Raw genomic sequence first — 110,568 nt, forward strand, 5'->3', positions numbered from 1 at the left:
GCCACTGGTTCTGCCGCTCTCGCCGCGTGGCTTCAGCGCGGCTGCTGCTGCGCCACCAGACCTCCTACGAGCAGGTGGTCAACGCCGTATCCCCCGACACGCGAAGGGCGTACATGGAGTTGCTCGGCGCAGCGCGCGGTGGCTCCCTATAATCGTCGCGTGACCTCTTTCGCCTCCACCCTCCGCGTGCCAACCGCGCCCAGCCTGTTCCAGGCGGGCATGGTGCTGCGTGCGCGCATGGCCATGGGATCGGCGGGCCTGCGTCAGCCGGCCGCACATTCCTGAGCCCGGCGATACCTCCCCACTTCCTCTTTCTGCGCCAACCTTCCATCGCCGGGCCCACAAGCCGGCGCGAACGTGGCCGCCCTCCAGGCTCTCTGGGTGGCCGCACAGGTTGGAGAATTCCATGCAGACGGCAGACAACGCGGTCGAGAGACTGCTCACCGAACTCGACTTTTCACGACTGGCCCATCTGGGCGGCGGCCAGCTCGCACCCGCACTGGCCGAGGCGCTCGGCCCGGTGGACCTGGTGCCTGCGCGCGAGGTGCCTGCGGATGTGCTCACCATGTACTCGCAGGTCATCATCGAAGACCTGGGCACCGGGCAGCGGCGCAAACTCACGCTGTGCTACCCCGCCGACGCGGAACCCCATCAGGGTTTCATCTCCGTGCTGTCGCCGGTAGGCGCGAGCCTGCTGGGATTGCGTGTGGGACAGGTCGCGCGCTGGCGCACGCCCCATGGCGATGAATGCGAGGCGCGGATCGTGGACCTGCTGTTCCAGCCCGAAGCCAGCGGCGACTACGCCCTTTGAGCTACCGGCCGTTGAAGACCGGTTGGCCTCGCGCAGCCACTGCACAGATGCCGTGCCAAGCGTCATCGGTGCGGGTGACGCGGGCCATGGCGCGCGCCTCCTGCTCCAACTGGGCCTCGATGGGTTGCAGTCCCGACGACAGCAGCAGATTGCGGATCTCGCCGAAGGCACGCGTCGGGCCGGCGGCGAGCTCCCGCGCCAGGGCCCAGGCTTCATCTCGCAGGGTCGCATCGGGCAACACCTCGCTCACCAAGCCGTGGGCATGCGCCGTGCGCGCGTCCCAGGTCTGGTTGCGCAGCAGGAACTCGGCCGCCCGGCGGCTGCCGACACGGCGCGGTAGAAAGGTGGAGCCGCCCGCATCGCAAACCAGGCCAATGCCGGTGTAGCCAGCATAGAAAGACGCCGACTCGGCGGCCAGGCAGAAGTCGGCCATGGCGCTGAGCGAAACAAAGCCGCCCACGGCCAGCGCATGCACCGCCACCACCACTGGCGCGTCCATCCGGGCAAAGCGCGACAGCCCGCTGTGCAGCGCGGCGGTCGCGTTCTTGACGAATACCTGCAGGGCCTGCCGGTCCTGGTTCATGGTCTTGAGGTCGGCGCCCACGCCAAAGAAGCGGCCTTCCGCATCCATGAGCACACAGCGCACACCGGGTGTTTCATCGCATGCCGCCGCGACCCGGCTGAAGGCCTCGCAGAAACGCAGGTCCATGGGATTGCCGCGTGCGGATGCGTTCAGGCGTACGTGGGCCACGCCGCCTTCGATGGAGAGGGTGATGGGTTCGTCGGACATCAGAACAGCAGATTGGGGAGCCAGAGCACCACGGCGGGAAAGGCGGCCAGCAGCGCGATGCGCATCAGGTCCACGGTGATGAAGGGCACGATGCCCGATAGGATGGTTCGCATGGAGACATCGGGAGCGATGGAACGCACCACGAACAGATTCATGCCGATGGGCGGCGCAATCAGCCCGATCTCGCACGCCACCGTGACAATGATGCCGAACCACACCGGGTCATAGCCCAGCTTGATCACGATGGGAAAGAAGATGGGCACCAGGATCAGGATCATGGAGACCTCCTCCATGAGCGCACCCGCAACGAAGAAGATGCCGATCATGGCCAGGATCACCCAGAACGGGCTCCAGCCATTGCCGAGGACGAGCTGCTCCAGCACCTTGTGAATGCCGGTGAGGTTGATGAACTCGACGAAGACCGCTGCGCCGAACACGATGCCGATCATCATGCCGGTGACGAGCGCGCTGTCGGCCACGATGTCGACGATCTGGCGCATGCTCAAACCCTTGCAGGTGAGCGCAAACAGAAAGGCCCCCGCGGCGCCGATGCCGGCGGCTTCGGTCACCGTGAACAGCCCCCCATAGATGCCCCCCATGACCAGGCCGAACAGGCCCAGCACGGGCCACAGGCCTTGGAGCGAGGCCAGCTTCTCCGACCAGGTGGACGCCGGCGCCACGGGCGCCGCGTCCGGGTCGCGCCACATCATCCACTTGATGGCGGCCATGTAGAACAGGACGGCCATGACACCCGGTATCAACCCCGCGGCAAACAGCTTGCCGATGTGTGTCTGGGTGTTGATGCCATAGATCACCATGATGATGCTGGGCGGGATCAGTATGCCCAGCGTCGCTCCGGAAGCCAGTGTGGCGGTCGTCAGCCGGTCCTTGTAACCCAGGCTGCGCATGGCCGGAATGGCCACGCGCGACATGGTGGCGCAGGTGGCCACGCTGGATCCGCAGATGGCACCGAAACCACCGCACGCCAGGACAGTGCCCATGGCCACGCCGCCGCGCCGCCGGCCAATGAACATCTGCGCCGCCTTGAACAGGTTGCCCGATATGCCCGCGCCCGCCACCAGATTGCCCATGAGAATGAACAGTGGCAGAACCGACAGCGTGTACGCCATGGTGGAGCTCTGCGCCGAGAAGGCCATGGTGGCCAGCGCGGGTGTCCAGCCGCTGATGATGACCAGTCCCGCGAAGCCAGTGACGGCTAGGCCGACGTAGATCGGTACGCCGACAAACAGCAGCACATAGGAGGCCAGGAAGCCGTAGAGTGCCGCAGCCATCAGAACACCTCTTCAGGCTTGCCGGACGCGATGGGCCGCCCGATGAGCAGGGCCACCACAATCGCCAGAAAGGCCAGCGCGGTAACCACGCCCATGACGGCCATGAAATACCAGACGTAAGCCAGTGGCAGCCCCATCTGCGCGAGCACCTCGCCGCTTTCGCGGGCGCGGTCGCCGAAGATCTTGAACTGCCAGACGGTCGCCGCGAACACCAGTGCCCCGCAGAGGCCAGACAGCAGCACCTGCAGTTTCCGCAACCAGGGCCGTGAGACCACGTTGACGATGTCCACCGTGATGTCGCGCTGCCGGTAGGCCAGCAGCGGCAGCACCATGAACACCATGGCCATCATCACCAGCTCGGTCAGTTCGGTGCCTATGGACAGCGGTGCGTTGAACAGACCGCGGCCGACCACATCGATCACCACGATCAGCATCATCAGGAACAGCAGCAAGGCCGCCATCCTGGCCAGGAAGGTCTCCAGATATCGCATGAATGCGCCTTCGGAGGTTCAGGCCACGGCGCGGTCCAGGCCGGACCAGTAGGTCTCACGCAGCACGCGCTTGAGCACCTTGCCCGCCGGACTCACCGGCAGGCTCTCGGCAAACACCACCTGCTTGGGCACCTTGTACCCCGCCAGCTGCGTGCGGCAGTGCGCGATCAGTTCGGCTTCCTCCAGCGCAGCGCCCGCCTTGCGCACCACCACCGCCGTCACCCGCTCTCCCCACTTCGGGTCGGGCACCGCGATCACCGCCGCCATCGACACCCCGGGGTGACGCTGCACCGCCTGCTCCACCTCCGCCGAGTACACGTTCTCCCCACCCGTGACGATCATGTCCTTGATCCGGTCCACGATGTACATCAGCCCGTCCTTCGGGTCCCGGTAGCCCGCGTCCCCGGTGCGGTACCACCCCCGCTCCAGCACCTGCGCCGTGAGCTCGGGCTGGTTGCGGTAGCGCGTGAACATCGCCGGCGTGCGGATCACGAGTTCGCCCTTCTCCCCGTCGGGAACCTCCCGGCCCTGCTCGTCCAGCACCTTGAAGTCCACCAGCGGCATGGGTGTGCCGCAGGACTTCAGCCTCGCCTCGTTGACCAGGTCGTGCTGCTCGGGCCGCAGGATGCACATCGGCCCCACGCATTCGGTGGTGCCGTAGAACTGCATGAAGCGGCAGCCGCTGATCTCGGTGAGCGCGCGCTTGAGCAACTGGGCGTTGATGGCCGAGCCGGCGTACATGATCAGGCGCAGCGAGCTCAGGTCCGCCTCCCCGGCCTTGGGGTGGTCCAGCATCATCTGGATCACCGTGGGCGCGAGCACCAGGATGGTGGGCCGCGTGCTGCCCAGCAGTTCGAGCAGGCGCCCGGGCTCGAGCATGGGCATCATGGAGACGGTGCAGCCGTTGTACAGCGCCTGGATGGGCAGGGCCGTGCCCAGCAGGTGGAAGTTGGGCATGACCATCATCAGGCTGTCGTCCGCCCTCCACTGCAGGGCCGGCTCCAGGTGTTCGCTCAGGCGCATGAGGTTGAGCGCCTGGTGCGAGATCTCCACGCCTTTGCCCAGTCCGGTGGTGCCGGAGGTGTACATCAGCCAGGCGGTGTGGCGCGGGTCGCTGGGCAGGCCGGGGTCGGCCGCGGGGGCGTCGCCGAAGTAGCGCTCCAGGGCGCCGCTGGCACCGGCCTCGGGCTGCACCACCTGGTGGGGCATGCGGTGCTGACAGCGCTCCAGCGTGGCCTGCAGGGTGGGCACGAAAGCTTCGTCCACGAAGACGATGGCCGGGCGTGCGTCGTCGATGATGGCCGAGAGTTCCACCGGGGTGAGGCGCCAGTTCAGGGGCAGCAGCGTGGCGCCGGCCTTGCTGGCGGCGAACAGCGTGAGGAAGTAGGGGATGGAGTTCTTGCCGAAGAACGCCACCACGTCGCCTTCGCGCACGCCGTCCTGCACCAGGCGGTGCGCCATCTGGGAGGTCAGGCGGTCGAGTTCGCCAAAGCTCAGGCTGCGCTGGTCATCGACCAGGGCCACCTTCTCCGGTGTCGTGCGGCCGTAGTGGCGGGGGATGTCGGAAACGGTGGAGATATCGGCGTACAGCCACATGGTGGGCATCCTTGGACAAAGAGAGGTCGGACCGTTCTGACGGCGGATGCCGTCAGAACACACCATCAGCGCCCGGCGGGGCCGGCGCCGTCGGTGCGCAAGGTCTTGAGCGCGCCAGCCGGATCGCTCATGCCTTTCTGCTTCGCGCGCTCCACCCAGTCGGTCTCGATTGGCAGCACACGCTCCCGGATCGCGGCCACGGCAGCCGCCGGCATGGTGTCCACCACACCCCCACCCGCACGGAATTCATTGATCGCTTCCTGAGCGCCTTCGTCGTAGGCCTTGCCTGCGACTTTGGCCAGGTGCGCACCCGAGACCGCCATGATCAGGTCCCGGTCGCTCGCCGATATGGCGTTCCACTTGGCCTCGTTGATCACGAGCGCGACCGCACTGGCCGAGACGCCACCCGGAATCAGCGTGGCCACCGGCAGCAACTTGGTGAGGTTGAAGCTCTTGTGGTCGGAGGGATTGAACAGGGCGCCATCGACCAGGCCGCCAGAGACCAGTTCGTACATCTCGGTCACCGGCTTGATGACCGCGACACCACCCAGGTTGCCCACGGCGCGCGAGGTAGACGTGGAGTTGGTCCGAAGCTTCAGGCCCTTGAAGTCGTCCACGCTTTGCACGCGCTTCTTGGCGGTGAACAGGTGCTGGGGCGAGGTGTTGAAGATGCTCAGCAGGTGCGTGCCACGGAACTCGCCAAAACTGAGGAAATTTTTCGCGTAGACGTTGTAGAACGCCGGGCTCACGAACTCGGCCCGGTCACCGATGAAGGGCACTTCAATGATCTCGGTGAACACGAACTTGCCCGGCGAATAGCCGGGTACCACGACCGCCACGTCGGCGAGGCCATCGCGCACCACGTCGTACTGGCCGGCCACTGTGCCCACCACCTTGGGCAGCATGTCGAACTTCACGCGGCCCGCCGTCGCTTTCTCGACCTCGACCACCCAGGGATCGAGGATCTTGGTTCGCACCGGATGTCCCGGCGGAACAAAATTGGAATACCGCAACACGGTCTGCGCCTGTGCCGTTGCCGCGATCGCCATGGTCATGACGGCCGAGGCGGCCAGCTTGCCCAACAGATGTTTCATGGTTGTCTCCTGTGTCGTTGATGTTCAAAACCCACTCACACCGCGAATGCCTGTCTCTCTATCCGTTCCAAGGACCGCTGCTCACCCGTCCCTTCTCGCACGTTCGGCGAAACAGCCTTCCAGCGTAGGGATCGCAGCCGGATCCGGCTCCCAACCCTGCGGAAGGAACCACGCACGTTGCATGCGCAGCAGTTCGGCGGATGCTTCCAGCACAGCACGTTCGATACGGTCCCGCGCGGGGTGTGCCACACGTTGCGCGGTGCGCACCAGGGCAGTGACCACCCCCGCGAGCGCCTGGGCACGGGCCTGGAGCTCGCTGGTTGCGGCGTCCGCGCTGTCCAGGCTGCGCCTGGCGGCCAGCTGCGCCTCGGCCATCGCCTGCGCTACCGCCGGCGACACCTGCTGCGCATCGGCTTGCAGAGCTTCGGCCAGATCGGCGTAATGCCCCAACTCGAAACGGTTGCGCTCATGGCCGTGCAGCCAGCGTTGTCCGAACAGCTTCAGGAACCGGGTCACCAGCGTGGCCTGCTCCATGGCCAGCGGATGTCCCTTGTCGACCGCGGGCAGAACGACCTGCTCCATCGCGCGCGCTGCCGCCATCAGGGCGTTGATGCTGTGGTCCGCCATCAGGAACTCCCGAGAAGCTGGCCGCGCATTTCCTCGGCCAGTTGGTAGACGATGCCTTCGATCCAGGTCAGCAGCACGTCCTGGTGCGAGCGCCCGAGCCGCGCAACGCGGTAGGCCGTGCCCAGCGACGACGCCACCAATTGGTAGCTGTTGAGAATGCGGTAGTAACGCAGGCGCTGTGGGTCGATGGACAGCCCTGAAAGGCGTTCGTACTCGGTGTAGAACGTCTCCAGCGGAACCAGGCCAGACACCAGGAAGGTCTTGCCGTCCTCTGCGTAGTTGCCGAATAGCGGCAGCGTGATCCAGGCCAGGTCCCGGTGGCGATCACCGATGTAGCCGCGCTCCCAGTCCAGCCAGGCGGTGATGCGCGAACTGGCTTCGTCGAACAGGAAGTTGCCCGAACGGTAGTCCCCATGCAGCACGCTCACGCGGTCCAGCTCGGGCATGTGCCGCTCCAGCCAGTTGGCGGCCACGTCCATCAACGGCAGTTCCTCTCCCCGGTCTTCCTCCCAGATGCGCCGCGCCCGGTTGAGCTGCCACAGCGCCGTCTGAGTGGTACCGACAGCGGGTACATCAAAGGCACTGAAGTCGCGCCCCTGAACATCCAGTGTGTGGATGCGTGCGAGATGCTCGACGAACTGCGAGCCCAGTTGGGCGCGGAGCATGGGTCCGAAGCTCGCGCCCACGCCACCCACACGGCCTTCCACCTGCGTCGGTTTGGTCACGCCGCTGGCAAAGGCATAGATCAACGCGGGCTCCGGAAACCACGCACCCTCCGCATCCACCCAGTACACACGGGGTACCGGCAGGGTGTCCGCGAAGGCCTGGATGAGCTGCGACTCGCGCAACCGGCTGGTGGCGCTCAGCGACTCCTGCGGCTCCATGCGCACCACCAGTCGGGTCCGCGTGCGCTGGCCCTGTTGTTGCGGATCCTCCCAATCCAACAGGAAGGTGAGCTGTATCTTGGAGCCGCCGCCGGTCATCCAGCGCAGTTCGCTGACCTCGAAGTCACCTTGCACATGCGCTCGCAGGAAGCGGTCCAGGAAGCCGCCGAACTCGGCCAGTTCCACCGGGCTTCGCCTCGGCAGCAGCCGCCTGCGCATCTTGCGCGTGAGCATGGCGTCCATCTCGCGCTCGGTTGGGAACCTCTCACGCATGCGCGCGATGAAGGCTTCATCAGGTGCATCACGCAGCGCATGGTCCATGCCCCGCATGTCTTCGAGGACGTCGCGCCCCGGATCGTGGCTCATGCCGGCCCCCATGGCGATGATCTCAGCCGGTGGTGATGGCCGCGGGCCAGGCCTGCGCACGTCGGCCACGCAGCTTGGTCAGCGTCTTGATGGGCAGAACCTCCATCACCACGCCGTAGCCCACGCGATCCCCCAGCGTCCAGCGCATCAGCGCTGTGTAGCAGGTGGTGGCGTAGATGTTCCAGGGGGCACCCACATCGGCCATTGCATGCAGTTGGTAGACCTTGCCGCGCACGTCGGTGACCGTCATGGACATGGAGCTCACCGTCACGCCCAGGCGGACGCTGGAAATCTCCAGAGTGACCACGCCATACTGCTTGCCGTTCTCCAGCACGTAGCCATGCGCGAGCTTCTGATCGCGTCCGCTCGGAGCCTCCATGTCCACATGGGTGATGAGGTGGAACGCGAGGTTCTCGTCGAACTGGGCGGAGATCGAATCCATGGCCGGCAGGTCGTTCTCGCCACGCTCTCCCCAGCTGTGGTCCATGCGCTCCAGCGAGTCGACCTTGAACTCCTTGCCACGCACCTTCACCGTGCCGCGCACACGACCGGTCATGTCGAAATGGCCGTTCCAGGCACGCGCCAGGCCGGACTTGGCCATCTTCTCTTCGTGCGTGCCCACCGCGTGTGGCGTGTGCTTGATGTCGTGCACGTCGAACGGGTCCATGATGCCGTTCCAGTCGACATGGATCTCGGTGTCGTCGAAGCCGACATAGTCGATGCGGAACTCGCGCGGCGGCACGACGGCGCGGATGCGCAGGCCCGAAGGCGAGTCGATCTCGGACAGCTTCGTCGGCGCGGGCAGGTGCACCTGGCTGTCCACATACAGCAGTTCGGCCCGGTTGTCGGTCAGCGTGCCGTAGATGTAGATGTCGTTGAGCATCACCCCCAGCTTGGGCCGTGCTGCCACGTACACCATCACCAGGATATGTTCCTCAGGTATGGCAATCGGGAATATGTAGGTCTCGGCCCAGCGGTGGTCGGCGCCAGGCGGCGTGTGGTATTCCACATCACGCGCAGTGATCATCTTGTCTCCTGGTTGGTTGTCCGTTGTCCGCGATCGCATCGCGTCTGCCACGCAATGTAGCCACGGCACCAGAAACGGGAAATTGAAATCTTCGGGGCTTTGTATTCCTACAATGCATACCTAACTCGGAGATGCAACGATGAACCATCCCGCTCCCCGGCTCGTCCCGGGTCATGTCAAGACGCGCCACATGCAACTGCTGGCGGCACTGTCCGAGGATGGATCCATCCTGCACGCTGCCGAACGCCTGGGCATGACGCAGTCGGCGGCATCGCGCCTGCTCAGCAGTCTGGAGAGCGACGTTGGCGTCGCCCTTTTCGAGCGGCACGCACGCGGCGTGACCCCCACGCCGTACGGAGACATCCTCATCCGGCGCGCGCTCTCCGCACTGGCCGAAATTCAGCGCGCGACCCAGGAGATGGACGATTTCGCGCGCGGCGACCGCGTCCCCGTCTCGGTGGGCTGCCTGCTCAGCCAGAGCGCCACCTATCTGCCCAAGTGCCTGCTGCAGTTGGCGCAGACAGCGCCCGACCTGCTGCTGAGCGTGGAGACCGACACCAGCCGCGCACTGATCGAAGGCTTGATGAGCGCGCAGTACGATTTCGTGATCGCCCGCGTGCGCGATGCCACCCTTCAACCTGAACTGTTGTTCGAACCCTTGATTGCCGAGCCGATCTGCGTGGTCGTGCGCAAGGGACATCCCTACACCCGCAGGCGCAAGCTGGTGATGGCGGACATCGTGACCTTGCCGTGGATATTGCCGCCACCCAAAAGCGATCTGCGCATCCGTTTCGATGCGGTGTGTGTGCAGCAGGGCCTGCCACTGCCTCCCAGCCTGATCGAGACGCTGTCCGTTCCCGTCATGATGGGCATGCTGCAGATGAGCGATGCGCTGGTGCTGCTGCCCGACGAGTTCGCGCGTCCGTACTGCAAGACAGGGCTTTTTTCGATCTTGTCCATCGACTTGGGTGTCCGTTCGGACAACGTGGGCATTCTCACCAGAAGACACCGCCCGCGCTCGCCGCAGGCCGAACGGGCCCTGGCGGTGTTTCGCCGGACCGCCACGCGGCTGTATGGGATGAAGTTCACCGAATCCGCACGCGATCGCTGAGCCCGGCTCAGCGGGCCTCACGACGACCCGGCCTTCAGCTCACCCGCGGAGGAGCCGTACATGGCGGCAGACACCTCGCGGAACACCCTCAGAGCCTGGCGCAACGGTGGGCTGGCGTCGTGATGGCGGCGCGTGATGATGCCCACGTTCTCGGTGCGGTCGCCCAGATCCACGGCCAGCATGGACAACAGACCGCTGTCGCAGAATGGCCGCGCGAACTCACGCGGCAGGGCCACCAGCGCATCGCTCATGCGCACCACGCTCAGGATCACCGGCACGGACAGCGTCTCGATCAGACCCGCGATACGGGGCAGTCCGCTCTGCACGCAAAGCGCATCCAGTCGCACGCGCATGTCGGTCTCGGGTGGTGGCAGCACCCATTTTTCGCTGGTGACGTCCGCCAGGCCCAGGCGCCGGCGTCGGCTCAGGGCGTGTCCGGGCCGCACATAGACCTTGATGGGTTCGGTCGACAGCGGCTCGAACACCAGGTCGGGCTCCAGCGATGCGTCACGCACGCGCGCAATCACCACGTCAAAACGAGCGGCCAGCAAGCCGTCGATCAAGGTCCGGCTGCGGTCGGTATCTACCTTGATCAGCAGATCGGGCGCCTGCCGCGCGAGCTCCAGCACCGCGCGGGGCAGGAACGTGGAACTCAGGCTGAGCAGGCCGCCGATGGACAGCGGCAGGCGGTTGCCGCGCACGAAGTCCTGGACTTCATGGCCCGCGCGCGCCATTTCCGCCAGTGCGGAGACCGCCCGGCGGGTAACGATCTCGCCCACCGGGGTGGGTGACACGCCGCGCGCGTGCCGCTCGAAAAGGGCGACGCCGACGTCGCTCTCCAGGCTGCTGAGCAGGCGCGAGGCCGCCGACTGGCTCATGTTCAGCGCCTCGGCGGCATGGATCACAGAGCCCGTCTCCCGCAGTTGGGCCAGCAATTGCAACTGTCGCATCTTGAGATGCGAGGAAACGAGACGGGGTGCGCGGGTCGCCATGGCGTGTCTCCTGTCGATTTCGATGTATGTCATTGCAGCATAGCTCGCGTGCAAGAACGCAATTTATCGGCAAGGACAAACAACCTACATTGGAAGGGCCAAAGCCGCTGGACGGCACACCAAGAACACGGAGACAACATGAACCTTCTGCATCGCCCGGCTGCCGCCGCTGCGCGCTAGCGCCAAGTCGGCGCGCCCAGAGTCCCGCTTCCCCACCACCGCCCGCGCCAGCCGGCCCTGCCACCACACCGGTGGTATTGCCCGCCTGTGCGAGCTTGTGCCTCCCACATCCCAAGAGCCTATCGACACATGCATCCGAAGCTCCACCCCTGGCAGGTCTCCGACGAGAATCGCGACCACCCCGACCCCGCTTTCATCGAGCGCATGCGGCAGCAGTTCCCCACTGAACGGGAGGTGGATCTGATGCTGACGCGCAAGATGCAGCGGCGAGCCAGCCCGCCCTTCGACGGTGTCAGCTTCGAAGCCATGAGCGGCTACATCGCCGCTCTGCTGAAGGACCGCGTGGAAGGTCCCTTCTCCATCATGGACCAGCGTTGGTTTTCCGGCGGAGCCTCCAAGATCCAGATGGGCTTCACCCTGCATTGGGACGAGCCGGGTGTCGGCCCCACGCAAACGAAGCTGGTGGCGCGCATGGAGCCGGCCGAATCGCTGAATGCCACCAGCCGCGCGCGCGAGTTCGAGCTGCTCGAAGCATTTCAGGGTGTTCTCCCGGTGCCCAAGGTGTACTGGGTGGACCCGGATGGCACCTGGTTTCCAGAGCCCGCATTGATCTACGCATTTGCCGAGGGCGTCACCAAGCCGCGCTCACTGCAGGGCAAGGTGGCCGGCATAGGGACCAACTTCGGACCCGAGCTGCGCCGCCGCCTGCTGCCTGATTTCGTGGCGCATCTTGCCCGCATCCACACCTTCGACCCACAGAGCCGGCCCTTCGTGGCCTTTGACCGGCCGAGCGTGGGAACCACGCAAAGCGCGCTGTGGCAGCTCAACCGGGCGCGGCGCATCTGGGAGGAAGACCGGGGCGAGGAACTGCCGTTGATGGAGGTGGCCGCCAACTGGCTGGAGCGCCGCATGCCGAAGCTGGATCGCCTGAGCGTGGTTCATGGCGACTACCGGTCGGGCAATTTCCTCTTCGACGAAGACAGCGCGCGCATCACCGCGGTTCTGGACTGGGAGCGAGGCTACCTCGGCGATCGCCACCGCGATCTGGCCTGGACCACGGCGGAGCAGTATGGCCACTGGAGCGAGGATGGCAAAACGTTCCTCGCTTCGGGCATCGCCCCGGTCAACGAACTGCTGGAGCGCTACGAAGCGGCCAGCGGACTGCGGGTGGACCCCGCCACGCTGGACTACTACCGGGTCTTCAACTGCTACCAGATCGTGGTGACCGCGCTGGCATCGTCGTACCGCGTGGTTCATCTGGGCAAGACGCACCAGGACGTACTGATCGCCTGGATCGAGGGCGCGGCCTATGGCTCCATGGAGGAGCTGCGCCAGGCAATGGAAAGGAGCCTCTGATGGCCGACAACACCCAGAACATCCTCAAATCCGCCATCAAGTCCCTGGAGCAGGTGGTGGCGCCCGCAGTGAATCCCGAAGACCCGCTGGCCAGCGAACAGCTTCGCCTGGTGATCGGTACGCTCAAGGTTCTGCGCACCCGCCTCGACCATCTGGCAGGCCGCCAGCTCTACGAACTGGACCACTATCTGGCTCTGGCGCGCAGCCTGCGTGACGAGGCCGACGAGGTATCCCCGGAGATTGCCGAGCGCCTGTGCGCCGCCATCGAGGCCGCCGAACAGCTGCGCGCCAACCCCGACCATTCGCCCGCAGACCGCCGCCGGGTCACGCGTGCATTGGCTTCGCCCATCAGTGCCCTGGCGCGCGAAGCTTCGTCCACCCATGAGGCCTTGCGCTCGCGCATCGAGCGCAAGGTCGTGACCGATTCGCGCCGCTGGGTCGATATGCAGCGGGCCTGGTTCCTCACGCACGGCTTCGAGTTGCGCCCCTCCGAGTTGCCGGCGCTGGACACCCTCTTTCACCAGCCACCTGGCCGCGCCTGAAAGTCCCCCCACCGTTCACCGACTGGCCCTTTCCGTACCGCCCCGGAACGTCAACGCGCCGCTGCCAGTCGCGGTGCCGAAGACACCCACACAAGGAGACAAGCATGAGCATCCAACGCCGGACCCTTCTGGCCGCCTCCGCAGGCGCCCCTTTCGTCCTCACCGTGCCGCGCCATGCGCGCGCGGCCGAGTTCAACATGAAGTGGGGTTGCTTTGCCCCGCCTGACCACCCCTTGAGCACCAATGCGGTGGAGGCGGCCCGAAAAATCAATGCCGAGACCAAGGGCCGCGTGGAGATCAACTACTTCCCATCGAGCCAGCTCGGCGGCGACACCGACATGCTGGCCCAGGTGCGCGCGGGTGCGCTGGACTTCTACACCACCTCCGCCTCGTTCATGACGACACTGAATCCTTCGGTAGGCCCGAGCGCGTTGGGATTCGCCTTCAAGGACTACGCGACGATCTGGAAGGCCGTGGATGGCGACGTCGGCCAGGTGGCTCGCCGCGCCGCTGCCGCCGCCAACATCCACATCTTCGAGAAGTTCTGGGACCTGGGTTTTCGCACTGTCTCGCACGGCAGCAAGCCGGTGAGCACCCTGGCCGACATGCAGGGCATGAAGATCCGCGTGCCGGTGCTGCCCATGTTCTTCAACATGTTCAAGGCCCTGGGCGCGGCTCCGGTCAGCATGAATTTCTCGGAGCTCTACACCTCGCTGCAGACCAAGCTGGTGGACGGCCAGGAGAACCCGCTGGTCAACGTCTTCACGGCCAAGTTCTACGAGGTGCAGAAGTTCATCTCGCTCACCAACCATTGCTGGGAAGGCATGCTCATCGCCTCCAACCGCAACCGCTTCAACAGCCTGCCGGCGGACATCCAGGAGGTGATCACGCGCAACATCAACGCCGCGGCCCTGAAAGAGCGCGAGGACATGAGCAAGCTCACCGCCGACGTGCGCACCAAGCTGGAAGCCCAGGGCGTGAAGTTCAACGAGATCGATATCGCTCCGTTCCGCGAGCGGCTCAAGCAGGCCGGCTACTACAAGGAGTGGAGAGGAAAGATGGGGGATGAAACCTGGGCCGCCATCGAGAAGTACGCAGGCTCCCTGTCCTGAGCATCGGAGAGAGACGACAACATGATCACCGCCAAGGATTCCGAGTTCCACCCTGTTCCCAAAAGCAACTGGCGCTGGGCAGAGACCACGCCGCTGTCCTTCTCGGTACCCCAAGCCGGCATATTGGGCAACCTGTACATCGCGGCCCGCCCCAACCTGGGCGTGGCATTGTCGTCGGTGGGCATCGTCAAGGGCTTTCGCTTCCAGCCGCACGAGGTGGATTTCAGTGACGCTCAGATGCACCTGCCGTGCCCGGACAACTACACCCGGTACACACTGGAAAGCGGCTTGAGCGTGCATGTGCAGGAACCGCCGCGCGTGATGCGTTTCCAGTACGAGTACAAGCTCGGGGGGTGCTCCTTCGATCTGACGTTCCGCGGCCTGCACGAACCTTTCGACGCCGCCGACCCGACCCAGAACCCTCTTCTGGCGACGGCCGAAGGCCAACGCTTCGATGAGCGGCTGGGTACGCAATGGGGCAACCCCACGTCGGACCCCGACAACCCCAGCGGCCACTTCGAGCTGCTGGGCCACATCACCGGACACCTCGAACTGCGCGGCCAACGCTACGAGGTGGACTGCTACGACTGCGTGGACCACAGCTGGAGCCGGCGCACCGAGACCAGCAAGCGCGCCGTGAGCTGGATTTCCGCGGCCTTTGGCGAGGACTATGGTCTGCACATGGCCATGCTGCTGGACGTGCGCAACGGAAAGACCGTGTACGAAAGCCTGCGCAATGGCTACGCCATGGAAAACGGCGAGGTGTTTGGCTTGGTCTCCGCTACCGTGGAAGGTTATGGCAGCCACTTCTGCCCGATGAACGTGCGCATCGTGGCCACCGACGTGCGTGGCAAGCGCCACGAGGTCAGCGGCAATGCCATCGCGGTCCACCCCTGGTACAACTACAACCCCTCGCACGTGGCGTTCCAGTCGCTCATGCAATGGCGGTGCGGCAACAGGGTGGGCTACAGCGAGATGGCCGACATCTTCGGCCTGGAGTACCTGGCCGAACGCCAGGCCCTTTGAACGGAGGCCGGACCGTGAACGCCCCAGCTCCCGCAACACCCTCGCCCAAGGGTCTGGCCGCCTGGCTGCTGGGCACGCTGGAGGCCCTTGCTGCCCTGCTGATGGTGGCCATCGTGCTGCTGCTGTTCGGCGGAGTGGTCTCTCGCTATGTGTTCGCCATGCCGGTGGTCTGGATCGATGAGGTCGCGTCGGTGGCGTTCATCTGGGTCGGCATGTTGGGTGCGACCATTGCGATGGCCCGCAACGAGCACCTGCGGCTCAACCTGATGGTGGACCTGCTGCCTGCACGCGCGCGTGAGTACGTGCATGGATTTTCTCTGGCTGCCATGGCGGCGCTGTTGCTGGCGCTGATCTGGCCGGCGTATCTCTACACGCGGGAGGAATGGATCATCCAGACCCCCGCGCTGTCGATCCCCAACTCTTTCAAGGTGGGGGCCATTGCGTTCGGTTTCGCCGCCATGCTGCTGCTGATCGTGGTTTACGCCGGCCGCACTGTGCGCAGGCCGGCGCTGGCCGCAGGCGCCCTGGTGGTGGCCGCCGTGGTGAGCATCTGCTGGCTGCTGGCGCCACAGCTTGCACAGATCGGTACGGCCAGCATTCCGCTGTTCCTCGGCGGCTTCACCGTCCTCTGTCTGCTGGCCGGTGTACCCATTGCCTTCTGCTTCGGCATCGGCGCGGTCAGCCTGCTGGCCTTCACGACATCCATGCCACTGATGGTGGTGATCGGACGCATGGACGAAGGCATGTCCAGCCTGGTGCTGATTTCTGTGCCGATTTTCGTGCTGCTGGGTTGCGTGCTCGATGCCACCGGCATGGGCAAGGCCATCGTGGATTTTCTGGCCAGCCTCCTGGGGCATGTCAAAGCCGGCATGTCCTACGTGCTGCTGGGTTCGCTGTTCATTGTCTCCGGCATCTCCGGCTCCAAGGTGTCCGACATGGCCACCGTCGCTCCGGCCCTGTTCCCGGAGATGAAGCGGCGCGGCCACCAGCCACGCGAGATGGTGGCCTTGCTGGCCACGGGGGCGGCCATGGCCGATACCGTCCCGCCCAGCATCGTGCTGATCGTCCTCGGTGCCGCGGTGGGCGTGTCCATCGCAGGTCTGTTCCAGGCCGGCTTCGTGGTCGCCATGGTGCTGCTGGCCACGCTGCTGCTGCTGGCGCGCTGGAAGGCACGCCACGAAGACATGGCGGGCATACGGCGCACCCCACGCGAACGCGTGGTCCGCTTCGCACTGGTTGCCACGCCTGCGCTGATCCTGCCATTCCTGATCCGCGCACTCGTCGGTGAAGGCATCGCCACAGCCACCGAAGTCTCCACGGTCGCTGTGCTGTACGCCCTGTTGATCGGCCAATGGCTCTACGGCGGCATCTCGCCGCGCACCTTCTACCGGATGCTGGTAGACAGCGCATCCCTGACCGGTGCGGTGCTGCTGATTCTGGGTGCCGCGTCGGCCATGGCATGGACCATCACGCAGAGCGGCGTCGTGCAGCAGCTCTCCGGCTTTCTGACGACCCTGCCCGGTGGCGCCTTCACCTTCATGCTGGTCACCATAGCGGCCTTCCTGATTCTGGGTTGCCTGCTGGAAGGTCTGCCTGCGGTGCTGCTGCTTGCCCCCATCATGTACCCCATCGCGCGCAAGCTGGGCATCAACGACATCCACTACTCCATGGTGGTTGTCTGTGCGATGAACGTGGGCCTGATGATGCCCCCCATTGGTGTCGGCTTCTACATCGCCTGCCGCATCGGAGACGTCAAACCCGACGAGGTGATACGCCCCATCTGGTCCTATCTGGCCGCCCTGCTGATCGGCGTCCTGATCATCGCGGCGGTGCCGGCGATATCGCTGGTCTAGGACAACTTCAAAGCGCAGAACGCAAAGGTTCGGTACGGCACCGGGACGACATCCCGTCCCCGCAGGGCCGGCTCGTCCGCGATCAGGTCCAGCAGATCCTGCCGGACCTGATCCCGTTGCGCCTGCGGCAAGGCGCTGATGAAGCTCGTCGACAGCACACGCTTGAGAATGACATCCTCCGGTGCACCGACGTGTGCGTTGGCAAACTCCCAGCCTTGTAGTACCCCCAGACCTGCATGCGGAAAGGCGTGGCGCCAGGAGCCCTTGTAGAAGCGAGGCACATCGCCTTCATAGGCATTGACCAGGCGGTCCATGCGCTGCACCCAGGGCACCTGAGCGTCCCGCAGATTCCACACCAGCACCAGGCGACCACCGGGTCGAAGCACACGCACGATCTCGTCCAGTGCAGCCGTGTTCGCAAACCAGTGAAATGCCTGGGCACACACCACAACGTCGGCAGAAGCGGCAGGCAGCGGGATCGAGGACGCCGATCCTTGCAGGCCAACGGCACCCGGCACATCGCGGACCAGTCGCGACAACATGTCCGCCACCGGTTCAACGGCGATGGTCTCTGCCTGCAACGCCAGCAGAAGCCGAGTGAATTTGCCCGTCCCCGCCCCCAGATCGACCACGATACTGCCTGCCCGGATGCCCGCCACCTCGCCCAACCATGTGCTCAGTTCAGCTGGGTATTCGGGACGGCCTTGGATGTAGGTATCGACTGCACCACCCACGTATCCCGCCGCCGCAGCGGGGTGCACCGGTGAAGTGGCTGCTTGCCCGGAAAACAGCGAGGCCATGAAGGGCGGTAAGGTCTAAAAGAAAAGGGATGAATCTTTCGATTCATCCCTTCAGGTTTGGTTGCGCGGGCAAGATTTGAACTTGCGACCTTTGGGTTATGAGCCCAACGAGCTACCAGGCTGCTCCACCGCGCGACAAGCCTTATATTCTATCACGCTTTGTCGGCATCAGCAGCCGGGGCCGCCTCTTCCGCACGGTCCACCAGCTCAACCAGGGCCATGGGAGCGTTGTCACCCACGCGGAAACCCATCTTCAGGATGCGGGTGTAGCCACCGGGACGTGCCTTGAAACGCGGGCCCAGCTCATCGAACAGCTTGACCACGACATCACGGTCGCGCAGGCGGTTGAATGCCAGGCGACGGTTGGCCACGGTCGGCTCCTTGGCCAGGGTGATCAGGGGTTCCACCACACGGCGCAGTTCCTTGGCCTTGGGAACGGTGGTCTTGATGGCCTCGTGCGTGAGCAGCGAGTTGGTCATGTTGCGCAGCATGGCGAGGCGGTGCTCGCTGGTGCGGTTGAGTTTGCGAAGTCCGTGTCCGTGACGCATTTGAGATGTCCTTTCAGTGTTTTGCCACCAGCCGTATCAGGTACTGGTGGTTCGTCAGACAGTTTCGTGTCTTCAGTGCTTGTCAAGGCCGGCGGGCGGCCAGTTTTCCAGCTTCATGCCCAAGGTCAGGCCGCGCGAGGCAAGCACTTCCTTGATTTCATTGAGCGACTTGCGACCCAGGTTGGGGGTCTTGAGCAACTCATTCTCGGTGCGCTGGATGAGGTCACCGATGTAGTAAATATTCTCCGCCTTGAGGCAGTTGGCCGAGCGCACCGTGAGTTCGAGCTCGTCCACAGGACGCAGCAGGATGGGGTCGAACTGTTGCGAGCTGCGCTGGGCAGGCGCGTCGAAGGCGGAGAGCTCCACACCTTCGAGTTGGGCGAACACCGCGAGCTGTTCCACCAGGATCTTGGCCGAGGCACGCACCGCCTCTTCCGGTCCGATCGAACCGTTCGTCTCGATCTCCAGCACGAGCTTGTCCAGGTCGGTGCGCTGTTCGACACGGGCGCTCTCGACCGTGTAGCTCACGCGCTTGACGGGTGAAAAGGAGGCATCGAGAACGATGCGCCCGATGGAGCGGGCCTGGTCGTCGTTGCGGCGCACGCTGCCAGGCACGTAGCCACGGCCCTTTTCGACCTTGATCTGCATGTCCAGCTTGGCGCCGGCGGACAAGGTGGCAATCACATGGCCCGGGTTGACGATTTCGACATCGTGCGGAGTCTGGATATCTGCGGCGGTGACCTGGCCTTCGCCGTCCTTGCGCAGGCTCAGCGTGACTTCGTCGCGGTTGTGCAGCTTGAAGACCACGCCCTTGAGGTTCAGGAGCATGTTGACCACATCTTCCTGCACGCCATCGATGGACGAATACTCGTGCACCACACCGGCGATGGTGACTTCGGTCGGCGCGTGGCCCGTCATGGAAGACAGCAGAACCCGGCGCAGGGCATTGCCCAGCGTGTGGCCATAACCGCGCTCGAAGGGCTCGAGCGTGACTTTGGCGCGGTTGGTCGACACTTGTTCGACGTTGATGGTCTTGGGCTTGAGCAGATTGTTCAGCATTCAACTTCCTTCAGGACCCTCGGCTCGTTACACCGATAAGGCAGACGGAGCATGGCCCGGTACGCACCCATGGCGCGAACCGGGAACGGAATTAACGGGAATACAGTTCGACGATCAGCGATTCGTTGATGTCGGAGGCGAACTCGTCACGGTCCGGCGACTTCTTGAACACACCTTCGACCTTGTCGACCGACACATCCACCCAGCCGGGGAAGCCGATCTGCTTGGCCAGTTCCAGCGCTTCCACCACGCGGGCCTGCTTCTTGGACTTCTCGCGCACAGCCACCACGTCACCGGCCTTGACCGAGTAGGACGGGATGTTCACGGCCTTGCCGTTCACCGTGATCGCCTTGTGCGACACGATCTGGCGGGCTTCGGCACGGGTCGAGGCAAAGCCCATGCGGAACACGACGTTGTCCAGACGGGACTCGAGCAGGAACAGCAGGTTGGCACCGGTATTGCCACGGCGGCGATCTGCCTCTGCGAAGTAGCGGCGGAACTGGCGCTCAAGCACGCCGTAGGTGCGCTTGACCTTCTGCTTCTCGCGCAACTGCACGCCGAAGTCGGAGGTGCGCTGACCGGAGGTGCGGCCATGCTGGCCAGGCTTGGAGTCGAACTTGGCCTTGTCGCTGATGGAGCGGCGGGCGCTCTTGAGCAACAGGTCTGCGCCTTCACGGCGGGAAAGTTTGGCCTTGGGGCCGAGGTAACGTGCCACGTTGGTTTCCTTGTTTGTCTGCCGCAGCCTGTTGCTGCGGGAGCCATTCCTCGGAAGAGGACGGCAGTGGGCTTAGCAAAAACGCCACCGCAGGTTACTGCGGTGGCTCACGAAAAAAGCTTTTGATTCTACCGCGAGTGCCGCGGTACCGCATCAGATGCGGCGGCGCTTCTGAGGACGGCAGCCGTTGTGCGGCACCGGGGTCACGTCGGAGATCGAGTTGATGCGGATACCCAGGGCGCCGAGGGCGCGCACCGAGGATTCGCGACCGGGACCAGGGCCCTTGATCTCGACGTCGAGGTTCTTGATGCCTTGCTCAATGGCCGCGCGGCCGGCCACTTCGGACGCCACCTGGGCGGCGAACGGGGTGGACTTGCGCGAACCCTTGAAGCCTTGGCCACCCGACGAGGCCCAGGACAATGCATTGCCCTGACGGTCGGTGATGGTGATGATGGTGTTGTTGAACGACGCGTGCACGTGCGCAATGCCGTCGGCAATGTTCTTGCGGACTTTCTTGCGAACGCGGGCGGACGCGGCGGTGGAGGGAGACTTGGCCATGAGGGTCCTTCTTACCGATTACTTCTTCAGCGACTGGGCAGCCTTGCGGGGACCCTTGCGCGTACGGGCGTTGGTCTTGGTGCGCTGACCACGCAGCGGCAGACCACGGCGATGACGGAAACCACGGTAGCACCCGATGTCCATCAGGCGCTTGATGTTCATGGTGGTTTCGCGGCGCAGGTCACCTTCGATCGTGAACGCGCCGACCTGATCGCGAACTTTTTCCAGTTCCGCGTCGGTCAGGTCCTTGATCTTCTTGGAATAGGCGATGCCGCAGGCTTCGCAGATCTTGCGAGCGCGCGTGCGACCAATGCCAAAGATTGCCGTCAAGCCGATTTCAGCGTGCTTGTGCGGCGGAATGTTGATGCCTGCAATACGAGCCATGTTGGGTCCTCTGAACTAACCAATCAGCCTTGACGCTGCTTGTGACGCGGGTCGGTGCAGATGACGCGCACGACACCATGCCGCTTGATGATCTTACAGTTGCGGCACATTTTCTTGACGGAAGCCGAAACTCTCATTTTCTTCTCCTAGATATTCCTGAAACATTCAACAGCTGACCACTCACTTCGAGCGGAACACGATTCGCGCCCGCGTGAGGTCGTAGGGCGTGAGCTCCACCTTGACCTTGTCCCCCGGCAGGATGCGGATGTAATGCATCCGCATCTTTCCGGAGATATGACCCAGAACCACATGACCGTTTTCGAGTTTGACCCTGAAGGTTGCATTGGGGAGGTTTTCGATCACCTCACCTTGCATCTCGATCACATCGTCCTTGGCCATAAAACAACTCAGTTGCCGAGGGAGGTTTTGAAATTAGCCTTCTTCAGCAGCGATTCGTATTGCTGCGACATCATGTAATTCTGAACCTGTGCCATGAAGTCCATGGTGACCACCACGATGATCAACAGGGAGGTGCCGCCAAAATAGAACGGCACGTTGTACTCCAGGATCAGGAACTCGGGCAGCAGACAGACTGCGGTGATATAGATCGCACCGGCCAACGTCAGCCGAAGCAGGATCCTGTCGATGTAGCGCGCAGTCTGGTCACCAGGACGAATGCCCGGGATGAACGCACCACTCTTCTTCAGGTTGTCCGCGGTTTCACGGCTGTTGAAAACCAGCGCGGTATAGAAGAAGCAGAAGAACACAATGGCAGCCGCGTACAGCGCCACGTAGATCGGTTGGCCAGGAGACAGCGCTGCCGCGATGTCACGCAGCCAACGCGTGGAATCCCCGGTGCTCACCCAACTCACCACGGTGGTGGGCAGCAGGATGATGCTGGACGCGAAGATCGGCGGAATCACACCAGCCATGTTCAGCTTCAGCGGCAGGTGGGAGGATTGCCCACCATAAACCTTGTTGCCTACCTGACGCCGCGCATAGTTCACCAGGATCTTGCGCTGCCCACGCTCGACGAACACCACGAAGTAGGTCACCAGAATCACCAGGACGATGATGAAGATGGCCACCAGGATGTTCATGGCGCCCGTGCGGACCAGTTCCAGCAGGCCGCCCACGGCGCTCGGCAACCCCGCAGCAATGCCCGCGAAGATCAGGATCGAGATGCCGTTGCCCAGTCCGCGCTCGGTGATCTGCTCGCCCAGCCACATCAGGAACATGGTGCCGGCCACCAGGCTCACCACCGCAGTCAGCCGGAAGCCCATGCCCGGCGCAATCACCAGACCAGCCTGGCCTTCCAGCGCCAGGGCAATGCCCATCGCCTGGAAAATGGCAAGCCCCAGCGTGCCATAGCGCGTGTATTGGGTGATCTTGCGACGCCCCGCTTCGCCTTCCTTCTTCAGCTGCTCGAACGCGGGGATCACGTAGGTCATGAGCTGCATGATGATGGAGGCCGAGATGTACGGCATGATCCCCAGCGCGAACACGGTGAACCGCGAGAGCGCGCCGCCGGAGAACATGTTGAACAGGCTCAGGATGCCACCCTGCTGCCCCTGGAACAGCCGTTCCAGTTGCGCGGGGTCGATGCCAGGCACAGGGATGTGAGCCCCGATGCGGTAGACCACCAGCGCGAGCAGCAGAAAGACAAGACGGCGACGCAGGTCGCCGTACTTTCCGGTCTTGGCCAGGGACGTAGTTGCCACAGATCGCTTCCGTTCGCTACCGATCAGGCTGCGACCACCAGGGAACCGCCTGCAGCTTCGATCGCCTGCTTGGCGCCCGCCGTGGCGGCAATATCCTTGAGAGTCACCGCACGGGTGATCTCACCGGTCTTGATGACCTTCACGCGCTTGGCCAGGTGCGGCACCAGGCCAGCCTGCTTGAGCACGAGAACGTCCACCTCGGCGACGTCGAGCTGGTTGAGGTCAGCCAGGGTCACTTCGGCGTTGAACTGCAGTTGCGCGGACTTGAAGCCGCGCTTGGGCAGCCGGCGTTGCAGGGGCATCTGACCACCTTCAAAGCCAACCTTGTGGTAGCCGCCCGAACGGGACTTCTGGCCCTTGTGGCCGCGGCCTGCGGTCTTGCCCAGGCCGGAGCCGATGCCGCGACCGACGCGGCGCTTGGCATGCTTGGCGCCCGAGGCGGGCTTGATGGTATTGAGTTCCATGTCAGTGACTCCGATCAGACGATTTTGACCAGGTAGCTGATCTTGTTGATCATGCCGCGCACGGCGGGCGTGTCCTGCAGCTCGCTCACGCTGTTGAGCTTGCGCAGGCCCAGGCCACGGACGGTGTCACGGTGCGACTGCTTGGTCCCGATGGGGCTGCGCACCAACTGGACCTTGACGGTGTTCTGAGTGGTCATGATCGTTCCAATCAACCCAGGATTTCTTCAACCGACTTGCCACGCTTGGCAGCCACTTCGGCCGGGGTCGTCGAGTTCTTCAGCGCGTCCAGGGTGGCGCGCACGAGGTTGTAGGGGTTGCTCGAGCCGTGGCTCTTGGCCACCACGTCGGTCACGCCGAGCACTTCGAAGACAGCACGCATCGGGCCGCCGGCGATGATGCCGGTACCCTTCACGGCGGGCAGCATCATGACGTTGGAGGCACCGTGCTCACCATGCACGCTGTGGTGCAGGGAACCGTTCTTGAGCGACACCTTGATCATGTTGCGGCGGGCTTGCTCCATGGCCTTTTGAACAGCCACCGGCACTTCGCGCGCCTTGCCTTTGCCCATGCCCACGCGGCCATCGCCATCACCGACCACGGTAAGGGCAGCGAAACCCAGGATACGGCCGCCCTTGACCACCTTGGTCACGCGGTTGATCGCGATCATCTTCTCGCGCAGGCCGTCCTCGTTTGCTTCGTTCTTGATGTTTGCCGTAAATTTAGCCATTTTTGATTCCCGTTGGATCAGAACTGCAGACCGGCTTCACGGGCCGCATCTGCCAGGGCTTTCACCCGGCCGTGGTAGGCAAAACCGGAGCGATCGAAGGCCACCTTCTCAATGCCGACGGCCTTCGCCTTTTCCGCAATGCGCTTGCCGATGATGGCTGCAGCAGCGGCGTTGCCGCCCTTGCCAGCGCCACCGATCTGGGCGCGCACTTCGGCTTCTGCCGTGGAAGCGGAAGCCAGCACGCGCGAGCCGTCGTCGGAGATGACACTGGCGTAGATGTGCAGGTTGGTGCGGTTCACCGTCAGGCGCACGGCGCCTTGCTGGGCGATGCGAATGCGCGTTTGACGGGCGCGGCGCAGACGTTGCTCTTTTTTGGTCAACATGATCCTGGTCCTTATTTCTTCTTGGTTTCCTTGATCACGACCTTCTCATCCGCGTAGCGGATGCCCTTGCCCTTGTAGGGCTCGGGAGGGCGAACGGCTCGCACTTCGGACGCGATCTGGCCCACACGTTGGCGGTCCGAGCCCTTGATCACGATCTCGGTCGGCGTCGGAGTTTCCACCTTGATGCCGGCGGGCATGTCCATCACCACGGGATGGGAGAAACCCACCGTGAGGTTCAGCTTGGCGCCCTGCGCCTGGGCCTTGTAACCCACGCCGAGCAGCGTCAGCTTCTTTTCAAAGCCCTTGCTCACACCTTGAACCATGTTGTTCACCAGCTGACGCATGGTGCCCGACATGGCATTGGCTTCGCGCGACTCGTCCACGGGGACAAAGCTCAGCACGCCGCTCTTGTTTTCCACCTTGACCAGCGCGTTTTGCGCCAGGGCCAGGGCGCCCAGCGTGCCCTTGACACTGATCTGGTCGTCTTTGACGGCGACTTCCACCCCAGCAGGGACGGCAACCGGCAGTTTTCCAATACGTGACATTAATTTCTCCTCAATGCCCGCATCAGGCGACGTAACACAGGACTTCGCCACCGACACCGGTAGCGCGCGCCTTGCGGTCGGTCATCACACCCTGGGGCGTCGTGACGATGGCCACGCCCAGGCCGTTCTGGACCTGGGGAATGGCGTTGCGGCCACGGTAGACACGCAGGCCAGGGCGGCTCACGCGCTCGATGCGTTCGATCACGGGACGGCCGGCGTAGTACTTGAGGGCAATCTCGAGTTCGCTCTTGCCGTCGGCGTTCTTGACCTGGAAACCGTCGATGTAACCCTCGTCCTTCAGGACCTGGGCGATCGCGGCCTTGACCTTGGAAGCCGGCATCGACACGCTGGCCTTTTCGACCATCTGCGCGTTGCGGATGCGGGTCAACATGTCAGCGATAGGATCACTCATGCTCATTTGTGGTTCTCCTAGGGCTTACCAGCTGGCTTTGGTGATGCCGGGGATCTCGCCGGCGAACGCCATCTCGCGCACCTTGGCACGGGCCAGGCCGAAGTGGTTGAAAGTGCCGCGCGGACGGCCCGTGATCTCGCAGCGGTTGCGCTGGCGGGTCGGGTTCGAGTTGCGGGGCAGTTTCTGCAGTGCCAGACGGGCAGCATCGCGCTCTTCTTCCGAGCGCTTGGCGTCCTTGGCGGTGGACTTCAGTTCGTTGTATTTCTTGGCGAACTTGGCGGCGAGCTTCTCGCGCTTGAGTTCACGTTGGAGTAGTGCTTGTTTAGCCACGCGCCACCTCAGTTCTTGAACGGGAAACGGAAACCAGCCAGAAGAGCCTTGCACTCTTCATCGCTCTTGGCGGTCGTCGTGATGCTGATGTTGAGGCCGCGCAGTGCATCGACCTTGTCGTACTCGATCTCGGGGAAGATGATCTGTTCCTTGACGCCAACGTTGTAGTTGCCGCGGCCGTCGAATGAGCGGCCCGAGATACCACGGAAGTCGCGCACGCGGGGCAGCGCCACGGTGACGAAGCGATCCAGGAATTCGTACATGCGGGCGCCGCGCAGGGTCACCATGCAGCCGATGGCCTGCTGCTCGCGGATCTTGAAGCCCGCGATGGCCTTGCGGGCCTTGGTCACCACCGGCTTCTGGCCAGCGATCTTGGTCAGGTCACCCACGGCGTTGTCCATGACCTTCTTGTCGGCCACGGCTTCGCTCACGCCCATGTTGAGCGTGATCTTGGTGATGCGCGGCACCTGCATGGTCGACTTGTAGCCGAACTTCTTCACGAGGTCGGGCGCGATGGTGTCCCGGTAAACATCTTGCAAACGTGCCATGGTCATGCCACCTTGATTTCTTCGCCGCTGGACTTGTAGACGCGCACTTTCTTGCCGTCTGCCAGAAGCTTGATGCCCACGCGATCCGCCTTGCCCGTGGCACCATTGAAAATGGCCACATTGGACTGGTGGATGGGCATGCTTTTTTCGATGATGCCGCCGGTTTCGCCCTTGGCGGGGTTCGGCTTGGCGTGCTTCTTGACGATGTTCACGCCTTCGACAACCACGCGGTCTTCGCTGCTGCGAAGCACAACCTTGCCGCGCTTGCCCTTGTCGCGCCCGGCAATCACGATGACTTCATCGCCACTACGAATCTTGTTCATGATGATTCCTCAGAGAACCTCGGGGGCCAGCGACACGATCTTCATGAACTTCTCGGTGCGCAGCTCGCGCGTCACCGGGCCGAAGATGCGGGTGCCGATGGGCTCCAGCTTGGCGTTGAGCAACACAGCCGCGTTGCCATCGAATTTGATGAGGGCGCCGTCCTGGCGGCGAATGCCCTTGGCGGTGCGCACGACCACGGCGTTGTAGACCTCGCCCTTCTTGACGCGGCCACGGGGAGCGGCTTCCTTGATGGAAACCTTGATGACGTCGCCCACACTGGCGTAACGACGCTTGGAGCCGCCGAGCACCTTGATGCACATCACGGACTTGGCACCCGTGTTGTCGGCAACATCGAGTCGAGATTGCGTTTGAATCATTTGATTTAAGTCCCAACTTGAATCCTTCCGGCCACCACGGCTGGAAGCGATCAGTCTTGGGCCCGTCGTCGAAGGCGGACCCGGCTTGGTGCCAGCTCCAGCCCCTCTTCGGTGGGCAGATAGCTTTCCACAGTCTTCGCCTTTTCAAGCGAAGCCGCATAGTATGGCACGGCTTTCGCCCGCTGTCAATGGCTCGGCAAGTAGTGCTGACAAAGCGCCAGGAAAGCGGGCAGTTCGGGGTCTTGGCCGAGTTCGTCCTGCAGGATGGCGGCCACCGCCGGCGCCATGCGCGCCGCCTCGCGCGCATCCAGGAACAGCGCTCGCCAGCGCCGGGCCAGGACGTCCTCGACTGTCTGGGCGAACTCCACACGGGCGGTATGGCGCACCATGGCCTCATTGAGACCCATGCCCAGTTCGTTGCCCAGGCCCTGGCATTGCTGCACCTCGGCCCACTCGGACCCGAAGAGATGCAGGCCAGGCGGCGCATGCAGCGGCATGGTGGGCAGGCCGGTCGGGCCGGCGCCCACCAGACGGTGCGCCTCGGTTCGCCCTCCGGGGCGGCGTGGCAGCAAACCGCCGACGAAACACCGCTCCAGGACGTCCTCGGCCATGGCACGGTAGGTGGTCCACTTGCCCCCCGTGACCGTGACCAGACCATTGGCATCGGTGACGATGGTGTGCTCCCGCGACAGGGCCTGGGTGCTGCCCTCCGCCGCTTCGGGCGGCGCCACCAGGGGCCGAAGCCCTACCCAGACACTGCGGATGTCGCTGCGTTGCACGGGCCGAGCCAGCACCCGGGCGGCTTCGTCCAGGATGAACGCCAGTTCCTCCTCAAAGGCATCGGGTTCGCGAGGCAGGTCCCGGCGTGGCGTATCGGTGGTCCCCAGCACCAGCTTGCCCAGCCAGGGCACGGCGAACAGCACGCGTCCATCGCGCGTACGGGGCACGAGCAGAGCGTGCCCCCCAGGCATGAAGTCGCGATCGACCACGATATGGACCCCTTGGCTGGGACTGACCATATGGGAAGGCGTTCCCTGCCGGGACGAAGGCCGCGTGCGGTCGCGCAGGCTGTCGACCCAGACCCCGGTGGCGTTGACCACGCAGCGCGCCCGCAAGGGAAATGTGGATCCAGTGCGGCGGTCCATCACCGTCAATGTGGAAACGGCGTCGTCTGTGCGCTCCACCGCCGTCACCTCGGCGTAGTTCAGCACGCGCGCGCCGGCCGCTTCGGCACTGCGCGCCAGCGCTAGCGCCAGACGGGCGTCGTCGAACTGGCCGTCCCAGTAGCGCACCCCGCCTCGCAGGCCCTCGGTCTGCACACCGGGCAAGGCCCGCACGGTCTGCGCGCGACCCAGGAGTTCGGTGCGCCCCAGGCCGGCATGGCCAGCCATGAGGTCATAGACCTTGAGCCCCAGGCCATAAAAAGGTGTCTGCCACCAGCGGTACGAGGGCATGACAAAGGGCAGCGGCTGTGCCAGGTGCGGGGCGATGCGCAGCACCGCGGCGCGCTCGGCCAGCGCCTCGCGCACCAGCGCGATATTGCCTTGCGCCAGGTAGCGCACGCCGCCGTGCAGGAGCTTGGTGGAGCGCGAGGAGGTGCCCCCCGCGAAGTCATGCGACTCCAGCAGCGCCACGGAGAACCCGCGCAGGGCCGCATCCAGTGCCACGCCCAGGCCGGTGGCGCCCCCCCCGACCACGGCCAGATCCACCACGTCCAGGCGGGAAAAGGCGTCCAGGAGGAAAGAGCGCTTCATGGCGAAATGAGAAAAAGACAAGCAGGATGGAACCGTTCGTTATGCTAACGCCGAAATGTTCGTTTATGTTCGTTTTCATTCGGTATTTACCCTAAAGCCAGGAAAAGGCACATCCGTTATGTTCGAGGGTCCTTCCTGCCAGCCGCTCCCATGAATCTCAATCCTCGCCATACCCAGTTGCTCGACGAAGTGCGCGCTCACGGTCCACAAAGCATCGAGGCATTGGCCGAGCGCTTTGGCGTCACGCTGCAGACCGTGCGGCGTGACGTGCAGCGCCTGGCGGAAGCCGGCCTGCTCTCCCGCTTCCACGGCGGCGTCCGCCTGCCGGGCTCCACCACGGAGAACATCGCCTACCGCCAACGCCAGGCCATGCAGGCCGAAGCCAAGTCGCGCATCGCGCGGGCGGTGGCGAGCCGGGTGCCCAACGGTTGCTCGCTGATCATGAACATCGGCACCACCATCGAGGCCGTGGCACGTGAATTGCAGCACCACCGCGGCCTGCGCGTGATCACGAACAATCTGCACATTGCTTCGCTCATGAGCACCTATCCCGAATGCGAAGTGATCGTTGCCGGCGGCCAGGTGCGCAGTGCCGACCAGGGCATCGTCGGCGAAGCCACGGTGGACTTCATGCGCCAGTTCAAGGTCGACATCGGTCTCATCGGCATCAGCGGCATCGAGGCCGACGGGACGCTGCGCGATTTCGACTACCGCGAGGTCAAGGTGGCCAGCACCATCGTCCAGCAGTCGCGCGAAGTCTGGCTGGCGGTCGACCACAGCAAGTTCAATCGGCCAGCGATGGTGGAACTGGCCCGGCTGGATGACCTGGACGTGCTGTTCACCGACCAGCCCCCTCCGGCCCCGTTCGGTGAACTGCTCGCCCAAGGCGACGTGGAATGCATGGTGGCCAGCGAGCCCTCAGGGCACGCCTGATCCGTTCAAACCGGAAAACCGAAAAATGACCTACTTGCTGGCCCTGGATCAGGGCACCTCCAGCTCACGCAGCATCGTCTTCGACCGCCAGGGCCGCGTGGTGGCCATGGCGCAACGTGAATTTCCGCAGATATACCCTCAGCCAGGCTGGGTCGAGCACGACCCGATGGCGCTGTGGCAGACGCAGCTGGAGACCGCCAGAGAGGTGCTGAAGAAGGCGGGACTGAGCGCGGACCGCATGGCCGGTGTGGGCATCACCAACCAGCGGGAGACCACCCTGCTGTGGAACCGGGCCACCGGCACGCCGGTGGGCAACGCCATCGTCTGGCAGGACCGTCGCACCGAGCCGTTGTGCGCGGAGCTGCGCGAGCGGGGCCATGAGGAGACCATCCGCAGCAAGACAGGTTTGCGCATCGACGCGTACTTCTCCGGCACCAAGCTGCGCTGGATGCTGGATCACATCCCGCAGGCGCGCGCGCAAGCCGAACGTGGGGAACTGGCTTTCGGAACGGTGGACACCTGGCTGATCTGGCGGCTCACGCAGGGACGGCGTCACGTCACGGATTTCAGCAATGCGTCGCGCACCCTGCTCTTCAATGTGCACGAGCGCCGTTGGGACGAGGAGCTGATGACCTTGCTCGACATTCCGCCCAGCCTGATGCCCGAAGTGCTGCCATCGAGCGCGGCCTTCGGTCGCATGGATGCCCAATGGCTGGGCGCCCCGCTGGACATCGGTGGCGTGGCCGGCGACCAGCAAAGTGCCCTGTTCGGCCAGGCCTGCTTCCAGGCCGGCATGGCCAAGAACACCTATGGCACCGGCTGCTTCATGCTGATGCACACCGGCGAGCGTTTCCAGACCAGCCAGAACGGCCTGGTCACGACCGCTGCCGCCCAGGTCGGCGGTGCGCCGCAGTATGCGCTGGAGGGGAGCGTGTTCATCGGTGGCGCGGTGGTGCAGTGGCTGCGCGACGGCCTGAGCGCCATCCGTTCCAGCAGCGAAGTGCAAGCCCTGGCCGAGAGCGTGCCAGACGCGGGCGGCGTGGTGCTGGTGCCAGCCTTCACCGGGCTGGGCGCGCCGTACTGGCAACCCGATGCGCGCGGCAGCATCACGGGCATCTCGCGTGGCACCACCATGGCCCACATCGCTCGCGCGGCACTGGAGAGCATCGCCTTCCAGAGCGCCGCCCTGCTGGGGGCCATGGGTCGGGATGCGGTGGCTACGGGCGGCGTGCCGGTGAGCGAGTTGCGGGTGGACGGCGGCGCCTGCGTGAACAACCTGCTGATGCAGTTCCAGGCCGACCTGCTGGGCATTCCCGTGGTGCGACCAGAGGTGATCGAGACCACCGCGCTGGGCGCGGCCTACCTGGCGGGCCTGCATGCGGGCGTGTACCGCGGCACCGAGGAACTGGAAGCGCAATGGCGCGCCGAGCGCCGCTTCGAGCCGGCCATGCCGCGCGATCAGGCGCTGGAGAAGATGGCGCTGTGGGAGCGCGCCGTGCGCCAGACCACCGCACCCTGAACACGCGGCGGCAAGGGCGACAATAGCCGCATGAACACGCCTTCCTCTTCCACCATCACTTTCATCGGCGGCGGCAACATGGCCAGCGCCATCCTTGGCGGCCTGCTGAACCAGGGTCAATCCGCCGGCTCGCTGCAAGTGATCGAACCCTGGGACGAGCAGCGCGCGCGGTTGCTGCAGCAGTTCCCTGGCATCCACGTGGTGCCGCAGGCTGGGCCTGGCCTGCGGCCCTCGGCCCTGGTGGTGTGGGCGGTCAAGCCCCAGACCTTCAAGGAAGCCGCACTGGCCAGCGCACCGCACCTCGGCACAGCCCTGCACCTGAGCGTGGCCGCCGGCATCACCAGCGAGAGCATCGCCACCTGGCTGGGGACGCAGCGCATCGTGCGCGCCATGCCCAATACGCCGGCACTGGTCGGGCTGGGCATGACCGGGTTGTTCGCGCGTACGGGCGCGACAGCGGACGATCGCGCGCAGGTGGAAACGGTGATCAAGACCACGGGCGACCTCGTCTGGGTTGATGCCGAGGCACAACTGGACGCAGTCACCGCCCTCTCCGGCTCAGGACCGGCCTACGTGTTCTACTTCCTGGAAGCCATGCGCGATGCTGGCGCGCGCATGGGCCTGACACCAGAAATCGCCTATCGGCTGGCGCTGGGCACCTTCGTCGGCGCCTCCACGCTGGCGCAGCGCTCGGACGACCCGCCGCAGGTGCTGCGCGAGCGCGTCACATCCAAGGGCGGCACGACCTATGCGGCGCTCACGTCCATGGAGTCGGCGGGCGTGAAGGCAAAGTTCGAGGAAGCGCTGTTCGCCGCGCAGAAGCGCGCCGAGGAACTCGGCCGCGAATTCGGCTAGGACAAGGGCAGGCCCAGCACCACGCCGGCGAACACGGTGAAGCCCAGCCAGTGGTTGAGCCGGAAGGCCTTGAAGCAGCCCTCGCGCGTGCGGCCCCGGATCATGGCGAAGTGCCAGACCACCTGGACCAGCGCGGCCACCAAAGCCGCCCCCCAGACCCAGGGATTCAGGCGCGCCCACAGCGCGAGCGTCCAGACCCCGAGAAACACCAGGTAGAACGCCGTGACGGCGGCGACATCGGCGCGCCCCAGCGTGATAGCCGAGGTCTTCATGCCGATGCGCAGATCGTCGTCGCGGTCCACCATGGCGTACTCGGTGTCGTAGGCCAGCACCCAGAACAGATTGCCCAGCAGCAGCAGCCACGCCAGGACCGGGACTTCGCCCCGCACGGCGGCAAAGGCCATGGGAATGCCGAAGCTGAAGGCCACACCCAACACCGCCTGCGGCATGGACACGATCCGCTTGGCAAAGGGGTAGGCCAGGGTTATGGCCAGGGCCGCGAAGGACATGGCCACGGTGAGCAGGTTGGTGGTGAGTACCAGCGCGAAGGCCGCCAGTGCCAGCACCGCGCCCACAGCGAGCGCTTCGCGCGTGGACACCCTGCCCGAGGTGACGGGCCGCTGCGCGGTGCGCTTGACATGGCGGTCGAAATCGCGATCGGCCACATCGTTGACGCAGCAGCCCGCGCTGCGCATGAGAATGGTGCCCAGCACGAACACCACCAGCAGATGCCAGCCGGGGAATCCACCGGCCGCCACCCACAATGCGGCCAGCGTCGGCCACAGCAGCAGCAGCCAGCCGGCCGGCCGGTTCCAGCGGATCAGGTCGAGGTACAGCGCCAGTCGCGACGGCGCGGGGGACGCGGCGACAGCCATCTCGCGCGGCTCAGTCCTCAAGCAGGGAACGCAGCATCCAGGCAGTCTGCTCATGCACCGTCAGGCGCTGCGTCAGCAAGTCGGCGGTGGGCTCATCGCCAGCCTTGTCGGCCAGGGGAAACAGGCCGCGCGCGGTGCGTGCCACGGCCTCATGGCCGGTGACCAGGATGCGCACCATCTCCAATGCCTTGGGCGGTACGCCTGGCGCGTCGGGCACCGAGGCGAGCTTGCCGAACTGGGCATAGGAGCCCGGCGCGGCATGCCCGAGGGAGCGGATGCGTTCGGCGATCGGGTCGACCGCATTCCAGAGTTCGGTGTACTGGGTCATGAACATCGCGTGCAGCGTGTTGAACATGGGGCCGGTCACATTCCAGTGGAAGTTGTGCGTGGTCAGGTACAGCGTGTAGGTATCGGCCAGCAGGTGCGACAGCCCCTTGGCGATGGCGGCGCGGTCTTTCTCGCTGATGCCGATGTTGATGGCAGGGGCGGCGGATGCCTTGGCAGGGGACTTGGCCATGGTGTTCTCCAGAAAAAAGGTCAATGAAGGCGGAAAAAGTCTACCCAGAACGTCACGACAGACGTTTGACGCCGGGCAACTCGCAGGCATAAATGGCATTGCGCAGTTCGGCGATGGCCTCGTAGCGCGTGAAGCTGCGGCGCCAGGCCAGCACCACGCGGCGCGTGGGCGCATCGCCTTCGAAGGGCAGGTAACGCACGTACGACGAATCGCCGAAGTCCTGCCCGGGCGAGGTGGCGCCATCGATCGCCGAGGGCGGGACCGACAGGCGCGGCACCAGCGTCACGCCCATGCCGGCGGCCACCATGTGCTTGATGGTTTCCAGCGACGAGCCTTCGAAACTCTTGCGTATGCCTTCGGTGTCGTTCGAAAAGCGCGCGAACTCAGGACAGACCTCCAGCACATGGTCGCGGAAGCAGTGCCCTGTGCCCAGCAGCAGCATGGTCTCCCGCTTGAGCTCTTCCGCCGTGATGTGGCTCTTGCTCGCCAGCGGATGGGTGTGCGGCACCGCGGCCATGAAGGGCTCATCGTAGAGCGGCGCGATGGCCAGGTTGGTGTCCGGGAAAGGCTCAGCCAGCACGGCGCAGTCGATCTCGCCCAGGCGCAACTGCTCCAGCAGCTTGACGGTGAAGTTTTCCTGCAGCATCAGCGGCATCTGCGGGGTGCGGTCGATCACATGGCGCACCAGGTCGGGCAGCAAGTAGGGGCCGATGGTGTAGATCACACCCAGCCGCAGCGGACCGGCCAGCGGGTCCTTGCCGCGCTTGGCGATTTCCTTGATGGCCGCGGCCTGCTCCAGCACGGTCTGGGCCTGGCGCACGATCTCTTCACCCAGCGGCGTGACGCTGATCTCGGCCGCGTTGCGCTCGAAGATCTTGAGTTCGAGCTCCTCTTCCAGCTTCTTGATCGCCACCGACAGCGTCGGCTGCGAGACGAAGCAGGCCTCGGCCGCCTTGCCAAAGTGCTTCTCGCGTGCGACGGCGACGATGTACTTGAGTTCGGTGAGCGTCATGGGGATATTGTGCGCCCGGAGCGGGAACACCCAAAGAGCAGCGTCTTGCACCGCCTGGAGCTTGAACCCGCGCGACCACCGGCGCAGCGGTCACAACGTGGCGCCTCCCGATGGCGAGGGCGTGCGCGCTGGCGCGGCGCTCGGAGCGGCATCGGACCAATGCACCGTCTTCCTGGGCTTCGCGTTCTGCATGGCCCGCACAACCGGCTCGGGCGCCACCATGCTCCTCGCCAAGGCGTGCTCGCCACCCAGGTAGCGGCTTGCCTGGTCCGGGGACCAGCCAACAGCCGCCGGCGGCACCGCCAGCTCCGTCAACAGCAGGCGCGCCGAACCGTGCAGGCCGTCGCGGACACTGGTGTACAGCAGACTGGCCGCGGTCTCCGCGTCCAGCCTGTGCCGCTGGCTTCGTATCTGCGCCATGCGCTGCTGGTCCGGTGTCTGGCCCTGCATGGTGGCCAGGTGCTGGCGCCATTCGGCCACCACCCCGGGACCGGCGTGTTGCGGGGAAGACGGAGAAGGGTTGGACGGATTCGGCATGGGATCTCCTGGGAACCGAGGTCAAGGTGGAAACCGTGGTGCCCAATATGCCCGCGATCGGAGCGGATGATGCACGCATGCACAGGCCTCGGAAATGGCCGCATGAGCCAACACCGTGCGCGCACCAGCAGTGGGTGCACGCGGCCGCTCAGGCCTTCAGAAACTCCGAGCGAGCTCCCAGCCAGCGCGAGATGTGCTTCTCGGCCAGCCCTCGGTGGCGCGCCAGCATCAGCGGCGCGGCGCGGCGGGCCCAGTCCAGCAGGTGCGTGTCTGTCGCCAGGTCGGCAAACCGCAGCAGGGGCGCACCCGACTGCCGTGCGCCCAGGAACTCCCCCGGCCCACGGATCTCCAGATCGCGGCGGGCGATCTCGAAACCATCGCTGGTTTCAACCATGGCGCGCAGGCGTTCGCGCGCCGTCTCGCCCAGGCGCCCGCCATCGGGCGGCGAGTACATGAGCACGCAGGCCGAGGCCGCCGCGCCGCGCCCCACCCGTCCACGCAACTGGTGCAACTGCGACAGACCGAAGCGTTCGGCGTGCTCGATCACCATCAACGAGGCATTGGGCACATCCACGCCGACCTCGATCACCGTGGTGGACACAAGGACGCCCATCTGCCCATCGGTAAACAGCGACATCACCGCCTTCTTTTCAGCCACCGGCATGCGCGAGTGCAGCAGTCCCACCAGCACGCCGGGCAGGGCCTCGGTCAGTTCGGCGTGTGTGGCCGTGGCATTGGACAGGTCCAGCGCCTCGCTCTCCTCGATCAAGGGGCAGACCCAGTAGACCTGCCGGCCCTGCGCCAACTGGCCGCGGATGCGCTCGACCACCTCGGCGCGCCGGCTGTCGGCCACCACCTTGGTGACGATGGGCGTTCGCCCCGGCGGCAGTTCGTCGATGGTGGAGACGTCCAGGTCGGCGTAGTAGCTCATCGCCAGCGTCCTGGGGATGGGTGTCGCGGTCATCATGAGCATGTGGGGCTCCTGCGTGGGGGCTTCGGCAGGCTCGGCCCGGACGAAGCCGCCATCCGCTCGGGCGTGGCCTGGCAAAGCCGCTGCCGTGCCCTGCATCTTCTCTCGCAGCGCCAGCCGCTGCGCCACGCCGAAACGGTGCTGTTCGTCGATGACGGCCAGCGCCAGGCGCTGGAACTGCACCTGTTCCTGGATGACGGCGTGCGTGCCCACCACCAGCGCAGCCTCGCCGCTGGCGATCAGGTCCAGCATCTCGCGGCGCTGCTTCTTTTTCTGGCTGCCGGTGAGCCAGGCCACGCGTTTGCCCAATGGAGCGAGCAGGGGTTCGAGCCAGCCGATGAGCTTGGTGAAGTGCTGCTGGGCCAGGATTTCGGTGGGGGCCATCAGGGCGCACTGCCAACCGGCATCGATGGCGATGGCGGCCGAAAGTGCCGCCACCACGGTCTTGCCCGAACCCACGTCACCCTGCAGCAGGCGGTGCATGGGCACTTGCCGCTGGAGGTCGCGCGCGATGTCTTCGACCACCCGGCGCTGTGCGCCGGTCAGGGAGAACGGCAGCACAGCCAGAAGCTGTTCGTGCAGACCGCCGGGGCGGGCTTGCAGGGCGGGCGCGTGCAGGGCATCGCGTTCCTGCTTGGCGGTGAGCTGAGAGAGTTGCTGGGCCAGCAGTTCCTCCGCCTTGAGGCGCTGCCAGGCCGGGTGGGTGCGGTCTTCCAGCGCCGCCAGCGACACCTCGGGGCCGGGATGGTGCAGGTAGCGCAAGGCTTCGCGCAGGCTCCAGGGCGTGCGCACCACCGCGTGCAGTTCCTGCAGCAGTTCGGGCGGGAGCGTCTCGCTGAGATCGGCGCGGTGGAGCCCGCTGGCGACCGCCTTGCGCAGGTAGGCCTGTGGCAAGGTGGCGCTGGTGGGGTAGACGGGCGTGAGCGCATCCGGCAGTTCGCCACCGGCGGCATGGAAGGCCGGGTGCACCATGGTCCAGCCCATGAAGCCGCCGCGCAACTCGCCGTGCACCCGCACCCGCGCGCCGACGGCCAGCGCCTTCTGGTGTGAGGGGTAGAAGGTGAAGAAGCGCAGGGTGCAGGTGTCGCTGCCGTCGTCCAGCGTCACCAGCAACTGGCGGCGCGGGCGGTGGCCGATCTGGCTGGCGGTCACCGTGCCCTCGATCTGGGCCATCTGGCCTTCGCGTGCATCGCGCAGTTTCACGATGCGGGTCTCGTCTTCGTAGCGCAGCGGCAGGTGCAGCGCCAGGTCGATGTCGCGCACCAGGCCAAGCTTGTGCAGGGCCTTTTGCGGGGCTGACAGGGATCTGGACTGAGCGGGCGCCGTTTCCGACATGGCCGGATTGTGAACGAAGCCGCGCGCGGCAAGGTCCGATGGCACATGGCTTGCTTGATGAAGGCACATGTCTGAACAGGTGCACGCCGATACGTTCCTTCCCTACATGCGTGACGTGGCGCGTTGCGAGCAGTCCCTGCGGGAGCTGGGGCTCATGTGGCGGCTCGTCGAATCCTCTGCCCGGCTCAACTGCCCGCAGGACGCGCGCAGCATCCTGCCGATACTGAGCGCGACACAGGCCGGTTTTCGCCGGCTGGAGCACGACCTGGTGAAGAACCTGACCGACGAGAAGGTCGGCCATGTGCTGGGCGCCATCGGCACCCAGGCGCGGTTCGTCATCGACATCGTGGTGCGCAACCTGTACGAGCGCACGGCCGACGTGGGTTTCCTGGCCACGGACCGCGAACTGTGCGGCTTCGTGGCGGGCCTGCACACCGACGCGCAAGGGGTACGGCGGCGGTTGCAGGAGTACCGCAACAAGTACACGGTGTACGACGAGATCCTGCTGCTGGACACCGAGGGCCGGGTGCTGGTGCAGCTCGACGCCGATGCCCCGGTGGCGCGCAGCAGCGACCCGCTGGTGAGCGCCACGCTGGCCACCGGCCAGTACGTCGAAACCTTCAGGGCCACCGACCTGCGTCCCGGCCGGGGGCAGGCGCTCATGTATTCGCGCCGCATGCACCATCCGGACAGCGGCGCGGTGGTCGGGCTGCTCTGCCTGAGCTTCGACTTCGCGCAGGAGATGGCCGGCATCTTCCGCTCCCACGGGGACGCGGAGGGCCGAGTCAACATGCTGCTGCTGGATGCGGGGTGCCGTGTGCTCGCCAGCGCCGACGAGCGCTGGATCGCGCCCGGCACCACGGTGCCGGTCAATCCGCAGGGAACTCCACAGGTGTTCATTCACGAAGGCCGCGAGTACCTGGTGCAGACCTGCCGGGCGGAAAACTACCAGGGCTATCCCGGGCCACCGGGCTGGCAGGGCCAGGCCATGGTGCCGCTGCAGATGGCTTTTCCGCCCAGCCGGCGTCAGACGCTGGCCTCGCTGGATGCAGCCACGGCAGCCGGGTTGCTGTCCCATGCGCACAGCTTCAGCCCACCGCTGCACGAGGTGATGAATGCCACGAAGACCATCCAGCGGGTGGTGTGGAACGGGCAGGTGATCACGTCTGAGCAGCGCGAGGACGGGGCGCAGCTCAAGGCCATTCTCGACCAGATCAGCGAGACCGGCACCCGCAGCAACGAGGTCTTCTCCCGTTCGATCAGCGAGCTCTACGAAACCGTGCTCCAGTCGCGGCAGGACGGCGCCGAGGCGGTGGCCCAGTTGCTGGTGGACCTGCTGGACCGCAACCTCTACGAGCGGGCCAACGACTGTCGCTGGTGGGCCCTGACCCCGGAGATCCGCTCGGCACTGGCGAGCCCGCTGCCCGATGTCGACGCCGTCACCCGCATCCTGGACTACATCAATGGGCTCTACACGGTGTACGGCACGCTCTGCGTCTATGACGTGGAAGGGCGGATCATCGCCGCTTCACGCGGCATGCTGCCGCACATACAGGCCACGGCACCCCGGGTAGATGGCGCCACGCTGCAGCGGGTGCTGGCGCTGCCGGACACGCAGGCCTACGCCGTCAGCCCGTTTGAAGCCAGCCCGCTGGCCCATGGCCAACCCACCTACGTGTACCACGCGGCAATCCGGCACCCCGACGACGACGCCCTCGTCGTGGGCGGCATCGGCATCGTGTTCGAGTCCGAGCGCGAACTGCTGGCCATGCTCCAGGGCTGCCTCGTGCCAGATGCCGGCGCCACGGCGAGCTTCGTCGACCGGCAAGGCAAGGTGTTGTCGTCGACGGATACCGCGCTGACCGTGGGCAGCGCCATGGCGCTGCCGGCACATGTCCACGCCCTTGAACGGGGCAAGAGCCATGCGGCCGTGCTGGAGCAAGGGAAGCAGTATGTGGTCATGGCCTGCGCGGTCACCCAGGGCTACCGCGAGTTCAAGAATGCGGATGGCTATGTGGATGACGTGCTGGCCATCGTCTGCCTTGCGCTGGGCGAGGTCCGACCGCAGGCCGCTGCCGCGCGCGGCGTCTATGAGCCTCGCCCAGCGCCGGACGAGCCCCTGAGCATGTACGCCACGGTCTGCTGTGGCGAGCACATCCTGGGCTTGCCCGCCGCGTACGTGGCGCAGGCCGTGCCTTCGCGGCACCTCTCGGGCCAGCGCGCCGGCGACAGCCACGCCCGGGTGGGCCTGCTGGTGCCCCAGCAAGGCATGTCCATCGAGCGCTCGGTGTGGGTGTACGACCTCGGCCACCTCGTCGGCAGCCAGCGCAGCTTGCGGCAGGACAGCGGCGAGATCGTTGTTCTGCGGCGCGGAGCGCGCCAGATCGGCCTGCTGGTGGACGCGCTTCACGCCGTACCGGAATTCGGCCGCCAGCAGATCGTGCCCTCACCCGTGCGCGCGCCCCACGGCCCGGCGCTGGTGACACACCTGGTCAGCCCCCAAGGGGAGCAGCCCCTGATACAGCTGATCGACGTCGATGGCCTGTTTGAGCAAGTGGAAAGCGCCGCTCTGCCAGAATAGCGGGCCGTGTTTTGGAACGGGCCCTGTCAGGCCCTCAAGCGCATGTCCCCCAACACCCCTTCCTCCGCGCACGACTGGCGTGCCGCCGATTTCGATTTCCACCTCCCCCCGGAGCTGATCGCCCAGCACCCTGCGCCCGAACGCAGCGCCTCGCGCCTGCTGGACGGCGCGGGCGATGCGCCGGTGGACCGTGTGTTCCGCGACCTGCCCGCGCTGCTGCGCGAAGGCGACCTGCTGGTGTTCAACGACACCCAGGTCGTCAAGGCGCGGTTGTTCGGCCGGAAGGCGTCTGGCGGACAACTGGAAATGCTGATCGAACGCGTGCTGCTGCCGCACGAAGCCAGCGACGGCACGGCGCACGAAGTCGTGGCCCACCTGCGCGTGAGCAAGAAGCCGCTGCCCGGCGGGCGCCTGCACATGGCTGGCGGCCTGCAGGCCGGCGGGTTCGATGCGGTCTATCTCGGACGCTGGCCCGACGAGCGGGGCCAGCTCTTCCGGCTGCGCCTGCTGGGTCCGGCCGGCGAGACACCGTATGAGCTGATGGCGCGCCACGGACATGTGCCGCTGCCCCCTTACATCGACCACGCCGACGACACGGACGACGAGCGCCGCTACCAGACCGTCTTTGCCCGCGTGCCGGGCGCGGTCGCGGCGCCCACGGCCGCGCTGCACTTCGACGAGGCCGTGCTGGCCGCACTGGACGCACGCGGCGTGCAGCGCGCCAACGTGACACTGCATGTGGGCGCGGGCACCTTCGCGCCCATGAAGGCCGACCGCATCGCCGACCACGTGATGCACCACGAACGCTACGCCATCCCGCCACAGACACTGAGTGCCCTCGCCGATTGCCGTGCGCGCGGCGGCCGCGTGGTGGCGGTGGGCACCACCACCGTGCGCACACTGGAGAGCTGGGCGCGGACCGGTCTGACGCAGGGCGACACCAACATCTTCATCACACCCGGGTTCGCGTTCCAGAAGGTCGACCTGATGGTGACCAACTTCCACCTACCGCAGTCCACGCTGATGATGCTGGTCAGTGCCTTCGCGGGCTACGGGCACATCCGCGCGCTGTACGCGCACGCCATCGCGCAGCGCTACCGGTTCTTCAGCTACGGCGATGCCATGCTGCTGCAGAGGGGAAACCGCCCGTGAAACCCTTGCGCATCCTGGTGCTGGGTGGCTATGGCAACTTCGGCGCGCGCATCGTGCGCTCGATGGCGCAGGACGCGGGGATCCAACTCGTGGTGGGCGGACGGGACGCGCAGCGGGCCACGGCGCTCGCACAGGCCACAGGACCGGCGATCGAGGCGCTGCGGGTCGACGCCGCCGACGCGGACCTGCCGTCCGTGCTGCGCAGGCACGGCATTGGCCTCGTCATCCACACCGCTGGCCCGTTCCAGGCCCAGGGCTATGGCGTGGCGCTGGCCTGCGCGCAAGCCGGCTGCCACTACACCGACCTTGCCGACGGGCGCCGCTTCGTGTGCGACTTCCCCGTGGCACTGCACGAACACTTCCTGCGCGCCGGCCGCACCGCCATCAGCGGCGCGAGCACGGTGCCGGCACTGTCCTCCGCCGTGGTCGACCACCTCACAAAAGGCTGGCAAGGCATCCACACGGTGGACATCTGCATCGCGCCGGCACAAACGGCTCCGCGCGGCGTCGCCACGCTGGAAGCGGTGCTCGGCTATTGCGGTGCCCCCATCCCGGTCTGGCGCGACGGGCAATGGGTGCAGGCCTACGGCTGGGAGACGCCCTGCCGCGAGACTTTCGCGCGCATGCCGCCCCGACTGGGCGCGCTGTGCGATGTGCCCGATCTGGAGATCTTCCCCTTGCACTACCGGGTGCGGAACCGGGTGATGTTCCATGCCGCGCTGGAGGTGCCACTGTCCCAGAAGGCATTTGCCTGGATCGCAAAGGTACGTCGATGGGGTTGGCTCAGGCAGCCGCAGCGGCTGGCACCCTGGCTGCACCGGTTCGCGCCGCTGTTCGACCGCTGGGGCAGCGCACTGGGCGGCATGGTGGTGCGCGTGGGTGGCCTGGACGCACAGGGCGTGGCCCGGACCGCAGCCTGGCACATCAGCGCCGACCACGACCATGGCCCGGAGATTCCCACCATGCCCGCCCTCCTGTTCGCCCGGCGGCTGGCGCGGGGAGCGGACCTGCCGCTCGGCGCGCACACCGCCACCGGGCTGCTGTCCCTCGGCGACTTCCAGGGTGAGTTCGCCCGCTGGGGCATGGTCACCGACGAAGAGGTGAACCATGCCGGGGCCTGATCTGCGTCTGCTGCGATGGAGTCTGGTGTGCGTGTGGTCCCTTACCGCCGTGGTCAGCGTCTGGGAGTGGAACGGGCAAAGCCAGGCCTTGCTGGCCCACCTGCGTCCGGACCTGGAGTGGGCCAAACCCTGGTTGATCGGCGCCGGAGCCGCGACCGACATGCTGCTGGCGCTGTGGATGGCGCTGCGACCCGGACGCCTGGTCTATGCGGTGGCCCTGATCGGCATGCTGCTCATGACGGCCCTGGCCACGGTCATCGTGCCCGACGCCTGGCTGCACCCCTTCGCCCCCCTGGTGAAGAATGTGCCTGTCGCCGCCATCCTGCTGGTCCTGCTGCGTCATCCGGAGGCTGACCGTTGAACACCTACCTGCTGCTCAAATGGGTCCACGTGGTCTCCAGCGTGGTGCTGGTCGGCACCGGGCTGGGCACCGCGTTCTTCATGTTCTTCACCAACCGCAGCGGCAGCCTGGCGGCGCAGGCCGTCGTGTCCCGGCTGGTGGTCCGGGCCGACGCCTGGTTCACGACCCCCGCCGTGCTGGTCCAGCCCGCCACGGGCCTGGCCCTGGCGCACATGGCCGGCTGGCCCTTGGGCACACCCTGGATCGCCTGGTCCATTGCGCTGTATGTGCTCACCGGCCTGCTGTGGCTGCCGGTGGTGTGGCTGCAATGGCGCATGGCCGCCATGGCCCGCCAGGCCCACCAGGCTGGCGCCGCCCTGCCTTCGGCCTACTGGCGGTTCGCGCGCTGGTGGGAACGCCTGGGCTATCCGGCGTTTGCCGCCATGCTGGTGGTGTTCGCTCTCATGGTGTTCAAACCCTCCTTCGCATGAAGACGGCACGCTTCCTCCTCCGCTGCCTGGGCCTGGCCGCGTGGCCACTCGCAGCCCTGCCCGCGCTCGGCACTCCGCTGTACGCCGAGCGTGCGGCCTGCGCCGGCCACCCGGGCATCGCGCTCCAGGTGCCACAGGGCTGGTGCGCCGGCCTGGTCGCGGACGCGCGCGACGGGCTGCGCATGCCGCGCCGCCTGCTGGAGATCGCGCCCGGGCGGTTCTGGATCATCGACATGGGCAACTGGGAGCCGCGCCGGGGCCGGCTGCTGGAACTGCGCACCGACCTCGCCCGGGGTGAACCCGGGCGCCTGCGCGTGCTCGCCAGCGGCCTGGATCGGCCGCACGGCCTGACGCGGGGACCCGATGGGCGCATCTACGTCGGCGAAGCCGGCACCGTGTGGCGCACACCGCCTGGCGACGTGGTGCAGCGCGAAGACGTGATCACCGGTCTGCCCAGTGGAGGCGCGCATCCGCTCAAGGAAATCGCCTTCACGCCCGATGGCCGCCTGCTGATCAACGCCGGCTCGCTCACCGACGCCTGCCGCGGCGATGACCAGAGCCAGCCCGTTCCCTGCCCGGAACTCACGGGCGCTCAGCCCCATGCCGCCGTCTACGTGGCCACCCTGGGGGGCGAACGCTTCACGCTGCAAGCCCTGCGACCGCTGGCCACCGGCCTGCGCAACTCGCTCGGCCTGGCCGCCACCACGGCACGCGACGGCCAGGTGCGCCTGTGGCAGGCCGAGAACTCGGTCGACTACCCCGATGCCGGCCTGCCGGCCGAGGAACTCAACGAACTGGTTGAAGGCGCATCCTACGGCTGGCCCTACTGCGTGAGCGACACCCGGGGCCGCTCGGTGGCCGCGCGCGGCTACGAGGGCCGGGCGCGCTGCGCCAGCCACCGGCGGGCCTTTGCCGCCTGGCCCGCCCACGTGGCGCCACTGCAGTTGCTGACCGCACCCGCCGGCCTGCCCGATGACAGCCCCTGGGCCGGACGCCTGCTCGCGGTCTGGCACGGCTACCGACCAGGCGGCCAGCGCGTGGTCGCCTGGCGGCTCGACGAACACGGCCGCCCCAGCGGCCCGCGCGAAGACCTGGTCAGCGGCTGGCAGGCGCGGGCCGGTGTGCGGCCCCTGGGTACGCCGGCGGGCCTCACACTGGACGCCGACGGCCGGCTGTGGATCGTGGAAGACCGCAACCGCAGCGTGATCGTGGTCGCGCGCCAGCCCTGACAACCCTTCTCTTCACCGGAAAGCACATGCTCCAGTTCGACGTTCTCAAGACCGAAGGCCACGCCCGGCGCGGCCGCCTCACCCTCAACCACGGCGTGGTGCAGACGCCCATCTTCATGCCGGTGGGCACCTACGGCACGGTCAAGGGCGTGATGCCGGCCAGCCTGGAAGACATGGGCGCGCAGATCATCCTGGGCAACACCTTCCATCTCTGGATGCGGCCGGGACAGGAGGTGATGAAGAGCTTCGGCGGCCTGCACGCCTTCGAGCAGTGGCACAAACCCATCCTCACCGACTCGGGCGGCTTTCAGGTCTGGAGCCTGGGCGCCATGCGCAAGATCACCGAAGAAGGCGTGCACTTCGCCTCGCCCGTCAACGGCGACCGGCTCTTCATGTCGCCCGAGGTCAGCATGCAGATACAGACCGGCCTCAACAGCGACATCGTCATGCAGCTCGACGAGTGCACACCCTATGAGACCAACGGCCACATCACCACCGACGCCGAAGCGCGCAAGAGCATGGAGATGAGCCTGCGCTGGGCGAAGCGCTCACAAGACGAGTTCGCGCGGCTCGGCAATCCGAACGCACTGTTCGGCATCGTGCAGGGCGGCATGTTCGAGCACCTGCGCCAGGAATCGCTGGAGGCCCTGGTCGCCATGGACTTCCCCGGCTACGCCATCGGCGGCGTGAGCGTGGGCGAGCCCAAGGACGAGATGCGGCGCATCATGGCGCACACACCGCACCGCCTGCCCGCGCACAAGCCGCGTTACCTCATGGGCGTGGGCACGCCTGAAGATCTGGTGCAGGGCGTGGCCGACGGCGTGGACATGTTCGACTGCGTCATGCCCACGCGCAATGCGCGCAACGGCACGCTGTTCACACGCTACGGCGACCTCAAGATCCGCAACGCGCGCCACAAGACCGACCACCAGCCCCTGGACCCGACCTGCACCTGCTACGCCTGCGCCGGCCGCAGCGGCGTGAGCTGGGCCGACGGCGGCCGCGAAGGCTTCAGCCGCGCCTACCTGCACCACCTGGACCGCTGCGGCGAAATGCTGGGCCCCATGCTGGCCACCATCCACAACCTGCACCACTACCTCAATCTCATGCGCGAGGTGCGCGAGGCGCTGGACGCTGGCCGCTTCGCGGCCTTCCAGGCGCGCTTCAAGGAAGACAGGGCGCGCGGCGTGTGACCGGGCGCACCACTTTGATGCCATGAGGCGGCCCGGTACCATCCGGGCCCATGCGCGAGGTTCCCCGCCACATCCTGCCCGTCCTGGTGATCGCCCAGTTCATGGGCACCTCACTCTGGTTTGCGGTGAACGCGGTCATGCCCGACCTGCAGCGAGAACTGGGCTGGCCGACCAGCACCGTGGGAGCCCTCACCTCGGCGCTGCAACTGGGGTTCATCGCCGGCACGCTGGTGTTTGCCCTGCTGGCCATTGCCGATCGTTTCCCCCCGCGCCGGGTCTTTCTGATCTGTGCCCTGGCCGGCGCCGCGTGCACCGTGGGCGCTTGGTGGACCGTGCGCGACCAGAACGCCCTCATGGCATGGCGCTTCACCACCGGTTTCTTCCTCGCCGGCATCTACCCGGTGGGCATGAAGATCGCCGCGCAGTGGTTCACGCGTGGCCTGGGCGCGGCGCTGGGCCTGCTGATTGGTGCGCTCATCCTGGGTTCGGCCAGTGCACACGCCCTGCGCGCACTCGGCGACACCCTGCCCTGGCCCACCCTCATGCTGGGCGTGGCCGCCATGGCCGCGGCCGGCGGCCTGCTGCTGTTTTTTGCCATGGGCGATCCTCCGCATGCCGTGGCCCGGCCTGTCGGCCTGCAGTGGCGCGCCCTGGCGGTGATGTGGACCGACGCGCGCGTGCGCAGCTCGGTGCTGGGTTACTTCGGCCACATGTGGGAGCTCTACACCATGTGGGTACTGGTCCCGCTGATCCTGGCCACCCGGCTGCAGGGTACGGCGCTGTCGTGGGCTGCCTTCGTGGTGCTGGGTGCCGGCGCGATCGGCTGCGCCGGCGGGGGCTGGATCGCGCAGCGCCGGGGCAGCGCGCGCGTGGCGGGGGTGCAGTTGGCGCTCAGCGGCCTGTGCTGCCTGGCCGGTCCCTGGCTGATGCACGCACCCGCGCCACTCTTCTGCGCTTGGCTGCTGCTGTGGGGCATCACGGTTTCCGGGGACTCGCCGCAGTTCTCGGCGCTCACCGCCCGCAACACACCGCCCCAGATCGTCGGCAGCGTGCTCACCCTGACCAACAGCATCGGCTTCGCCATCTCCATCGCCAGCATCCTCCTGTTCGTCTCGCTGGCCGACCGCTTCCCCCTGTCGGCCCTGCTGCCCTGGCTGGCGATCGGCCCGGCACTGGGATTGTGGGCGCTGCGTCCGCTGTGGCGCGAGGAGCGCCGCTAGGGTGACGACACCGTGCCGTCGGCATCGAGGAACACCTGCGGATCCGGCAACGCCTGTGGCGCGACACCCATCTCCTCGGGCTTGAGCTGCTCGGTGAACCCTTCGAGCGAGCCCATGGACTTGCGATCGCGCCGGGCCACCGGGTCGGACAGCAGGTAGGCCACGCTCAGGTCGGCCAGCGCCTGCAACGCATCGCGGTGCGTGCGCTCCTGGGCGTGCGAGGCGTCGGCACCGAAGCCGATGAGCGCGGTGCGGATGTCGTTGCCGGCCTCGACCGCCGCTGCGGAGTCCGAGCGGTAGAAGCGGAACACGTCGCGCCGGTGCGCGATGCCATGCGCCTGGGCCAGGTCGATGAGCTTGTGCGTGAGGTGGTAGTCGAACGGGCCGGCCATGTCCTGCACACAGATGGTGGCGGCGCGTTCGTCGGTGTTCTGGCCAGGCGCGGCGATCGCGATGTCCAGGCTCACCATCTCCGCAATGTCGCCATGCAGCGCGGCCGACGAGCCGGAGCCGACCTCCTCGGTGATGGTGAACAGCGGATGGGCATCCACCGGCAGCTTCGCGCCGCTGTCCACGATGGCCTTGCAGGCCGCGAGCAGCACGGCCACGGCGGCCTTGTCGTCCAGGTAGCGCGAGTTGATGTAGCCCCCCGGTTGCAGTTCGGTCTGCGGGTCGAAAGCGATCCAGTCACCCACGTGGATGCCGGCATCACGCAGGTCCTGCGCGCTGTGCGCGGGCAGGTCCACGCGCACCTCCACATGATCCCAGTCCGAGGGCTGGGTGTCGATCTCGCCGCCATACGCATGGCCCGAGGTCTTGAGCGGCAGGCAGGTGCCGCGCAGTTGCTGCGCGTCGGTGAACACGGTGAGGCGCCCGCCTTCTGCAAAGCGCGAGGACCAGCTGCCAATGGGCACGATGCCGAGGCGGCCATTGGGCTTGATCTCGCGCACCATGGCGCCCAGGGTGTCCAGGTGCGCGACGATGGCGCGCGCGGGCCGTTGCTCGCGGCCCTTGAGCGTGGCGCGGATGGCACCCCGGCGCGTGATTTCATAGGGGATGCCGATGGCGTCGAGCCGGCTGGCGGTGTAGCGCACCACCGCATCGGTCAGGCCCACAGGGCTGGGGATGGCCAGCAGGTGCAGCAGGGTTTCTTCGAGAAACGGGTAGTCGATCGCCGGCAGGTTCGGGGTCGTCATGCGTGCACCTCCTCGGTGGCAGAGCCCGGGAACAGCAGATCGACGAAGCGCTGCGCCGTGGGCTGGGGTTCGTGGTTGGCCAGGCCAGGACGCTCGTTGGCCTCGATGATCACGTGCTCGGGCTGGTCGATGGCGCGCACCAGGAAGTCCAGCCCGGTCACCGGGATGTCGAGCACGCGGCTGGCGTGCTCGGCGGCGCTCTTGAGCGCGGGATGCAGTTGCCCGGTCACGTCGTGGATGGTGCCGCCGGTGTGCAGGTTGGCGGTCTTGCGCACCGCCAGTGTTTCACCGAAGGGCAGCACGTCCTCCAGCGTGAAGCCTTGCAGACCGATGCAGCGGCGGGTCTCGCCGTCCACCGGGATGCGCGACTCGCCGCCGGTGGCAGCCGCCCGGCGGCGGCTCTGCTTGTCGATCAGCTGGGCGATCGTGGACTGGCCGTCGCCCACCACGCTGGCGGGTTTGCGCACGGCGGCGGCGACCACCTGGTGGTTGATGACCACGATGCGCAGGTCCTGCCCTTCGCAGTACTGCTCCAGCAGCACGCGCTCGCCGAAGTGGCTCGCGTTCTCGATCGCGGTCTCCATGTCCTCCGTGGCGCTGATGTTCACGCTGATGCCCTTGCCCTGTTCCCCGTCCACCGGCTTGACGACGATGGCGCCCTGTTCACGCAGAAAAGCCGCGTTGTGGGCCGCATCGGCCGCCAGCGTCTGGCACGGCACCGACAGGCCAGCCTGCGCGAGCAGGCGCACGGTGACGTGCTTGTCCGCGCAGCGGCTCATGGCCACCGCGCTGGTGAGCTCGGAAAGCGATTCGCGGCACACGACGCTGCGCCCGCCCAGGCTGAGCTTGAAGTAGCCGTTCTCGGCGTCGATCACCTCCACGCGGATGCCGCGCCGCTGCGCCTCGTCGACGATGATGCGGGCATAGGGATTGAGGCCGTCCGCCTGCGTGCTGCTGTCGGTGAACAGCGGCGCGTTGATGGCGTTGCGCCGCTTCACCGCGAACACCGGGATGTTCTGGAAGCCCAGCTTGCGGTAGAGCGCGATCGCCGAGGCGTTGTCGTGCAGCACCGAGAGGTCCATGAAGGCACGGCCGCGGGCCTGGAAGTGCTCGGCCAGGTAGCGTGCAAGCGCCTCACCGATGCCGGGATGGCTGGCCTGGGGCGACACCGCCAGCGCCCACAGGCTGGCGCCGGTCTCGGCTTCGCCAAACGCCTCCGCATGGTCCAGCCCCATGGCCACGCCAATCACCTCGCCGCTGTGGCGGTCTTCGGCCAGGGCGTAGACCACGCGGCGATCGGCGCGTTGTCCCCACACACGGGCCGGGTCCACCGGCACCATCCGCCGCGCGCGGTAGATCGCATTGATGGCGGCTACGTCGGCACGCGAGCGCAAACGCCGGATGGTGAAGCCCCGGCGCGCGGCGCGCGGTGGCGTGTACTGGTTGAGCCAGAGGCGGAAGGTTTCCGACGGGTCGACGAAGAGCTGAGCCGGGGCGTGCGACACCACCACGTGCGGCTTGTCCAGGTAGAAGGCAATGTCGCGCTGGCCCGGCTGCTCCTGCAGCAGAGCCGCCGCCACGTCGGCCGGGTCGGCGAAGGTGTGGCCGGCGATCAGCCGCCCCCAGCCGCAGTCGGTCACGGCGTTGCTGCGCGCGGGCGACTGGCCGCGCGCCTCGGCCTGCGGTGTGCTGGCGCGGCCGAGCCGCAGCGCGCGTTGGGCTTGTTTGCGCATCATGACGTGTGCTCCTGCATCCAGAGTTCGAGCAGGCCGAGCTGCCAGAGCTTGGAGCCCCGCAGTGGCGTGAGATGGGCGCTGGGGTCGTCCAGCAGACGCTGCACATAGGCAGGACGGAACAGGTCTCGCTCGCGCGCGGCGCGGCTGGCCAGGGCATCGCGCACGCTTTCCAGTACTCGGCCTCGCAAGTGCTTGAGCGCCGGCACCGGAAAGTAGCCTTTGGGCCGGTCGATCACCTCGGCGGGGATCACGCGCCGCGCCGCTTCCTTCAGGATGCCCTTGCCGCCGCCCGCCAGTTTGTGGCGCGCAGGTATGCGCGCCGCCAGCTCCACCAGTTCGTGGTCCAGGAAGGGCACGCGGGCCTCCAGGCCGAAGGCCATCGTCATGTTGTCCACGCGCTTGACCGGGTCGTCCACCAGCATCACGGTGGTGTCCAGGCGAAGGGCCTGGTCCACCGGATCGCTCGCGCCCGGCGCGGTGAGGCGTTCGGCCACGAACCGCGCGGTGTGGTCCTCGCCCAGCCATTGGGGCTGCAGCAGCTGCCCCATCTCGGCGTGGTCGCGGTCCCGGAAGGCAGCCATGTAGTCGGCCACCGGTTCCCGGCTGCCCTGCAGCTTCGGGTACCAGTGGTAGCCACCGAACACCTCGTCCGCGCCCTGGCCGCTCTGCACCACCTTGCTGTGGCGCGCGACCGCTTCCGACAGCAGGAAGAAGCCGATGCAGTCGTGGCTCACCATGGGCTCGCTCATGGCGGCAATGGCCTCTGGCAGGCGATCGAGCAGTTGCGCCTCCGGCACAAAGATGCGTTCGTGGGTGGTGCCAAAACGCCGTGCAACGATCTCCGCATAGGCGAACTCGTTGCCGGTCTCGCCGCCCACGTCCTCGAAACCCACGTTGTAGGTGCGCAGGTCGCGCACGCCGGCTTCGGCCATCAGGCCCACGATGAGGCTGGAGTCCACGCCGCCGGAGAGCAGGGCCCCAACCGGCACGTCCGACACCAGCCTGCGCGCCACCGCCGCCCGCAGGCCATCGAGCAGGATCTCGCGCCAGTCGTCGAACGAGCAGGCTTCATCGACAGCGTCGCGCCGGTAGTCCAGCGACCAGTAGCGGTGTTCACGGGCAGCGCCATCCGGCTCGATCTGCAGCACGGTCCCGGGGGCCAGCTTGCGCACGCCCCGCAGCAATGTGTGCGGCGGCGGCACGATGGCGTGCAGCGACAGGTAGTGGTGCAGGCCGACGGGATCTATCGAGGTGTCCACGCCGCCCGCGTCCAGCAGCGCCGGCAGGGTGGAGGCGAAACGCAGGCCGCCAGGCAGCGGCGCGAGGTACAGCGGCTTGATGCCCAGGCGATCACGACCGAGCAGCACACGGCCGCTGTCGCGCTCCCAGATGGCGAACGCGAACATGCCGTTGAGCCGCTGGACGAAATCGGGGCCCCAGGCATGGAACGCCTTGAGCAGCACCTCCGTATCGCCATGGGAAAAGAAGCGATACCCCTTGCCCTCCAGTTCGCGCCGCAGCGCCGCGTGGTTGTAGACCGCGCCGTTGAACACGATGCCCACGCCCAGCGCCGGATCGAACATGGGCTGTTGGGCGGCCTCCGATAGGTCCATGATCTTGAGCCGGCGATGGCCAAAACCAAAGCGGTCACTCACATGCATGCCCTGGCCGTCGGGGCCCCGGGCCCGCTGGCGGCCGTTCATGCGCGCCAGCGCGTCGGCATCGACAGCGCTGCCGTCGAAGCGTATTTCTCCTGCGATTCCACACATGGGTGTTCTGCCCTCCTGGCAAGGAAAGCCGACCGCCGGGTGTTGTGGGATGTTGAAAAAGGGTGGATGCCGGGCAATGCCAGCGGCCGGTTCAACAGGAAAAGGGGCGGATCGGCTGGCGCACCACCCACGGAAACGACGCCACAGGGCGTGGCGCCCATCGGAAACCTGTCCAGGGTCTCCCAGATTCCGCAGGCTCGGGGTGCACGCGGGTTGAAAGATGAAGCGAAGCGTTCATTATATCTATTTCAATATTGATTTCAAGACTTTATCTCATAAATTCATATAATGAAATGCTGGGCCGTGTTTCAAAAGCCGGCGCCCAAACGCCGTGCTACAACACCGGGCATGGTCGAGCCCCACCACCGTCCGCACCGCCTCGTACACCTGAATGCCTGGCAACGCCAGGGTATCGCCCTGGTACCAGCGGGCCTGGCCGGTGCCGGCGGCGCGGTCTGGGCACCCGGGATCGAGCCAGCGCCCTGGCTGATGGCCTGGATCGCCTACTGCCTGGTTTACGTCGGCCTGGTCTGGCGCCTGGCGGCGCGGCTGGGTGCCGAGGAAACCCGGCAGCGCGCGCAGCGCGAGGACCCGGGCGCGGCCATGCTGTTCGCGCTCGTGATCCTGGCCGCCTGCACCAGCCTGCTGGCGGTGGTGATGAACATCCAGGACACCCAGAGCCTGCAGGGCTGGCAGCGGCTGCTGCGCCTGGTCCTCATGGGCCTCTCTCTGGCGGGCGCCTGGCTGCTGATCCAGTGCGTGTTCACGCTGCACTACGCGCGGGTCTACTACCGCAGCAGCCTGCGCCAGGGTGAGCCGGACCGGGGCCTGGCCTTTCCCGATGGCCACGACCCCGACTACCTCGACCTGCTCTACCACAGTGCGGTGGTGGGCATGACCTCACAGGTCTCCGACGTCACGGTGCGCAGCCGTCCCATGCGCCACCTGGTGCTGATGCACGGGGTACTGGCCTTCGGTTTCAACCTGGTGGTGCTGGCTGCCGCGGTCAACGTGTTCGCCAGCGCGGGGGCGCACTGACCCCTCAGGGCAGCATGGAGGCAGCGGCCTTGGCCATGCCCACGACGGCTTTCACGAAATGCGCCTCGGTGTCGAACCAGGGGTGCGCCACCGCACCGGCCACCGCAATCATGAAGGTGGCCAGGTAGGCGAAGGCTGCGGCAAAGGGCAGGTGCATGAGGAACTCCTGCCGCGCGGCAAGCACGCTTCGTGCCCTTGCGCGGAGAGCTTCACTGTACGGCGCACACGGCGCGCTTCAAGCCAGACAAGGACGGCGCACCGCGTAGGAAGCGTCCTACATCGACGGCCCCAGTTCCAGCCGCTGCGGTGCCGATGCGAGCCCTGCACGCGGCAGCCAGTCGAACACCGAATCCACCGTCACCGTCTCGATGCGGTCGGCAAAGCGCTTCTCGTTGGGGTGGTCATCGAAAGCGATGTGGGCCGAACTCACGCGGGCACCCAGCCGGGTGAGCGCGCCCAGGCGCAGCGTGGTGGGCTGGTAGGCCTTGAAGCGCAGCCAGGCCTGCGCCTGCTCGCGCGAGGCGATGCCGGGTTCGGCCGCCAGGGACAGCGTCTCCAACGCCCACTGGTTGGACTGCTGGTAGCGCGTGCTCCAGGGGTAGCTGACCATGCTGTAGTCGCGCGTGTTCATCGCAATGCCGCGCACAGGATCGGTCAAGGCCGCATAGAGCGCTGCCTGCAGCGCCGGCACGGGAACCGCCCAGGCCGCTTCGTACCGCCAGAGATCGTCCAGGAAGAACTCGCCCAGGCCCTGCCGGTAGACCGAACCCACGGCCGAGCCACATTGGTTCAGCTTGTGCAGCACACGCCAGGGTCCTGCCGAGGTCTTGTAGGCCCAGCCCAGGTGCGAGTAGCGCAGGCCGTACTTGCCCAGGTCCTGGCCCGCACGCGCCAACACGACCACCCGCGCACCGCTGCGCGCATGTTCCGCATCCAGCGCCTCGGCCGTGCGTTGCGCCAGCGCCATGCCGCGTTCGATGCCTTGTGCGGTCAGCGGCCGGGCCTCGCAGGAGCGTCCGGCCTGGGCGAAGGGCGATGCCAGCAGGGTCAGGCAGGCCGCCAGAATGGTCAACCAGGATCTCATGCGGTGCTCCTTCAGTAGGTGATGCGCTCGTTGTGCAGCAGCGCACGGCCCAGTTCGTTCGGGATGAAGGCGATCACCTCACCCGCAGCCGAGAGCAGCACGCCCGTGCCGATCACGCTCACGGTGAGCGCGGTCCCCACGCCCACGGACACGGCCGCACCGGCGCGGCTGGCCACTTCCACGCTGGCGCGGGCCCCGTCGGAGGCACGCTCCAGCACATAGACCGTGCCGCGCGCGCTCACCTCGACCGTCTTGACCACCAGCACCGCGCCGGCGGTGGAAAACGCCACCGGCACCACGCTCACCGCAGCAGCGGCGGTCGACGCGGTGACCACCACCGAAGCCACCGGCAGCGCGGAGAGCGCCAGCGAAGCCTCGCTCTGCGCACGCACAGGTGCGCTCAGGGACACGGCCATGCACGCGGCCAGAGCCGTGGTGCGCCAAAAGCGGAAAGACAACAGGTTCATGACACAACTCCTTTGCATAGGGATGAAGATGACAGCGGGCCAGCCAGGACCTCACTCGGCCGCGGCACGCTCCTGCAGTCCCTGTTCGCGGCCAGCCAGGTGCGCCTCGGCCAGATCCGCCTCATGGCGATCGCGCAAAGTCTTTGCCAAAGTGAAGGCGCTGGTGACCAGGTAGAGCCAGCTCACGCCCAGGTAGGCCCGGTAGGTGTCGTTGATCTCCATGCGCAGCAGACCCCAGCCCGTCAGCCCCATGGCGACCGCGAAGCCGCCCCAGACCACCAGACCCCACATGGGCGTTTCGCGCTGGCCGGCCAGTCGGGTCTTCTGCTGGTCGCGCACCGATTTGGACAGCACGAACACCGTGGACAGACAGAACACATAGCCCATCACCATGAAGGCGCGGTCCAGCGCCTGTCCCGGCAGCCAGGCCAGGCCTGTGGCGCAAAGAAAGACCGCCAGGCCGAACGAGACCCAGACCTGCAACTGCCAGGCGCGGGTGTCGCGCATCACGATGAAAGAAGACCGGTTCGAAGCCATGAAACACCTTGGGTGGTTGTTGAACACGGCCGCGATGTTCCGTCCGGGCACGGCAATAGGCATCCATATTCGTCACCGGTTTACATCGGCACATTTAAAAGTATCTTTTTTCGATACTTTCCCAACACCGGAGACCCAGCGGATCGCTTGACGGCCGTCAAGTCCGCACGGCAACGACCGTGGTCGAATGCCACATGGCCGACCCGACGACCTCCGACACCGTCTTTCACGCCCAGGGCCTGACCAAGGTGTACGGCGAGGGGGCGACCGCGGTGCATGCCCTGCGCGGTGTGGACCTCGCCATCATGCGCGGCGAGTTCGTGGTGCTGCTGGGGGCTTCGGGCAGCGGGAAATCCACCCTGCTCAACATCCTGGGCGGGCTGGACAGTGCGAGCAGCGGCAGCGCGCGCTGGACGCACCACGGCCGGACCCACGAACTCACCGGCGCGAGCGACGCCGAGCTGACGCGGTACCGGCGCGAGCACGTGGGCTTCGTGTTCCAGTTCTACAACCTGATCCCCAGCCTGACCGCACGGGAGAACGTGGCGCTGGTGACCGACCTGGCCGACGACCCCATGGCGCCGGAAGACGCCCTGGCGCTGGTCGGCCTGGGTGGGCGGCTCGACCATTTTGTCTCGCAGCTATCGGGTGGCGAGCAGCAGCGGGTGGCGATCGCGCGGGCCATTGCCAAGCGGCCGGCCGTGCTGCTGTGCGACGAGCCCACCGGCGCGCTGGATTGCGCGACCGGCGTGATGGTGCTGGAGGCCATCGAACGCGTGAACCGGGAACTGGGCACGACCACCATCGTCATCACCCACAACGCGCCCATCGCCGCGATGGCGCACCGCGTACTGCGGCTGGCCGATGGCCGCATCGTCGACGAGCACGTCAACCCCGAACCCGTGGCGGCAGCCACACTGCGCTGGTAAGCACGCCATGAAGGCCTTGCACATCAAGCTCTGGCGCGACCTGCGCCGGCTGCGCGCGCAGGTGGCCACCATCGCGCTGGTGGTGGCGATTGGCGTGGCCGGCTTTGTGGGGATGTTCTCGGTGCATGCCTCGCTGGAGCGTTCACGCGATGCCTTCTACCGCGACAACCGCCTGGCAGACGTGTTCGCCAGCGTCAAGCGTGCGCCATTGCACCTGCGTGATCGGCTGGCCGCCATCGACGGCGTGGCCGATGTCCGGCTCGACGTGGTGTTCGACGCGCAGATCGCGCTGGCCGACGCGGACGCACCGGTCACCGGTCGCTTCATGGGCCTGGATCTGGCGCAGGTGCACGCGCGGCGCCAGGGCCTGAATGCGTTGACACTGCGCGCCGGCCGGTGGCCCGAACGGGGCCAGGCGCTCGAAGCGGTGGTGAACGACCGCTTCGCCACCGCCCGCGGCCTGCGGCCTGGCGATCGCGTGGATGCGGTCCTCAATGGCAAGCTGGAGCGCGTGCACGTGGTGGGCACCGCGATATCGCCCGAGTACGTGTTCGCCACGCGCGGTGGCGCGCCCGACGACAAGACCTTTGGCATCTGGTGGATCGACGCCGAGCGCATGCGCGATGCCTTCGACATGCAGGGTGCCTTCAACCAGGTCTCCATGCGGGTGGACACCGGCGCGTCCAGCGATGCGGTCATCGCGGCGGCCGACCGCCTGCTGGGCGCCTATGGCACGCTGGGCGCGGTGGGGCGCGAGCGGCAGCTTTCGGCCAAGATCGTCGCCGACGAGCTCGCACAGTTGCGGGTGATGGGCACGGTGCTGCCCGCCATCTTTCTGGCGGTGGCCATGTTCATTCTCAACGTGGTGATCAGCCGCCAGGTGGCCACTCAGCGCAGCCAGATCGCGGCCCTCAAGGCCCTGGGCTATGGGGACGGCGCCATCGCCTGGCACTACATCCAGCTGGCGCAGGTCATCGCCGGCTGCGGCGTGCTGGCCGGGCTGGGCCTGAGCGTGTGGATCGGCCAGCTCATGCTGGGTCTGTACGACGAGGTGTTCCGCTTCAACCGGTTGGCGTACTTCACCGCGCCCTGGCTGGTGGCGGCATCGGCCCTGATCGCGGGCAGCGCGGCCGCGCTCGGCACCTGGAACGCGATCCGCGCGGTGGTGCGGCTCAAGCCCGCGCAAGCCATGCAGCCACCGGCGCCACCGCGCTACCGCCGCACCCTCATCGAACGGCTGGCCGGGCATCGGCGTGTGCGCACCGGCGCGCTCATGGTCATTCGCAACGTCGAGCGCCGCCCGCTGCGCGCGGCTTTCACGGTGACGGGCATCGCCATGGCGGTGGCGCTGCAGATCTCGGGCGCGTTCTGGCTGGACGCCATCGCACACATCATGGATGTGCAGTTCCGGCAGGTACAGCAGGGCGACGTGCTGATCCACTTCCACCAGCCGGTGCCGCGCACGGTCACGCGCGAGCTGCGGCGGCTGCCTGGCGTGATCGACGCCGAGCCCTACCGCAGCGAACCGGTGCGCGTGCTGGCCCGTGGCCGGACCGAGGACGCGGTGCTATTGGGTCTGGAAGACAACGCCCGCCTGATGCGCGCGGTGGACGACTCGCGCGGCGCCGTGCCCATGCCGGCACACGGCCTGGTGCTCTCCTCGCTGCTGGCGCGTGCCATCGGCGCGCGCGTGGGCGACCGCGTCACGGTGGAGTTCCGCCTCTGGCACCAGACGCTTGCCGAGGTGGAGGTCGTCGACGTGGTGCACACGCTCATGGGCATGCAGGCCTTCATGCGCCTGGACGCCATGAACGTGCTGGCGCGCGACGGCGATGGCGTGGCCGAGGCCGCGCTGCAGGTGGACCCCGTGGCGCTGCCCGCCTTCTGGGAAGCGGTCAAGCGCGCACCGGCCATCAATTCGGTGTTTGACAAGGCGGGTGCCATGGCCAGCTTTCGGCAGACCACTTCCCGCAACATGGGCGTGTTCAGCGGCATCCTCACGCTGTTTGCCATCGCCATGGCCGTGGGCATCGTGTACAACGCCGCGCGCATCACGCTCTCCGAGCGCGCCTGGGAACTGGCCAGTTTGCGCGTGCTGGGCATGACGCGCGCGGAGGTCTCGGTGTTGCTGCTGGCCGAACTCGGCGCGGAGTTGCTGCTGGCGCTGCCCGCCGGTGCCGCCGTGGGCTGGGCGCTGGCCCATCTGCTGATGCGCCTGATGTCTTCGGACAGCATCGATTTTCCGGTGGTCATCGAACCATCCACCTATGCCACGGCCGCACTGACCGTGCTGGCCGCTGGCGCCGCGAGCGCACTGCTGGTGCGCCGCCAGATCGACCGGCTGGACCTGGTCGCCGTCCTCAAGGTACGCGAATGAGCAACGACACGCACATCTCCCTGGCCGCGCGCCTGCGCCGCGCACTCCCCTGGCTGCTGGCGGCTCTGGCGGTCATGGCGCTGGCCATCTGGGCCTGGCGGCCGCGGCCGATCGTGGTCGAGGTCGCCAGCGCCGTGACCGGCCGGTTTGAACAAACCATCGAAGAAGACGGTGTGCTGCGCCTGCGGCAACGCTACCTGATCGCGGCCCCCGTCACCGCCGCGCTCGCCCGGCCCGCGCTCAAGGTAGGTGACACGGTGCGCGCGGGAGAGGTGGTGGCCACGTTGTCACCGGTCGCCTCGCAGATGATCGACGCGCGCACGCGCGGCGTGCTGCAGCAGCGGGTAGGCAGCGCCGACGCGGCGCGCACGGCCAGCGCCGCGCAGGTGCAGCGGCTGGACACCGCACTCGCCCAGGCCACCCTGGAGGCCGAACGGGCCACGAAACTGGCGCGCGAACAGTTCGTCGCGCCCTCGGCTCTGGACCAGGCCACACTGGCGCAACGCTCGGCACGCCAGGCCCTGGAGGCAGGCCGCGCGGAACTGCGCGCGGCCGAATTCGCCCTGGCCGAAGCGCGCGCGGCGCTGGCCCGCAGCGAGCCGGGCGAGCGCGGTGACGGAACCTGGCTCTTGCGCAGCCCGGTGAATGGCCAAGTGATCAAGCTGCACCTGGACAGCGCGGCACCGGTCACGGCGGGACAGGCCCTGCTGGAGATCGGCGACACCCAAGCCATGGAGGCGGTGATCGACGTGCTCTCCGGCGACGCCCTGCAGATTCGCCCCGGCACGGCGGTGCGCCTGTCGCTGGGCACCAGCGTGCCGCCCATCGAGTCCCGTGTCGACCGCATCGAGCCGGTGGCCTTTACCAAGGTGTCGGCACTGGGGATCGAGGAGCAGCGGGTGCACGTGATCGCCAGCCTGCCCGCCCACCTGTCCGGGCTGGGCGACGGCTTTCGGGTCGACGCGCGCTTCACCGTCTCCGCGCAGGACGGCGTGCTGATCATGCCCAGCGCCGCGTTGGTGCGCGACGGCAGCGGCTGGCGGGTGTTCGTGCTTGAGGGTGGCCGGGCACGCACCCGGGCCGTGAAGGTACACGCCCGCCACGCCGATGCGGCCTGGATCGAGGACGGCCTGAAGGCCGGCGAGCAGGTGGTGCTCTACCCCGGCAGCACGGTGGCGGATGGGCAGCCGGTGCGCGTGCGCGAGTGACTGCGCGGACGCGGGTCGCTCCCCCGCGCTCAGAAACCGACCGCCGCGCCATCGCGGCGCGGATCGGAGGCGGCCACGTAGCCCTCGTGCTTCGGATCGCCGGCGCGCCAGATGAACTGCCCCGCACCGAAGTCCTGGTAACTGTCGTGGATGACCTCGGCCACATGGCCCCGGTCCAGCAGGGCTTGCAGTGTGGCGGGACTCATCTGCTGCTCGACGTTGATCGCCAAGCCCTGGTTGAAGCGCCAGCGCGGCGCATCGCAAGCGGCCTGCGGGCTCTGGCCGTGGTCGAGCATGCGCACCAGCGTCTGCACATGGCCTTGCGGCTGCATGTTCGCGCCCATCACGCCAAAGGACATCACGGGTTGCCCGTCACGCGTGAGGAAGGCCGGGATGATGGTGTGAAAGGGGCGCTTGCCCGGTGCCACCTGGTTGGGGCCGGGCAGCAATGAAAAACCGTGGCCCCGGTTCTGCAGGCTGATGCCGAAGGCAGGTTCCACGCAACCGGAGCCAAACCCCATGAAGTTGCTCTGGATGAAGCTGACCATCATGCCGTCCTCGTCGGCCGCGGTGAGGTAGATGGTGCCGCCTCGCGCCGGATTGCCGGCGCCGAAGTCCTGGGCGCGCCTGGGGTCGATGAGCCTGGCGCGGCTGGCCAGGTAGGCGTCGTCCAGCAGTTGCCCGGCGCTGACTTCCATGCTGCTGGCCTCGGCCACGTAGCGGTAGGTGTCGGCGAAGGCGAGCTTCATGGCCTCGATCTGCAGGTGCTGCGCGTCCGGTCCATCCACCGGCAGGCTGGCCAGGTCGAAATGCGCCAGGATGCCCAGCGCGATCAGCGCCGCGATGCCCTGCCCGCTGGGAGGTATTTCATGCAGGGTGTAGCCGCGGTAGACCTTGCTCAGCGGCGTGACCCACTCGGGCCGGTAGGCCGCAAGGTCTTCGGCCCGCAGCGCGCCTCCCTCCGCCTTGGCGAAGCGCGCCAGCGCCTGGGCGATCTCACCCTCGTAGAAGGCCGCGCCATGCGTGTCGGCGATCTGCCGCAAAGCCCGCGCCGCCGCAGGGAAGCGGAACAGCTCACCGACACGAGGCGCGCGCCCCCAGGGCAGGAAGGCCTGCGCAAAACCGGGCAGCGGGCCCAGCTCGGGCGTGGCGGCGGCCCATTTCTGCTGCACCACCACCGGCAGCAGGTAGCCACGTTCGGCGATCTCGATGGCCGGCTCCATCAGGTCCGCAAACGGCAGCCGGCCAAAGCGCTCCGAAAGCGCTACCCAACCCGCCACGGCGCCAGGCACCGTCACGCTGTCGATGCCGCGCTTGGGCGGCGTCTTGCCTCCCGCCCCGTGGCGACGGCGGAAGTAATCCACGCTCCAGGCCGCGGGCGCCGGCCCCGCCGCATTGAGGCCGTGCAGCGACTGCCCGTCCCACAGGATGGCGAAGGCATCGCTGCCCAGACCGTTGCTCACCGGTTCGCAGATGGTCATGGCCGCCGCGGCGGCCACCGCCGCATCCACCGCGTTGCCGCCCTTCCACAGCATGCGCAGGCCGGCCTGGGCCGCCAGCGGGTGCGAGGTGGCAACGACGTTGCGCGCGAAGACCGGGATGCGCGTGGAGGTGTAGGGGTTGTGGAAGTCGAATGGCATGGGCTGGAGATTAGCGCCAACAGGCTGTAACCTGCCGGTAACTGGTTTCATGGACAATTGAAACCAAATTACATGCCGGCGCCGGGCCGGCTGACCTGTCCCAACGGAGACCGCCTTCATGTCCTTGCGCGCCACCAAGATCGTTGCCACCCTCGGCCCTGCCTCCAGCGACCCCGACCTGCTCGAAAAAATGATCCGCGCCGGCGTGAACGTGGTGCGGCTCAACTTCTCGCACGGCACGGCACAGGACCACATCGACCGCGCGGAACTGGTGCGGGCTGCGGCACAGCGGGCCGGGCGTGAGGTGGGCATCATGGCCGACCTGCAGGGCCCCAAGATCCGGGTCGGCAAGTTCGCCCAGGGGAAGGTGCAGCTGGAGCCCGGTCAGACCTTCGTGCTCGATGCCTCGCGCACCGAGCCGGGTGACATCGAAGGCGTGGGGCTGGACTACAAGGAACTGCCGCGCGATGTGAAAGCGGGCGATACGCTGCTGCTCAACGACGGTCTGATCGTGCTTAAGGTGGACCGCGTGGCCGGGCCAGCGGTGCATACCACCGTCAAACTCGGCGGCGAGCTGTCCAACAACAAGGGCATCAACAAGCAGGGCGGCGGCCTCACCGCCCCGGCGCTGACCGCCAAGGACATGGACGACATCAAGACCGCCATGGGCCTGAAGGCGGATTACGTCGCCGTGAGCTTTCCGAAGAACGCGACCGATATGGAGCTCGCGCGCCAGCTTTGCAACGTGGCCGCCGCCTCCACCGGCCACCGGCCGGGTCTGATCGCCAAGATCGAGCGCGCCGAGGCCATTCCCGAACTGGCCAACATCCTCAAGGTGTCCGACGGCATCATGGTGGCGCGCGGCGATCTGGCTGTGGAGGTGGGCAACGCCGCCGTGCCTGCGCTGCAAAAGCACATGATCCAGCTCGCGCGCGAGATGGACAAGGTGGTGATCACCGCCACCCAGATGATGGAGTCCATGATCGTCAACCCGGTGCCCACGCGCGCCGAGGTAAGCGACGTGGCCAACGCGGTGCTGGACGGCACGGACGCGGTGATGCTCAGCGCGGAGACGGCGGCCGGCAAGTTCCCGCTGGAGACGGTGATGGAGATGGCCAACATCTGTTCCGAAGCGGAGAAGGCCGAGTTCCACGAACTGTCGGCCGACTTCCAGGGCAAGACCTTCAAGCGCATCGACCAGTCCATCGCCATGGGCGCGCTGTTCACCGCCCACCACCTGGGCGCCAAGGCCATCGTGGCACTCACCGACTCGGGCTCGACCGCGCTCTGGATGAGCCGGCACAACGTGCGCATGCCGATCTATGCGATGACCCCCAACCTGTCCACCCAGCGGCGCATGACGCTGTACCGCAACGTGCGCCCGCTGCTCATGGACAACAACTCCGACCGCGACAACGCCCTGCTCGACGCCGAGGCGCACCTCAGGAAGCGCGGCATCGTGCAGGCTGGCGACGTCTACGCCATCACCGTGGGCGAGCCCATGGGCCAGCCGGGTGGCACGAACACGCTCAAGATCTGCAGGGCGGGGTAGAAGGGGCACCCCCCTGCGCCGCTGCGCGGCTTCCCCCCTCCGTAGCGCGCCTTCGGCGCTTCGAGGGGGGACGATGCCTTGGGCCGGCGGAGCCGGACCCTCGGCATCTCTGGTCTGGGGCGCCTCGCTTCGCTCGCTGGGTGGTCTTGTGCCTGGGGGCGGACCCTTGGCTCTGTTGGGGCGCTCAGTCCAGGCGCAGGGAGACGCCGGTGACGAACATGGCGTCGCCTTTGCGCAGGGTGCCTCCTGGGTCGCTGTCGTAGCGGTAGCTCAGGCCCATGGTGAGGTTGACGGCCTGGGTCATGGCGACGGTGAGGCCGGTATCGAGTACGGCGCGGTACTTGCCTCGGTCGCGCAGGTCGGGGTAAAGGGCGAATTTCTGACGCAGGCTGGTGGTGTCGGTCAGTTTGTGGCTGGACTCTTCCGAGAGGACGAGCTCCATGCGGCCGTAGGTTCCGCGCACCGCGCCAGCGATGTCGGTGGGGGTGACGTAGCGGTCGTAGGTGTAGCCCAGACCGGCCGCCAAGTCGAAGAAGCCGCGCTCGTCGCGCCACACATGGCGGCCCAGGCCGGTGGCCAGCGAGGTCCGGCCAGCGATGTTGGCCAGCTTGTCGCGCAGGTACTCGCCCGCGCCAAAGCCGAACCAGTCGGGCGAGATGTCGCGGTTGTACTGGGTGCGCAGACCATATCGTTCGGTCGTGGCGACGCCGGCGCTGCGCGCATGGTCGGCCCTGGCGTCCCAGGTCCATTTGTCCCGCTCGGTCTGCCGGGCACCCTCGGCCGAGAGGTTGAGCGAACTGGCCCGGTTGTTGCCTGACGAGACGTTGGCCCCTGCCGTCAGCAGGTAGCGCCACTGGCCATCGGGTTTGAGCGTGACCTGGGCGTGGGTGAGTGCGGGTGCCAGCAGGGCGGTGGCTGCGACCGTGAATGTCGCGATGTGGAAACGGTGTGGCATGAAGGCCCTCCTTTCTTGTGTGTGTCGGGACGACGACATGCGGCAGCCGCCGTGCGGCTGCCACAAGAAAGAGGGATTCCCCGCGACCGCCAGACAGTTCCCCGCGGTTTTGTGAAAAATCGTGACCAACGCCTGCGGCGCTGGCTGGCCCCGGGGTCAGGAATGGACCGAAGGTGCCGGGGTCCGCATCGCGCGCCTGCGGTCGAACCAGGCGAAGCCCTGGAACACGACCAGGCCGCAGAGCGTGCCCAGGAGCAGGCCGGCTGCAATGTCGGAAACGAAGTGCAGCCCTAGAAACACACGGCTCCAGGCCACCAGCAGAGCCACACCGCCGGTGGCCAGCAGCCAGCGGCGGACGTGCCGCTGCGCGAGCAGACTGATGCCGACCGCCCAGGCCGTTGCCAGCGTGGTGTGGGCACTGGGAAAGCCGGAGGTGGCGGCGTGGGCGATCCACTGGTGGCCCAGTCCCAGTTCAAAGGGGCGCGCAGAGTGGAACATGTCCCGCAATCCACGCATCGCCAGCCAGGCCAGACCCATGGCCAGGCAGGCGCCCAGCCACTGGCGGTGCCGCAGGCGCCCGGCCAGCACCCAGGGCAGCGGCGCCAGGAACGCCAGCGCTGGCAGCCAGGCGCTGATCCAGCGGGCCAGGGCGATGAGTCCAGCGGGCGTGGCGTCGGTGGCGTTGATCCAGAGAAAGAGGGTGGTGTCGAGCTGCGTCATGGTCGGGCCTTGCGAAAGTCCGGCGCAGTCTTGCGCGCAGACATTAAGGCTGTGTGAAATGGCACAGCCCGCAGTCACCCCGCGCACGACCCGAAAGTTAAAATCGCCGGTTACACCACGGTTACCAACCCAACTCGACTTAGGGGAATCACATGGCGCTCGTTTCCATGCGCGAACTGCTCGACCACGCCGCCGAGAACGGCTACGGCATCCCGGCGTTCAACGTCAACAACCTCGAACAGGTCCAGGCCGTGATGGCCGCCGCCGATGAAGTCGGTGCGCCGGTGATCCTTCAGGCCAGCGCTGGCGCCCGCAAATACGCCGGCGAGCCCTTCATCAAGCACCTGATCCAGGCCGCGATGGAAGCCTACCCCCACATTCCGCTGGTGATGCACCAGGACCATGGCACCTCGCCCAAGGTCTGCGAAGGCGCGATCAACCTGGGCTTTGGCTCGGTGATGATGGACGGCTCGCTGATGGAAGACGGCAAGACGCCGGCCTCGTTCGACTACAACGTGGACGTGACCCGCAAGGTGGTCGACATGGCCCACAAGGTCGGCGTCACCGTGGAAGGTGAGCTGGGCTGCCTGGGCAACCTGGAAACCGGCGAGGCCGGCGAGGAAGACGGCATCGGCGCCGAAGGCAAGCTGGACCACAGCCAGATGCTGACCGACCCCGAGGAGGCCGCGGTGTTCGTCAAGGCCACGCAGCTCGACGCTCTGGCCATTGCCATCGGCACCAGCCACGGCGCCTACAAGTTCAGCCGCAAGCCCACCGGCGACATCCTGGCCATCAGCCGCGTGAAGGAAATTCACAAGCGCATCCCCAACACCCACCTGGTGATGCACGGCTCCTCCTCGGTGCCCGCCGAGTTGCTGGCCATCATCAACCAGTACGGCGGCAAGATGAAGGAGACCTACGGCGTGCCGGTGGAGGAGATCCAGGAAGCCATCAAGCACGGCGTGCGCAAGATCAACATCGACACCGACATCCGCCTGGCCATGACGGGCGCGGTGCGCAAGTTCCTGGCGGAGAACCCCGACAAGTTCGACGCCCGCGAATGGCTCAAGCCCGCGCGCGAAGCCGCCAAGCAGGTCTGCAAGGCGCGTTACCTGGAATTCGGCTGCGAAGGCCAGGGCAGCAAGATCAAGGGCGAGTCGCTGCAGGTGGTGGCGGCGAAGTACGCCCGCGGTGAACTTGCACAGGTGGTGAACTGAACTTGCGATAATCCACCGGAATGGTTCAAGGCCCGTTGACTGTTCAACGGGCCTTTTTCTTGTCCAGCCGCTTCTCTTCGCCGCCCCACTGCCATGCCCTCTTCCGCCCTGCACACTTCGGCCCTGACCTCCCTGCCCCTGCTGGCGCGCGGCAAGGTGCGCGACAACTACGCCGTGGGCGACGACCGCATCCTCATGGTGGCGAGCGACCGCATCAGCGCCTTCGACGTCATCATGGGCGAGCCCATTCCCGGCAAGGGCGAGCTGCTCACCCGCCTCTCGCTGTTCTGGTTCGACCAGCTCGGCCCCAAGGGCCTGAATATCTGCCCCATCCACCTGACGGGTGACGCGCCGGAAAGCGTGGTCTCGCCCCAGGAGGCGGCGCAGATCCGTGGCCGCTCCATGCTGGTGCAGCGGCTCAAGCCGATTCCGGTGGAAGCCGTGGTGCGGGGCTACCTGGCCGGCAGCGGGTGGAAGGAGTACCAGGAGAGCCGGTCGGTCTGCGGCGTGCCCCTGCCCGAAGGGCTGCAGAACGCGTCCCGCCTGCCCGAGCCGATCTACACGCCAGCGGCCAAGGCGGCCATGGGCGAGCACGACGAGAACATCACTTTCGAGCGCACGGTCGAGATGATCGGGCCCGAACTGGCCGCGCAGATCCGCGACGTGTCGATCGCCCTGTACAAGGCGGCAGCGGCCATCGCCCTGAAGAAGGGCATCATCATTGCCGACACCAAGTTCGAGTTCGGCCTGGACAAGGCGGGCCGGCTGGTGCTCATGGACGAGGTGCTCACGCCCGACAGCTCACGCTACTGGCCGGCCGAGAGCTATGTGGTGGGCCAGAACCCGCCGAGCTACGACAAGCAGTTCCTGCGCGACTGGCTGGAGACCGCGCAGGTGAGCGGCAAACCCTGGGACAAGACGCCACCCGCGCCGCGCCTGCCGCGCGAGGTGATCGAGAAGACCGCAGCCAAGTACCAGGAGGCACTGACGCGGCTGATGGGCTGAGCGGGCGGCAGCCCGCGTTCGGCTCAGCTCAGCACCACGCTGGAGAGGCGGCGGCGGTAGGTGGCCACCGTCGGGTCCTCCGGCGGCACCTGGCCCTCGGCCACCTTGGCCTTGGGCGGCTCGATGATGTCGAGGATGGCGATGTAGGTCTTGCGCGCCAGGTCCTCGTTCCAGGCCTTGTCGCGCATCAGGATCTCCAGCAGCTCATCCATCGCGGCGGTCCACTGGTTGTAGGCCATGAGCAGTTGCGCGAGCGCGAAGCGCGAGGCGAAGTCGCGCTTGTTGGCCGCGATCGCGGCCCGCAGTTCGGCGGCGCGCGCATCCGGATTGGCCACCTCGGCCTGGGCGTCGCGCGCAGCCATCCAGCGCTGCAGCGAATCCAGGCGGCGCACGCCTGCGGCCTTGGCGATCACCGGCGCAAAAGCCACCTTGGCGTCGTCGTCCTGGCCGAGTTCGAGCAGCAGCTTCACCAGGTCGAAACGCGCGTCGTCGTTGTCGGGCGCAGACTCCACAGCTTGCTGCAATTTTTCCAGAGCGCTGGAGAGGTCGCCCTCGGCCAGCGCATCCTGCGCGTCGGCTTCGGCCTCCTCGGCCTGCAGTTCCTCGGCGCTGGGCAGGTGCTTGTCCAGGAAGGCCTTGATCTGGCCCTCGGGCAAAGCGCCCATGAAGCCGTCGACCGGCTGCCCGTTCTTGAGCAGCACGCAGGTGGGAATGCTGCGGATGCCGAAGGCGGCGGCGAGTTGCTGTTCCTGGTCGGAATCGATCTTCACCAGCTTGAAACGCCCGGCGTAGTCCGCCTCAAGCTTTTCCAGCAGCGGTCCGATCACCTTGCAAGGGCCGCACCAGGGCGCCCAGAAGTCCACCAGCACGGGGGTGGTTTGCGAAGCTTCGATGACTTCGGCTTCAAAGTTGGCGATGGTGACGTCGATCATGGGGGAGGCCTGGCTGATGGCACGCGCGGGATGCGCGGCACGCAAACGTAAAATCGACACTTTACCGGAGAGCGCCCTGCATCGGCATGCGCGCCACCGCCCGGCCCCTCAACGGGGTCGCATCGGCCATAGGCACTTTCATGAACCCCATCCAAGTGGGCGTGGTCATGGGCTCCAGCAGCGACTGGGACACCATGCAGCACGCCGTGCAGATCCTGCAGGACTTCGGTGTCGCGCACGAGGCGCGCGTCGTTTCGGCCCACCGCATGCCCGACGACATGTTCGCGTACGCCGAGAGCGCGGCCGACCGGGGCCTGAAGGCCATCATCGCGGGCGCGGGCGGCGCCGCCCACCTGCCGGGCATGCTGGCGGCCAAGACCGTGGTACCGGTGCTCGGCGTGCCGGTGGCCAGCAAGCACCTCAGCGGCGTGGACTCCCTGCACAGCATCGTGCAGATGCCCAAGGGCGTGCCGGTGGCCACCTTCGCCATCGGCGCGGCCGGCGCGGCCAACGCGGCGCTGTTCGCCGTCGCATTGCTCGCCAACGAGAACCCCGCGCTGCGCCAGCGCCTGCAGGCCTTTCGCGCCGAGCAGACCGCCGCTGCCCGCGCCATGACCCTGCCAACCCCATGAACACCGCCAAGACCCTTCTGCCCGGTGCCGCCACGCCCAGCGGGCAGCCCATCACGCTGGGCGTGATGGGTGGCGGGCAACTCGGGCGCATGTTCGTGCAGGCCGCGCAGGCCATGGGCTTCACCACCGCCGTGCTCGACCCCGACCCGGCCAGTCCGGCCGGCCTGATCAGCCACCACCACATCCGCACACCCTACGCCGACGAGCAAGGACTCGCGCAGCTCGCCCAGCGCTGCGAGGCCATCACCACCGAATTCGAGAACGTCCCCGCGCAGGCCTTGACCACGCTGGCCGCGCAGCGCACGGTCGCGCCGTCGGCCGCCTGCGTGGCGGTGGCGCAGGACCGGCTCAGGGAGAAGGCTCATTTCCTGCAGTGCGCGTCCACCAGCGGCGTGAGTCCGGCCCCGCACGCGGCCATCACCACCGATGCGCAACTCGCCGCCGTGCCAGACGACCTGCTGCCCGGCATTCTCAAGACCGTGCGCATGGGCTACGACGGCAAGGGGCAGGCCCGCGTGGCCACACGCGCAGAACTGGCCGCTGCCTGGGATGCCATGGACAAGGTGCCCTGCGTGCTGGAGAAGCGCCTGCCCCTGCATGCCGAGTGCTCGGTCATCGTGGCGCGCGGTGCCGACGGCCAGGTGGTGAGTTTCCCGGTGCAGAAAAACACCCACCGCGATGGCATCCTGGCGCTGACCGAGGTGCATGAGGGCACGCTGGACCCGGCGCTGGCGCAGCGCGCGCAGGCCAGCACGGTGGCCATCGCCAGCCAGCTCCGGTACGTCGGCGTGCTCTGCGTCGAGTATTTCGTGGTGCAGGCCCGCGATGGCACGCTCGACCTGGTCGTCAATGAAATGGCACCGCGCCCGCACAACAGCGGCCATTACACGCAGAACGCCTGCGACATATCCCAGTTCGAGGCACAGGTGCGCGCCCTGGCCGGCCTGCCGCTGCCCACGCCACGCCAGCACAGCCCCGCCATCATGGTCAACCTGCTGGGCGATCTCTGGTTCGAGGCCAACGCGGTGCGCACTCAGCGCAGCGACCGGCCTGTGACGCCGCCCTGGGCCCAGGTGCTGGCGCTGCCGGGCACCCACCTGCACCTGTACGGCAAGCTCAATGCACGCCCGGGCCGCAAGATGGGCCACCTCAACGTCACCGGCGCCAGCGTGGCGCAGGTGCGCGACACGGCGTCCCGCGCACTGGCACTGCTGGGCCTGGAAGGCCTGGCGGCTGGCGCGGCGCGCTGAGCAGAAACGACCCCGTTCCATGCCGCTGCTGCTGCCTGCCGACGACCCCGCCGCCATCGACACCGCGGCGCGGCGGCTGGCAGCCGGGTCCCTGGTGGGCATGCCCACCGAGACCGTCTATGGCCTGGCGGCCGACGCCGACAACGCCACGGCGGTGCACCGCATCTTCGAGGCCAAGGGCCGGCCCAGTGACCACCCACTGATCGTGCACCTGGCCGCGGATGGCCGCACCGGCGTGGACCACTACGCCCGCGCGGTGCCGCCGTTCGCCACGGCATTGATGCGGGCCTTCTGGCCGGGACCGCTCACCCTGATCCTGCCGCGCCGTGAAGGCGTGGCCGCGGTGGCCGCCGGCGGCCAGGACTCCATCGGCCTGCGCTGCCCATCCCATCCGGTGGCCCAGGCGCTGCTGAGCGTCGCGGCAAGCCACGGCGTCACCGGCATCGCCGCGCCCAGCGCCAACCGCTTCGGGCGCGTGAGCCCGACCACCGCGGCGCACGTGGCCGAGGAATTCGCCGCGCTGGCGGACGAGGACCTGCTCATCCTTGACGGCGGTGCCTGCCCGGTCGGCATCGAGTCCACCATCGTCGATGCCACGCGCGGGCAGCCGGTGCTGCTGCGTCCCGGCATGATCACCGTCGCCCAGCTAGAGGCGGCCTGCGGCCAGCCGGTGCGCGCGCGCGACGAGGCCGCGCCCCGCGCCTCGGGCACGCTCGAATCCCACTACGCGCCGCGCGCCAAGGTGCGGCTGATGGACGCGCCCGCCCTGCAGGCCGCGCTCGACGTGCTGGGCGCCGACGCGCGCCACATCGGCGTCTATGCGCGCAGTCCGCTCAAGGCGGCACGCGGTGTCGCGCTGCGCCGCATGCCCGACGATGCGGCGCGCAGCGCGCAGGAGCTTTTTGCCGTCCTGCGCGAGATCGACGCCAGCGGCGTGCGCCTGATCTGGGTGGAAACACCCCCTGCGGACCCGGCCTGGGACGGCGTGCGCGACCGCCTGCAGCGCGCCGCCGCCTGACGCCCGCGCGCGCTGCCCCTCCCTACTTCCAGCCCTTGGCTTCCAGGGCCTGCACCACCAGGTTGCCCATCAATTCGTTGGTGCGTGGGGTGCCGTGGAAGTTGTCGGAGAAGACATAGGTCCGCCACCAGTCCGGCCCGGTCTCGCCCACCGGTGGCGCGGCGCTGAGCGAAGCCGCGGTGCAAGTGGCGATGCTGTAGGTCGGCAGGCCCTGGCCGTCCACGCCCGTGGCGGGACAGGCTGGCGTGGTGGTGTTCGTCAGGCCGTAGGTGGCTGGCGTATCCAGCCATTTGTTGAATTCGGCGTAGAAGTCCACCACCGCCACGCGGCTGTTGCCGTTGAAGCGGGCCTTGAGCTGGGTGTTGAAGGCCACCACCCACTGGTTCACCACCGCCTTGACCTGTGCCGCCGCAGCCGGGCTGCTGGCCATGCTCACGCCCGCGAGCACGGCCAGGAAGCGCGGCGTGCGCGTGATGTCGGGCGCGGTGATCACGACGATGCGCTGCGCATCGCGGTTCAGCGCCTCCGTGGTGAGGGCGTCGGCCAGGGTGTTCGCCAGTTGGGTGGCGTAGGCCGCGCCCAAGGCCTCCAGCGAAGCAGCAGCCCCTATTTCAGCGGGGGTCAGCAACTCACCGGCCAGCGCCAGGAACGCGGCCCCGGCATCGCCGGCCGCGCCCAGGTAGGCGCCCGTGAGGTCGGCCAGGTCGTTGCCACCGCCGTCGGCCAGCAGCAGGTCCTCGGGGTTGTACAGCGGCTGCTGGGTGCGCAGGTCCTTGAGCTGCTGGACCACGGAAAAGGGCGTGGTGTCGTCTGCGGTACCCGAAGGGTTGATGCGGCCGCCGCCGACGCCGTAGCTGGTGCAGGCGGTCGCGCCCGCGTTGAGCACCACGGTGGAGGGGCCCGTCGCCTGGTAGCGCGGGCACAGGCCCGATACCGCCACGGCCGCGGCCACCTGGTCGGTCCAGATCAGGCTGGGCGCCGCCACCGTGCCCTGCACGGTGAACTTGATGCCGAAGGTGCCGCTGTCGTTGAGGCTGTCGCCCACCACCTTCACCGAGGACGTCCGCGGCGGGGTTGGCGAGGGTGGGGTCGGCGAAGAGCTGTCATCGCCTCCGCCACAGGCCACCAGAACCACAGCAAGAGTCGCCATCAGAGGCGCCAGACGGGTACGGAACAGCATGGTTTGTCTCCAGAGCAGGCTTTGAATCGAACGATCGTTCGATTCAAAGCTTAGACAGCCCACCCCGTCGCCCCTACAGGGTTAACCACGGGTGGAGACCGCCGTGGGTCGCGTGTGCGTCAGCGCCGGTCGTCCTTGCCGCCGTAGCGCAGCTTCATCACGAGGATGGTCAGGGCGAGCGCCAGCGTGATGGCATTGGCCACCACCACCGGCCAGGCCGCCAGGCTCAGGCCGTACAGGAGCCAGAGCGCCACGCCGAGCGTGAAGACGCTGTACATGCCCAGCGAGATGCCGCTCACATCGCGCGAGCGAAAAGTCAGCCAGGCCTGGGGAACGAAGCTCACGGTCGTGAGGAAGGCCGCCGCGAAGCCGATGAACTCGCTGGTCTGCATGTCCGGGGTTCAGTCCTGCTGGGCCGCTGCCCAGTCCAGCAGCGCGTCCAGGGCGGGCCGCGCGGCCGGCGCGTTGGGGTGGTTGATGAACCCCACCACCGCGTAGCGCGCGCCGTTGGCTGCCTGTACGTAGCCAGCGATGCCGGTGACGTCGCGCAGGGTGCCGGTCTTGATGAAGGCGTTGCCACGGGCCAGGCTGCCCGGGCTGCGCGACAGGCGCGACGCCGTGCCGTTGACACCCGCCACCGAGAGCGACTGCACGAACTGCGCCCCTTTGGGGTGCGTGGCGGCGTGGCGCAGCAGCGTGGCCAGCGCCTCGGGGGTGATGCGCTCGTCGCGCGAGAGACCGGAGCCGTTGTCCAGCACCGGCGCGGGCGTGCGCGGACCGAAGGTGCGCTGCCACCATTGCGCGAGCACTTCACGGGACCGCTCGAAACGGCCGGGCTGCGCTGGCTGCCACTGTCGGCTGGCGATGCTGCCTTCGGTGGCGTAGTTCACCGGCGGCAACTGGCCCAGTGTGAGGAACAGCTGCTGCGCCATCACGTTGTTGCTCCACTGGTTCACGTCCACGATGATCTCGGCCAGTGGCAGGGACGGTGCCTCGTACAGCAGTTGCGCACCCGGTGGCGTGAGTCCGCTGCGCACCCCGCCAGTGATGGCACCGCCCGCGGAGCGCCACATGCCCTCCAGCGCACGGGCGGCGTAGCTCGAAGGGTCCTGGTAGGCAACCGGCCACTTGAGTTCGCCGCAGCTCAGGGGATAGCGGCCCTCGAAGCGGATGCTGTTGGCGTCGTCGAAGCGCGCCCGCAGGCCGCCGCGCCAGTCGCCACAGGCACCGCTGCGGGCCAGCGGCACGCTGGCGTCGATGGCCAGGCGGGCCATGGGCGGTTCGCTGAGCACCTGCGCCACGCCATTCACCGGGTCGGGCCGGAAAGTGAGGATGACCGACTTGAAGTTGACCAGCAGCGCATCCGGCGAGGCGTTGTAAGGACGCAGGGCCTCGCCGTCGAAGGCCCCGGGATCAATGGCCGGCAGCTCGAAGGCACTGTGGTCGAGCACCATGTCGCCCAGGATGACCTGCACGCCCAGGTCCTGCAGCTTGAAGAAGGCCTGCAGGATGCGCTCAAGCACCAGCTTGGGGTCGCCGCCGCCGCGCACGTACAGGTTGCCGCGCAACACGCCGTTCTCGATGGAGCCGTCGGTCAGGAAGCGCGTGGCCCAGGTGAAGTCCGGCCCCAGCATGTCGATGGCCGCATAGGTGGTGACCAGCTTCATCACCGACGCTGGGTTGACCGGTACGTCGGCGCGGTAGCGCAGGCGGTCCTGGCCGCCCGGCTCCACCGGCACCACCAGCGCCGACAAGGCACTGGCCGGCACCTGCGCCCGCTGCAGCGCGGCCAGCACACCCGGCGGCAGGGAAGCCCCGCTGGCGCTGGCAGCCGTTTGCGCGCCAACGGGCAGGCCCCACGAGAAGGCCAGCAGACCAAGGAGCAGGGCAACGAAACGTACGAAAGCTTGGGGCATGGCTGTCCGATTATGGAACGCCTCGGCCAGCGGATGCTGCTGCCGCTGCGCCATTGAGGCGCGGGCGAGACAGGCCGCACGCCGCCACCGGCGCCAGAGGGTGGCCGATAATCCCCGGATGCCCTTTTCCCGACTGCTTGCCATCGAAACCAGCACCGACACGCTCTCGGTCGCCGTCGGCTCGGGTGAGGCCACCGGTCCCTGCTGGCAGCACACGGGGCCCGGTGGCGCACAGGCATCGGCCACGCTGCTGCCGCTGGTGCAAGCGCTGCTGGCCCAGGCCGGCTGGCCGCTCGCCAGCCTGGATGCGGTGGTCTTCGGCCGCGGTCCCGGTTCGTTCACCGGCCTGCGCACCGCCTGCGCCGTGGCCCAGGGACTGGCCTACGGCGCGCGCAGTCCGTCCGGCCTGCCGGTACTGCCCGTGGACACCCTGCTGGCGCTGGCCGAAGAGGCGCGCTGGACGCAGGCCGCGCAGGGTCTGCCGGCGGCAGACACGATCGTCGCTCTGCTCGATGCCCGCATGGGCGAGCTCTACGTGGCGCCCTATGCCCGGGAATCGGACGGCCTGCGCGCCACCGCGCCTGTGCGCCTGTGCGCCCCGGCCGACCTGCCCGCCTACCTGGACGCCCATGTGCCCGCCGCGCACCGCGTGCTGCTGGCCGGCAACGCGCGCGCGGCCTATCCGGACGCGCTGGGCCGGCTTGCCAGCGACCACCTCGCCGTGCTGCCCACCGCCACGGCCTTGCTGCGGCTGGCGCAGCCCCTGCTGACCGCGGGTGCTGCGGTCGCCGCGCGCGACGCATGGCCCTTGTACGTGCGCGACAAGGTGGCGCTGACCACGGCCGAGCGGGAATCACCGCGCGCGGAGGCCCGCCCGTGAACAGCGGCTGGAGCACCCTGCCCGCGCCCGGCGACGCACTGCCCGCTTGGGCCAGCGGCCTGTGGCCAGGACCGGCGCTGCCGCTGCGGCCGGCCGCTGACGCGGCGACCCCTGCGGCGCAGCGCCGCGTGACCTTCACCCCCATGAAGGAAACCGACCTCGACGCGGTGCATGGGGTGGAGACGCGCGCCTACGCACACCCCTGGTCCCGCAAGCACTTCAAGGACTCTCTGCAGGCCGGTTACCCGGCGGTGATGCTGATGGGCGAAGCCTTGCCGCACGAACGCGAGCAGGCCCTGCGGCTGCTGGGCTACCTGGTGGCAATGCCTGGTGTGGACGAAGTCCACCTGCTCAACATCACCATCGCCCCGGAGCACCAGCGCCAGGGCTGGGCGCGCTTCATGCTGGACGCCCTGGTGCTCTGGTCACGCGGCCAGAACGCGCAGTGGCTCTGGCTGGAGGTGCGTCAGGGCAACACACCCGCGCGCCAACTCTATGAACGCTATGGGTTCCGCCAGGTCGGCCTGCGCAAGGCCTATTACCCCAACGGCCACTTCCAGCGCGAGGACGCGGTGGTCATGAGCCTGCGGCTGGACAACCCCGCTGGCGAGGGCTCCACGCCATGAGCCAGGCCCCCGATACCTCCTTCGTGCCACGGCTGGACGCCCGCCAGCGCGCCATGCTCGCGGAAATGGGCGTGCGCGTATGGGCGCCCAGGACGCGACCCACCGGCGCCGCAGAGGCAACCTCCGAGCCGCCCGTGGCAGCGCCACGACCCGCCCCCGCACCAGTCGCGGCCGCATCCCCACCAGCAGCCACCGGCCTGCCCGTGCCTGCAACGGTCATGGCGCAGCGCCCCGCGCGGGCCGGTGAAGTGCAGTCCATGGACTGGGCCACGCTGCGCGAGACGGTGGCCCAGTGCCAGGCCTGCGGGCTGTGCAAGAGCCGAAAGAACACGGTCTTCGGCGTGGGAGACGAACAGGCCGACTGGATGATCGTCGGCGAAGCACCGGGTGAAAACGAAGACCTGCGTGGCGAACCTTTCGTGGGCGCGGCCGGCCAGTTGCTGGACAACATGCTGCTCGCCACCGGCCGCAGCCGCGATGGCCGCGGCGCGGAAGGCGCCTACATCGCCAACGTCCTCAAATGCCGCCCACCGGCCAACCGCAATCCGCAGCCCGAGGAAGTGGTGCAGTGCGAGCCCTACCTGGCACGCCAGGTCGCGCTGGTCAAGCCCCGCGTCATCGTGGCCATGGGCCGCTTCGCGGTGCAGTCGCTGCTCAAGACCACGGAACCCATAGGCCGGCTGCGCGGACGCGTGCACCGTTACGAAGGCGTGCCGGTGATCGTGAGCTACCACCCAGCCTACCTGCTGCGCACCCCTCTCGACAAGGGCAAGGCCTGGGCAGACCTCTGCCTGGCCATGCACGTCATGGAGCAACCGCCTGCGGGCGACTGAAGGGGCCATGTTCACCTACGTCTGCCTGGGCACCAACGACGCACCGCGTGCCGCCGCCTTCTACGACGCGGTGCTCGCACCGCTGGGCCTGCAGCGGGTGGACACCAGCGGCGAACCCGACTGGGAAGGCTGGCATGGCTGGGGCACCTACGAAGACCAAGGCGCGCGTGAAGTCGCGCTCTGGCTGTGCCCGCCGTTCGATGGACGCGCCGCCACCGTGGGCAACGGCACCATGGTGGCCTTGCGCGCCCGCAGCTGGAAAGCCGTGGACGCGTTCCATGCACAGGCGCTGGTGCATGGCGGACGCAGTGAAGGCGAGCCCGGCCTGCGGCCCCAGTACAACCCGGACTTCTACGCGGCCTACGTGCGCGATCCCGACGGTCACAAGCTGGCCGCGGTATGCAGGGGCTTCACGGCGCCGCAGGGCGCCTGAGACCTGTCCCGTTGTGCCGTGCGGGCTGCGCGCGCATGGACACCCTTCAGCGCAACCAGGCCGCCGGTACCGCGGTCAACCTGCGCTCACCGCACGCGACGGCCACAACACGGTGGCGATGGCGAACATGATCAGCGCCACGGCGGCCCAGTCCTGCCAGTGCAGCACCTCGCCCAGGAACAGCGCGCCGCTGAACACGCCCAGCACGGGAATGAACATCACCGAGAGGGTGGACGCGATCGGGGGCAGGTCGCGCGCCATCGACAACCAGACCACCTGCGCGAAGGCGAACACGCCCAGCGCGTTGTAGATCATCGCGGCCCATACCGATGGCGTCGGCCAGGCCCAGGCATCGCGCTCGAACACCGTCGCCAGCACCGTCATCCACAGCGTGGTCAGCACGGTCATCCAGAAGGAAATGGTGAGCGTGGTCTGTGGCATGCGGGTGCGGCGCAGCAACTGCGTGCCCAATGCCCAGGTCGCCGCCGCCACGAGCATCATCAGCACCCCCAGCGGAGCGCCCGAGAGCTGAATGAACTCGTGCCACAACAACAGCACCACGCCCGTGGCGGCAGCCGCCACGCCGCCCCAGGCACGCCCGGCCAGCTTCTGGCCGAACCACCAGGCGCCGACGATGGCGGAGAACACTGGCATGGTGTAGCCCAGGATCGCGGAGCGGCCGCTGGACAGCGTGGGAATCGCCAGCATCACCAGGGTGTGCCAGGCCACCATGTTGAACACGGTCAGCATGCACAGCTCGGGCCAATGGGCGCGCTCGATGCGGAAAGGCACGCGTCGCCAGACCAGCACCAGCGCCAGCACCGGCAGGCCGATCCACATGCTGATGGTGCGGAAGGTCAGCGGCGGGTAGCCAGTCACGCCCATCTTCATGATGGGCCAGTTGAGGCCCCAGACCAGCGTGAGAAGAATCAGAAGAATGAGCTGCCGGCGGGACAAGGTGTGCATGGCCGAGATCTTAGGCGGGCATCGGACGACGCTCCGTCGAGCGCAGGACAAGTCCCCACGGGAAGCCGCCATCCGGTGTGAAGGCGCAAACCGCAGCGACAGCCGCAGCCATCGCGAGGATTTGCAACGCCGCCATGGGTGCGAAGGCGCGATGCCATGGGCAGTCATTTGCAGGGCACCACACTAGAATCCCGGCATGACATTTCTCGACAAGCTGCGCAGCGCCGAGCGCCTGAACCGTTCCATGCTGTGCGTAGGGCTGGACCCCGATCCGGCCCGCTTTCCCGCCCACCTGCAAGGCGATGCCCGACGCATCTACGACTTCTGCGCGGCCATTGTCGAGGCCACCGCAGACACCGCCCTGGCCTTCAAGCCGCAGATCGCCTACTTCGCGGCGCACCGCGCGGAAGACCAGCTCGAACGGCTCATGGCACACATGCGCAACGTGGCGCCACAGGTGCCGGTGATCCTCGATGCCAAGCGCGGCGACATCGGCAGCACCGCGCAGCAGTATGCGATCGAGGCGTTCGAACGTTATGGCGCGGATGCGGTGACGCTTTCACCCTTCATGGGTTTCGACTCGGTACAACCTTATCTGCAGTACCACGGCAAGGGCGCCTTCCTGCTGTGCCGCACGTCCAACCCCGGCGGGGACGACCTGCAGAGCCAGCGCCTGGCGAGCGTGCCGGGGCAGCCGCTGCTGTACGAGCATGTGGCGAGCCTGGCGCAGGGTCCGTGGAACCTGAATGGCCAGTTGGGCCTCGTGGTCGGCGCCACCTACCCGACGGAGATCGAGCGCGTGCGATCGATCGCACCGCATCTGCCGCTGCTCATCCCGGGCGTCGGCGCGCAAGGCGGCGATGCAGCGGCCACCGTGAAGGCCGGGCTGCGCACGCAGGGCGCGGAGACCACCGGCCCGATCATCGTGAACTCGTCGCGCGCCATCCTCTACGCCTCCAATGGCACGGATTTCGCGGCCGCGGCGCGCGCCGCAGCGCTCCGCACGCGAGACGAACTGCAGGCCGCGCGCACCTGAATTTCGACCAGCGGCGCCCGCGCCGGACCAGGCGGCATGACCGTTCGGCGGTTGCCGCAGACGCGCCACACCGAGCTGTAACCACATGAAAAGCGCCCCCGCCGTGGCGGGTGGTGCTGCCTACACTCGCGCTCGACGAACCGAGGAGGAACCCCATGTCGGAGATCGAAGCGCCCCTGCGAAACCTGGATGAGACTTCCCCCGAGCAGGCCCCAGGCCCAGGCTTGGCCACCGTGGCCGCGGCTGCCGCCGCCGCGGCGGCGCTGGCGGCATGCGGTGGAGGTGGCGGCGGAGAAAGCGCGAACGAGCCGCCCGCCGTAGGCGTGGTGGATTTTTCTCTCGCCGGCTTCTCCTATGCCGCACCAGCGAGCGACGCGGAAGCCGCGCGCTTCCTCCAGCAGGCCCAGTTCTCCTCCACGCCCGAGGAGATCGCCGAACTGCGCAGCTCCACATACGCGCAATGGCTGGCCAACCAGTTCGTGCGCAACCAGAGCATGACGGGCTGGGACTGGCTGGAGAACCGGGGCTATGGGTCGGTGGACAGCAACAGCTACTTCTTCAACCACTATCCCGCCGACTTCATGATCTGGAACCAGTTGCTCTATGGTCCGGACATGATGCGCAAGCGCATTGCGCTGGCACTCTCCGAGTTCTTCGTGAGCTCGCTCGCGTCGGCCGAGTTCACCTGGCGTGCGCACGCCTACGCGGACTGGTGGGACACACTCAAGCGCAACGCCTTCGGCAACTACCGCCAGTTGCTGGAAGACGTGACCCTGCATCCCGCGATGGGTTATTTCCTCAACACCAAGGGCAACCAGAAGGAGAACGTCTCCACCGGCCGTGTGCCGGACGAGAACTACGCGCGGGAGGTGATGCAGCTTTTCAGCCTGGGCGTGTACCAGCTCAACCTGGACGGCACCGTCAAGACCGATGGCAGCGGCAAGCCGCTGGAGACCTACACGCAGGACGACGTGACCAACCTGGCGCGCGTCTTCACGGGCTACGACTTCGACCGCTCCGACGGCGTGCGCCACACCGTGCCGGGGCAGACGTACACCATCGAGTCGCGCGAGTTCGCGCGCAAGCCCATGGCGCTCACCGCCAGCCGCCATTCCATGCTGGCGGCCACCTTCCTGGGCACCACCGTACCGGCCAACACGCAAGGCAAGGACGCCTTGCGCGTGGCCATGGACGCGCTGTTCAACCACCCCAACACGGCGCCCTTCTTCGCGCGCCAGATGATCCAGCGACTGGTCACCAGCGATCCCAGCCCGGCCTATGTGTCGCGCGTCGCGGCACGCTTCATCGACAACGGTGCCGGCGTGCGCGGCGACCTGCGCGCGGTCTGGGTGGCCATCCTGCTGGACGATGAGGCCCGTGGTGCGGCCAGCCTGGCAAGCACCACCTTTGGCAAGCTGCGCGAGCCCATGCTGCGCTTCATCCAGTGGGCGCGCACCTTCAACGTGGTGTCCAACGCGGGCAGCTGGAAGATCTTCGACCTGGGCAACCCGGCCACGCAGCTGGGCCAGAGCCCGTTGCGCGCGCCCTCGGTGTTCAACTTCTTCCGCCCCGGCTACGTGCCGCCGGGCACCGCACTCTCGGCCTCGGGTGCCACGGCCCCGGAGTTCCAGCTCGTCAACGAGTCCTCGGTGGGCGGCTACCTCAACTTCATGCAAGGCGTCATCGAGCGCGGCATCAACTGCCCCAACCCGGCGGTACCAGAGGCCGCGTGGACCAGCTACGCCTACGACGTCGTCGCCAACTACGCGCGCGAACTCTCCATGGTGACCAATGCGAGCGCGCTGGTGAACCACCTGTCTCTGGTGCTGTGCGCGGGCCAGCTCTCCAGCGCGACCAGGCAGACCATGGTCACCGCGCTGGAAGCCACCACCGTGACCAGTGCGAGCACAGACACCCTCAAGAACCGCCGCGTGTGGGCCGCGATCCTGATGGTCATGGCCACGCCCGAATACCTGATCCAGAAGTAACAGGGACCACGCCATGCACTTCATCCAGCCCGACAAGCACACGCGGCGCGCCTTCCTGCGCCGCGCCGGCCAGCTCGCCTTCACCGGCGCGGCCTTGCCCACCGCCCTGAACCTGGCCGCCATGGCCGATGCCGCCGCCTTCGACGCCACCGACTACAAGGCCCTGGTGTGCGTGTTTCTCTATGGCGGCAACGACTACGCCAACACCGTCATCAACTACGACAACGCCAGCTACGACCAGTACAGCGCGGTGCGAGGCGGTGGCGCGGGGCGCACGGCGGGTGGCATCGCGCTGGCGCAGGCCGACCTCGCGGCGACCCTGCTCAACCCCGACACCCCACTGCCGGGTGGGCGCCAGTACGCACTGCACCCGGCCATGACCGGCCTGGCCGGCCTGTTCAACAGCGGCAACGCCGCCGTGCAACTCAATGTGGGGCCGCTGGTCGTCCCTCTCACGCGCCAGCAGTACCAGGGCAGCAACCGCACCCTCTACCCGATCCCGCCCAAGCTGTTCTCACACAACGACCAGCAGTCGGTCTGGCAGTCCTCCCAGCCGGAAGGCGCCACCACCGGATGGGGTGGCCATATCGGCGACCTCGCGCTGTCCTCCAACAGCAGCCGTGTGCTCACCTGCATCTCGGTCACCGGCAATACGGTCTTCCTCTCGGGCGACCAGGCCCTGTCCTACCAGGTCAGCACCAACGGCGCGGTGAAGATCAATGCGCTCAATGGCAACGTGTACGGCTCCTCGGCCGTGCGCGGCGCCATCACCCAGCTCGCGCTGCAGACCCGCTCTCACGTGCTGGAGAACGAGTACAACCTGGTGACCGCGCGCGCCGTGGGCGCCGAGAGCGCGATCTCATCGGCTCTGGCGGCCTACCCGGCCACCAACGCGGCCTTCAGCGCCTTTCCCACGGGCAACAACCTGGCGGACCAGCTCAAGCTGGTGGCGCGTCTGATCGCCGCACGCAACGAACTGGGCAACCACCGCCAGGTGTTCTTCGTCTCCATGGGTGGCTTTGACCTGCACGACAACCTGTTGAGCAACCAGGCCACGCTCATGGGCCGGCTGAGCGGCGCGCTCACGGCGTTTCACGCGTCCACCGTGGCACTCGGCGTGGCGAACCAGGTCACCGCGTTCACCGCGTCGGACTTCGGCCGCACGCTCACCTCCAACGGCGACGGTTCCGACCATGGCTGGGGCAGCCACCACTTCATGGTGGGCGGTGCCGTGCAGGGCAAGGCCTTCTATGGCAAGGCGCCCCCGGTGAGCGTGGGCAACTCCACCACCGATGCCAACGACCAGTGGCACGTCGGCCAGGGCCGCCTGCTGCCCAGCACGTCCGTGGACCAGTACGCCGGCACGCTGGCCACCTGGTTCGGTGTGCAGGGTGGCGAGATGGCCGGCATCCTGCCCAACCTGACGAACTTCAACAGCGCGGACTACCCGACCAACCTCGGCTTCATGGCGTAGAGGCCCCGCACCGCGACGGCTGCGCGGCACACCGCTAAGATGGCCGGCCCCGCCTCTCTCAGGGACCGCCATGATCGATCTGTACACCGCTGCCACGCCCAATGGACACAAGGTATCCATCGCGCTGGAAGAGCTGGGCCTGCCCTACACGCTCAAGGTGCTCGACCTCACCGCGGGGGAGCAGCGCACGCCGGCCTTCCTGGCCATCAACCCCAACGGCCGCATCCCCGCGCTCATCGACCGCGCGGCCGAGGACTTCGTGGTGTTCGAGTCCGGTGCCTGCCTGATCTACCTGGCCGAGAAGACCGGCCGGCTCATGCCCACGGACGCCAGGGGCCGCTCACGCGTACTGCAGTGGCTGATGTTCCAGATGGGCGGCGTGGGACCGATGATGGGCCAGGCCAACGTGTTCTTCCGCTACTTTCCGGAAAAGATCCCCGCCGCGATCGACCGCTACCAGGGGGAATGCAAGCGCCTGTTCCGTGTGCTGGACGGGCACCTGCGGGACCACGAGTACCTGGCGGGCGACTACTCCATCGCCGACATCGCCAACTGGGCCTGGGTGCGCACGCACCGCTGGTCCGGAGTGTCTATCGACGACCTGCCGCATCTGCGGCGCTGGCGCAATGCGATCCGCCAGCGTCCGGCGGTGCAGCGCGGCATCGAGCAACCGCCCGCCAAGGTGGACCTCGGGCGCGATGGGGACGAAGGCGCCGCGCGCTTTTCCCGCGAGGCCCTGAGCATGGTGGAGACCGGCAGGAGTCAGACACCATGAAGCTCTACGTGGCACCTCGCGCGCCCAACCCGCGGCGCGTGCGCATGTTCCTCGCCGAAAAAGGCATCCAGGATCTGGAACTGATCGACGTGGACCTCAATGCCCAGGCACACAAGGCCGATGCCTTCCGACGCAAGAGTCCGCTGGCGCGCATACCGGTGCTGGAGTTCGACGACGGGCGCGTGCTGAGCGAGACCCGCGCGATCTGCACCTGGTTCGAAGGCCATACGCCCGAACCCAACCTGATGGGCACGAACGCCGAGGAGCGCGCCTTCATCGAAATGGCCGACCGGCGCATGGAGTGGTACCTGATGCTGCCGCTGGCCAATGCGATCCGCCACACGCACCCAGGCCTGGCGCCGCTGGAGCAGCCGCAGATCGCCGCCTATGGCGAGTCGCAGCTCCCGAAGGCCCTGGAGACCGCCGCCTGGCTCGACGCCGAACTGCAGCGCCAGCCCTGGGTGGCCGGCGAACGCTTCACCATCGCCGACATCACCGCCTTCTGCGCGCTGGAGTTCTCGCGCCTGCTGCGCTTCAAACCCGCCGAGGCGGGACTGCACGCGCTGCAGGCCTGGCGAGACCGCGTGGCGCAGCGGCCCAGCGCCCAGGTGTCCTGAGTCAGCCTTTGGGCAGGGCCGCGCGCTCCAGGGCACGCTCCATCGCCGGCAGCGACCGCAGGCCAAAATCCAGGCGGGCCTGCAGGCCGTCCTGCAGGCGGGCCACCACCTCACCCGACAAGGACGCCGGCACGCGCGCCAGCAGGCCCTGCGCGGTGCTCAGGTCGTTCAGGCCGCCGAGCAACTCCTGCGCCTGCGCCAGCAAAGCGGTGCTGCGGGCCATGCGCCCGGCAGGCAGCAGGCCGCCGAGGAATTCCTGCGCATAGCGCAGCTTCTTCAGTTCGATGCGCAACTGGTGCCGCCCCTCCGGCCCCTGCCGGCGCGCGGTGCGGGCCTCGCGCCGCAGCCGCGCATGCCGTTCGCGCAAGGCGTCGCCCGCCCAGGAGACCAGAACGCTGTCCCGCGTCGGCGCCGTGCCGCCGACCGGATCGGCGGGAGGCAGGCGCCACACAGCGTGCATGAAGGCCAGCAACCTGAGCGCATGCGCGCTGCCGCTGAGCGTCTGCAAGGCGCGAAGCCCCGCCTCTCGGCGCTGCGACGCCACCCATTCGCCCAGAGCACTGGCTTCGGCCTGCAAGCCCGCTTCTGGCGCCAGCTCGGCCAGCAGGCCCGGCAGCCATTCGCCGGCGAACACGTCCCAGTCCCGCGCTTCGCCCAGTTGCCCGGCCACCTCCCGCCACTGCGCGGACCAGTACCCGACGAACCGGCCCGGCAGGTAGGGCGCGAACAGGCGCAGGCCGGTGCGCAGGCGGCGCAAGGCCACCCGCGCCTGGTGCACGAATTCCGGATCGGGTAGGCCGCCCTCCAGCGGCGGCTGGCGCAGCCCCGCCGCATTGGCCTGCAGATGCGCCAGGCACGCGAACGCGGCGGCCCGCAGCGCCTGCACCGGGTGCATGCCGGCTTGCAGTTGCAGCGGCTGAGCCTTCACCGGCTGCAGCCGCTCACCCATGAACAGGGCGTAGCCCCGTTCCGCCTTGCTGCGATCGGCCGGCAACAGCCGCAACCCCTGCTCCGACCGGCCTTGCGGCCCCAGGGCCAGCGTGTGCGCCAGGTCCAGCAGATCCCCGACCGGTCCCTCCAGCAGCTCCAGCTCCAGTTCCAGAATGGGCAGGCGATGGCCATCGCCCGCGCTGCCGGTGGCGATGACACCCTGGTCCAGCGCCAGCTCGACCCGCGCCGCCCCGTGCGTGAGCAGCCATGTGCGGCGGGTGAAGTCGGTGCGAAAGACCGGCACGAGCTGCCAGGCCACCCGGCCCAGTTGCTCGGCCAAGGCACTGTCATCGACCAGCGAGGCGAAATCGAAGCGCCCAGGCCGGCTGGGCGCCTCCCACTCACCGCGCCGTGACAGCCCGCCCACCGAACTGCCCGCCGTCTTGACCGTCAGCAGCGTGCGCCGGCCCACGCGCCGCTCCCGCACCGCCAGGCGTTGCGCACGCAGGGCCAGTGCGGCGGTGTCGTAGTAGGTGTTGAGCAGGCGCGCACGCCGTGGCGCCTGCCCGGCCAGCAGAGGATGGGCCAGCAGGCGCGGCAGGTCGTCGGGGTGAAGTTCGAGCTTGAGTTCGGTTTCCTGGGCCATGGAGGGGCGGCGCCATCGGTTGCGGCGCAATGGGTCGACGCGGGAGTCTGCCATTCATTCGAAAGCCGAACCACCTCACCCTTGTGACAGCGCTGGCCAACGCGGGCATTACACCCTGTAACCAGCACCCTCCGAGGTCCTCCGAAAATCCCCAAAGCCGTGCACGGCCCAGCCCCTCCACCCCTCCACCCCTTCACGACGAACACGCCCCATGTCCCGACTCCTGCCGCTTCCCTCGCTGCTGTTGACCCTCTTCCTCAGCCTGAGCGCAGGCACGGCCCTGGCCGGCAAGCCGGACTGGGAAGACAAACCCGGCAAGGGCCACAAGCACCGGCCCGAGGCCCGGCACGACGACCGCTCCAGCCCACAACTCCGCCCCGACAGGCCGCGAGACCCACGCCGCGAGGCGGCGCCGCAGGTCAACATCCAGGTGCAGATCGGTGGCTACTTCGGTGAGCCGCAGCGTCGCGCGGCCTACGACTACTACGAACCACGCTTCAAGTCGGGCCACTGCCCGCCCGGGTTGGCCAAGAAGCACAACGGTTGCCTGCCCCCCGGCCATGCCAAGCGCTGGGAGATGGGCCGGCCGTTGCCGCGCGACGTCGTCTACTACCCCGTGCCCAGCGGCGTTTCGGTGCACCTGGGCGTGCCGCCTCCGGGCTACAAGTACGTGCGCGTGGCCGCGGACATCCTGCTCATCGCCGTCGGCACGGGCATGGTGATCGACGCGATCGAGGACCTGGGACGGCTCTAACGCTTCGCATGCGCACCTTCGTACGCCTGCTGTGCTGCCTACCCGCAGCTTCGCTTGCCCTGGTGGTGGGTGACCCTGCCATGGCACAGGACGAAACCGTCAAGCTCGACGCCAGCCGCGACTACCTGATCGGGGCGTCCCTCACGTCCTCGGCGCCCATGCTGGGCAGCGACACCTCCCAGCGCCTGCGACTGAGGCCGATGTGGGCCTTCCAGCTCGGGCGCTTCCGTTTCGCCACGTCGGGCGCCAGTGCGTTGCTGACACAAGGCCGCCAGACAGTCGACACGGGTGTGAGCACGGTGGTGGCGGGCAGCGACCGCTGGTCGCTGAGCACGTCGCTGCAACTGGATGAAGGCCGTTCGTGGGACGGCGATCGCATGTTCCAGGGCTTGCCCGACGTGCGCGCCACGCTGCGTGGCCGACTGGCCGCCAACATCGCGCTGGGCAAACGCTGGAGCGCGTCGCTGCGCGGTTCACAGGATCTGCTGGGGCGAGAGGGTGGCCTGCGCATCGACAGCGGCCTGAACTACCGCTACCCCGTCTCTTCGCAGACGCACTGGGATTTGGCACTGGGTGCGGGTTGGGCCAACGGCACCTTCCAGCGAACCTTCTACGGCATCGCGCCCGATGCGGCCGCGGCCACCGGCCTGCCCATCCATCAACCCGGCTCCGGCTGGGACAACACCTCGCTGAGCTGGCGGCTCACCTCCGCGCTGAACCGCCACTGGGTGATGTACGGCGGCGTGAGCGTCTTGCAACTGCAGGGGGCGGCCGCCAGCAGCCCGCTGACGGGCCGGCGGACAGCGTACGGTGCGACGGTGGGACTGGCGTACCGGAATGACTAGAAGGCCCCCACGCTCCACCGCTGCGCGGGTCGCTGCCCCCCGAGGGGGCTGACCCCGCCTTGGGAGCGGCCCGGCGGCGGGGTCCATGGCCCCCCACGCTCCACCGCTTCGCGGGTCGCTGCCCTCCGAGGGGGCTGACCCCGCCTTGGGAGCGGCCCGGCGGCGGGGTCTGTGGCCCCCACGCTCCGCCGCTGCGCGGGTCGCTGCCCCCCGAGGGGGCTGACCCCGCCTTGGGGCGGCCCGGCGGCGGGGTCCGTGGCCCCCACGCTCCACCGCTTCGCGGGTCGCTGCCCCCCCGCTCCGGGTGGGTGGCTTTCAATTTCTTTGCAGTAGCCGGGCCAGATAACGCCCCGTGTGGCTGTCCGGGTTCGCGGCCACTTCTTCAGGCGTGCCTTGCGCCACCACGGTACCGCCGCCCGAGCCGCCTTCGGGGCCCATGTCGATGAGCCAGTCGGCGGTCTTGATGACGTCGAGGTTGTGTTCGATCACGACGATGGTGTTGCCGGCATCGCGCAGTTGGTGCAGCACCTTGAGCAGCAGTTCGATATCGGCGAAATGCAGGCCGGTGGTGGGTTCGTCCAGGATATAGAGCGTGCGACCGGTGTCGCGCTTGGAGAGTTCCAGCGCGAGCTTGACGCGCTGCGCCTCGCCGCCGGAGAGCGTGGTGGCACTCTGGCCGAGCTGTATGTAGGACAGGCCGACATCCAGCAGGGTCTGCAGCTTGCGGTGCAGAGTGGGGACGGCGCTGAAGAAGGCGTGCGCCTGCTCCACGGTCATGTCCAGGATCTGGGCGATGTTGCGGCCCTTGTACTGCACGTCCAGGGTCTCGCGGTTGTAGCGCCGGCCGTTGCAGACCTCGCAGGGCACGTAGACGTCGGGCAGGAAGTGCATCTCGACCTTGACCACGCCGTCGCCCTGGCAGGCTTCGCAGCGCCCGCCGGCCACGTTGAAGCTGAAACGCCCAGGCCCGTAGCCGCGCTCCCGCGCGGTGGGCATCTCGGCCATGAGGTCGCGGATGCCGGTGAACAGGCCGGTGTAGGTCGCAGGGTTGCTGCGCGGCGTGCGGCCTATGGGTGACTGGTCGACGTTGATGACCTTGTCGAAGTGCTCGATGCCCTCGATGGCCTCGTGCGCGGCGGGCTCATCGTGTGAGCGGTACAGCGTACGCGCCACAGCCGCGTAGAGGGTGTCGTTGACCAGGGTGGATTTGCCGGAACCGGACACGCCGGTCACGCAGGTCAGCAGGCCCACGGGGAAAGACACGTTCACGCTCTTGAGGTTGTGCCCGCTGGCGTTGACCACGCGGATCTGCTGCTGCGCCTCACTGGCGGGCGCAGGCACCTTCGCCGCGCGGCGGCTGGCGAACCCCGAGGCCACCGGTGAAGCCGTGTCCGCCGGGCTGCCCGTGACCGGCAACCATGGCGTGCGCCGCGTGGGCACCGCGATCTGCCGCGTGCCCGCGAGGTACTGGCCGGTCAGGGATTCGGGCGTGGCCATGACCTGCGCGCAACTGCCTTGCGCCATCACGCGGCCACCGTGCACGCCGGCACCGGGGCCCATGTCGATGACGTGGTCGGCGGTGCGGATCATGTCCTCGTCGTGCTCGACCACCAGCACGGTGTTGCCCAGGTCGCGCAGGTGCTGCAGCGTGGCGATGAGGCGGTCGTTGTCGCGCTGGTGCAGGCCGATGCTGGGTTCGTCGAGCACGTACATCACGCCGGTCAGGCCGCTGCCGATCTGGCTGGCCAGGCGGATGCGTTGCGCCTCGCCACCTGAAAGCGTCTCGGCACTGCGGTCCAGGCTCAGGTAGTTGAGCCCCACGTCGTTGAGGAACTTCAGGCGCTGCCGGATCTCGTTGATGACGCGCGCGGCGATGTCGCCCTTGGCCCCGCTGAGCGTGAGGCGCTGGAAATAGGCGTACGCCTCGCCCAGCGTGACGTGGCTGATGCGGTAGATGGGCTGCTTCTGCTCGCCTTCACCCACGAACACATGCCGGGCTTCGCGGCGCAGGCGCGAGCCACCGCAATCGGGGCAGGGCTGCACCGCGCGGTAACGCGCGAGTTCTTCGCGCACGGCGGCGCTGTCGGTCTCGCGGTAGCGCCGCTCAAAGTTGCGGATGATGCCCTCGAACGTGTGTTTCTTGCTGACCTTGCGGCCCTTGCGCTCGCCCGATTCCAGCGCGTAGCTGAACTTGATCTCTTCATCGCCGGAGCCAAAAAGAAGCACCTGGCGAACCGCGTCGTCCAGGCGCTCCCAGGGCGTATCGACGTCGAACCGGTAGTGCGCGGCCAGGCTCTCGACCATGGCGAAGTAGTACCCGTTGCGCCGGTCCCAGCCCTTGATCGCGCCGCTGGCCAGGCTCAGCGTCGGGAAGGCCACCACGCGGGCGGGATCGAAGAACTCGGTATGCCCCAGGCCATCACAGGTCGGGCAGGCCCCCATGGGCGAGTTGAATGAGAACAGGCGTGGTTCGAGTTCGCCCACCGTGTAGTGGCACAGCGGACAGGCAAAGCGCGCGGAGAACGCGTGCTCGCCGGGCGCCTCGCCGTCCATCTCGAGCGCCATGGCGCGTCCGTCGGCCAGCCGCAAGGCCGCCTCGAAACTTTCGGCCAGACGCTGGCGCAGCGGGTTCACGCCATCGCTCTCCTCGTCGGCGCGCACCTTGATGCGGTCGATCACCACGTCGATGTTGTGCTTTTCCGTCTTCTTGAGGGCGGGCAAGGCGTCGAAGTCGACCACCGCGCCATCGACGCGGAAGCGCACATAGCCCTGCGCCTGCATGTCGGCGAACAGCTCGGCGAATTCGCCTTTCTTCTCGCGCGCCACGGGTGCCAGGATCATGAGGCGCGTGCCCTCGGGCAGCGCCAGCACGGTGTCCACCATCTGGGCCACGCTCTGCGCGGCCAGCGGCAGGTCGTGGTCGGGACAATGCGGCGTACCGGCGCGCGCGAACAACAGCCGCAGGTAGTCGTGGATCTCGGTGACGGTGCCGACCGTGGAGCGCGGGTTGTGGCTGGTGGCCTTCTGTTCGATGGCGATGGCCGGCGACAGGCCTTCGATCAGGTCCACGTCCGGCTTGTCCATGAGCTGCAGGAACTGGCGCGCATAGGCCGAGAGGCTTTCGACATAGCGGCGCTGGCCCTCGGCATAGAGGGTGTCGAAAGCCAGGCTGGACTTGCCCGAGCCCGACAGTCCGGTGATCACCACCAGTGCGTGCTTCGGGATATCAAGGTCGATGTTGCGCAGGTTGTGCGTGCGCGCACCCCGCACGGAAAGAACGGCCGAGGCGGCGGACGGCGCGGGCACAAGCGGGTTCTTGAGCTGCGAGGGCAGGTTCTGGTTCAAGGCGCGATCGGATTTTCTGGGCAACCCGACATGATAAGGCGGCGGGCCACGCCATGCCAGGCACGTCTTTGCGGCGAATCAAGGGGAACTGTCGCCATCGCGGACAATAGGCGTCTTTGCCGATGACCCATCGCCCGCCTTGTCCTCCCTGCAGCCCGCCGCCTCACAGCCAGCCGCCCCGCTGACCGACGCCACCCAGATGACGCCCGAAGAGCGCCGCTCCAGCGCAGCGCTCGCGGCCATCTATGCGCTGCGCATGCTCGGGCTGTTCCTGGTGCTGCCGGTCTTCGCGCTGCAGGCGCGCCACTACCCCGGTGGCGACGATCCTGCGCTGGTGGGCCTGGCCATGGGCGTCTACGGCCTCACGCAGGCCTTCCTGCAGATCCCCATGGGCATGGCCTCGGACCGGCTGGGGCGCAAGCCGGTCATCCTTGCCGGCCTGGCCATCTTCGTGCTGGGCAGCGCGCTGGCTGCCTGGGCACCCACGCTGCACTGGCTGGTGGCCGGCCGGGCGCTCCAGGGCGCGGGCGCCATCTCGGCGGCGGTCACCGCGCTGCTGGCCGATCTCACGCGCGATCAGGTGCGCACCAAGTCGATGGCGCTGGTCGGCATCAGCATCGCGCTCATGTTCGCGCTCTCGCTGGTGCTGGCCCCGGTGCTGGCGGCCCGCATCGGCCTGTCCGGCCTGTTCGCGCTCACCGCCGTGCTGGCGCTGGCGGGCATGGCCGTGGTGGCCTGGGTCGTGCCGCCCGAGCCGCCACTCCCGGCCGTGGCCGCGCGTGGTGGCCTGCGCGAAGTCCTGGGCCATGCCGAACTGCTGCGCGTGAACCTGGGCGTCTTCGTGCTGCATGCGGTGCAGATCGCGATGTGGATGGCAGTGCCCGCCCTGCTGGTGCAGGCGGGCGTGGCCAATGCCGACCACTGGCAGGTCTACCTGCCGGCGGTGGTGGCCTCTCTGCTGATCATGGGCGGCGTGCTGTTCCGCCTGGAACGCATGGGCCATTTCAAGGCGGTCTACCTGGGTTCCATCGCGCTCGTGGTGCTGGTGCAGATCGGGTTCCTGCTGGTGCAGGACTCGGCCTCGCTCTGGCCCGTGGCCGTGCTGCTGTGCCTCTACTTCGTGGGCTTCAACACGCAGGAGGCCAGCCAGCCCAGCCTGGTCTCGCGCCTGGCGGCACCGCGCCAGCGCGGCGCGGCTCTGGGCGTGCAGAACACGCTGATGTCGCTGGGCATCTTCGTGGGCGGCAGCGTGGGGGGCCTCATCGCGCGGCAATGGGGCAGCACGGGCATCTTCACCGCCAGCGCCACGCTCATGCTGTTGTGGCTGGTGCTGGCGTGGCCCATGAAGGCCCCGCCAGCCGCCGGGTCAGCCTCGCGGCACTGAGGCGGCGGAAGGATCGGCCGGCGGACTGGCGGCAGGCGGCTCGCGCAGCGAACGCATCATGAGGGTCGACATGGTGCTGTAGAGCGGTCGGCTGATCATGCGCGACACCAGACTGGACAGCAGCGCGCAGGCCATCAGGCTGAGCACCATGCCATGGCCGTCGGTCATCTCCATGACGATGATCATGGCGGTGATCGGCGTCTGCGTGACAGCGGCCAGGAAGCCGCACATACCCAGCGCGATCAGCGCCGCGCCATGCGGCGAGCTCAGCAGCCAGGCCACGTCCGCGCCCAGGCCCGCACCGATCGACAGGCTGGGCCCGAAGATGCCCCCAGGCACACCGGTCCATGCCGACAGCCAGGACGCGATGAACTTCAGGCCGGTGAACAGCAGCGGCTGGTGCACGCTGGCGACATCGGCCGAATGGTCCAGCAAGGCCTTGGTGTGTTCATGGCCCACCCCCACGGTCTGCCCCTGGCTCACCACGGCAATCACGGCCACGGCCAGGCCGCACAGCGCGGCGAACGCCACCGGACGTTTGCGGCGGTAGGCACAGAAGCGGTCCGGCAGGCCAGTGAACGAGGCCAGCATCAGGCGCGAGAGCAGGCCACCCAGCAGGCCGCAACCGATCGCCACCAGGGCTCCCGGCAGCAGCAGTGCCCACCACGACACCGCCTCCACCCGCACACGGCCAAAGTAGGACAGGTTGCCAAACGCCGAGACAGCCACGAGGCCGGCGATCACGATGGCCGCGAGCATCAGGCCGCTGCTGCGGTCGAGCAGGCGGCGCGAGAGCTCTTCGATGGCAAACACGATGCCGCCCAGCGGGGTGTTGAAGGCTGCGGCGATACCGGCGGCGCCACCCGCCACGATGAGTTCCCGGTCGCTGATGCCCGAGGCGGGCGACAGCCAGCGCCGCGCGTGCAGCATGATCCCCGCAGCCACCTGGACCGAAGGGCCCTGCCTGCCAATCGACAGTCCGGCCAGCAGACCGCCGGACACCGCCAGGATCTTGGCCACGCTCAGGCGCAGCGAAACGAAGCGCGAACGCTCGCGCAGGGGTGTGGCCGGGTCCAGCGCGGTCAGCACCTGCGGCACGCCGGAACCCACGGCACCCGGTGCCCAGCGCCGCACCGCCCAGACCACCAGCGCGGTCAGCGCCGGCGTCCAGAGCAGCGGCGCCCACCACCACTGGCCACGCATCCGGCCATACACATCCAGGGCCGCATCGGCCAACAGGGTGAACGCCACCACGGCAAGACCGGTGAGCACCGCGTAGGCGATGACGATGGCACGGTCGATCCACTGGCGCGCGCCGCCCATCTCGTCGCGCAGGTTCTGCAGGAAATCCGGTTCACCCTTCATGGCCGGTCAGTGTAAGGGCGCGTCCGGGGCGAACCCGCAGTTGCGGCACAATGACAGGTCATCTTGCGGCCGCGCCCACGAGGGTTGCCGCCTCCACCTCAGGACACCACCATGGCATCAGTCAACAAAGTCATCCTCGTCGGCAACTGCGGCCGCGACCCCGAAATCCGCTACCTGCCCTCGGGCCAGGCCGTGGCCAACGTCAGCGTGGCCACCTCCAGCCGGCGCAAGGACCGCAACAGCGGCGAGATGATCGAGGACACCCAGTGGCACCGCGTCACGTTCTACGACCGCCTGGCCGAGATCGCTGGCGAGTACGTGAAGAAGGGCCGCCCGATCTACGTCGAAGGCCGCCTGAAGTACGGCAAGTACACCGGCCAGGACGGCATTGAGAAGAACACGGTGGACATCATCGCCACCGAGCTGCAGTTGCTCGGCGGCCGTGAAGGCATGGGCGGAGGTGGCGAAGAAGGCGGCGGTGGCGGCGGCGGCTACGCCCGTCCGGCGGCCGCACCGCGCGCGCCCGCGGCCGCACCGCGCCAGGCCCCGGCGGCCGCCCCTGCACGCCAGTCCAGCGGTTTCGACGACATGGACGACGACATCCCGTTCTGAACACAGCCAACCCACACGTACAGACGCCCGGCCCGGGGCCTTCATGGCCCCGGGCCTTTTTCATGGTGGCGAGCCCGCCGCACGCGCGGCAGGCGAAACCGGGCGACCGGGGAAATTTTTTCCCGAACATGGGGAAAAACAGAAAACAGATTCCCCCTGGAGCGCCCATTCATGGGCAAAAGGGACAGGGCTTGCCCTGGGTGGCCCGCAGAATCTGCGGCACCGCACCGTCGCCTCGCAAGAGCCCGCACCCATGGACATCTACCTCGACGCCAACGCCACCACCCCGGTGTTGCCCCAAGCCCAGGCCGCCGCGCTCGCGGCCATGAACGACTGCTTCGGCAACCCCAGCAGCACCCACACCAGCGGCCTGCGGGCCCGCGCCCTGCTGGAACGGGTGCGCGCCGACGCACGCCGCGTGCTGGGGGCGCCCACCGGACAACTGCTGTTCACCAGCGGCGCCACGGAAGGCATCCACACGGCGGTGCTGTCGGCACTCTGTGATCTGCGCGAACAGCGCGCCCGCGGCGCGCAGCGCGGCCAGGCCTCGCTGCTGCTCCACGGCGCCACCGAGCACAAGGCGGTACCTGCCGCCCTGGCGCACTGGAACCGGATCCTGGGGCTGGGCCTGGTGCTGAAAGCCATACCCGTCGGGCCGGATGGCCACCACGATCTGGACTGGCTGCGCCGCCATGCGCCCGAGGCGGCGCTGGTCTGCACCATGGCCGCCAACAACGAGACCGGCGTGGTCAGCGACCTCGACGGCATTTCGGCGGCGCTCGCGGACAGCCGGCCCCTCTGGCTGGTGGACGGTGTACAGGCGCTGGGCAAGCTGCCCCTGCGGCTGCTCGAACGGGGCATCGACTACGCGCCGTTCTCTGGCCACAAGCTGTACGCCCCCAAGGGCGTGGGCATGCTGTATGTGCGCGAGGGCGCGCCTTTCACCCCTTTGCTGACAGGTGGCGACCAGGAAGGCGCGCTGCGCGCGGGCACGGAAAACATGAGCGGCATCGCGGCCCTCGGCGCGGTGCTGGAGGCGCTGGAAGATGGCCAGACCTTCCAGGCTCCCACCGCCCTGCGAGACCGCCGCGAGCGCCTGATCGCGGCCCTGCGGGAAGCGTTTCCCGCGCTGGTGCTCAACGCGCCGGTCGAACACGGCCTGCCGACCACCCTCAACTTCGCCGTGCCGGGACTGGCCTCCAAACAACTGCTGGATCTTTTTGACGCTGCCGGCATGCGCGTGAGCGCAGGCTCGGCCTGCGGCGCGGCCAAGGCCCAGCCCAGCGAGGTGCTTCTGGCCATGGGCCTCTCGGAGTGGCAGGCCGCGTCAGCGGTGCGTCTGTCCATTGGCGCCGCCGATCCCGCGAGCGCCATCGACGAGGCCTGTGCCCGCATACGCGCCTGCGGCGACGCGCTGCGCGCCGGCGGCGCGGCCAGCGCATCACCCGAGCGTTCGTTGCAGGCGGCGAGGCCGTTGGCCGACAACGTGGGGCTGAATGCCGCGCAGGTGCAGGCGCTGATGCGCGCCTCGCCCAGGCCCTTGCTGGTGGACGTGCGCGAGGCCAGCGAACAGGCCGTGTCCGGCGAGGCGGTCCTGGGGCCGGGGTTCGACTGCACGCGCGCGCCCTTGTCGGCCTTGTCCAGCCACCTTCCGGACTGGCTCGGACTGCCGGTCGATGTACCGGTGCTGTTCTTCTGCCGCAGTGGCAACCGCAGCGCCCAGGCCGCGCGGGCGCTGCGCGACCTGGGCCGCGAGCAGGCCTGGAGCCTGGAAGGTGGCCTGGCGCTGTGGCCGGTGCACGCAGCGACGCGTGCACCGGACTGAGGCCGCCGTCAGGCCAGAAGCGCCCCGACCCGCTGGTGCAGCAGTTCGGGCGACACCGCAGCCGGGGCCAGCGGGGTCCCCACATTGAGGCCGACACGGTTGAAGAAACCGCGCCGGAACGGCCGCACCATGGCCACCCGCTCGCCGTTGCGTTCCTCGACCCGGCTGAAGTAGGAGCCCCAGAGGTTGGTCAGGCCCATGGGAATCACCGGCGGCTGCAGGCCTTCGCGCGCAGCGAGCTCCAGGATCTTCATCACACCGCCCTTGAAAGGCTGCAACTGGCCGTCGCGCGTGATGCCTCCTTCAGGAAAGATGGCCAGCAGCTCTCCCTCTCGCAGGGCGGCGGCGGCAGCAGCGAACGCCGCCTCGTAGGCCGCCGGGTCTTCCTTCTGCGGCGCGATGGGAATGGCCTTGGCCAGACGGAACAGCCAGCCCAGCAGCGGCACACGGAAGATGCGGTGGTCCATCACGAACCGGATCGGCCGCGGGCTTGCGGCCATCAGCAACACGGCATCGACAAAGCTGACATGGTTGCAGACGATCACGGCCGCTCCCTCGGTGGGAATGTGCGCGTCGCCACTTACACGGAAGCGGTACACCAGCCGCGACGCCACCCAGGCCACGAAGCGCAGCAGGTATTCGGGCACCAGCATGAAGATGTAGAACGCCACCACCGCGTTGGCCAGTCCGACCAGCAGGAACATCTGCGGGATGGTGAAACCGGCGTGCAGCAAGGCGCCGGCGATCACGGCGCTGGCGATCATGAACAGCGCGTTGAGGATGTTGTTGGCGGCGATGATGCGCGCGCGGTGCGTAGGTTGGCTGCGCATCTGGATCAGCGCGTACATCGGCACGCTGTAGAGGCCGGCGAACAGGCTGAGCAGGGTCAGATCGGCCAGCACGCGCCAGTGGCCCGGCACCGCGAGGAACTCCGCCACGCCCAGCGTGGCCGATGGCGGCAGGCCACGCGCGGCGAAGTACAGGTCGATGGAAAACACGCTCATGCCGATGGCGCCCAGCGGCACCAGGCCGATTTCCACGTGACGCCGTGAAAGCACCTCGCACAGCAGGGAGCCGGTGCCGATGCCCACCGAGAACACGATCAGCAGCAGCGAGGCCACCTGCTCGTTGCCGTGCAGCACCTCCTTGGCAAAGCTGGGGAACTGGCTGAGGAACACCGCGCCGAAGAACCACATCCAGCTGATGCCCAGCACCGAGCGGAACACCACCGTGTTGCCATGCGCCAGCCGCAGATTGCGCCAGGTCTCGGTCACCGGGTTCCAGTTGATCTTCAGCCCGGGATCGGTGGCCGGTGTCGCCGGCACGTAGTGCGCCGTGAGCCGGCCCAGCAACGCCAGCGCCACGCAGCTGAGGCCCACATGGTGCGCTCCGATCTCCGGCACGGCGATGATCAGACCGCCGGCCAGGTTGCCCAGCAGGATGGCGACGAAGGTCCCCATCTCCACCATGCCGTTGCCGCCGGTGAGCTCGCGTTCGCCCAGGTGGTGAGGCAGGTAGGCGAACTTCACCGGACCGAACAGGGTGGAGTGCAGGCCCATCAGAAAGGTGCAGAGCAGCAGCAGGGGGATCTGCGCGGTGAAGAACGCCCAGGCCGCCAAGGCCATGATCAGGATTTCCAGGCGCTTGACGAACACAATCAGCGTCCGCTTGTCGTACTTGTCCGCAAGCTGGCCACTGGTGGCCGAGAACAGCAGAAACGGCAGGATGAAGAGCGCCCCGATCACCAGGCCAGCCAGCGCCGGAGGCAGCCAGCCCACCTGCAACTGGTAGGTCACCATGACGGTGAAGGCGAACTTGAACAGGTTGTCGTTCGCGGCACCGAGGAACTGCGTCCAGAAAAACGGTGCGAAACGGCGCTGGCGCAGCAGGCTGAACTGCCCTCCCTGGTGGACCGCATGGTCGGCGGGCACCGCCGCCGGATCAGGGGTGGTTGCGGATGTGGACATGGTCTCCTCCTTCAGGACGCAGTGGTATTGGAATGTCTGCTCGCTGCCGCACGGCGTGCCGTCGGCGCATTCTGCCCGAGACGCACCGCTCGCAGCGCGGCGATCACTGGCCATGCGGCCGCTGCCGCGCACAGGTGTTTGAGCGTGTGTCCCGAGACCAGGCCTCCGGTGAACTGGAAAACGCCCTCGTCGGCCATTTCCAGCAGCTTGGCCAGTGCATACAAGGCCAGCACCCATCCCAGACGCACCCCCAGCGCGCCGGCCACGGGCGGCTGCAGGGCCGCCCAGCCGATAAGCACCATGCCACCGAACTGCACCACCACCCAGGGCAGCACATGGCCGTGGCTGAACGGAAGCACGGCGGAAGCCAATGCGGTGAGCAGCGCCAGACACAGCGCCTGCGAGGCCAGCGAAGGGCTCGCCCGCTCGGCGACCGCCAGCGAGAGTGCGCCGGCAAAGGTCACGGCCATGCCCGCACGGTCGATCACCAGTCCCAGCGGGTCGGGTTGCAGGTGGTACCAGGCCGAGCCCAGGGCCGTGAGCACCAGGCCACCGAAGAACACCAGCAGCGCCTGCCAGGTATCGACCGCGACGTGCCGGCGCCCGAGCACCCACAGCCCCAGCACGCCGGCCGCCGCCAGCGGCAGGTTGCTGAGCACGTCCATGGCGTTGGGCAGGCCGAGAAAGCTGCGCGCATCCACGAACGGATGCCCGTGGGCGTAAAGGGTGGCGTGGCCGTGCGGGTGCACCGCCAGGCCCAGCCAGGACAACAAGGCAGGTCCGGCCAACAGCGCCAGCAGCCAGAGTCCGAGCCAGCCCAGGCCCAGCGTGCGCATGCGGGAGACAGCCAGGGTGCGAGAGGGAACGGAAGGGGTGGGCACGGCGTTGCTCCTGTTGGAAATGGAAGGCGCAGTGTGCGAGCCAGCCTCGCCAGGAAGCATCGCTTTCCGATACAGTGCAAACGACACGTTCAACAGGTATCGAATTTCAATACCCATTCACCGCCATGAGCACCACCACCGACCTCGTGCATGCCATCAAGAAAGAACTCAAGGCCGCCCAGATGACGTACGCCGATCTCGCGCGCGCCATGGACATGGCGGAGTCCAGCGTCAAGCGCATGCTGGCCAAGGGCGACATGTCGCTCTCGCGCGTGGACGCGATCTGCCGTGCGCTCAAGCTGGACTTCGCGGACCTGTCGCGCCGCGTCGCCGACGCCCAGCCCCTGCTGCGCGAAATGACCCAGGAGCAGGAGCGCGCCGTGGTGGCCGACAAGAAGCTGCTGCTGGTGGCCATCTGCGTTCTCAGCCAGTGGACGGTGGAGCAGATCACCTCCACGTACCGGGTCAGCGAGGCCGAGTGCGTGAAGTGCCTGGCACAGCTGGACCGCATCGGCATCATCGAATTGCGCCCGCTCAACCGGTACCGCCTCAAGCTGGCCAAGACCTTCCGCTGGCGTCCGCATGGGCCGGTGATGAACTACTTTCGGGACAACGTGGTGCTGGACTATTTCTCGGGCGGCTTCGACCGTGCCGGGGAAGGCCTGATGCTGGTGCATGGCTCGGTCAGCCGCACCCTCGCCCCCATGTTCCTCGAACGCCTGCAACGCGTGGCGCTGGACTTTGCCCAGCAACACCAGACGGACCAGAAACTGGCCGAGCGCGACCGCGAGGGCTACACCCTGGTGCTGGCGATGCGCAGTTGGGAGTTCGAGGCCTTCAGCCAGCTCAGGCGCTGAGGGGTTCCCCCTGCCCCGGCCGGTGGCCGGCGCTGGCATGATGGCGGACTTTCCCACGAACGACGTCATGACCGACTCCCCTCTCCCGAACACCGACAGCGCGCCACCTGCCAGGCCCGCGCGCCACGCCGGCCGCCGCCGCAATCCGCAGGCCGGACAGGCCACACGACAGGTGCATCCCGCGCCACAGCGCCAGCAGCCCCATCCGGTGCTGGAGCAGCTCGCGCAGCTCTACCCGGCCTTGTTCGGGGAAACACCCCGCCCCCTCAAGCGCGGCATCTTCCAGGACCTGCTCGACGCCCGGCCTGACCTGCTGGAAAGCGAGAGCCTCAAGGCGGCGCTGGCGCTGCACACGCGCTCCACGCGCTACCTGAGCGTGGTGGCATCGGGCCAGCAGCGCCACGACCTCGCCGGCCAGCCGGTGGAGGCGCTCACGCCCGAGCAGGTGCACCATGCGCTGATCGAGGTGTTCCGCCGTCGCCAGAACCGCTCCCCCGAGGACCTGCGCCCCAAGCTGCGCCAGCGCATCGCCCAGGCGTTCGAGGCCTCGGGCCTGGGACAGGAAGCCTACGCCGCCGCAACGCGCAGCCGCGACGAAAGCGTCAACGAACTCACCCGCGAGGCCCTGGCCGAAGCCTCGTCCCGGGCCGCGCGCGACGAGGCCTTGCTGCGCGCCTTCGAGGCCGGCGGCCAGCCGATCGAAAGCTTCGCGGCCGCCTATGGCATGGGACTGCCCGACACCCAGCGCACCCTGCAGCGCGCCCGCGTGCGGCGCAACGCCCGGCCCTGAGCCGTGACCGCGCCGCATCCCGACATCGAATCCCGCTACGCCTGGTGGCGGCTGATGGCGTCCCTGGCGCTCATGACGCTGGGCGGTTCGGGCATGTACGCGGTGACCGTGGCGCTGCCCGCCATACAGGCAGATTTCGGCATCGACCGCGCCAGCGCGTCGTTCCCTTACACGGTCACCATGATCGGCTTCGGCGTGGGCGGCATTCTCATGGGCCGGCTATCGGACCGCCATGGGGTGATGGCGCCGGTGCTGGTGGGCGCGGTCTGCCTGGGCCTGGGCTTCATCGCGGCGGCGGCATCCTCCAGCCTCTGGCAATTCAGCCTGGCGCAGGGCCTGCTGATCGGCCTGCTCGGCACCTCAGGCTCGTTCTCGCCCCTGGTGGCGGACACCTCGCGCTGGTTCACCCGCCGGCGCGGCATTGCGCTGGCCATCTGCATGAGCGGCAACTACACCGCCGGCGCGCTCTGGCCGCCCGTGCTGCAGTACTTCATCACGCACGGCGGCTGGCGCCATGCCTTCACCGTGGTGGGCGTGGTCTGCCTGCTGGCCATGCTGCCGCTGGCTCTCATGCTGCGACGGCGGCCGCCGCCACTGGCGGATGCGCAACCCGCGCCCGCCGGCGGTCCTGTGCGCGTGCCCGGGGTTTCGCTGGAGCGGCCACTGGGCCTGTCGCCTGGCACCGTGCAGACCCTGCTGTGCGTGGCCGGGGTCGCCTGCTGCGTGGCCATGTCCATGCCGCAGGTGCACATCGTGGCCTACTGCACCGACCTGGGTTTTGGCGCGGCGCGCGGCGCGGAGATGCTGTCGGTGATGCTGGGCATGGGCATCGCCAGCCGGCTCGTCTCGGGCTGGATATCGGACCGCATCGGCGGGTTGCGCACCCTGCTGCTGGGGTCGGTGCTGCAGGGCGTGGCACTGCTGCTGTTCCTGCCCTTCGATGGCCTCGTGCCGCTGTACCTGATCTCGGGCCTGTTTGGCCTGTTCCAGGGCGGCATCGTGCCCAGCTATGCGCTGATCATCCGCGAGCATTTCGCCCCGGCGCAGGCCGGCGTGCGCACGGGCACGGTGCTCATGGCCACGCTCTTTGGCATGGCGCTGGGGGGCTGGATGTCGGGTGCGATCTTCGACCTGACCGGCTCCTACCATGCAGCCTTCGTCAACGGCATCGGCTTCAACCTGCTCAACATCGGGATCGTGCTGTTCCTGCTGAACCGGGCACGCGCCAGCGGCCAGGGTCCCGGCGCGCTCAGGCCGGCGCCGGCAGCGTGAACACGGTGAGCACGCCGGTGTAGCCATAGAGCCGGTGGTGGGCGATCTCGCCACCCGCGAAGAAGCCCACCAGCGGCACGTCGCCCAGCGCGCGGCGCACCGTCTGCAGTTCGGCGCTCGGACTGCCGAAATGCGGCCCCCCGCGGCCCGCACAGCTGACATACACCGCCCCCGCCATGCGCCGCGCGGGATGCGGCAGCGCGTCGGGCCCCGGGCTGGCCAGCGCGGTGGCCGTGCTCAGCCCCAGCTCCTCCGGCTCAAGTTCCTCGCGCACCTCGGCACAGACCCGCACCAGGTCGGCCCGCGCCGCCTGCGGATGGCGTTCGCAGAACGCCAGGCGGGTGCCCGTCGGCACCGCACCGGCGATCGCGATGCCGCGCCGTGTGGGGTCCAGCCCGATGATGTGGCGCACCAGCACGTCGGCGCCAAACTGGCCGCGCATGCGCGAGGCCTGGTTGCCCGAGTCACGGGCATCGACATCGATCGGCAGCGTCAATCCCACCAGGGTGGCGCGCAGCCGCTGCATGGCCACTTCGGGCTGCTCCAGCGCGATCTGGCGTTCGCGCAGCAGCACCTCCAGCGCGGGCTCACCGTCCAGCTCAAGCACCAGGTTGCCTTCTGCCGCCGTGACCACCCGCTCGGGGCCCACAGGCTGCGCGCCCTGGGTGACGCGCGAGACCAGGCCGACGCCGGCCCCGAACGCCACCCCGCTGAGCCCACCCCGGACCACCCCGCCCGCGGCGCCTTGCCCGCTGAGATTGCCGGCGCTGCCGAGCGCGAACTGCACGCTCTCGCCACGGCTGCCCACCAGGCCGCCGAACACGTAGCCGCTGCGCGTGCGCTCGGCCACCTCGGCGATCAGTTCCGCCAGTTCCGGCGTATGGCCATCGGCGTGCACCAGGGCGGTATGCGCCTCGAAGCCGCCCGATCCGGTGTCGCGTCCGCTGGCCGAAAGCGGGGCCACGCCGCTGAACACGCGGTACTGGTCCGGACTCAGGTCGCACAGCATCACGCTCATCGCCGGCTCGTCGAAATACTCCACATTGCTGGCCGACACGCCCACACCCACCGTGCCGGCCCAGTCCGTCACCTCGGGCAACTCAGCGCCCAGGTACTCCAGGATGGCCCTTGCCTCGTTGGCGTAGTGATCGGTGATGTAGAGCAGACCCAACGAAGGCGCGTTGGCGAAATCGGGCTGGGCCATCTGTGCGCGCAACTGGGCCAGCACCAGGGCGGCGGCCATGCGCCACTGCGGGTGGGTGGCATGGGCGGAGGGAAACAGTCTCATGGTGTGCGGGTCAGCGTCCCCGTGTCTTGGTCGCGGCGCGCTTCTTTGGTGCGGCCTTGCGCGGAGCGGTCTTGGCGGCGCGCGCGACGGTGTCGGTGAGGTTGCGCGTGACCTTGCCAGCCATGCCGGTGGCGGCCTTCACGGCCTGCCCCGTCAGCCCACTGGCGACCTGCCGCGTGGTGTCCAGCGCCGACTGCTTGGCGGCGTCCTTCATCGCGTTGGTGGCGATCTGCTGGAACTGCTGCGACAAAGCGCCCCACCACTGGACCGGATCGATGACGCCACCAGCCGCCGGCGCGGCGCTGGCGGTCTTGGACTTCACCGCTGCCTTGGGCTTGCGCCGGGCGGGTGCGCGGCCGGACGGCGCCTTCGCAGGCTCACCGTAGGTGCGGGGCGGAATCTCCAACCCCGGAAACTGGGCCGGCGCGGATGCGGCGGGCGCCGCCGCCGCGCCGGTGAGACCGGACAGGGTGTCGGCCGCCTTGATCTTGAGCGCATTGGCCACGTCGCCCATGCTGAAGTTCATGGACTTGAGCGTGGACAGCGTCATCTTCTGCACCTCCAGCGCCTGGATGGTGGCGCCCAGCGCTTTGGTGTTCTGGTCCAGCCAGTAGTGCACCGCCTTGAGTTCCTCGATGCGCTTTTCCAGGTCTTCGACATTGAAGGTCGGCGCGACCCAATGGCCGAGGTTGGGCAACTGCGGAATGTTCTGGCTGATGCCCTGCACCACGCCGCCCGCGGCCTGGCCGGCGAGGTTCTGCAGAAAGTCGAAGCCGGGGACGAACTTGCCGAAACCGCTGGTGCTGGAGGCGTCGCTCATGGGGATCTCCTGTCGTGCCGAGGTGGCCGTGGGTTCAGGTGTCCGCGCCGTAGCGGGGAGCACGGCGCTCACGCAAGGATGCCACACCTTCGCGCACGTCGGGGCCGGCAAAGCCCATGAATTCAAGGGCCAGCGAGGTATCGAAAGCCGGCCCGGCCTGGCGCAGCCAGTTGTTCAGCGCGTACTTGGTCCAGCGCAGCGCCGTCGCGCTGCCACTGGCCAGCCGATCGGCCACCTCGTAGGCCTTGTCGAGCAAGGCCGCATCGTCCACCGCGAGCGAGACCAGGCCGATGCGCTCGGCCTCTTCCCCACTGATGGGGTCGCACAGCATGAGGTAGTACTTGGCCTTGGCCAGCCCGCACAGCAGCGGCCAGACGATGGCCGCGTGGTCGCCCGCGGCCACGCCCAGGCGGGTGTGGCCATCGACGATGCGAGCGGACTTCGCCGCTATGGAGATATCGGCCAGCAGGCCCGCCACCAGCCCGGCGCCCACCGCCGGCCCGTGCATGGCGCTGACGATGGGTTTGTCGCAATTGATGACGTTGTAGACCAGGTCGCGCGCCTCTTTCCATACCCGGGTGCGCACGTCGAAATCCGTTGCCATGTCCTGTACCAGCGCCAGGTCGCCGCCCCCGGAAAACCCCATGCCGCTGCCGCGCAGCACGGCCGCGCGCACACTGTCGTCGCGCCCCACATCGCGCCAGATCTCGCAAAGCTCCCAATGGCCTTCATGGCCCGCCGTCGGCAGCTTGCCATTGCCACCCGGGCCGTCGGCGCGCATGCGAATGTCCAGCACCGAAGGCACACCGCCCACCGGCGGCCCCCGGCGGGTGATCTCCAGGGTCTGGTAGCGGCTGTAATCCAGGGGCGTCATGCGGGTCTCCTCGGAATGTTCGAAGGTGTTGAAGGCGGGGGCTATCGACCGTCCGTCCAGCGGCCGACCGTTCGTCCATTGTGCTTGACGTGGGTCAAGCACACCCGGCACCGAGAGGCGCAAGATGCTTCACGACACCCAGGAGATGACCATGACCGCCTCGATATCCGACACCTTCAAGGCACAGCTCGAAGCGCAGCGTGCCCAGGCACTGGCGCAGTTGCAGGCCCAGCGCGGCGGCACCTTGAGCCGCGCCGAATCGGCCGCCGACGCGCTGGCTCAGGCCAGCGACGATCAGGCCACAGCCGCCACCGAACGCGGCCTGGCCTTCACCCTGGAAGAGCGGGAGTCGGCCGAGCTGGTCGCCATCGACGACGCGCTGCGCCGCATTGCCGACGGCAGCTATGGCCTGTGCGTGAGCTGCGGCGCCTCCATCCCGGCCGCGCGCCTGCACGCCAACCCGGTCGCCCTGCGTTGCGTGAACTGCCAGGATGCCCTCGAACACGGCACCCCCAGCCGCGCCTGAGATGCTGAACCTTCCCCCGGACCTTTCTCGGAGCCTGCCCATGACCACCTTCCACGCCGTCGTCTGGATCGACCACAGCGAAGCCCACGTCCTGCTGTTCGACCGCGAGCATGTTGAGGCGCAGCGCATCAAGGCACGCAGCCACCACACGCCCAAGCACGGCAACCCCGGTACCGACAACGCGTACTACGAACAGGTGGCGCATGCGCTGCAAGGCGTCGCGGAAGTGTTGATCACCGGGCCGGCGAACGCCAAACTGGAGTTCCGCGCGTTCTGCCGCCAGCACCACCGCGCCATCGACCAAGCCGTGGTCGATGTGGTCAACAGCGACCACCCGACCGATGCCCAGCTCGTGGCCATGGCGCGCCGCTATTTCCTGCGCTTCGACCAGACCACGGCCGACCCCTCGCAGCGCTGAGGCGGCTATGCTCGGGGCCATGAACCCGACCCTGAGCACACGCAGCCTCTTTCACTTCGCTTTCCACGTCACCGATCTGGACGAGGCGCGCCGCTTCTACGGTGGCGTGCTGGGTTGCCACGAAGGCCGCAGCACCAGCACCTGGGTGGATTTCGACTTCTTCAGCCACCAGATATCGCTGCACCTGGGCGAACCCTTCAAGACCTCGCGCACCGGGCAGGTGGGCGACAAGCTGGTGCCCATGCCGCATTTCGGCCTGGTTCTGCTGCTGCCCGAATGGAAGGCCCTGGCCACCCGCCTGCAGGACGCCGGCGTGGACTTCGTCCTGCCACCGCAGGCGCGCTTCGAAGGCCAGCCCGGCGAGCAGTGGACCATGTTCTTCTGCGACCCGTTCGGCAACCCGATCGAGGTGAAGGGGTTCGCTTCACTCGACCAGATCTACGCGGTCTGAGCACACCCCCATCCCGGCAAGCCCTTCGACAGGCTCAGGGCGAACGGAGAGGGTTTCACGCCGACACCGGATACACCCCGGCCGCTCCCAAGGCGGGGTCAGCAGCGACCTGCGCAGCAGCGGAGCGTGGGGGCGCAACCCGATCCGCCGCCGGGCCGCCCCAAGGCGGATCAGCCCCCCCGGGGGGCAGCGACCTGCGCAGCAGCGGAGCGTGGGGGCGCGATCTTCTGGTCGATCGCACCAAAGAGGCTCTGGCCATCCTTGCCCTTCATCTCGATGCGGATGGTGTCACCGTACTTCATGAACGCGGTGGAGGGTTTGCCATCCAGGATGGTCTCGATCGCCCGCTTCTCGGCGATGCAGCTGTAGCCCTTGGGCCATTCCTTGCGGCCGTCGATCTCGACGCCCTTGTTGCTCACCGTCCCACTGCCCACGATGGAGCCCGCTCGCACGTTGCGTGTCTTGCCGATGTGGGCAATGAGTTGGCCAAAGTGAAACGTCATCTCGGGGCCGGCCTCGCACATGCCCACCTTGCGGCCGTTCCATGTGGACTGCAGGGTCAGGTGCACGCGGCCACCCTGCCAGGCGTCACCCAGTTCGTCGGGCGTGATCGCCACCGGGCTGAACGCCGTGGCCGGCTTGCTCTGGAAGAAGCCAAAGCCCTTGGCCAGCTCGGCCGGAATCAGGTTGCGCAGTGAGACGTCGTTGGCCAGCATGAGCAGGCGGATGCCATCCAACGCCTGTTCCGGCGTGGTCCCCATCGGCACGTCACCGGTGATGACCGCGATCTCCGCCTCGAAGTCGATGCCGAAGTCCTCGCTGGGGCAGACCACGTCGTCGCACGGGCCGATGAAGTCGTCGCTGCCGCCCTGGTACATCAGCGGGTCGGTGTAGAAGGAATGCGGCACCTCGCTGTCGCGTGCGGCGCGCACCAGCTCCACGTGGTTGATGTAGGCCGAGCCATCGGCCCACTGGTAGGCGCGTGGCAGCGGCGCCATGCACTGCGCCGGGTCGAACGGGAAGGCGTGGCGCGCCTTGCCCTGGTTGAGGGTCACATACAGATCCTGCAACTGCGGGCTGATGAAGTTCCAGTCGTCCAGCGCCTGCTGCAGCTTGTGCGCGATGCCGGTCGCATAATGCGCCGTGCTCAGGTCGCGGGAAACCACCACCAGTTGTCCGTCGCGCGAGCCGTCTTTGTAAGTGGCGAGTTTCATGTGCAAGTCTCCTGCTGCCGTGGGTTGGATGGAAAGCATTCTGCCCCCGGGGGGAGGGCCATGCGCGGCTCACCATTACGGATAGTGAAACCGGTTAACCTATGCGTAAATCCGGATTCTAGACCATTGCCGGCATCAGGAACCTGAACAGCCGTCCACCGTCCAACCCCTGTGCTTCACGCCACCATGCCCACCCGCCCCCGCGACACCGGAACCCCCCGCTCTCCCGCACCCGATGCCAGCGAGCGCGACGACGCCGAACCGTTGCGCGCGGGCATCCAGTCGGTCGAGGTCGGGTTCGAGTTGCTGGACGCGCTCTCCCAAGCCACTGGTGCACTGATGCTGCGCGACCTGGCCGCCGCCGCCGGCATGAGCGCGGCCAAGGCGCACCGCTACCTGGTGAGCTTCCAGCGCATGGGTCTGGTCATGCAGGACCCGCTCAGTACCCGTTACGACCTGGGTCCCGCCGCCCTGCGCCTGGGGCTGGCGAGCCTGTCGCGCATCGACGCGGTGCGGCTGGCCCGTGCGCGCATCGACACCCTGCTCACGGAAACCGGGCACACGCTGGCCATAGCGGTCTGGGGCAACCAGGGGCCGACCATGGTGCACTGGGTCGAAGCACCCCAGTCGGTGCCCGTGACGCTGCGCCTGGGCGACGTGATGCCACTGCTCACCTCGGCCACGGGCCGCTGCTTTGCCGCCTTCATGGGCGACAAGGAACGCGACATGCAGCGCATGGCGCCCATGATCCGCAACGAGCTCGCCCAGGTGAAGAACCTGCCCCGCACCGGTCTGCCGCTGGTCGACGTGCCGCAGACGCCGCAGGAAGTCCAGGCGGTGCTGGACGAAACCCGCCGCCGTGGCCTGGCCCGCGTGGTGCACAGCCTGCTGCCCGGAGTCGGCGGCTTCTGTGCCCCGGTATTCGACGCCCAGGGCCGCCTGGCACTGGGCCTGGTGGTGCTGGGCTCGGTCGCCACCCTGGACACCGATTGGGACGGCGCCACCGCCACCGCCCTGCTGCGCTGCGCCCACCAACTGAGCGCCGACCTGGGCCATTCCGCCACGGCGCCGCCCGCCTGACGTGACCACCGCGCCCAGCCCCACCCCTCTCCTGAAGCCGCGCCGCTCCACAGTGCTGGGCCTGGGGGCGGTCGTGCTGCTCGCGCATCTGGTGCTGTTGAACGGCGGCCTGCCAGACCTGTCGGCCGCACCGGCGTCCACGCCTCCCCCTGTGCAACCGGCCCTTGCGCCAACCGCCACCACCCACGGCGCCACGGCGCCCGCACCGGTACCGGTCGCGCGCGTCAGCACCGTGCGTTGGATCAGTCCGCGGCCGGTAGTGGCGCAGGCGCCCGAGCCTGTGCCCCTTGCGGTAGCGGCCAGGCCGTCCTCCCCACGCAAGCCGGCCACGCCCACCCGTCCGGCGGCAAGCGCCGAGCTGGCGCCTCCGGCACCAGCGTGGGCAGAGCCCGCACCGTCTGAAACCGAGGCCCAGCCAGAGCCAGCCGTTGTAGCGGCGGCGGCCGTCGAAGCCCCGCCGTCACCGCCCACCAGCGATGCGCTCCCGACAACAGCCATGGCCTCGGCGGCACCCCACACCGCCGGTCCAGCGGGTCCCGCGCTGCCACCCTCCCTTCCTCCACCTTCGGCCCGGCTGCAGTTCGAGGTCCGGGGATCGGTGCGTGGCAACCCCTACCACGCCAGCGGTACGCTGGACTGGCAGCATGGCCAGAGCCGGTACGACGCGCGCATGGAGGTGCGGATCTTCCTGCTGGGCAGCCGGGTGCAGACCAGCAGCGGCCAGGTGGGTCCAGAAGGGCTGCTGCCCGAACGCTTTGCCGACAAGGCGCGCAGCGAGCGCGCGGCGCACTTCGAACGCGACCAGCACCGCATCCGCTTCAGCTCCAATGCACCGCAGGCGGAGCTGCAACCGGGCGCCCAGGACCGGCTGAGCCTGTTCTTTCAGATCGCCGGGCTGCTGCACGCCAGGCCACAGGCCTACGCCGCCGGGCAGGTCATCGAGATGCAAGTCGCGGGCACAGGGGATGCGGAAACATGGCGTTTCCAGGTGGGAGAGGAGAGCACGCTGAGCCTGCCCGCGGGCGAACTGCGGGCCCGGCATGTCGTTCGCCTGCCGCGCAAGGAGTTCGACAGCACGGTGGAAATGTGGCTGGCACCGAGCCTGAACCACCTGCCCGTGCGCCTGCGCGTGACACAGCCCAACGGCGACACGGCGGACCAGCAACTCAGCGAGATGCCGGGTTGAGCACCCGGCCCGCGTCCGCGCTTTGTGCCGAAAAAGACACGCCTCTTGAAGTCCAGCGCCCCGCAACCATGTAAAGCTCGTTCCCGTTCTCATTCCAGCGGGGTTTTGCCGATATAAGTTCATCAGGAACGCAGGTTTTTGTTTTCAAGGATATTTCAGTCATGAACATGCTCTACGACTCGGAAGCCTTCGCTGTGGTCCACATCCTTGCCAACGCCCCCGCCGAGGGCGAAGACAAGGCGGCCGACGGCCCGCAGATTCCACGCCACGGTTTCGAGATCGTGGACAAGCGCACGGGCAAAGAGGTCTACCTCGACGGCTCCTGGGCCGAGATGTTCCAGTTGCAGATCACCGCCTGGCAGCAGAACACGCCCTCGCAGGAAGAGGTGGAAGACACGCTGGAAGGCTATGCCACGCTGGCGCAGATGCCGGTGGTCATGCATTGAGCAGTCTGCGGACGAGACGCTCTCCCCCCGCCACAGCCCGGACCATGCCGGGCTTTTCTTTTTATGCCTTGCGGTAGCGCCAGCGGTAGAAGGGTTCGGCCAGGATCAGCACCGCGACCAGGCGGCAGACCTGGAAGGCGGTGACCACGGGCACGCCCAGTTGCAGCACCTTGGCGGTGATGGACATTTCGGCGATGCCGCCCGGCGAGGTGCCCAGCACCAGGGTGGCAACGTGCAGGCCGGTGAGCCGGGACATCAGCCAGGCGAAGCCGGCGCACAAGGCCATCATGCAGAAGCTGCCCAGCGCCACCGAGGCCAGCCAGCGGGGTGCCGTATGGACGAAAGCCGGCGTGAAACGCACGCCCAGGCTCACCCCGATGACGAGTTGCGCCGCGTTGGACAGGCCCTGCGGCACAGCCGACAAGTTCACGCCCAAGAGCGTCAGCACCATGGTCACCACCAGCGCCCCCATGAACCAGGGGTTGGCCCGGCCCAGGCGCTGCATCGCCAGCGCGCCCAGCAAGGTCAGGCCGGCCAGCAGCGCGAGGCCCGCAGGCTGCACGTCACGGATGGCGGGAGGCAGCGTGTCCAGGCCGCGCATGCCCCAGAACTGCATCGCAAAGGGAATGGTCACCGTCACCAGCAGCACGCGCAGGCTGTGTGCGGCGGCCACGAGATCGGTGCGCGCACCGGCACGCTCGGCGATCAAGGTCATCTCCGAGGCCCCACCGATGGCGCTGGCGAAATAGGTGGTGCTGCGCAACTGACCTGCTGGCAAGGCCGCGAGGTGGCCGGCGTGCAGGCGGGCCAGCCAGGCACCAAACACCAGGCCCAGCGCCAGCGCCCAGGCAATGCCCAGGCCGATGGCCCACCACAGGCTGGCCACCAAGCGCCCGACCTCGGGCGTGAAATACAGCCCCAGCGCCACGCCAATCACCCATTGCCCCGCGTTGCGCAGCGGCGTCCAGCTCTCGGTCGGCGCCCCCGCCATGGACGACACCGAGGTCGCCAGCAGCGGGCCGATCATCCAGGGTATGGGCGTGTGCAACCAGACGCACAACAACGCGGCGGCCAAGGCAAGAAACAGGGTCAGCAACACGCGCGGCCAGGACGCTGGCCGCCACGCGGATGAAAACGGCGCAGGCATTCGGATTCGGCTGGGACGGGCGATAGTATCCTCGCATGCGCTTTCAAACTGCTGTCTCCCTGGTCATGGCCGCCGGCCTGCTGGTCGCCTGTGCCCAGAAACCCCTGCCACCCTCGGTGCCCGCCTTGCTGGCGCAGGTGCTGCCGACCCCGGTGCTGCTGCTGGGCGAGCAGCATGACGCCTCCGAGCACCAGGCGCTGCAGCGCGACGTGGTGCTGGCTCTGGCGCAGCGCGGCCAGTTGCAGGCACTGGTGATGGAGATGGCCGAGCAAGGCCGCAGCACCCAGGGTCTGCCGCGCGATGCGGATGAGGCGCGCGTGCGCGAGGCCCTGGGCTGGACGGACCAGAGCGGCTGGCCCTGGCCGGTGTATGGCCCTGTGGTGATGGCCGCGGTGCGGCAGGGCGTTCCGGTCTTCGGTGGCAACCTGCCGCGCGCGCGCATGCGCGATGCGATGCGCGATGCAACGCTGGATGGGCGGGTGGCCGACCGTGTGCTGCGGCAGCAGCAGGATGGCATCCGCGACAGCCACTGCGGCCTGCTGCCTGAGACCCAGATCGCGCCGATGACGCGCATCCAGCTCGCACGGGACCAGGCCATGGCGCAGACCGTGGTGCAGGCGCTGGCCCCCGGCAAGACGGTCGTTCTGGTGGCGGGCAATGGCCATGTGCGCCGCGACCTGGGGGTGCCCCTGCACCTGCCGCCGGGGCAGGACTACCGTGTGGTGATGGCCCAGGCGGGCGACAACGCCGTGGCCGGACAACCGAACGATGCGGTCTGGCGCACCCCGCCGCTGCCCGCGCGCGACCACTGCGCCGAACTGCGCCAGAGCATGCCGGCCCGCTGAGGCGCGCGGTCAGGCCACGCGCTTGATGGCGTCGGCCAGGGTGCCGACCATGGTCTCGATCTGGCCGCGCTCGACGATGAAGGGCGGCGCAAACACCAGGTTGTCGCCAGCGTTGCGCACCAGCACGCCGCGGTG

General features: G+C 67.7%; 114 protein-coding genes and 1 tRNA gene (2 of these 115 only partly in view). 54 read left to right on the plus strand and 61 right to left on the minus strand.

From position 1 onward, the window contains the following. The 3 genes from KIT53_RS09150 to KIT53_RS09160 form a co-directional block, all read left to right on the plus strand. Positions 1–152, plus strand: the 3' portion of a protein-coding gene (locus KIT53_RS09150) for a hypothetical protein (protein ID WP_297750951.1). It extends 472 nt beyond the left edge of the window; 152 of the gene's 624 nt are visible here — the last part of the coding sequence; the start codon falls outside the window, past its left edge; it ends in the stop codon at positions 150–152. A 7-nt stretch (positions 153–159) separates the two neighbouring features. Beyond that, positions 160–285 carry a hypothetical protein gene (locus tag KIT53_RS09155; RefSeq protein ID WP_297750954.1) on the plus strand — a complete coding sequence of 42 codons (126 nt, stop codon included), beginning with the start codon at positions 160–162 and terminating at the stop codon, positions 283–285. A gap of 121 nt (positions 286–406) precedes the next feature. Next, complete coding sequence (locus KIT53_RS09160; RefSeq protein WP_297750957.1) at positions 407–811, plus strand: GreA/GreB family elongation factor; 405 nt, start codon at positions 407–409, stop codon at positions 809–811. A 1-nt stretch (position 812) separates the two neighbouring features. Here KIT53_RS09160 and KIT53_RS09165 read toward each other — a convergent pair whose 3' ends face one another. The 8 genes from KIT53_RS09165 to KIT53_RS09200 all read right to left on the minus strand — a co-directional run bounded on the left by KIT53_RS09165 (position 813) and on the right by KIT53_RS09200 (position 8,978). Beyond that, positions 813–1,601, minus strand: coding sequence for an enoyl-CoA hydratase-related protein (locus tag KIT53_RS09165; RefSeq protein ID WP_297750961.1), 789 nt, complete (start codon positions 1,599–1,601; stop codon positions 813–815). Continuing rightward, positions 1,601–2,893: a TRAP transporter large permease gene (locus tag KIT53_RS09170; protein WP_297750964.1), complete on the minus strand. Its 1,293-nt coding sequence runs from the start codon at positions 2,891–2,893 to the stop codon at positions 1,601–1,603. The genes KIT53_RS09165 and KIT53_RS09170 overlap by 1 nt, the downstream gene beginning before the upstream one ends. Then, positions 2,893–3,384 (minus strand): TRAP transporter small permease, encoded by a 492-nt coding sequence (locus KIT53_RS09175; RefSeq protein WP_297750966.1) that lies wholly within the window; start codon positions 3,382–3,384, stop codon positions 2,893–2,895. Before KIT53_RS09175 ends, KIT53_RS09170 begins: the two co-directional genes overlap by 1 nt. Before the next feature lie 18 nt (positions 3,385–3,402). After that, complete coding sequence (locus KIT53_RS09180; protein WP_297750969.1) at positions 3,403–4,980, minus strand: long-chain-fatty-acid--CoA ligase; 1,578 nt, start codon at positions 4,978–4,980, stop codon at positions 3,403–3,405. A gap of 65 nt (positions 4,981–5,045) precedes the next feature. Next, positions 5,046–6,074 carry a TRAP transporter substrate-binding protein gene (locus tag KIT53_RS09185; protein ID WP_297750971.1) on the minus strand — a complete coding sequence of 343 codons (1,029 nt, stop codon included), beginning with the start codon at positions 6,072–6,074 and terminating at the stop codon, positions 5,046–5,048. A gap of 81 nt (positions 6,075–6,155) precedes the next feature. After that, a complete protein-coding gene (locus tag KIT53_RS09190; RefSeq protein ID WP_297750974.1) occupies positions 6,156–6,701 on the minus strand; it encodes a hypothetical protein in 546 nt (181 codons plus the stop codon). Next, positions 6,701–7,951 (minus strand): phosphotransferase family protein, encoded by a 1,251-nt coding sequence (locus KIT53_RS09195; RefSeq protein ID WP_297750977.1) that lies wholly within the window; start codon positions 7,949–7,951, stop codon positions 6,701–6,703. The genes KIT53_RS09190 and KIT53_RS09195 overlap by 1 nt, the downstream gene beginning before the upstream one ends. A 22-nt stretch (positions 7,952–7,973) precedes the next feature. Beyond that, the gene (locus tag KIT53_RS09200) at positions 7,974–8,978 is read right to left on the minus strand and encodes a hypothetical protein (RefSeq protein ID WP_297750979.1); all 1,005 of its coding nucleotides are present in this window, start codon (positions 8,976–8,978) and stop codon (positions 7,974–7,976) included. 139 nt (positions 8,979–9,117) lie between these two features. On the opposite strand from KIT53_RS09200, the gene KIT53_RS09205 reads away from it, so the two are divergent. Further along, a complete protein-coding gene (locus KIT53_RS09205; RefSeq protein WP_297750981.1) occupies positions 9,118–10,089 on the plus strand; it encodes a LysR family transcriptional regulator in 972 nt (323 codons plus the stop codon). Between the two features lie 17 nt (positions 10,090–10,106). Here the strand turns inward: KIT53_RS09205 and KIT53_RS09210 are convergent, their stop codons facing one another. Beyond that, complete coding sequence (locus KIT53_RS09210; RefSeq protein WP_297750984.1) at positions 10,107–11,081, minus strand: LysR family transcriptional regulator; 975 nt, start codon at positions 11,079–11,081, stop codon at positions 10,107–10,109. Between the two features lie 309 nt (positions 11,082–11,390). On the opposite strand from KIT53_RS09210, the gene KIT53_RS09215 reads away from it, so the two are divergent. From KIT53_RS09215 to KIT53_RS09235, 5 genes are all read left to right on the plus strand, one after another. Then, positions 11,391–12,617 carry a phosphotransferase family protein gene (locus KIT53_RS09215; RefSeq protein WP_297750988.1) on the plus strand — a complete coding sequence of 409 codons (1,227 nt, stop codon included), beginning with the start codon at positions 11,391–11,393 and terminating at the stop codon, positions 12,615–12,617. Then, positions 12,617–13,159, plus strand: a complete 543-nt coding sequence (locus KIT53_RS09220; protein WP_297750991.1) for a hypothetical protein — start codon at positions 12,617–12,619, stop codon at positions 13,157–13,159. The genes KIT53_RS09215 and KIT53_RS09220 overlap by 1 nt, the downstream gene beginning before the upstream one ends. A 104-nt stretch (positions 13,160–13,263) precedes the next feature. Continuing rightward, a complete protein-coding gene (locus KIT53_RS09225) occupies positions 13,264–14,271 on the plus strand; it encodes a TRAP transporter substrate-binding protein (RefSeq protein WP_297750994.1) in 1,008 nt (335 codons plus the stop codon). A gap of 21 nt (positions 14,272–14,292) precedes the next feature. Then, a complete protein-coding gene (locus KIT53_RS09230; RefSeq protein ID WP_297750996.1) occupies positions 14,293–15,297 on the plus strand; it encodes a hypothetical protein in 1,005 nt (334 codons plus the stop codon). Between the two features lie 14 nt (positions 15,298–15,311). After that, positions 15,312–17,150, plus strand: a complete 1,839-nt coding sequence (locus tag KIT53_RS09235; protein ID WP_297750999.1) for a TRAP transporter large permease subunit — start codon at positions 15,312–15,314, stop codon at positions 17,148–17,150. Here KIT53_RS09235 and KIT53_RS09240 read toward each other — a convergent pair. The 21 genes from KIT53_RS09240 to KIT53_RS09340 all read right to left on the minus strand — a co-directional run bounded on the left by KIT53_RS09240 (position 17,147) and on the right by KIT53_RS09340 (position 28,799). Further along, positions 17,147–17,950 carry a class I SAM-dependent methyltransferase gene (locus KIT53_RS09240; RefSeq protein ID WP_297751002.1) on the minus strand — a complete coding sequence of 268 codons (804 nt, stop codon included), beginning with the start codon at positions 17,948–17,950 and terminating at the stop codon, positions 17,147–17,149. The genes KIT53_RS09235 and KIT53_RS09240 overlap by 4 nt on opposite strands. 58 nt (positions 17,951–18,008) lie before the next feature. Then, positions 18,009–18,085: transfer RNA gene (locus tag KIT53_RS09245), tRNA-Met, on the minus strand. Between the two features lie 17 nt (positions 18,086–18,102). Next, positions 18,103–18,498 (minus strand): 50S ribosomal protein L17, encoded by a 396-nt coding sequence (gene rplQ, locus KIT53_RS09250; protein WP_297751005.1) that lies wholly within the window; start codon positions 18,496–18,498, stop codon positions 18,103–18,105. Positions 18,499–18,570: 72 nt separating this feature from the next. After that, a complete protein-coding gene (rpoA, locus tag KIT53_RS09255; RefSeq protein WP_297751008.1) occupies positions 18,571–19,557 on the minus strand; it encodes a DNA-directed RNA polymerase subunit alpha in 987 nt (328 codons plus the stop codon). A 91-nt stretch (positions 19,558–19,648) separates the two neighbouring features. After that, a complete protein-coding gene (rpsD, locus tag KIT53_RS09260; RefSeq protein WP_297751011.1) occupies positions 19,649–20,272 on the minus strand; it encodes a 30S ribosomal protein S4 in 624 nt (207 codons plus the stop codon). 153 nt (positions 20,273–20,425) lie between these two features. Next, the gene (gene rpsK, locus KIT53_RS09265; RefSeq protein WP_297751014.1) at positions 20,426–20,830 is read right to left on the minus strand and encodes a 30S ribosomal protein S11; all 405 of its coding nucleotides are present in this window, start codon (positions 20,828–20,830) and stop codon (positions 20,426–20,428) included. A gap of 18 nt (positions 20,831–20,848) precedes the next feature. After that, positions 20,849–21,214, minus strand: coding sequence for a 30S ribosomal protein S13 (gene rpsM / locus KIT53_RS09270; RefSeq protein ID WP_297751018.1), 366 nt, complete (start codon positions 21,212–21,214; stop codon positions 20,849–20,851). A 23-nt stretch (positions 21,215–21,237) separates the two neighbouring features. Continuing rightward, a complete protein-coding gene (gene rpmJ, locus KIT53_RS09275) occupies positions 21,238–21,351 on the minus strand; it encodes a 50S ribosomal protein L36 (protein WP_009514917.1) in 114 nt (37 codons plus the stop codon). Between the two features lie 43 nt (positions 21,352–21,394). Continuing rightward, the gene (infA, locus tag KIT53_RS09280; protein ID WP_086118896.1) at positions 21,395–21,613 is read right to left on the minus strand and encodes a translation initiation factor IF-1; all 219 of its coding nucleotides are present in this window, start codon (positions 21,611–21,613) and stop codon (positions 21,395–21,397) included. Positions 21,614–21,621: 8 nt separating this feature from the next. Beyond that, on the minus strand, positions 21,622–22,935 hold the full coding sequence (gene secY, locus KIT53_RS09285) for a preprotein translocase subunit SecY (protein WP_297751021.1): 1,314 nt from the start codon (positions 22,933–22,935) through the stop codon (positions 21,622–21,624). Between the two features lie 23 nt (positions 22,936–22,958). Next, complete coding sequence (gene rplO, locus KIT53_RS09290; RefSeq protein WP_297751024.1) at positions 22,959–23,399, minus strand: 50S ribosomal protein L15; 441 nt, start codon at positions 23,397–23,399, stop codon at positions 22,959–22,961. A 14-nt stretch (positions 23,400–23,413) separates the two neighbouring features. Further along, positions 23,414–23,596 carry a 50S ribosomal protein L30 gene (gene rpmD / locus KIT53_RS09295; RefSeq protein WP_159589446.1) on the minus strand — a complete coding sequence of 61 codons (183 nt, stop codon included), beginning with the start codon at positions 23,594–23,596 and terminating at the stop codon, positions 23,414–23,416. Positions 23,597–23,607: 11 nt separating this feature from the next. After that, a complete protein-coding gene (rpsE, locus tag KIT53_RS09300) occupies positions 23,608–24,126 on the minus strand; it encodes a 30S ribosomal protein S5 (protein WP_297751027.1) in 519 nt (172 codons plus the stop codon). A gap of 17 nt (positions 24,127–24,143) precedes the next feature. Next, complete coding sequence (gene rplR, locus KIT53_RS09305) at positions 24,144–24,509, minus strand: 50S ribosomal protein L18 (protein WP_297751029.1); 366 nt, start codon at positions 24,507–24,509, stop codon at positions 24,144–24,146. A gap of 11 nt (positions 24,510–24,520) precedes the next feature. Continuing rightward, on the minus strand, positions 24,521–25,054 hold the full coding sequence (gene rplF, locus KIT53_RS09310; protein ID WP_297751032.1) for a 50S ribosomal protein L6: 534 nt from the start codon (positions 25,052–25,054) through the stop codon (positions 24,521–24,523). A 22-nt stretch (positions 25,055–25,076) separates the two neighbouring features. Next, on the minus strand, positions 25,077–25,472 hold the full coding sequence (rpsH, locus tag KIT53_RS09315) for a 30S ribosomal protein S8 (protein WP_297751035.1): 396 nt from the start codon (positions 25,470–25,472) through the stop codon (positions 25,077–25,079). A gap of 18 nt (positions 25,473–25,490) precedes the next feature. Then, positions 25,491–25,796, minus strand: coding sequence for a 30S ribosomal protein S14 (rpsN, locus tag KIT53_RS09320; protein ID WP_297751039.1), 306 nt, complete (start codon positions 25,794–25,796; stop codon positions 25,491–25,493). Between the two features lie 8 nt (positions 25,797–25,804). Further along, positions 25,805–26,344 carry a 50S ribosomal protein L5 gene (gene rplE, locus KIT53_RS09325; RefSeq protein ID WP_297751042.1) on the minus strand — a complete coding sequence of 180 codons (540 nt, stop codon included), beginning with the start codon at positions 26,342–26,344 and terminating at the stop codon, positions 25,805–25,807. A gap of 2 nt (positions 26,345–26,346) precedes the next feature. Beyond that, positions 26,347–26,667 carry a 50S ribosomal protein L24 gene (gene rplX / locus KIT53_RS09330; protein ID WP_297751045.1) on the minus strand — a complete coding sequence of 107 codons (321 nt, stop codon included), beginning with the start codon at positions 26,665–26,667 and terminating at the stop codon, positions 26,347–26,349. Between the two features lie 9 nt (positions 26,668–26,676). Then, the gene (gene rplN / locus KIT53_RS09335) at positions 26,677–27,045 is read right to left on the minus strand and encodes a 50S ribosomal protein L14 (protein ID WP_009514936.1); all 369 of its coding nucleotides are present in this window, start codon (positions 27,043–27,045) and stop codon (positions 26,677–26,679) included. 185 nt (positions 27,046–27,230) lie between these two features. Then, positions 27,231–28,799: a glycerol-3-phosphate dehydrogenase/oxidase gene (locus tag KIT53_RS09340; protein ID WP_297751049.1), complete on the minus strand. Its 1,569-nt coding sequence runs from the start codon at positions 28,797–28,799 to the stop codon at positions 27,231–27,233. Positions 28,800–28,949: 150 nt separating this feature from the next. On the opposite strand from KIT53_RS09340, the gene KIT53_RS09345 reads away from it, so the two are divergent. Genes KIT53_RS09345 through proC form a run of 3 tightly spaced genes read left to right on the plus strand, consistent with a single transcriptional unit; the run spans position 28,950 to position 32,106 of the window. Further along, positions 28,950–29,732: a DeoR/GlpR family DNA-binding transcription regulator gene (locus KIT53_RS09345; RefSeq protein WP_297751052.1), complete on the plus strand. Its 783-nt coding sequence runs from the start codon at positions 28,950–28,952 to the stop codon at positions 29,730–29,732. Between the two features lie 25 nt (positions 29,733–29,757). Further along, on the plus strand, positions 29,758–31,251 hold the full coding sequence (glpK, locus tag KIT53_RS09350) for a glycerol kinase GlpK (RefSeq protein WP_297751055.1): 1,494 nt from the start codon (positions 29,758–29,760) through the stop codon (positions 31,249–31,251). A gap of 30 nt (positions 31,252–31,281) precedes the next feature. After that, positions 31,282–32,106 carry a pyrroline-5-carboxylate reductase gene (gene proC, locus KIT53_RS09355; protein WP_297751059.1) on the plus strand — a complete coding sequence of 275 codons (825 nt, stop codon included), beginning with the start codon at positions 31,282–31,284 and terminating at the stop codon, positions 32,104–32,106. Here the strand turns inward: proC and ubiA are convergent. The 5 genes from ubiA to recG all read right to left on the minus strand — a co-directional run bounded on the left by ubiA (position 32,103) and on the right by recG (position 37,352). Continuing rightward, positions 32,103–32,981 (minus strand): 4-hydroxybenzoate octaprenyltransferase, encoded by an 879-nt coding sequence (gene ubiA / locus KIT53_RS09360; RefSeq protein WP_297751062.1) that lies wholly within the window; start codon positions 32,979–32,981, stop codon positions 32,103–32,105. The two genes, proC and ubiA, sit on opposite strands and share 4 nt — an antisense overlap. Before the next feature lie 10 nt (positions 32,982–32,991). Next, complete coding sequence (locus KIT53_RS09365) at positions 32,992–33,498, minus strand: Dps family protein (RefSeq protein ID WP_297751065.1); 507 nt, start codon at positions 33,496–33,498, stop codon at positions 32,992–32,994. A 52-nt stretch (positions 33,499–33,550) separates the two neighbouring features. Continuing rightward, positions 33,551–34,510, minus strand: a complete 960-nt coding sequence (locus KIT53_RS09370) for a hydrogen peroxide-inducible genes activator (protein WP_297751068.1) — start codon at positions 34,508–34,510, stop codon at positions 33,551–33,553. 90 nt (positions 34,511–34,600) lie between these two features. Beyond that, the gene (locus KIT53_RS09375; RefSeq protein WP_297751071.1) at positions 34,601–35,047 is read right to left on the minus strand and encodes a hypothetical protein; all 447 of its coding nucleotides are present in this window, start codon (positions 35,045–35,047) and stop codon (positions 34,601–34,603) included. Positions 35,048–35,195: 148 nt separating this feature from the next. Further along, complete coding sequence (gene recG, locus KIT53_RS09380) at positions 35,196–37,352, minus strand: ATP-dependent DNA helicase RecG (protein WP_297751074.1); 2,157 nt, start codon at positions 37,350–37,352, stop codon at positions 35,196–35,198. A gap of 67 nt (positions 37,353–37,419) precedes the next feature. Here recG and KIT53_RS09385 point away from each other — a divergent pair, with 67 nt between their 5' ends. Genes KIT53_RS09385 through KIT53_RS09420 form a run of 8 tightly spaced genes read left to right on the plus strand, consistent with a single transcriptional unit; the run spans position 37,420 to position 46,679 of the window. After that, positions 37,420–39,933, plus strand: coding sequence for a chemotaxis protein CheW (locus KIT53_RS09385; RefSeq protein ID WP_297751077.1), 2,514 nt, complete (start codon positions 37,420–37,422; stop codon positions 39,931–39,933). A 42-nt stretch (positions 39,934–39,975) separates the two neighbouring features. Further along, the gene (queA, locus tag KIT53_RS09390) at positions 39,976–41,085 is read left to right on the plus strand and encodes a tRNA preQ1(34) S-adenosylmethionine ribosyltransferase-isomerase QueA (protein WP_297751079.1); all 1,110 of its coding nucleotides are present in this window, start codon (positions 39,976–39,978) and stop codon (positions 41,083–41,085) included. Continuing rightward, on the plus strand, positions 41,082–42,206 hold the full coding sequence (locus KIT53_RS09395) for a saccharopine dehydrogenase NADP-binding domain-containing protein (RefSeq protein ID WP_297751083.1): 1,125 nt from the start codon (positions 41,082–41,084) through the stop codon (positions 42,204–42,206). Before queA ends, KIT53_RS09395 begins: the two co-directional genes overlap by 4 nt. After that, entirely contained in the window at positions 42,193–42,567 is a 375-nt protein-coding gene (locus KIT53_RS09400) for a DoxX-like family protein (RefSeq protein WP_297751086.1), read from the plus strand. The genes KIT53_RS09395 and KIT53_RS09400 overlap by 14 nt, the downstream gene beginning before the upstream one ends. Further along, positions 42,564–43,037, plus strand: a complete 474-nt coding sequence (locus KIT53_RS09405) for a DUF2269 domain-containing protein (protein WP_297751089.1) — start codon at positions 42,564–42,566, stop codon at positions 43,035–43,037. The genes KIT53_RS09400 and KIT53_RS09405 overlap by 4 nt, the downstream gene beginning before the upstream one ends. Further along, the gene (locus KIT53_RS09410) at positions 43,034–44,266 is read left to right on the plus strand and encodes a hypothetical protein (protein ID WP_297751092.1); all 1,233 of its coding nucleotides are present in this window, start codon (positions 43,034–43,036) and stop codon (positions 44,264–44,266) included. Before KIT53_RS09405 ends, KIT53_RS09410 begins: the two co-directional genes overlap by 4 nt. A 26-nt stretch (positions 44,267–44,292) precedes the next feature. Beyond that, positions 44,293–45,459 carry a tRNA guanosine(34) transglycosylase Tgt gene (gene tgt / locus KIT53_RS09415; RefSeq protein ID WP_297751095.1) on the plus strand — a complete coding sequence of 389 codons (1,167 nt, stop codon included), beginning with the start codon at positions 44,293–44,295 and terminating at the stop codon, positions 45,457–45,459. Positions 45,460–45,509: 50 nt separating this feature from the next. Next, complete coding sequence (locus tag KIT53_RS09420; RefSeq protein WP_297751097.1) at positions 45,510–46,679, plus strand: MFS transporter; 1,170 nt, start codon at positions 45,510–45,512, stop codon at positions 46,677–46,679. On the opposite strand, the gene KIT53_RS09425 is transcribed toward KIT53_RS09420, so the two are convergent. Genes KIT53_RS09425 through KIT53_RS09435 form a run of 3 tightly spaced genes read right to left on the minus strand, consistent with a single transcriptional unit; the run spans position 46,676 to position 51,380 of the window. Then, entirely contained in the window at positions 46,676–47,875 is a 1,200-nt protein-coding gene (locus KIT53_RS09425) for an osmoprotectant NAGGN system M42 family peptidase (RefSeq protein WP_297751100.1), read from the minus strand. The two genes, KIT53_RS09420 and KIT53_RS09425, sit on opposite strands and share 4 nt — an antisense overlap. Continuing rightward, positions 47,872–49,611 (minus strand): N-acetylglutaminylglutamine synthetase, encoded by a 1,740-nt coding sequence (gene ngg / locus KIT53_RS09430; RefSeq protein WP_297751102.1) that lies wholly within the window; start codon positions 49,609–49,611, stop codon positions 47,872–47,874. The genes KIT53_RS09425 and ngg overlap by 4 nt, the downstream gene beginning before the upstream one ends. Beyond that, positions 49,608–51,380 carry an N-acetylglutaminylglutamine amidotransferase gene (locus KIT53_RS09435; RefSeq protein WP_297751105.1) on the minus strand — a complete coding sequence of 591 codons (1,773 nt, stop codon included), beginning with the start codon at positions 51,378–51,380 and terminating at the stop codon, positions 49,608–49,610. The genes ngg and KIT53_RS09435 overlap by 4 nt, the downstream gene beginning before the upstream one ends. A 348-nt stretch (positions 51,381–51,728) precedes the next feature. Here KIT53_RS09435 and KIT53_RS09440 point away from each other — a divergent pair, with 348 nt between their 5' ends. Beyond that, positions 51,729–52,418 carry a DUF1345 domain-containing protein gene (locus KIT53_RS09440; protein WP_297751109.1) on the plus strand — a complete coding sequence of 230 codons (690 nt, stop codon included), beginning with the start codon at positions 51,729–51,731 and terminating at the stop codon, positions 52,416–52,418. 4 nt (positions 52,419–52,422) lie between these two features. On the opposite strand, the gene KIT53_RS09445 is transcribed toward KIT53_RS09440, so the two are convergent. From KIT53_RS09445 to KIT53_RS09460, 4 genes are all read right to left on the minus strand, one after another. Further along, positions 52,423–52,575, minus strand: coding sequence for a hypothetical protein (locus KIT53_RS09445; protein WP_297751112.1), 153 nt, complete (start codon positions 52,573–52,575; stop codon positions 52,423–52,425). A gap of 117 nt (positions 52,576–52,692) precedes the next feature. Continuing rightward, on the minus strand, positions 52,693–53,502 hold the full coding sequence (locus KIT53_RS09450; RefSeq protein ID WP_297751115.1) for a DUF2145 domain-containing protein: 810 nt from the start codon (positions 53,500–53,502) through the stop codon (positions 52,693–52,695). Between the two features lie 11 nt (positions 53,503–53,513). Further along, complete coding sequence (locus KIT53_RS09455) at positions 53,514–53,969, minus strand: hypothetical protein (RefSeq protein ID WP_297751119.1); 456 nt, start codon at positions 53,967–53,969, stop codon at positions 53,514–53,516. A 51-nt stretch (positions 53,970–54,020) separates the two neighbouring features. Then, entirely contained in the window at positions 54,021–54,506 is a 486-nt protein-coding gene (locus KIT53_RS09460) for a YiaA/YiaB family inner membrane protein (protein WP_297751122.1), read from the minus strand. A gap of 194 nt (positions 54,507–54,700) precedes the next feature. Here KIT53_RS09460 and KIT53_RS09465 point away from each other — a divergent pair, with 194 nt between their 5' ends. From KIT53_RS09465 to KIT53_RS09475, 3 genes are read left to right on the plus strand one after another with little or no spacing between them, the layout of a single operon-like run. After that, on the plus strand, positions 54,701–55,435 hold the full coding sequence (locus KIT53_RS09465) for an ABC transporter ATP-binding protein (RefSeq protein ID WP_297751125.1): 735 nt from the start codon (positions 54,701–54,703) through the stop codon (positions 55,433–55,435). A gap of 7 nt (positions 55,436–55,442) precedes the next feature. Further along, positions 55,443–57,812: an FtsX-like permease family protein gene (locus KIT53_RS09470; protein WP_297751128.1), complete on the plus strand. Its 2,370-nt coding sequence runs from the start codon at positions 55,443–55,445 to the stop codon at positions 57,810–57,812. Next, positions 57,809–59,020, plus strand: a complete 1,212-nt coding sequence (locus KIT53_RS09475) for an efflux RND transporter periplasmic adaptor subunit (protein WP_297751131.1) — start codon at positions 57,809–57,811, stop codon at positions 59,018–59,020. Before KIT53_RS09470 ends, KIT53_RS09475 begins: the two co-directional genes overlap by 4 nt. Before the next feature lie 29 nt (positions 59,021–59,049). Here KIT53_RS09475 and KIT53_RS09480 read toward each other — a convergent pair whose 3' ends face one another. Then, complete coding sequence (locus KIT53_RS09480) at positions 59,050–60,660, minus strand: gamma-glutamyltransferase family protein (RefSeq protein WP_297751134.1); 1,611 nt, start codon at positions 60,658–60,660, stop codon at positions 59,050–59,052. 118 nt (positions 60,661–60,778) lie between these two features. On the opposite strand from KIT53_RS09480, the gene pyk reads away from it, so the two are divergent. Further along, positions 60,779–62,212: a pyruvate kinase gene (gene pyk, locus KIT53_RS09485; RefSeq protein WP_297751136.1), complete on the plus strand. Its 1,434-nt coding sequence runs from the start codon at positions 60,779–60,781 to the stop codon at positions 62,210–62,212. 184 nt (positions 62,213–62,396) lie between these two features. Here the strand turns inward: pyk and KIT53_RS09490 are convergent, their stop codons facing one another. Both KIT53_RS09490 and KIT53_RS09495 read right to left on the minus strand, forming a co-directional pair. After that, positions 62,397–63,167: a DUF481 domain-containing protein gene (locus KIT53_RS09490; protein WP_297751138.1), complete on the minus strand. Its 771-nt coding sequence runs from the start codon at positions 63,165–63,167 to the stop codon at positions 62,397–62,399. 156 nt (positions 63,168–63,323) lie between these two features. Further along, on the minus strand, positions 63,324–63,887 hold the full coding sequence (locus KIT53_RS09495) for a phosphatase PAP2 family protein (protein ID WP_297751140.1): 564 nt from the start codon (positions 63,885–63,887) through the stop codon (positions 63,324–63,326). Positions 63,888–64,039: 152 nt separating this feature from the next. On the opposite strand from KIT53_RS09495, the gene fba reads away from it, so the two are divergent. Further along, positions 64,040–65,104, plus strand: coding sequence for a class II fructose-bisphosphate aldolase (fba, locus tag KIT53_RS09500; protein WP_297751144.1), 1,065 nt, complete (start codon positions 64,040–64,042; stop codon positions 65,102–65,104). A 93-nt stretch (positions 65,105–65,197) separates the two neighbouring features. Beyond that, positions 65,198–66,109: a phosphoribosylaminoimidazolesuccinocarboxamide synthase gene (locus KIT53_RS09505; protein WP_297751146.1), complete on the plus strand. Its 912-nt coding sequence runs from the start codon at positions 65,198–65,200 to the stop codon at positions 66,107–66,109. Positions 66,110–66,132: 23 nt separating this feature from the next. On the opposite strand, the gene trxA is transcribed toward KIT53_RS09505, so the two are convergent. Continuing rightward, entirely contained in the window at positions 66,133–67,041 is a 909-nt protein-coding gene (trxA, locus tag KIT53_RS09510) for a thioredoxin (RefSeq protein ID WP_297751148.1), read from the minus strand. Between the two features lie 140 nt (positions 67,042–67,181). Between trxA and purE the strand changes: the two genes are divergently transcribed. From purE to KIT53_RS09525, 3 genes are read left to right on the plus strand one after another with little or no spacing between them, the layout of a single operon-like run. Continuing rightward, on the plus strand, positions 67,182–67,673 hold the full coding sequence (gene purE, locus KIT53_RS09515; protein ID WP_297751150.1) for a 5-(carboxyamino)imidazole ribonucleotide mutase: 492 nt from the start codon (positions 67,182–67,184) through the stop codon (positions 67,671–67,673). Then, the gene (locus tag KIT53_RS09520; protein ID WP_297751152.1) at positions 67,670–68,923 is read left to right on the plus strand and encodes a 5-(carboxyamino)imidazole ribonucleotide synthase; all 1,254 of its coding nucleotides are present in this window, start codon (positions 67,670–67,672) and stop codon (positions 68,921–68,923) included. Before purE ends, KIT53_RS09520 begins: the two co-directional genes overlap by 4 nt. A 19-nt stretch (positions 68,924–68,942) precedes the next feature. Beyond that, positions 68,943–69,941, plus strand: coding sequence for an L-threonylcarbamoyladenylate synthase (locus KIT53_RS09525; RefSeq protein WP_297751155.1), 999 nt, complete (start codon positions 68,943–68,945; stop codon positions 69,939–69,941). Positions 69,942–69,963: 22 nt separating this feature from the next. Here the strand turns inward: KIT53_RS09525 and KIT53_RS09530 are convergent, their stop codons facing one another. From KIT53_RS09530 to dacB, 3 genes are all read right to left on the minus strand, one after another. Next, positions 69,964–71,121 carry an SGNH/GDSL hydrolase family protein gene (locus tag KIT53_RS09530; protein ID WP_297751158.1) on the minus strand — a complete coding sequence of 386 codons (1,158 nt, stop codon included), beginning with the start codon at positions 71,119–71,121 and terminating at the stop codon, positions 69,964–69,966. Positions 71,122–71,240: 119 nt separating this feature from the next. Continuing rightward, positions 71,241–71,513, minus strand: a complete 273-nt coding sequence (locus tag KIT53_RS09535) for a SemiSWEET transporter (RefSeq protein ID WP_297751162.1) — start codon at positions 71,511–71,513, stop codon at positions 71,241–71,243. A 9-nt stretch (positions 71,514–71,522) separates the two neighbouring features. Continuing rightward, positions 71,523–73,037: a D-alanyl-D-alanine carboxypeptidase/D-alanyl-D-alanine-endopeptidase gene (gene dacB / locus KIT53_RS09540; RefSeq protein ID WP_297751165.1), complete on the minus strand. Its 1,515-nt coding sequence runs from the start codon at positions 73,035–73,037 to the stop codon at positions 71,523–71,525. Between the two features lie 118 nt (positions 73,038–73,155). On the opposite strand from dacB, the gene tsaB reads away from it, so the two are divergent. From tsaB to KIT53_RS09560, 4 genes are all read left to right on the plus strand, one after another. Next, positions 73,156–73,917, plus strand: a complete 762-nt coding sequence (gene tsaB / locus KIT53_RS09545; RefSeq protein WP_297751168.1) for a tRNA (adenosine(37)-N6)-threonylcarbamoyltransferase complex dimerization subunit type 1 TsaB — start codon at positions 73,156–73,158, stop codon at positions 73,915–73,917. Positions 73,918–74,060: 143 nt separating this feature from the next. After that, positions 74,061–74,543 carry a ribosomal protein S18-alanine N-acetyltransferase gene (rimI, locus tag KIT53_RS09550; protein WP_297751350.1) on the plus strand — a complete coding sequence of 161 codons (483 nt, stop codon included), beginning with the start codon at positions 74,061–74,063 and terminating at the stop codon, positions 74,541–74,543. Then, positions 74,540–75,376, plus strand: coding sequence for a uracil-DNA glycosylase (locus KIT53_RS09555; RefSeq protein ID WP_297751172.1), 837 nt, complete (start codon positions 74,540–74,542; stop codon positions 75,374–75,376). Before rimI ends, KIT53_RS09555 begins: the two co-directional genes overlap by 4 nt. Positions 75,377–75,383: 7 nt before the next feature. Next, positions 75,384–75,809 (plus strand): VOC family protein, encoded by a 426-nt coding sequence (locus KIT53_RS09560; RefSeq protein WP_297751175.1) that lies wholly within the window; start codon positions 75,384–75,386, stop codon positions 75,807–75,809. A 75-nt stretch (positions 75,810–75,884) separates the two neighbouring features. Here the strand turns inward: KIT53_RS09560 and KIT53_RS09565 are convergent, their stop codons facing one another. Beyond that, positions 75,885–76,775 (minus strand): EamA family transporter, encoded by an 891-nt coding sequence (locus tag KIT53_RS09565; RefSeq protein WP_297751178.1) that lies wholly within the window; start codon positions 76,773–76,775, stop codon positions 75,885–75,887. Between the two features lie 196 nt (positions 76,776–76,971). On the opposite strand from KIT53_RS09565, the gene pyrF reads away from it, so the two are divergent. The 5 genes from pyrF (at position 76,972) to KIT53_RS09590 (ending at position 82,665) form a co-directional block, all read left to right on the plus strand. Next, complete coding sequence (pyrF, locus tag KIT53_RS09570; protein ID WP_297751180.1) at positions 76,972–77,811, plus strand: orotidine-5'-phosphate decarboxylase; 840 nt, start codon at positions 76,972–76,974, stop codon at positions 77,809–77,811. A gap of 155 nt (positions 77,812–77,966) precedes the next feature. Continuing rightward, positions 77,967–79,799 carry a DUF1800 domain-containing protein gene (locus KIT53_RS09575; protein WP_297751184.1) on the plus strand — a complete coding sequence of 611 codons (1,833 nt, stop codon included), beginning with the start codon at positions 77,967–77,969 and terminating at the stop codon, positions 79,797–79,799. A 13-nt stretch (positions 79,800–79,812) separates the two neighbouring features. Beyond that, positions 79,813–81,273: a DUF1501 domain-containing protein gene (locus tag KIT53_RS09580; protein WP_297751186.1), complete on the plus strand. Its 1,461-nt coding sequence runs from the start codon at positions 79,813–79,815 to the stop codon at positions 81,271–81,273. Between the two features lie 70 nt (positions 81,274–81,343). Next, positions 81,344–82,048, plus strand: coding sequence for a glutathione S-transferase N-terminal domain-containing protein (locus tag KIT53_RS09585; protein ID WP_297751188.1), 705 nt, complete (start codon positions 81,344–81,346; stop codon positions 82,046–82,048). Continuing rightward, complete coding sequence (locus KIT53_RS09590; protein WP_297751191.1) at positions 82,045–82,665, plus strand: glutathione S-transferase family protein; 621 nt, start codon at positions 82,045–82,047, stop codon at positions 82,663–82,665. Before KIT53_RS09585 ends, KIT53_RS09590 begins: the two co-directional genes overlap by 4 nt. A 1-nt stretch (position 82,666) precedes the next feature. Here the strand turns inward: KIT53_RS09590 and KIT53_RS09595 are convergent, their stop codons facing one another. Next, positions 82,667–84,241: a CYTH and CHAD domain-containing protein gene (locus KIT53_RS09595; protein ID WP_297751194.1), complete on the minus strand. Its 1,575-nt coding sequence runs from the start codon at positions 84,239–84,241 to the stop codon at positions 82,667–82,669. A gap of 211 nt (positions 84,242–84,452) precedes the next feature. On the opposite strand from KIT53_RS09595, the gene KIT53_RS09600 reads away from it, so the two are divergent. Together KIT53_RS09600 and KIT53_RS09605 are read left to right on the plus strand one after the other, a co-directional pair. Further along, entirely contained in the window at positions 84,453–84,995 is a 543-nt protein-coding gene (locus KIT53_RS09600; RefSeq protein WP_297751197.1) for a hypothetical protein, read from the plus strand. 8 nt (positions 84,996–85,003) lie between these two features. Further along, positions 85,004–85,840 carry a MipA/OmpV family protein gene (locus KIT53_RS09605; protein WP_297751200.1) on the plus strand — a complete coding sequence of 279 codons (837 nt, stop codon included), beginning with the start codon at positions 85,004–85,006 and terminating at the stop codon, positions 85,838–85,840. Between the two features lie 315 nt (positions 85,841–86,155). On the opposite strand, the gene uvrA is transcribed toward KIT53_RS09605, so the two are convergent. Next, entirely contained in the window at positions 86,156–89,146 is a 2,991-nt protein-coding gene (gene uvrA, locus KIT53_RS09610) for an excinuclease ABC subunit UvrA (RefSeq protein ID WP_297751353.1), read from the minus strand. A 238-nt stretch (positions 89,147–89,384) separates the two neighbouring features. Between uvrA and KIT53_RS09615 the strand changes: the two genes are divergently transcribed. Further along, a complete protein-coding gene (locus KIT53_RS09615; RefSeq protein ID WP_297751355.1) occupies positions 89,385–90,569 on the plus strand; it encodes an MFS transporter in 1,185 nt (394 codons plus the stop codon). On the opposite strand, the gene KIT53_RS09620 is transcribed toward KIT53_RS09615, so the two are convergent. After that, a complete protein-coding gene (locus tag KIT53_RS09620; protein WP_297751203.1) occupies positions 90,552–91,934 on the minus strand; it encodes a chloride channel protein in 1,383 nt (460 codons plus the stop codon). The genes KIT53_RS09615 and KIT53_RS09620 overlap by 18 nt on opposite strands. 111 nt (positions 91,935–92,045) lie before the next feature. On the opposite strand from KIT53_RS09620, the gene ssb reads away from it, so the two are divergent. Both ssb and KIT53_RS09630 read left to right on the plus strand, forming a co-directional pair. Further along, positions 92,046–92,546 (plus strand): single-stranded DNA-binding protein, encoded by a 501-nt coding sequence (gene ssb / locus KIT53_RS09625; protein WP_297751206.1) that lies wholly within the window; start codon positions 92,046–92,048, stop codon positions 92,544–92,546. Positions 92,547–92,799: 253 nt separating this feature from the next. Then, entirely contained in the window at positions 92,800–94,371 is a 1,572-nt protein-coding gene (locus tag KIT53_RS09630; protein WP_297751209.1) for an aminotransferase class V-fold PLP-dependent enzyme, read from the plus strand. 8 nt (positions 94,372–94,379) lie between these two features. Here KIT53_RS09630 and KIT53_RS09635 read toward each other — a convergent pair whose 3' ends face one another. Both KIT53_RS09635 and KIT53_RS09640 read right to left on the minus strand, forming a co-directional pair. Continuing rightward, positions 94,380–96,338, minus strand: a complete 1,959-nt coding sequence (locus KIT53_RS09635; RefSeq protein ID WP_297751212.1) for an MFS transporter — start codon at positions 96,336–96,338, stop codon at positions 94,380–94,382. An 11-nt stretch (positions 96,339–96,349) separates the two neighbouring features. Then, positions 96,350–97,219 carry a hypothetical protein gene (locus KIT53_RS09640; RefSeq protein WP_297751215.1) on the minus strand — a complete coding sequence of 290 codons (870 nt, stop codon included), beginning with the start codon at positions 97,217–97,219 and terminating at the stop codon, positions 96,350–96,352. Between the two features lie 125 nt (positions 97,220–97,344). On the opposite strand from KIT53_RS09640, the gene KIT53_RS09645 reads away from it, so the two are divergent. The 3 genes from KIT53_RS09645 to KIT53_RS09655 all read left to right on the plus strand — a co-directional run bounded on the left by KIT53_RS09645 (position 97,345) and on the right by KIT53_RS09655 (position 100,138). Next, positions 97,345–98,076, plus strand: coding sequence for a helix-turn-helix transcriptional regulator (locus KIT53_RS09645; RefSeq protein WP_297751218.1), 732 nt, complete (start codon positions 97,345–97,347; stop codon positions 98,074–98,076). 67 nt (positions 98,077–98,143) lie between these two features. Then, complete coding sequence (locus KIT53_RS09650) at positions 98,144–98,866, plus strand: ProQ/FINO family protein (protein ID WP_297751221.1); 723 nt, start codon at positions 98,144–98,146, stop codon at positions 98,864–98,866. 3 nt (positions 98,867–98,869) lie between these two features. Then, complete coding sequence (locus KIT53_RS09655; RefSeq protein WP_297751224.1) at positions 98,870–100,138, plus strand: MFS transporter; 1,269 nt, start codon at positions 98,870–98,872, stop codon at positions 100,136–100,138. Here the strand turns inward: KIT53_RS09655 and KIT53_RS09660 are convergent. Genes KIT53_RS09660 through KIT53_RS09670 form a run of 3 tightly spaced genes read right to left on the minus strand, consistent with a single transcriptional unit; the run spans position 100,116 to position 103,111 of the window. Further along, positions 100,116–101,426 carry an FIST N-terminal domain-containing protein gene (locus KIT53_RS09660; protein ID WP_297751227.1) on the minus strand — a complete coding sequence of 437 codons (1,311 nt, stop codon included), beginning with the start codon at positions 101,424–101,426 and terminating at the stop codon, positions 100,116–100,118. The genes KIT53_RS09655 and KIT53_RS09660 overlap by 23 nt on opposite strands. Positions 101,427–101,436: 10 nt before the next feature. Beyond that, positions 101,437–102,246, minus strand: coding sequence for a PhaM family polyhydroxyalkanoate granule multifunctional regulatory protein (locus KIT53_RS09665; RefSeq protein WP_297751230.1), 810 nt, complete (start codon positions 102,244–102,246; stop codon positions 101,437–101,439). 34 nt (positions 102,247–102,280) lie between these two features. Further along, the gene (locus tag KIT53_RS09670) at positions 102,281–103,111 is read right to left on the minus strand and encodes an enoyl-CoA hydratase/isomerase family protein (protein ID WP_297751358.1); all 831 of its coding nucleotides are present in this window, start codon (positions 103,109–103,111) and stop codon (positions 102,281–102,283) included. A 160-nt stretch (positions 103,112–103,271) separates the two neighbouring features. Here KIT53_RS09670 and KIT53_RS09675 point away from each other — a divergent pair, with 160 nt between their 5' ends. Genes KIT53_RS09675 through KIT53_RS09685 form a run of 3 tightly spaced genes read left to right on the plus strand, consistent with a single transcriptional unit; the run spans position 103,272 to position 104,515 of the window. After that, positions 103,272–103,646 (plus strand): TraR/DksA family transcriptional regulator, encoded by a 375-nt coding sequence (locus tag KIT53_RS09675; RefSeq protein WP_297751234.1) that lies wholly within the window; start codon positions 103,272–103,274, stop codon positions 103,644–103,646. A gap of 40 nt (positions 103,647–103,686) precedes the next feature. Next, on the plus strand, positions 103,687–104,064 hold the full coding sequence (locus KIT53_RS09680; RefSeq protein ID WP_297751237.1) for a hypothetical protein: 378 nt from the start codon (positions 103,687–103,689) through the stop codon (positions 104,062–104,064). A 19-nt stretch (positions 104,065–104,083) separates the two neighbouring features. Next, positions 104,084–104,515, plus strand: coding sequence for a VOC family protein (locus KIT53_RS09685; protein ID WP_297751240.1), 432 nt, complete (start codon positions 104,084–104,086; stop codon positions 104,513–104,515). Between the two features lie 170 nt (positions 104,516–104,685). Here KIT53_RS09685 and KIT53_RS09690 read toward each other — a convergent pair whose 3' ends face one another. After that, positions 104,686–105,729 carry a fumarylacetoacetate hydrolase family protein gene (locus KIT53_RS09690; protein ID WP_297751244.1) on the minus strand — a complete coding sequence of 348 codons (1,044 nt, stop codon included), beginning with the start codon at positions 105,727–105,729 and terminating at the stop codon, positions 104,686–104,688. Between the two features lie 186 nt (positions 105,730–105,915). Between KIT53_RS09690 and KIT53_RS09695 the strand changes: the two genes are divergently transcribed. From KIT53_RS09695 to KIT53_RS09705, 3 genes are all read left to right on the plus strand, one after another. Further along, positions 105,916–106,809, plus strand: a complete 894-nt coding sequence (locus KIT53_RS09695) for an IclR family transcriptional regulator (RefSeq protein ID WP_297751246.1) — start codon at positions 105,916–105,918, stop codon at positions 106,807–106,809. 1 nt (position 106,810) lies between these two features. Then, positions 106,811–107,995, plus strand: coding sequence for a DUF3108 domain-containing protein (locus tag KIT53_RS09700; RefSeq protein WP_297751249.1), 1,185 nt, complete (start codon positions 106,811–106,813; stop codon positions 107,993–107,995). 161 nt (positions 107,996–108,156) lie between these two features. Further along, on the plus strand, positions 108,157–108,441 hold the full coding sequence (locus KIT53_RS09705; protein WP_297751253.1) for a DUF3567 domain-containing protein: 285 nt from the start codon (positions 108,157–108,159) through the stop codon (positions 108,439–108,441). Positions 108,442–108,502: 61 nt separating this feature from the next. Here the strand turns inward: KIT53_RS09705 and KIT53_RS09710 are convergent, their stop codons facing one another. Beyond that, positions 108,503–109,588 carry an AbrB family transcriptional regulator gene (locus KIT53_RS09710; protein ID WP_297751256.1) on the minus strand — a complete coding sequence of 362 codons (1,086 nt, stop codon included), beginning with the start codon at positions 109,586–109,588 and terminating at the stop codon, positions 108,503–108,505. Positions 109,589–109,623: 35 nt separating this feature from the next. Here KIT53_RS09710 and KIT53_RS09715 point away from each other — a divergent pair, with 35 nt between their 5' ends. Further along, positions 109,624–110,433 (plus strand): ChaN family lipoprotein, encoded by an 810-nt coding sequence (locus KIT53_RS09715; RefSeq protein ID WP_297751259.1) that lies wholly within the window; start codon positions 109,624–109,626, stop codon positions 110,431–110,433. A gap of 9 nt (positions 110,434–110,442) precedes the next feature. On the opposite strand, the gene KIT53_RS09720 is transcribed toward KIT53_RS09715, so the two are convergent. Beyond that, positions 110,443–110,568 carry the final stretch of an aminotransferase class III-fold pyridoxal phosphate-dependent enzyme gene (locus KIT53_RS09720; protein WP_297751262.1) on the minus strand. Its footprint extends 1,215 nt past the window's final position, so only the last 126 of its 1,341 coding nucleotides appear in the window; its start codon lies beyond the right edge, outside the window; the stop codon is at positions 110,443–110,445.

The organism is Hydrogenophaga sp., assembly GCF_026125785.1.
Classification (GTDB): domain Bacteria; phylum Pseudomonadota; class Gammaproteobacteria; order Burkholderiales; family Burkholderiaceae_C; genus Hydrogenophaga.

Bases quoted from the DNA above. Each gene is read 5' to 3' on its own strand.
- KIT53_RS09690 (WP_297751244.1), bottom strand. From the start codon at position 105,729: ATGAAACTCGCCACTTACAAAGACGGCTCGCGCGACGGACAACTGGTG.
- KIT53_RS09230 (WP_297750996.1), top strand. From the start codon at position 14,293: ATGATCACCGCCAAGGATTCCGAGTTCCACCCTGTTCCCAAAAGCAAC.
- rplR (WP_297751029.1), bottom strand. From the start codon at position 24,509: ATGTTGACCAAAAAAGAGCAACGTCTGCGCCGCGCCCGTCAAACGCGC.
- KIT53_RS09580 (WP_297751186.1), top strand. From the start codon at position 79,813: ATGCACTTCATCCAGCCCGACAAGCACACGCGGCGCGCCTTCCTGCGC.
- KIT53_RS09385 (WP_297751077.1), top strand. From the start codon at position 37,420: ATGTCTGAACAGGTGCACGCCGATACGTTCCTTCCCTACATGCGTGAC.
- KIT53_RS09170 (WP_297750964.1), bottom strand. From the start codon at position 2,893: ATGGCTGCGGCACTCTACGGCTTCCTGGCCTCCTATGTGCTGCTGTTT.
- KIT53_RS09210 (WP_297750984.1), bottom strand. From the start codon at position 11,081: ATGGCGACCCGCGCACCCCGTCTCGTTTCCTCGCATCTCAAGATGCGA.
- proC (WP_297751059.1), top strand. From the start codon at position 31,282: ATGAACACGCCTTCCTCTTCCACCATCACTTTCATCGGCGGCGGCAAC.
- KIT53_RS09590 (WP_297751191.1), top strand. From the start codon at position 82,045: ATGAAGCTCTACGTGGCACCTCGCGCGCCCAACCCGCGGCGCGTGCGC.
- KIT53_RS09465 (WP_297751125.1), top strand. From the start codon at position 54,701: ATGGCCGACCCGACGACCTCCGACACCGTCTTTCACGCCCAGGGCCTG.
- KIT53_RS09375 (WP_297751071.1), bottom strand. From the start codon at position 35,047: ATGCCGAATCCGTCCAACCCTTCTCCGTCTTCCCCGCAACACGCCGGT.
- KIT53_RS09205 (WP_297750981.1), top strand. From the start codon at position 9,118: ATGAACCATCCCGCTCCCCGGCTCGTCCCGGGTCATGTCAAGACGCGC.
- KIT53_RS09595 (WP_297751194.1), bottom strand. From the start codon at position 84,241: ATGGCCCAGGAAACCGAACTCAAGCTCGAACTTCACCCCGACGACCTG.
- KIT53_RS09410 (WP_297751092.1), top strand. From the start codon at position 43,034: ATGAAGACGGCACGCTTCCTCCTCCGCTGCCTGGGCCTGGCCGCGTGG.
- KIT53_RS09615 (WP_297751355.1), top strand. From the start codon at position 89,385: ATGACGCCCGAAGAGCGCCGCTCCAGCGCAGCGCTCGCGGCCATCTAT.
- KIT53_RS09450 (WP_297751115.1), bottom strand. From the start codon at position 53,502: ATGAGATCCTGGTTGACCATTCTGGCGGCCTGCCTGACCCTGCTGGCA.
- KIT53_RS09565 (WP_297751178.1), bottom strand. From the start codon at position 76,775: ATGCACACCTTGTCCCGCCGGCAGCTCATTCTTCTGATTCTTCTCACG.
- rimI (WP_297751350.1), top strand. From the start codon at position 74,061: ATGAAGGAAACCGACCTCGACGCGGTGCATGGGGTGGAGACGCGCGCC.
- recG (WP_297751074.1), bottom strand. From the start codon at position 37,352: ATGTCGGAAACGGCGCCCGCTCAGTCCAGATCCCTGTCAGCCCCGCAA.
- KIT53_RS09225 (WP_297750994.1), top strand. From the start codon at position 13,264: ATGAGCATCCAACGCCGGACCCTTCTGGCCGCCTCCGCAGGCGCCCCT.
- KIT53_RS09175 (WP_297750966.1), bottom strand. From the start codon at position 3,384: ATGCGATATCTGGAGACCTTCCTGGCCAGGATGGCGGCCTTGCTGCTG.
- KIT53_RS09710 (WP_297751256.1), bottom strand. From the start codon at position 109,588: ATGCCTGCGCCGTTTTCATCCGCGTGGCGGCCAGCGTCCTGGCCGCGC.
- KIT53_RS09650 (WP_297751221.1), top strand. From the start codon at position 98,144: ATGACCGACTCCCCTCTCCCGAACACCGACAGCGCGCCACCTGCCAGG.
- KIT53_RS09495 (WP_297751140.1), bottom strand. From the start codon at position 63,887: ATGACGCAGCTCGACACCACCCTCTTTCTCTGGATCAACGCCACCGAC.
- KIT53_RS09165 (WP_297750961.1), bottom strand. From the start codon at position 1,601: ATGTCCGACGAACCCATCACCCTCTCCATCGAAGGCGGCGTGGCCCAC.
- rpsK (WP_297751014.1), bottom strand. From the start codon at position 20,830: ATGGCCAAGTCTCCCTCCACCGCCGCGTCCGCCCGCGTTCGCAAGAAA.
- KIT53_RS09585 (WP_297751188.1), top strand. From the start codon at position 81,344: ATGATCGATCTGTACACCGCTGCCACGCCCAATGGACACAAGGTATCC.
- KIT53_RS09520 (WP_297751152.1), top strand. From the start codon at position 67,670: ATGAACACCGCCAAGACCCTTCTGCCCGGTGCCGCCACGCCCAGCGGG.
- KIT53_RS09635 (WP_297751212.1), bottom strand. From the start codon at position 96,338: ATGTCCACATCCGCAACCACCCCTGATCCGGCGGCGGTGCCCGCCGAC.
- KIT53_RS09715 (WP_297751259.1), top strand. From the start codon at position 109,624: ATGCGCTTTCAAACTGCTGTCTCCCTGGTCATGGCCGCCGGCCTGCTG.
- pyk (WP_297751136.1), top strand. From the start codon at position 60,779: ATGTCCTTGCGCGCCACCAAGATCGTTGCCACCCTCGGCCCTGCCTCC.
- KIT53_RS09680 (WP_297751237.1), top strand. From the start codon at position 103,687: ATGACCACCTTCCACGCCGTCGTCTGGATCGACCACAGCGAAGCCCAC.
- KIT53_RS09505 (WP_297751146.1), top strand. From the start codon at position 65,198: ATGCCCTCTTCCGCCCTGCACACTTCGGCCCTGACCTCCCTGCCCCTG.
- KIT53_RS09530 (WP_297751158.1), bottom strand. From the start codon at position 71,121: ATGCTGTTCCGTACCCGTCTGGCGCCTCTGATGGCGACTCTTGCTGTG.
- KIT53_RS09195 (WP_297750977.1), bottom strand. From the start codon at position 7,951: ATGAGCCACGATCCGGGGCGCGACGTCCTCGAAGACATGCGGGGCATG.
- KIT53_RS09620 (WP_297751203.1), bottom strand. From the start codon at position 91,934: ATGAAGGGTGAACCGGATTTCCTGCAGAACCTGCGCGACGAGATGGGC.
- KIT53_RS09665 (WP_297751230.1), bottom strand. From the start codon at position 102,246: ATGAGCGACGCCTCCAGCACCAGCGGTTTCGGCAAGTTCGTCCCCGGC.
- KIT53_RS09370 (WP_297751068.1), bottom strand. From the start codon at position 34,510: ATGACGCTCACCGAACTCAAGTACATCGTCGCCGTCGCACGCGAGAAG.
- glpK (WP_297751055.1), top strand. From the start codon at position 29,758: ATGACCTACTTGCTGGCCCTGGATCAGGGCACCTCCAGCTCACGCAGC.
- KIT53_RS09460 (WP_297751122.1), bottom strand. From the start codon at position 54,506: ATGGCTTCGAACCGGTCTTCTTTCATCGTGATGCGCGACACCCGCGCC.
- KIT53_RS09555 (WP_297751172.1), top strand. From the start codon at position 74,540: ATGAGCCAGGCCCCCGATACCTCCTTCGTGCCACGGCTGGACGCCCGC.
- KIT53_RS09525 (WP_297751155.1), top strand. From the start codon at position 68,943: ATGCCGCTGCTGCTGCCTGCCGACGACCCCGCCGCCATCGACACCGCG.
- KIT53_RS09160 (WP_297750957.1), top strand. From the start codon at position 407: ATGCAGACGGCAGACAACGCGGTCGAGAGACTGCTCACCGAACTCGAC.
- KIT53_RS09455 (WP_297751119.1), bottom strand. From the start codon at position 53,969: ATGAACCTGTTGTCTTTCCGCTTTTGGCGCACCACGGCTCTGGCCGCG.
- ssb (WP_297751206.1), top strand. From the start codon at position 92,046: ATGGCATCAGTCAACAAAGTCATCCTCGTCGGCAACTGCGGCCGCGAC.
- KIT53_RS09480 (WP_297751134.1), bottom strand. From the start codon at position 60,660: ATGCCATTCGACTTCCACAACCCCTACACCTCCACGCGCATCCCGGTC.
- rplN (WP_009514936.1), bottom strand. From the start codon at position 27,045: ATGATTCAAACGCAATCTCGACTCGATGTTGCCGACAACACGGGTGCC.
- rpmD (WP_159589446.1), bottom strand. From the start codon at position 23,596: ATGACCACTCAGAACACCGTCAAGGTCCAGTTGGTGCGCAGCCCCATC.
- infA (WP_086118896.1), bottom strand. From the start codon at position 21,613: ATGGCCAAGGACGATGTGATCGAGATGCAAGGTGAGGTGATCGAAAAC.
- trxA (WP_297751148.1), bottom strand. From the start codon at position 67,041: ATGATCGACGTCACCATCGCCAACTTTGAAGCCGAAGTCATCGAAGCT.
- KIT53_RS09200 (WP_297750979.1), bottom strand. From the start codon at position 8,978: ATGATCACTGCGCGTGATGTGGAATACCACACGCCGCCTGGCGCCGAC.
- tgt (WP_297751095.1), top strand. From the start codon at position 44,293: ATGCTCCAGTTCGACGTTCTCAAGACCGAAGGCCACGCCCGGCGCGGC.
- fba (WP_297751144.1), top strand. From the start codon at position 64,040: ATGGCGCTCGTTTCCATGCGCGAACTGCTCGACCACGCCGCCGAGAAC.
- KIT53_RS09240 (WP_297751002.1), bottom strand. From the start codon at position 17,950: ATGGCCTCGCTGTTTTCCGGGCAAGCAGCCACTTCACCGGTGCACCCC.
- rpsE (WP_297751027.1), bottom strand. From the start codon at position 24,126: ATGGCTAAATTTACGGCAAACATCAAGAACGAAGCAAACGAGGACGGC.
- KIT53_RS09630 (WP_297751209.1), top strand. From the start codon at position 92,800: ATGGACATCTACCTCGACGCCAACGCCACCACCCCGGTGTTGCCCCAA.
- rpsM (WP_297751018.1), bottom strand. From the start codon at position 21,214: ATGGCTCGTATTGCAGGCATCAACATTCCGCCGCACAAGCACGCTGAA.
- dacB (WP_297751165.1), bottom strand. From the start codon at position 73,037: ATGCCCCAAGCTTTCGTACGTTTCGTTGCCCTGCTCCTTGGTCTGCTG.
- purE (WP_297751150.1), top strand. From the start codon at position 67,182: ATGAACCCCATCCAAGTGGGCGTGGTCATGGGCTCCAGCAGCGACTGG.
- KIT53_RS09220 (WP_297750991.1), top strand. From the start codon at position 12,617: ATGGCCGACAACACCCAGAACATCCTCAAATCCGCCATCAAGTCCCTG.
- KIT53_RS09435 (WP_297751105.1), bottom strand. From the start codon at position 51,380: ATGTGTGGAATCGCAGGAGAAATACGCTTCGACGGCAGCGCTGTCGAT.
- KIT53_RS09425 (WP_297751100.1), bottom strand. From the start codon at position 47,875: ATGACGACCCCGAACCTGCCGGCGATCGACTACCCGTTTCTCGAAGAA.
- KIT53_RS09685 (WP_297751240.1), top strand. From the start codon at position 104,084: ATGAACCCGACCCTGAGCACACGCAGCCTCTTTCACTTCGCTTTCCAC.
- rpoA (WP_297751008.1), bottom strand. From the start codon at position 19,557: ATGCTGAACAATCTGCTCAAGCCCAAGACCATCAACGTCGAACAAGTG.
- KIT53_RS09575 (WP_297751184.1), top strand. From the start codon at position 77,967: ATGTCGGAGATCGAAGCGCCCCTGCGAAACCTGGATGAGACTTCCCCC.
- ngg (WP_297751102.1), bottom strand. From the start codon at position 49,611: ATGATGCGCAAACAAGCCCAACGCGCGCTGCGGCTCGGCCGCGCCAGC.
- KIT53_RS09340 (WP_297751049.1), bottom strand. From the start codon at position 28,799: ATGAAGCGCTCTTTCCTCCTGGACGCCTTTTCCCGCCTGGACGTGGTG.
- KIT53_RS09345 (WP_297751052.1), top strand. From the start codon at position 28,950: ATGAATCTCAATCCTCGCCATACCCAGTTGCTCGACGAAGTGCGCGCT.
- KIT53_RS09705 (WP_297751253.1), top strand. From the start codon at position 108,157: ATGAACATGCTCTACGACTCGGAAGCCTTCGCTGTGGTCCACATCCTT.
- KIT53_RS09535 (WP_297751162.1), bottom strand. From the start codon at position 71,513: ATGCAGACCAGCGAGTTCATCGGCTTCGCGGCGGCCTTCCTCACGACC.
- rpsH (WP_297751035.1), bottom strand. From the start codon at position 25,472: ATGAGCATGAGTGATCCTATCGCTGACATGTTGACCCGCATCCGCAAC.
- KIT53_RS09400 (WP_297751086.1), top strand. From the start codon at position 42,193: ATGCCGGGGCCTGATCTGCGTCTGCTGCGATGGAGTCTGGTGTGCGTG.
- rplQ (WP_297751005.1), bottom strand. From the start codon at position 18,498: ATGCGTCACGGACACGGACTTCGCAAACTCAACCGCACCAGCGAGCAC.
- rplO (WP_297751024.1), bottom strand. From the start codon at position 23,399: ATGGAACTCAATACCATCAAGCCCGCCTCGGGCGCCAAGCATGCCAAG.
- KIT53_RS09695 (WP_297751246.1), top strand. From the start codon at position 105,916: ATGCCCACCCGCCCCCGCGACACCGGAACCCCCCGCTCTCCCGCACCC.
- KIT53_RS09475 (WP_297751131.1), top strand. From the start codon at position 57,809: ATGAGCAACGACACGCACATCTCCCTGGCCGCGCGCCTGCGCCGCGCA.
- KIT53_RS09490 (WP_297751138.1), bottom strand. From the start codon at position 63,167: ATGCCACACCGTTTCCACATCGCGACATTCACGGTCGCAGCCACCGCC.
- KIT53_RS09420 (WP_297751097.1), top strand. From the start codon at position 45,510: ATGCGCGAGGTTCCCCGCCACATCCTGCCCGTCCTGGTGATCGCCCAG.
- KIT53_RS09190 (WP_297750974.1), bottom strand. From the start codon at position 6,701: ATGGCGGACCACAGCATCAACGCCCTGATGGCGGCAGCGCGCGCGATG.
- KIT53_RS09675 (WP_297751234.1), top strand. From the start codon at position 103,272: ATGACCGCCTCGATATCCGACACCTTCAAGGCACAGCTCGAAGCGCAG.
- KIT53_RS09470 (WP_297751128.1), top strand. From the start codon at position 55,443: ATGAAGGCCTTGCACATCAAGCTCTGGCGCGACCTGCGCCGGCTGCGC.
- rplX (WP_297751045.1), bottom strand. From the start codon at position 26,667: ATGAACAAGATTCGTAGTGGCGATGAAGTCATCGTGATTGCCGGGCGC.
- KIT53_RS09560 (WP_297751175.1), top strand. From the start codon at position 75,384: ATGTTCACCTACGTCTGCCTGGGCACCAACGACGCACCGCGTGCCGCC.
- KIT53_RS09180 (WP_297750969.1), bottom strand. From the start codon at position 4,980: ATGTGGCTGTACGCCGATATCTCCACCGTTTCCGACATCCCCCGCCAC.
- rplE (WP_297751042.1), bottom strand. From the start codon at position 26,344: ATGGCACGTTTGCAAGATGTTTACCGGGACACCATCGCGCCCGACCTC.
- KIT53_RS09215 (WP_297750988.1), top strand. From the start codon at position 11,391: ATGCATCCGAAGCTCCACCCCTGGCAGGTCTCCGACGAGAATCGCGAC.
- rpmJ (WP_009514917.1), bottom strand. From the start codon at position 21,351: ATGAGAGTTTCGGCTTCCGTCAAGAAAATGTGCCGCAACTGTAAGATC.
- rplF (WP_297751032.1), bottom strand. From the start codon at position 25,054: ATGTCACGTATTGGAAAACTGCCGGTTGCCGTCCCTGCTGGGGTGGAA.
- KIT53_RS09440 (WP_297751109.1), top strand. From the start codon at position 51,729: ATGGTCGAGCCCCACCACCGTCCGCACCGCCTCGTACACCTGAATGCC.
- KIT53_RS09445 (WP_297751112.1), bottom strand. From the start codon at position 52,575: ATGCACCTGCCCTTTGCCGCAGCCTTCGCCTACCTGGCCACCTTCATG.
- pyrF (WP_297751180.1), top strand. From the start codon at position 76,972: ATGACATTTCTCGACAAGCTGCGCAGCGCCGAGCGCCTGAACCGTTCC.
- KIT53_RS09660 (WP_297751227.1), bottom strand. From the start codon at position 101,426: ATGAGACTGTTTCCCTCCGCCCATGCCACCCACCCGCAGTGGCGCATG.
- queA (WP_297751079.1), top strand. From the start codon at position 39,976: ATGTCCCCCAACACCCCTTCCTCCGCGCACGACTGGCGTGCCGCCGAT.
- KIT53_RS09185 (WP_297750971.1), bottom strand. From the start codon at position 6,074: ATGAAACATCTGTTGGGCAAGCTGGCCGCCTCGGCCGTCATGACCATG.
- tsaB (WP_297751168.1), top strand. From the start codon at position 73,156: ATGCCCTTTTCCCGACTGCTTGCCATCGAAACCAGCACCGACACGCTC.
- KIT53_RS09645 (WP_297751218.1), top strand. From the start codon at position 97,345: ATGAGCACCACCACCGACCTCGTGCATGCCATCAAGAAAGAACTCAAG.
- KIT53_RS09600 (WP_297751197.1), top strand. From the start codon at position 84,453: ATGTCCCGACTCCTGCCGCTTCCCTCGCTGCTGTTGACCCTCTTCCTC.
- KIT53_RS09605 (WP_297751200.1), top strand. From the start codon at position 85,004: ATGCGCACCTTCGTACGCCTGCTGTGCTGCCTACCCGCAGCTTCGCTT.
- KIT53_RS09365 (WP_297751065.1), bottom strand. From the start codon at position 33,498: ATGGCCAAGTCCCCTGCCAAGGCATCCGCCGCCCCTGCCATCAACATC.
- ubiA (WP_297751062.1), bottom strand. From the start codon at position 32,981: ATGGCTGTCGCCGCGTCCCCCGCGCCGTCGCGACTGGCGCTGTACCTC.